Origin of the sequence: Bifidobacterium jacchi (assembly GCF_009078285.1) — a bacterium.
Lineage (GTDB): Bacteria > Actinomycetota > Actinomycetes > Actinomycetales > Bifidobacteriaceae > Bifidobacterium > Bifidobacterium jacchi.
In genome coordinates this window covers 1-115,343 of sequence record NZ_RQSP01000003.1, presented here as the reverse complement: position 1 = coordinate 115,343, position 115,343 = coordinate 1, and the positions used below count along the sequence as shown (strand labels likewise).

101 protein-coding genes and 4 pseudogenes (1 of these 105 running past the window's edge) are annotated in these 115,343 nt (G+C 63.0%); 66 read left to right on the top strand and 39 right to left on the bottom strand.

Going from position 1 to position 115,343, the window contains the following annotated elements:
- Window positions 1–249, bottom strand: partial view of an FtsK/SpoIIIE domain-containing protein gene (locus tag EHS19_RS01685; RefSeq protein WP_241677015.1) — the start only. Its footprint begins 1,788 nt before the window's first position; 249 of the gene's 2,037 nt are visible here — the first part of the coding sequence; the start codon lies at window positions 247–249; its stop codon lies beyond the left edge, outside the window.
- A 350-nt stretch (window positions 250–599) separates the two neighbouring features.
- Window positions 600–2,108, bottom strand: a complete 1,509-nt coding sequence (locus EHS19_RS01680) for an LCP family protein (protein WP_241677014.1) — start codon at window positions 2,106–2,108, stop codon at window positions 600–602.
- A gap of 271 nt (window positions 2,109–2,379) precedes the next feature.
- Here EHS19_RS01680 and EHS19_RS01675 point away from each other — a divergent pair, with 271 nt between their 5' ends.
- From EHS19_RS01675 to EHS19_RS01665, 3 genes are all read left to right on the top strand, one after another.
- Window positions 2,380–2,697: a WhiB family transcriptional regulator gene (locus EHS19_RS01675; protein ID WP_151916048.1), complete on the top strand. Its 318-nt coding sequence runs from the start codon at window positions 2,380–2,382 to the stop codon at window positions 2,695–2,697.
- Window positions 2,698–2,819: 122 nt separating this feature from the next.
- Window positions 2,820–6,005: a glycosyltransferase family 2 protein gene (locus tag EHS19_RS01670; protein ID WP_151916047.1), complete on the top strand. Its 3,186-nt coding sequence runs from the start codon at window positions 2,820–2,822 to the stop codon at window positions 6,003–6,005.
- Window positions 6,002–7,564, top strand: a complete 1,563-nt coding sequence (locus tag EHS19_RS01665; RefSeq protein ID WP_151916046.1) for a DUF5719 family protein — start codon at window positions 6,002–6,004, stop codon at window positions 7,562–7,564. The genes EHS19_RS01670 and EHS19_RS01665 overlap by 4 nt, the downstream gene beginning before the upstream one ends.
- A gap of 81 nt (window positions 7,565–7,645) precedes the next feature.
- Here the strand turns inward: EHS19_RS01665 and EHS19_RS01660 are convergent, their stop codons facing one another.
- Both EHS19_RS01660 and EHS19_RS01655 read right to left on the bottom strand, forming a co-directional pair.
- Complete coding sequence (locus EHS19_RS01660) at window positions 7,646–9,511, bottom strand: bifunctional ADP-dependent NAD(P)H-hydrate dehydratase/NAD(P)H-hydrate epimerase (protein WP_151916045.1); 1,866 nt, start codon at window positions 9,509–9,511, stop codon at window positions 7,646–7,648.
- A gap of 260 nt (window positions 9,512–9,771) precedes the next feature.
- A complete protein-coding gene (locus tag EHS19_RS01655) occupies window positions 9,772–11,373 on the bottom strand; it encodes an ABC-F family ATP-binding cassette domain-containing protein (RefSeq protein WP_151916044.1) in 1,602 nt (533 codons plus the stop codon).
- Window positions 11,374–11,730: 357 nt separating this feature from the next.
- Here EHS19_RS01655 and pcp point away from each other — a divergent pair, with 357 nt between their 5' ends.
- The 7 genes and pseudogenes from pcp (at window position 11,731) to EHS19_RS01620 (ending at window position 21,930) form a co-directional block, all read left to right on the top strand.
- The gene (gene pcp / locus EHS19_RS01650) at window positions 11,731–12,393 is read left to right on the top strand and encodes a pyroglutamyl-peptidase I (RefSeq protein WP_151916043.1); all 663 of its coding nucleotides are present in this window, start codon (window positions 11,731–11,733) and stop codon (window positions 12,391–12,393) included.
- Window positions 12,394–12,602: 209 nt separating this feature from the next.
- The gene (locus EHS19_RS01645) at window positions 12,603–13,469 is read left to right on the top strand and encodes a M15 family metallopeptidase (protein ID WP_241677013.1); all 867 of its coding nucleotides are present in this window, start codon (window positions 12,603–12,605) and stop codon (window positions 13,467–13,469) included.
- A 196-nt stretch (window positions 13,470–13,665) separates the two neighbouring features.
- A complete protein-coding gene (locus tag EHS19_RS01640) occupies window positions 13,666–14,517 on the top strand; it encodes a hypothetical protein (RefSeq protein WP_151916042.1) in 852 nt (283 codons plus the stop codon).
- 115 nt (window positions 14,518–14,632) lie between these two features.
- Entirely contained in the window at window positions 14,633–16,195 is a 1,563-nt protein-coding gene (locus EHS19_RS01635) for a DUF3375 family protein (protein ID WP_151916041.1), read from the top strand.
- Between the two features lie 200 nt (window positions 16,196–16,395).
- Window positions 16,396–17,184 (top strand): annotated as a pseudogene (locus EHS19_RS01630) (DUF4194 domain-containing protein); the annotation flags it as partial.
- A gap of 260 nt (window positions 17,185–17,444) precedes the next feature.
- Window positions 17,445–21,074 carry an ATP-binding protein gene (locus EHS19_RS01625; RefSeq protein ID WP_151916040.1) on the top strand — a complete coding sequence of 1,210 codons (3,630 nt, stop codon included), beginning with the start codon at window positions 17,445–17,447 and terminating at the stop codon, window positions 21,072–21,074.
- Window positions 21,075–21,261: 187 nt separating this feature from the next.
- Window positions 21,262–21,930 (top strand): hypothetical protein, encoded by a 669-nt coding sequence (locus EHS19_RS01620; RefSeq protein ID WP_151916039.1) that lies wholly within the window; start codon window positions 21,262–21,264, stop codon window positions 21,928–21,930.
- A 128-nt stretch (window positions 21,931–22,058) separates the two neighbouring features.
- On the opposite strand, the gene EHS19_RS01615 is transcribed toward EHS19_RS01620, so the two are convergent.
- Window positions 22,059–22,424, bottom strand: coding sequence for a phage holin family protein (locus tag EHS19_RS01615; protein ID WP_151916038.1), 366 nt, complete (start codon window positions 22,422–22,424; stop codon window positions 22,059–22,061).
- 121 nt (window positions 22,425–22,545) lie between these two features.
- Entirely contained in the window at window positions 22,546–23,505 is a 960-nt protein-coding gene (locus EHS19_RS01610; protein WP_151916037.1) for an aldo/keto reductase, read from the bottom strand.
- Window positions 23,506–23,872: 367 nt separating this feature from the next.
- Between EHS19_RS01610 and uvrA the strand changes: the two genes are divergently transcribed.
- The 9 genes from uvrA (at window position 23,873) to phoA (ending at window position 38,034) form a co-directional block, all read left to right on the top strand.
- Window positions 23,873–26,875, top strand: a complete 3,003-nt coding sequence (uvrA, locus tag EHS19_RS01605; protein ID WP_151916036.1) for an excinuclease ABC subunit UvrA — start codon at window positions 23,873–23,875, stop codon at window positions 26,873–26,875.
- A 63-nt stretch (window positions 26,876–26,938) separates the two neighbouring features.
- Window positions 26,939–29,362, top strand: a complete 2,424-nt coding sequence (gene uvrC, locus EHS19_RS01600) for an excinuclease ABC subunit UvrC (protein ID WP_479680308.1) — start codon at window positions 26,939–26,941, stop codon at window positions 29,360–29,362.
- A gap of 28 nt (window positions 29,363–29,390) precedes the next feature.
- On the top strand, window positions 29,391–30,386 hold the full coding sequence (locus EHS19_RS01595; RefSeq protein WP_151916034.1) for a shikimate dehydrogenase family protein: 996 nt from the start codon (window positions 29,391–29,393) through the stop codon (window positions 30,384–30,386).
- Window positions 30,386–31,306, top strand: coding sequence for an RNase adapter RapZ (gene rapZ, locus EHS19_RS01590; RefSeq protein ID WP_151916033.1), 921 nt, complete (start codon window positions 30,386–30,388; stop codon window positions 31,304–31,306). Before EHS19_RS01595 ends, rapZ begins: the two co-directional genes overlap by 1 nt.
- Before the next feature lie 214 nt (window positions 31,307–31,520).
- On the top strand, window positions 31,521–32,468 hold the full coding sequence (whiA, locus tag EHS19_RS01585; RefSeq protein WP_151916032.1) for a DNA-binding protein WhiA: 948 nt from the start codon (window positions 31,521–31,523) through the stop codon (window positions 32,466–32,468).
- Window positions 32,469–32,793: 325 nt separating this feature from the next.
- On the top strand, window positions 32,794–33,999 hold the full coding sequence (locus EHS19_RS01580) for a phosphoglycerate kinase (protein ID WP_151916031.1): 1,206 nt from the start codon (window positions 32,794–32,796) through the stop codon (window positions 33,997–33,999).
- A 247-nt stretch (window positions 34,000–34,246) separates the two neighbouring features.
- Window positions 34,247–35,050: a triose-phosphate isomerase gene (tpiA, locus tag EHS19_RS01575; protein WP_151916030.1), complete on the top strand. Its 804-nt coding sequence runs from the start codon at window positions 34,247–34,249 to the stop codon at window positions 35,048–35,050.
- A 145-nt stretch (window positions 35,051–35,195) separates the two neighbouring features.
- The gene (gene secG / locus EHS19_RS01570) at window positions 35,196–35,444 is read left to right on the top strand and encodes a preprotein translocase subunit SecG (protein ID WP_151916029.1); all 249 of its coding nucleotides are present in this window, start codon (window positions 35,196–35,198) and stop codon (window positions 35,442–35,444) included.
- A gap of 427 nt (window positions 35,445–35,871) precedes the next feature.
- Window positions 35,872–38,034 (top strand): alkaline phosphatase, encoded by a 2,163-nt coding sequence (phoA, locus tag EHS19_RS01565; protein ID WP_151916028.1) that lies wholly within the window; start codon window positions 35,872–35,874, stop codon window positions 38,032–38,034.
- Between the two features lie 295 nt (window positions 38,035–38,329).
- Here the strand turns inward: phoA and EHS19_RS01560 are convergent, their stop codons facing one another.
- On the bottom strand, window positions 38,330–38,758 hold the full coding sequence (locus EHS19_RS01560; RefSeq protein WP_151916027.1) for a metallopeptidase family protein: 429 nt from the start codon (window positions 38,756–38,758) through the stop codon (window positions 38,330–38,332).
- A 296-nt stretch (window positions 38,759–39,054) separates the two neighbouring features.
- Here EHS19_RS01560 and EHS19_RS01555 point away from each other — a divergent pair, with 296 nt between their 5' ends.
- Window positions 39,055–39,912 carry an HAD-IIB family hydrolase gene (locus EHS19_RS01555; RefSeq protein ID WP_151916138.1) on the top strand — a complete coding sequence of 286 codons (858 nt, stop codon included), beginning with the start codon at window positions 39,055–39,057 and terminating at the stop codon, window positions 39,910–39,912.
- 14 nt (window positions 39,913–39,926) lie between these two features.
- Window positions 39,927–40,751 carry a ComF family protein gene (locus EHS19_RS01550; RefSeq protein WP_151916026.1) on the top strand — a complete coding sequence of 275 codons (825 nt, stop codon included), beginning with the start codon at window positions 39,927–39,929 and terminating at the stop codon, window positions 40,749–40,751.
- Between the two features lie 5 nt (window positions 40,752–40,756).
- On the opposite strand, the gene EHS19_RS01545 is transcribed toward EHS19_RS01550, so the two are convergent.
- From EHS19_RS01545 to glgB, 3 genes are all read right to left on the bottom strand, one after another.
- Window positions 40,757–41,827 carry a sensor histidine kinase gene (locus tag EHS19_RS01545; protein ID WP_151916025.1) on the bottom strand — a complete coding sequence of 357 codons (1,071 nt, stop codon included), beginning with the start codon at window positions 41,825–41,827 and terminating at the stop codon, window positions 40,757–40,759.
- 179 nt (window positions 41,828–42,006) lie between these two features.
- Window positions 42,007–42,726 carry a response regulator transcription factor gene (locus EHS19_RS01535; RefSeq protein ID WP_151916024.1) on the bottom strand — a complete coding sequence of 240 codons (720 nt, stop codon included), beginning with the start codon at window positions 42,724–42,726 and terminating at the stop codon, window positions 42,007–42,009.
- A gap of 13 nt (window positions 42,727–42,739) precedes the next feature.
- The gene (glgB, locus tag EHS19_RS01530; protein WP_421745051.1) at window positions 42,740–44,986 is read right to left on the bottom strand and encodes a 1,4-alpha-glucan branching protein GlgB; all 2,247 of its coding nucleotides are present in this window, start codon (window positions 44,984–44,986) and stop codon (window positions 42,740–42,742) included.
- A gap of 225 nt (window positions 44,987–45,211) precedes the next feature.
- Between glgB and EHS19_RS01525 the strand changes: the two genes are divergently transcribed.
- Window positions 45,212–45,805 carry a CarD family transcriptional regulator gene (locus EHS19_RS01525; protein WP_151916023.1) on the top strand — a complete coding sequence of 198 codons (594 nt, stop codon included), beginning with the start codon at window positions 45,212–45,214 and terminating at the stop codon, window positions 45,803–45,805.
- Between the two features lie 88 nt (window positions 45,806–45,893).
- Window positions 45,894–46,421, top strand: coding sequence for a 2-C-methyl-D-erythritol 2,4-cyclodiphosphate synthase (locus tag EHS19_RS01520; RefSeq protein ID WP_175578244.1), 528 nt, complete (start codon window positions 45,894–45,896; stop codon window positions 46,419–46,421).
- 24 nt (window positions 46,422–46,445) lie between these two features.
- Here EHS19_RS01520 and EHS19_RS01515 read toward each other — a convergent pair whose 3' ends face one another.
- From EHS19_RS01515 to EHS19_RS01505, 3 genes are all read right to left on the bottom strand, one after another.
- Entirely contained in the window at window positions 46,446–47,285 is an 840-nt protein-coding gene (locus EHS19_RS01515; protein WP_151916022.1) for a metal ABC transporter permease, read from the bottom strand.
- Complete coding sequence (locus EHS19_RS01510; protein ID WP_151916021.1) at window positions 47,282–48,211, bottom strand: ABC transporter ATP-binding protein; 930 nt, start codon at window positions 48,209–48,211, stop codon at window positions 47,282–47,284. Before EHS19_RS01510 ends, EHS19_RS01515 begins: the two co-directional genes overlap by 4 nt.
- Before the next feature lie 166 nt (window positions 48,212–48,377).
- Window positions 48,378–49,424 (bottom strand): metal ABC transporter solute-binding protein, Zn/Mn family, encoded by a 1,047-nt coding sequence (locus EHS19_RS01505; protein ID WP_421745080.1) that lies wholly within the window; start codon window positions 49,422–49,424, stop codon window positions 48,378–48,380.
- Window positions 49,425–49,646: 222 nt separating this feature from the next.
- Between EHS19_RS01505 and EHS19_RS01500 the strand changes: the two genes are divergently transcribed.
- The 3 genes from EHS19_RS01500 to coaE all read left to right on the top strand — a co-directional run bounded on the left by EHS19_RS01500 (window position 49,647) and on the right by coaE (window position 53,217).
- A complete protein-coding gene (locus tag EHS19_RS01500; RefSeq protein ID WP_151916019.1) occupies window positions 49,647–50,531 on the top strand; it encodes a bifunctional methylenetetrahydrofolate dehydrogenase/methenyltetrahydrofolate cyclohydrolase in 885 nt (294 codons plus the stop codon).
- A 128-nt stretch (window positions 50,532–50,659) separates the two neighbouring features.
- Entirely contained in the window at window positions 50,660–52,141 is a 1,482-nt protein-coding gene (gene rpsA / locus EHS19_RS01495) for a 30S ribosomal protein S1 (RefSeq protein WP_151916018.1), read from the top strand.
- Window positions 52,142–52,500: 359 nt separating this feature from the next.
- A complete protein-coding gene (gene coaE / locus EHS19_RS01490) occupies window positions 52,501–53,217 on the top strand; it encodes a dephospho-CoA kinase (protein WP_151916132.1) in 717 nt (238 codons plus the stop codon).
- Between the two features lie 108 nt (window positions 53,218–53,325).
- Here coaE and EHS19_RS01485 read toward each other — a convergent pair whose 3' ends face one another.
- The gene (locus EHS19_RS01485) at window positions 53,326–54,081 is read right to left on the bottom strand and encodes a type 1 glutamine amidotransferase (RefSeq protein ID WP_175578238.1); all 756 of its coding nucleotides are present in this window, start codon (window positions 54,079–54,081) and stop codon (window positions 53,326–53,328) included.
- Between the two features lie 2 nt (window positions 54,082–54,083).
- Window positions 54,084–55,349 (bottom strand): Mur ligase family protein, encoded by a 1,266-nt coding sequence (locus EHS19_RS01480; protein ID WP_175578237.1) that lies wholly within the window; start codon window positions 55,347–55,349, stop codon window positions 54,084–54,086.
- A gap of 333 nt (window positions 55,350–55,682) precedes the next feature.
- Here EHS19_RS01480 and uvrB point away from each other — a divergent pair, with 333 nt between their 5' ends.
- Together uvrB and EHS19_RS01470 are read left to right on the top strand one after the other, a co-directional pair.
- Window positions 55,683–57,794, top strand: coding sequence for an excinuclease ABC subunit UvrB (gene uvrB, locus EHS19_RS01475; protein ID WP_151916015.1), 2,112 nt, complete (start codon window positions 55,683–55,685; stop codon window positions 57,792–57,794).
- 44 nt (window positions 57,795–57,838) lie between these two features.
- Window positions 57,839–58,834: a TerC family protein gene (locus tag EHS19_RS01470; protein WP_151916014.1), complete on the top strand. Its 996-nt coding sequence runs from the start codon at window positions 57,839–57,841 to the stop codon at window positions 58,832–58,834.
- A gap of 23 nt (window positions 58,835–58,857) precedes the next feature.
- Here the strand turns inward: EHS19_RS01470 and EHS19_RS01465 are convergent, their stop codons facing one another.
- A complete protein-coding gene (locus EHS19_RS01465; RefSeq protein WP_151916013.1) occupies window positions 58,858–59,181 on the bottom strand; it encodes a hypothetical protein in 324 nt (107 codons plus the stop codon).
- A 245-nt stretch (window positions 59,182–59,426) separates the two neighbouring features.
- Between EHS19_RS01465 and EHS19_RS01460 the strand changes: the two genes are divergently transcribed.
- From EHS19_RS01460 to EHS19_RS01445, 4 genes are all read left to right on the top strand, one after another.
- Window positions 59,427–60,383 carry a sulfite exporter TauE/SafE family protein gene (locus EHS19_RS01460; RefSeq protein WP_151916012.1) on the top strand — a complete coding sequence of 319 codons (957 nt, stop codon included), beginning with the start codon at window positions 59,427–59,429 and terminating at the stop codon, window positions 60,381–60,383.
- Window positions 60,384–60,546: 163 nt separating this feature from the next.
- The gene (locus EHS19_RS01455; RefSeq protein ID WP_206666301.1) at window positions 60,547–61,392 is read left to right on the top strand and encodes a class I SAM-dependent methyltransferase; all 846 of its coding nucleotides are present in this window, start codon (window positions 60,547–60,549) and stop codon (window positions 61,390–61,392) included.
- Window positions 61,393–61,665: 273 nt separating this feature from the next.
- Window positions 61,666–61,980: a cupin domain-containing protein gene (locus EHS19_RS01450; RefSeq protein WP_140463199.1), complete on the top strand. Its 315-nt coding sequence runs from the start codon at window positions 61,666–61,668 to the stop codon at window positions 61,978–61,980.
- 347 nt (window positions 61,981–62,327) lie between these two features.
- Window positions 62,328–62,561 (top strand): hypothetical protein, encoded by a 234-nt coding sequence (locus tag EHS19_RS01445; RefSeq protein ID WP_151916011.1) that lies wholly within the window; start codon window positions 62,328–62,330, stop codon window positions 62,559–62,561.
- Window positions 62,562–62,618: 57 nt separating this feature from the next.
- Here EHS19_RS01445 and EHS19_RS01440 read toward each other — a convergent pair whose 3' ends face one another.
- Window positions 62,619–62,972, bottom strand: coding sequence for an ATP-binding protein (locus EHS19_RS01440; protein WP_151916010.1), 354 nt, complete (start codon window positions 62,970–62,972; stop codon window positions 62,619–62,621).
- 50 nt (window positions 62,973–63,022) lie between these two features.
- Between EHS19_RS01440 and EHS19_RS01435 the strand changes: the two genes are divergently transcribed.
- Window positions 63,023–63,562, top strand: coding sequence for a hypothetical protein (locus EHS19_RS01435; RefSeq protein ID WP_175578236.1), 540 nt, complete (start codon window positions 63,023–63,025; stop codon window positions 63,560–63,562).
- Window positions 63,563–63,747: 185 nt separating this feature from the next.
- Here EHS19_RS01435 and EHS19_RS01430 read toward each other — a convergent pair whose 3' ends face one another.
- The 3 genes from EHS19_RS01430 to EHS19_RS01420 form a co-directional block, all read right to left on the bottom strand.
- Window positions 63,748–65,178, bottom strand: coding sequence for an ATP-binding protein (locus EHS19_RS01430; RefSeq protein ID WP_151916008.1), 1,431 nt, complete (start codon window positions 65,176–65,178; stop codon window positions 63,748–63,750).
- Window positions 65,179–65,630: 452 nt separating this feature from the next.
- The gene (locus EHS19_RS01425) at window positions 65,631–65,828 is read right to left on the bottom strand and encodes an LbetaH domain-containing protein (protein ID WP_151916007.1); all 198 of its coding nucleotides are present in this window, start codon (window positions 65,826–65,828) and stop codon (window positions 65,631–65,633) included.
- A gap of 293 nt (window positions 65,829–66,121) precedes the next feature.
- A complete protein-coding gene (locus EHS19_RS01420; protein WP_151916006.1) occupies window positions 66,122–67,048 on the bottom strand; it encodes a LysR family transcriptional regulator in 927 nt (308 codons plus the stop codon).
- 72 nt (window positions 67,049–67,120) lie between these two features.
- Between EHS19_RS01420 and EHS19_RS01415 the strand changes: the two genes are divergently transcribed.
- Window positions 67,121–69,757 carry an excinuclease ABC subunit UvrA gene (locus EHS19_RS01415; protein WP_175578235.1) on the top strand — a complete coding sequence of 879 codons (2,637 nt, stop codon included), beginning with the start codon at window positions 67,121–67,123 and terminating at the stop codon, window positions 69,755–69,757.
- Between the two features lie 4 nt (window positions 69,758–69,761).
- Here EHS19_RS01415 and EHS19_RS01410 read toward each other — a convergent pair whose 3' ends face one another.
- Window positions 69,762–71,078, bottom strand: a complete 1,317-nt coding sequence (locus EHS19_RS01410; protein ID WP_151916005.1) for a hypothetical protein — start codon at window positions 71,076–71,078, stop codon at window positions 69,762–69,764.
- 193 nt (window positions 71,079–71,271) lie between these two features.
- On the opposite strand from EHS19_RS01410, the gene EHS19_RS01405 reads away from it, so the two are divergent.
- Together EHS19_RS01405 and EHS19_RS01400 are read left to right on the top strand one after the other, a co-directional pair.
- Entirely contained in the window at window positions 71,272–71,598 is a 327-nt protein-coding gene (locus EHS19_RS01405) for a type II toxin-antitoxin system HicB family antitoxin (RefSeq protein WP_151916004.1), read from the top strand.
- Window positions 71,599–71,663: 65 nt separating this feature from the next.
- Window positions 71,664–71,963 (top strand): DUF2316 family protein, encoded by a 300-nt coding sequence (locus EHS19_RS01400; protein WP_151916003.1) that lies wholly within the window; start codon window positions 71,664–71,666, stop codon window positions 71,961–71,963.
- A gap of 55 nt (window positions 71,964–72,018) precedes the next feature.
- On the opposite strand, the gene EHS19_RS01395 is transcribed toward EHS19_RS01400, so the two are convergent.
- Window positions 72,019–73,230: an ATP-binding protein gene (locus EHS19_RS01395; protein ID WP_151916002.1), complete on the bottom strand. Its 1,212-nt coding sequence runs from the start codon at window positions 73,228–73,230 to the stop codon at window positions 72,019–72,021.
- A gap of 224 nt (window positions 73,231–73,454) precedes the next feature.
- Here EHS19_RS01395 and EHS19_RS01390 point away from each other — a divergent pair, with 224 nt between their 5' ends.
- The gene (locus EHS19_RS01390; RefSeq protein WP_241677009.1) at window positions 73,455–74,207 is read left to right on the top strand and encodes an SOS response-associated peptidase; all 753 of its coding nucleotides are present in this window, start codon (window positions 73,455–73,457) and stop codon (window positions 74,205–74,207) included.
- Window positions 74,208–74,273: 66 nt separating this feature from the next.
- On the opposite strand, the gene EHS19_RS01385 is transcribed toward EHS19_RS01390, so the two are convergent.
- Together EHS19_RS01385 and EHS19_RS10635 are read right to left on the bottom strand one after the other, a co-directional pair.
- Entirely contained in the window at window positions 74,274–74,894 is a 621-nt protein-coding gene (locus EHS19_RS01385) for a GNAT family N-acetyltransferase (RefSeq protein WP_151916000.1), read from the bottom strand.
- 210 nt (window positions 74,895–75,104) lie between these two features.
- Complete coding sequence (locus tag EHS19_RS10635) at window positions 75,105–75,353, bottom strand: hypothetical protein (protein ID WP_175578234.1); 249 nt, start codon at window positions 75,351–75,353, stop codon at window positions 75,105–75,107.
- Between EHS19_RS10635 and EHS19_RS01380 the strand changes: the two genes are divergently transcribed.
- From EHS19_RS01380 to EHS19_RS01370, 3 genes are all read left to right on the top strand, one after another.
- Window positions 75,252–78,509: a TOTE conflict system archaeo-eukaryotic primase domain-containing protein gene (locus EHS19_RS01380; RefSeq protein WP_151915999.1), complete on the top strand. Its 3,258-nt coding sequence runs from the start codon at window positions 75,252–75,254 to the stop codon at window positions 78,507–78,509. The genes EHS19_RS10635 and EHS19_RS01380 overlap by 102 nt on opposite strands.
- A 115-nt stretch (window positions 78,510–78,624) precedes the next feature.
- Entirely contained in the window at window positions 78,625–79,071 is a 447-nt protein-coding gene (locus tag EHS19_RS01375) for a VOC family protein (protein WP_151916126.1), read from the top strand.
- A 109-nt stretch (window positions 79,072–79,180) separates the two neighbouring features.
- Entirely contained in the window at window positions 79,181–79,609 is a 429-nt protein-coding gene (locus EHS19_RS01370) for a hypothetical protein (RefSeq protein ID WP_151915998.1), read from the top strand.
- 250 nt (window positions 79,610–79,859) lie between these two features.
- On the opposite strand, the gene EHS19_RS01365 is transcribed toward EHS19_RS01370, so the two are convergent.
- Window positions 79,860–80,477 (bottom strand): isochorismatase family protein, encoded by a 618-nt coding sequence (locus EHS19_RS01365; RefSeq protein ID WP_151915997.1) that lies wholly within the window; start codon window positions 80,475–80,477, stop codon window positions 79,860–79,862.
- A gap of 332 nt (window positions 80,478–80,809) precedes the next feature.
- Between EHS19_RS01365 and EHS19_RS01360 the strand changes: the two genes are divergently transcribed.
- From EHS19_RS01360 to EHS19_RS01295, 14 genes are all read left to right on the top strand, one after another.
- A complete protein-coding gene (locus EHS19_RS01360; RefSeq protein ID WP_241677017.1) occupies window positions 80,810–81,679 on the top strand; it encodes a deoxyribonuclease IV in 870 nt (289 codons plus the stop codon).
- A 107-nt stretch (window positions 81,680–81,786) separates the two neighbouring features.
- On the top strand, window positions 81,787–83,874 hold the full coding sequence (locus EHS19_RS01355) for a bifunctional indole-3-glycerol phosphate synthase/tryptophan synthase subunit beta (protein ID WP_151915996.1): 2,088 nt from the start codon (window positions 81,787–81,789) through the stop codon (window positions 83,872–83,874).
- A 111-nt stretch (window positions 83,875–83,985) separates the two neighbouring features.
- Window positions 83,986–84,855: a tryptophan synthase subunit alpha gene (gene trpA / locus EHS19_RS01350; protein ID WP_151915995.1), complete on the top strand. Its 870-nt coding sequence runs from the start codon at window positions 83,986–83,988 to the stop codon at window positions 84,853–84,855.
- Window positions 84,856–84,865: 10 nt separating this feature from the next.
- Window positions 84,866–85,885, top strand: coding sequence for a prolipoprotein diacylglyceryl transferase (lgt, locus tag EHS19_RS01345; RefSeq protein ID WP_151915994.1), 1,020 nt, complete (start codon window positions 84,866–84,868; stop codon window positions 85,883–85,885).
- A 176-nt stretch (window positions 85,886–86,061) separates the two neighbouring features.
- Window positions 86,062–86,727, top strand: coding sequence for a ribulose-phosphate 3-epimerase (gene rpe, locus EHS19_RS01340; protein ID WP_151915993.1), 666 nt, complete (start codon window positions 86,062–86,064; stop codon window positions 86,725–86,727).
- 97 nt (window positions 86,728–86,824) lie between these two features.
- Window positions 86,825–87,088 carry a phosphoribosyl-ATP diphosphatase gene (locus EHS19_RS01335; protein WP_151915992.1) on the top strand — a complete coding sequence of 88 codons (264 nt, stop codon included), beginning with the start codon at window positions 86,825–86,827 and terminating at the stop codon, window positions 87,086–87,088.
- Window positions 87,089–87,210: 122 nt separating this feature from the next.
- Window positions 87,211–88,062 (top strand): ATP phosphoribosyltransferase, encoded by an 852-nt coding sequence (gene hisG, locus EHS19_RS01330; protein ID WP_151915991.1) that lies wholly within the window; start codon window positions 87,211–87,213, stop codon window positions 88,060–88,062.
- Between the two features lie 79 nt (window positions 88,063–88,141).
- Window positions 88,142–88,750, top strand: coding sequence for a CDP-alcohol phosphatidyltransferase family protein (locus EHS19_RS01325; RefSeq protein WP_151916122.1), 609 nt, complete (start codon window positions 88,142–88,144; stop codon window positions 88,748–88,750).
- Between the two features lie 97 nt (window positions 88,751–88,847).
- The gene (locus tag EHS19_RS01320; protein ID WP_151916120.1) at window positions 88,848–89,810 is read left to right on the top strand and encodes a DUF881 domain-containing protein; all 963 of its coding nucleotides are present in this window, start codon (window positions 88,848–88,850) and stop codon (window positions 89,808–89,810) included.
- Window positions 89,811–90,143: a small basic family protein gene (locus EHS19_RS01315; RefSeq protein ID WP_151915990.1), complete on the top strand. Its 333-nt coding sequence runs from the start codon at window positions 89,811–89,813 to the stop codon at window positions 90,141–90,143.
- Window positions 90,144–90,271: 128 nt separating this feature from the next.
- Window positions 90,272–91,054, top strand: coding sequence for a DUF881 domain-containing protein (locus EHS19_RS01310; protein WP_241677016.1), 783 nt, complete (start codon window positions 90,272–90,274; stop codon window positions 91,052–91,054).
- A 17-nt stretch (window positions 91,055–91,071) separates the two neighbouring features.
- The gene (locus EHS19_RS01305) at window positions 91,072–91,509 is read left to right on the top strand and encodes an FHA domain-containing protein (protein WP_151915988.1); all 438 of its coding nucleotides are present in this window, start codon (window positions 91,072–91,074) and stop codon (window positions 91,507–91,509) included.
- 91 nt (window positions 91,510–91,600) lie between these two features.
- On the top strand, window positions 91,601–92,209 hold the full coding sequence (locus tag EHS19_RS01300; RefSeq protein ID WP_175578232.1) for a MerR family transcriptional regulator: 609 nt from the start codon (window positions 91,601–91,603) through the stop codon (window positions 92,207–92,209).
- A 128-nt stretch (window positions 92,210–92,337) separates the two neighbouring features.
- Entirely contained in the window at window positions 92,338–92,724 is a 387-nt protein-coding gene (locus EHS19_RS01295) for a C4-dicarboxylate ABC transporter (RefSeq protein ID WP_151915986.1), read from the top strand.
- 180 nt (window positions 92,725–92,904) lie between these two features.
- Here EHS19_RS01295 and EHS19_RS01290 read toward each other — a convergent pair whose 3' ends face one another.
- From EHS19_RS01290 to EHS19_RS01265, 7 genes and pseudogenes are all read right to left on the bottom strand, one after another.
- Window positions 92,905–93,618: an HAD hydrolase-like protein gene (locus tag EHS19_RS01290; protein WP_151915985.1), complete on the bottom strand. Its 714-nt coding sequence runs from the start codon at window positions 93,616–93,618 to the stop codon at window positions 92,905–92,907.
- Between the two features lie 208 nt (window positions 93,619–93,826).
- Window positions 93,827–94,174, bottom strand: a complete 348-nt coding sequence (locus tag EHS19_RS01285) for an RNA polymerase-binding protein RbpA (RefSeq protein WP_151915984.1) — start codon at window positions 94,172–94,174, stop codon at window positions 93,827–93,829.
- 120 nt (window positions 94,175–94,294) lie between these two features.
- Window positions 94,295–96,919, bottom strand: coding sequence for a DEAD/DEAH box helicase (locus tag EHS19_RS01280; protein WP_151915983.1), 2,625 nt, complete (start codon window positions 96,917–96,919; stop codon window positions 94,295–94,297).
- Between the two features lie 80 nt (window positions 96,920–96,999).
- Complete coding sequence (locus EHS19_RS01275; protein ID WP_151915982.1) at window positions 97,000–97,320, bottom strand: hypothetical protein; 321 nt, start codon at window positions 97,318–97,320, stop codon at window positions 97,000–97,002.
- 120 nt (window positions 97,321–97,440) lie between these two features.
- Window positions 97,441–98,544: pseudogene (locus tag EHS19_RS11690) on the bottom strand (helix-turn-helix transcriptional regulator); the annotation flags it as partial.
- Window positions 98,545–98,643: 99 nt separating this feature from the next.
- Window positions 98,644–99,381 (bottom strand): annotated as a pseudogene (locus tag EHS19_RS11685) (helix-turn-helix transcriptional regulator); the annotation flags it as partial.
- Between the two features lie 324 nt (window positions 99,382–99,705).
- Window positions 99,706–101,133 (bottom strand): UTP--glucose-1-phosphate uridylyltransferase, encoded by a 1,428-nt coding sequence (locus tag EHS19_RS01265; RefSeq protein ID WP_151915980.1) that lies wholly within the window; start codon window positions 101,131–101,133, stop codon window positions 99,706–99,708.
- A gap of 113 nt (window positions 101,134–101,246) precedes the next feature.
- On the opposite strand from EHS19_RS01265, the gene EHS19_RS10980 reads away from it, so the two are divergent.
- Both EHS19_RS10980 and msrA read left to right on the top strand, forming a co-directional pair.
- Window positions 101,247–101,432, top strand: coding sequence for a hypothetical protein (locus tag EHS19_RS10980; protein WP_151915979.1), 186 nt, complete (start codon window positions 101,247–101,249; stop codon window positions 101,430–101,432).
- Window positions 101,429–102,355, top strand: a complete 927-nt coding sequence (gene msrA / locus EHS19_RS01255) for a peptide-methionine (S)-S-oxide reductase MsrA (protein ID WP_151915978.1) — start codon at window positions 101,429–101,431, stop codon at window positions 102,353–102,355. Before EHS19_RS10980 ends, msrA begins: the two co-directional genes overlap by 4 nt.
- A 16-nt stretch (window positions 102,356–102,371) precedes the next feature.
- On the opposite strand, the gene EHS19_RS01250 is transcribed toward msrA, so the two are convergent.
- From EHS19_RS01250 to EHS19_RS01240, 3 genes are all read right to left on the bottom strand, one after another.
- Entirely contained in the window at window positions 102,372–104,282 is a 1,911-nt protein-coding gene (locus EHS19_RS01250) for an ABC transporter ATP-binding protein (RefSeq protein ID WP_241677008.1), read from the bottom strand.
- Between the two features lies 1 nt (window position 104,283).
- Complete coding sequence (locus EHS19_RS01245; protein ID WP_151915977.1) at window positions 104,284–106,113, bottom strand: ABC transporter ATP-binding protein; 1,830 nt, start codon at window positions 106,111–106,113, stop codon at window positions 104,284–104,286.
- 262 nt (window positions 106,114–106,375) lie between these two features.
- Complete coding sequence (locus tag EHS19_RS01240) at window positions 106,376–106,894, bottom strand: MarR family winged helix-turn-helix transcriptional regulator (protein ID WP_151915976.1); 519 nt, start codon at window positions 106,892–106,894, stop codon at window positions 106,376–106,378.
- 197 nt (window positions 106,895–107,091) lie between these two features.
- Between EHS19_RS01240 and EHS19_RS01235 the strand changes: the two genes are divergently transcribed.
- The 3 genes from EHS19_RS01235 to EHS19_RS01225 all read left to right on the top strand — a co-directional run bounded on the left by EHS19_RS01235 (window position 107,092) and on the right by EHS19_RS01225 (window position 108,821).
- Entirely contained in the window at window positions 107,092–107,700 is a 609-nt protein-coding gene (locus EHS19_RS01235; protein WP_151915975.1) for a sugar O-acetyltransferase, read from the top strand.
- 260 nt (window positions 107,701–107,960) lie between these two features.
- Complete coding sequence (locus EHS19_RS01230) at window positions 107,961–108,608, top strand: DUF2975 domain-containing protein (protein WP_241677007.1); 648 nt, start codon at window positions 107,961–107,963, stop codon at window positions 108,606–108,608.
- On the top strand, window positions 108,609–108,821 hold the full coding sequence (locus EHS19_RS01225; RefSeq protein WP_044090058.1) for a helix-turn-helix domain-containing protein: 213 nt from the start codon (window positions 108,609–108,611) through the stop codon (window positions 108,819–108,821).
- A 48-nt stretch (window positions 108,822–108,869) separates the two neighbouring features.
- Here EHS19_RS01225 and EHS19_RS11540 read toward each other — a convergent pair whose 3' ends face one another.
- The 4 genes from EHS19_RS11540 to EHS19_RS01215 all read right to left on the bottom strand — a co-directional run bounded on the left by EHS19_RS11540 (window position 108,870) and on the right by EHS19_RS01215 (window position 109,936).
- The gene (locus EHS19_RS11540) at window positions 108,870–108,995 is read right to left on the bottom strand and encodes a hypothetical protein (protein ID WP_277752777.1); all 126 of its coding nucleotides are present in this window, start codon (window positions 108,993–108,995) and stop codon (window positions 108,870–108,872) included.
- A gap of 52 nt (window positions 108,996–109,047) precedes the next feature.
- Window positions 109,048–109,191, bottom strand: a complete 144-nt coding sequence (locus EHS19_RS10630) for a hypothetical protein (RefSeq protein ID WP_175578231.1) — start codon at window positions 109,189–109,191, stop codon at window positions 109,048–109,050.
- 77 nt (window positions 109,192–109,268) lie between these two features.
- Window positions 109,269–109,577: a helix-turn-helix domain-containing protein gene (locus EHS19_RS01220; RefSeq protein WP_151915974.1), complete on the bottom strand. Its 309-nt coding sequence runs from the start codon at window positions 109,575–109,577 to the stop codon at window positions 109,269–109,271.
- Window positions 109,574–109,936 carry a type II toxin-antitoxin system RelE/ParE family toxin gene (locus tag EHS19_RS01215; RefSeq protein WP_151915973.1) on the bottom strand — a complete coding sequence of 121 codons (363 nt, stop codon included), beginning with the start codon at window positions 109,934–109,936 and terminating at the stop codon, window positions 109,574–109,576. The genes EHS19_RS01220 and EHS19_RS01215 overlap by 4 nt, the downstream gene beginning before the upstream one ends.
- A 298-nt stretch (window positions 109,937–110,234) precedes the next feature.
- Here EHS19_RS01215 and EHS19_RS11680 point away from each other — a divergent pair.
- The 7 genes and pseudogenes from EHS19_RS11680 to EHS19_RS01185 form a co-directional block, all read left to right on the top strand.
- Window positions 110,235–110,642 (top strand): annotated as a pseudogene (locus EHS19_RS11680) (hypothetical protein); the annotation flags it as partial.
- Window positions 110,542–111,042 carry a DUF4417 domain-containing protein gene (locus EHS19_RS01210; RefSeq protein WP_277752776.1) on the top strand — a complete coding sequence of 167 codons (501 nt, stop codon included), beginning with the start codon at window positions 110,542–110,544 and terminating at the stop codon, window positions 111,040–111,042. The pseudogene EHS19_RS11680 and the gene EHS19_RS01210, both read left to right, overlap by 101 nt.
- A gap of 194 nt (window positions 111,043–111,236) precedes the next feature.
- Window positions 111,237–111,599, top strand: a complete 363-nt coding sequence (locus EHS19_RS01205) for a hypothetical protein (protein ID WP_151915971.1) — start codon at window positions 111,237–111,239, stop codon at window positions 111,597–111,599.
- A gap of 35 nt (window positions 111,600–111,634) precedes the next feature.
- Window positions 111,635–112,645, top strand: a complete 1,011-nt coding sequence (locus tag EHS19_RS01200; RefSeq protein ID WP_241677006.1) for an ATP-binding protein — start codon at window positions 111,635–111,637, stop codon at window positions 112,643–112,645.
- A gap of 6 nt (window positions 112,646–112,651) precedes the next feature.
- Window positions 112,652–113,506: a hypothetical protein gene (locus EHS19_RS01195; RefSeq protein WP_151915969.1), complete on the top strand. Its 855-nt coding sequence runs from the start codon at window positions 112,652–112,654 to the stop codon at window positions 113,504–113,506.
- A 51-nt stretch (window positions 113,507–113,557) separates the two neighbouring features.
- Entirely contained in the window at window positions 113,558–114,151 is a 594-nt protein-coding gene (locus EHS19_RS01190) for an IS607 family transposase (RefSeq protein WP_151915968.1), read from the top strand.
- Between the two features lie 211 nt (window positions 114,152–114,362).
- On the top strand, window positions 114,363–115,340 hold the full coding sequence (locus EHS19_RS01185; RefSeq protein WP_175578229.1) for a transposase: 978 nt from the start codon (window positions 114,363–114,365) through the stop codon (window positions 115,338–115,340).
- Window positions 115,341–115,343 lie beyond the last annotated feature (3 nt).

The window sequence follows — 115,343 nt, the reverse complement described above, 5'->3', positions numbered from 1 at the left end:
GCCGATTCCGGCGTCGCTTCCAGAGCCGATTCCGGAGCCGATGCCGGAGCGTCGCCGCTTGCGCGTAATCGCCGACGCGACGAGCATGGCGGCGCATCCGATCGCTCCGGGCACCACCATAAGCGCGAACATCCATCGTCCGTCCGCGAGCATGACGGTCATCATCATGAGCTGTGCGCCCAGCGGCGCGATCATGGCGATCATCTGGAGGCGAGCCGCGGCGGCTTCCGGATCGCGCCTTCGGTGCACGTTCTGCTGTGGTTCGTACTGTGGCGGCGCATCCTGCCGGGGCTTGTTCCGCTGTCGCTTGTTCCGTGATCGCTGGTTATGCGGCTGGCGCTGCGCCGATCGGAGTGGGCGATGCGCCGCGCATTGTGATTTGCGGCGCGTCCTGTATGGCGTTCTGCCTTGCTGTGTAAAGGGTCTCATGCGACGAATCATGACCGGCAACCGGCTTCATGGCAACCGGATACGGCCATTGTGGACGCACAGCCCGGCCTTCGGCGTGTTGTGGAAAACTCATTTTCGCAAGTGAACGCGGCTGTCGCATGGCCGCTTGGCTCTCGCCTGGTCTCGTCTAGCCGACCACTTGCCTTCGCCTAGCTTTCGGCGAGGGTGCCCACCGCTCCGGCCTTGTGCGTGCCCTCCGCCAGCTGGCTGAACAGCGCCAGATTCTTGGTGTCGTCGAGCAGCACGCTGGACCCGACCCCCTCCACGTAGTAGCCAGGATCGGTCCAGTAGAGACTGCCGCTGATGCCGTTGTCCCCGGTGGCGTCGCGGAACGCCAGACCCATCGACAGCAGCGTGGACGCGTTCGTGTCGTTGTCGACGGTGATCGCCTTGAGCGTGGCGTCCGCGGTCGCGGCGACGACGGCCGGATTGGCGAGCGTGCCGGCGCTGAGCGCCTTCTTCATGATCGCGCCGATGACCTGACGCTGCCGTGCGGCGCGTCCGAAGTCACCCTGCGCATCGGAGTAGCGCATGCGGGAGAACGCCAGCGCGGTCGCCCCGTCCGCCTCATGGCATCCCGCCTTCCAATCGAGACCGGACTGCGGATCGTTGACGGTCTGGTCATAGCACAGGGTGATGCCGCCGAGCGCATCCACCACGCTTTCAAGTCCTCCGAACTTGATCTGCGCCACATGGTCGATCTTCTGTCCGGTGATCTGCTCGACCTGCCCGACCAGCTGCTTGCCGCCGTAGAGCTGCGCCACGGCGTTGATCTTCATGTACTGCCCGTCGAGCTGCACGAGCGAGTCGCGGGGGATGGATATCAGCGAGCTCGGACCGCTTTTCGGCTTGGTGAGCACGAGAATCGTGTCGGTGCGGTATCCGGTCACCGTGTCGTCGCCGGCGCCGGGGGCCGAGGACCCGTCGCGCTCATCCGAGCCGAGAATCAGCCAGGACGTCGCTCCGGAGGTGTCCGACTTGCCGGTCAGCCAATCCGACTTGTTGAGCCGCCCATTCACCCAGCCCAGCGCGCCGAAGACCGCGGCGACGAGCAGTGCGACGAGCAGCGCCAGCGTGCACAGCACGATCGGCAGCGCTCGCCGACGCCGCTTGACGGCGACGGGCGCTGCCCCCGGACCTTGGAGCGGCGCGCCTGGTTGCGCAGTTCCCGGCAGCGCTCCGCCCTGCCATGGTCCGGCGGGTGCGGCTGGCGCGGCAGAACCGGTGGGACCGGTGCCGGAGAGCATCCGCGATGCCGCCGACGCGGGCGAGGCCGATGCGTTGCGCGAGGAACCCGCCGAGCGTCGCGGAGCACGCCGCGGGGGAATCGACTGCGGAATCGACTGCGGAGCCGACTGCGACTGCGGCTGGAACGATTGCGGCTGAAACGATTGCGATGGCGCAATCGAGGGTGCCATCGACGGTGTTCCCGATGGCGCGCTCGACGGCGGATACGTCGGGGCCGACGCGGCATGGCGGCCGGTCGTCGACGGGAACGACGGAGGCGCTCCCGCTCCTGCGCTCGCAGGCTGGGCCGATGGGTCGGCGGACGGCTGATCGAGGCGGGACGACTGGGGTGCCGGACGATGGCGGCCGGATGATGGGATGAAGCTCGGAGGATTGCCCTGTGTTCCGTTCCCGTCGAAGCCGGTCATCATTCCTCCGTTTCCCCGCGTGTCCCATGCATGTCTGCTGTTCGTCGTCCTAGAACGTCCTAGACACTTTGGCACACCATCGGGCGGATTCGGCGTGCATGACGCCAATCCTGCGCAGGAACGGCACAATACGGCACAATACAACGCGCCGCACGAGCGGCGGCGGGCATGCCGGGCCTGCGGGCGGACGCGGAACGGGACTTGACAAACCCAATGCTCCATGTGTGTAATTTACGGGATATAACAGCGGTTCGATTGCGGTAAGGAGGGACATATGTGGAGTGTCGCCGACGATTCCGCGAACGAGGGGCCGATGAGCGAGAAGGCGCTTCGAGTGCTGTGGGGAGTGGTCGAAGCCGACGAGGACATGTCCTGGCAGCACAAGGCGCTGTGCTCGCAGACCGATCCGGAGGCGTTCTTCCCCGAGAAGGGCGGGTCCACAAGGGATGCGAAACGGGTGTGCGCACGATGCGAGGTCCGCCAGGAATGCCTGCAATGGGCGATCGAACACGATGAGCGATTCGGCATCTGGGGCGGCATGAGCGAACGCGAGCGCCGACGCTACAAGAAGGAGCATCGGGCCCGCGCATGACGTAAAGCGCCGATGGCACCGCCACCGCTCCCACGCCGGTCCGACGCCGGTCCGACGCCGGCCCGACGGCGGCGGGCGGACGCATGCAAGACGTATGTAAGGACGTATGTACACTGGTAACCATGACTTCCACAGGCAATGACATTCAACAGGTCGTAGCCGGCCTTCTGTCCAGCCGGCCCTACTCGCACCGGCAGGACGTGGCCGCGGACGTGGCCGCGGTGATCGCCGTGGAAGACGACATGACCTTTTTCCCCGACACCCTGCGCGCGGTGCTGTCCCAGCGCATGCTGCCGGGCATGATCGTCGTGGCGGACTGCACTGGTGCCACCACGCAGCCGGTGCAGTCGAGCTTCTCCGTGATTCCCTCCCCATCCGGGCCGCTGCGCGGCATGCCGAAGACGAAGACCGTCAGCGTGCGCATCGTGCGGACCAAAGGGGCGGTCTCGTTCTTCGACGCGGTCTCGAAATCGCTGTCGTACGCCGGCATCGACGACTCGACGCGCGCCCTGTGGCTGCTGCATGACGATTCGCGTCCGAACGACGACGAATGCCTCGCGCGACTGCTCGACGCATGGCGCAACACGCCGACCGCCTCGCTGCTGGGCGTCAAGCAGCTCGACTGGTCCGGACGCACGCTGCACGACGTGGGCGCCTACGCCGGCCGTCACCGCATCGAAACGCTGGTAGTGGACGGCGAGACCGATCAGGAGCAATACGATTCACGACGGGACGTGTTCGCCGTCAGCCTCGCCGGCGCGCTCGTCCCCACGGAGACGTTGCGCTCCTACGGCGGCGTCAATCCATGGTTCGGCTCCTTCGGGGAATCCGAGGACTTCTGCCGTCGCGTCTGCCTCGGCGGCGGGCGCGTCGTGGTGGTGCCGCAGGCCGCGGTCGCCCATCGACGCGCGCGCTTCGAGGGAGTGCGCACCCACGGCGGCCATCCCGTCGAATCCGGTCGCCATCTCAACAGCGCCATGCGATCCATGGAGGCCGCACAGCGATACCGGTACACGGATGTCGCGCCCCTGCTGTGGCCGTTCATCTGGGTGTGGAGCATCATCGCATCGCTGCCCCGCGCATTGTCCAGCCTGTTCGCCAAACGGCCGTATGAGGCATGCTGCGAGATCGCGCTGCCATGGCATGCGCTGGTCGGTCTGCCCCGCGGCCTCGCCGCACGCCGACTGGTGGGCCGATTCAGCCGGGTCCCGCTCAAACGGCTCCCCGGCCTGGTCGCGAGCCGCGCACAGAGCGCGCAATGGCGCGAACGCACGCGCGCATTCATGGAACAGGGCAGTGTGACGCTGCTCGGGCCGCTTGCCAGAGCCCATCTTCGGCGGCGTCTGGTCCGGCGCTGGGCACTGGCGATCGGATGCGCGATTGCGGCCGGCCTGTACGTGATCATCCTGTATCGCGGCGTCTTCCTCGCGGCGCTCGCGGGCGGTTCCCTGTATTCCGACGCGCTGCTGCCCACCGCCGCCGACTATGGGCAGCTCGCCCGCGCGGCCACCACGCCCTGGTCGTTCGCCGGATCGGGGGCGCCGGCGCCTCCCACGCCCTGGCTGATGGTGTGGCTGGCCGTCGCCACGGTGTGCTTCGGTCACGTTGAGGCCGCTTTGACGCTGATGTTCTTCGCCGCGGCGCCGCTCGCGTTTCTCGCGTTCTGGGCGTTGGCCGGCGTGTTCACGCGATCCGATGCGATCCGCGTCGTCGGCTCGCTGCTGTGGGTCGCGTCGCTGGCGGCCTTCGGCCTGTTCGCCCGGGCCGATCTGCCGATGCTCACCGTCGCGGTGTTTCTTCCGGCCGCGTTCGCGTTCGTGTTTCGTGCGGTGGGCATGTACCGCACCGAGGACGGGGTGCTGGCCCGGTCGTCGGTGCAGGCGGCGGCATGGTCGGCGCTGTGCTTCGTTCCCGTCGTCGCCGCCGAGCCGCAGCTGCTGCTGGCGCTGATCGCGGTGTTCGTGGTGTTCCTCGCATTCGTGCGGGCGCACCGCGCCATGCTGCTGCTCATTCCACTGCCGGCCGCATGGTGCGTCGCGCCGACGCTCGTCAACGTGGCGCGATACTTCCCGCAGGGGGCATGGCGACAGCTGTTCGCCGGCGCGACGCTGCCGTCGGTCGGCATGGATGGTTCCCCCCGATCGGATGGATTCGTGGCGGTTGCCGCGCACGCGCTCGGGTTGCCGCAGAACGGTCCGTACGGATGGCTGGCCGATGCGGCGCTTGTCGTCGTGGCGCTGGCGTTGGTCGCGTTCGCCGCGGTCGCGCTGCTGCTGCCGTTCGCGCTTCGCGCCACGCGTCTGATGTGGGTCGTCGCGCTGTGCGGCGCGGTCGTGTCGATGATCTCCGTCAGGGTGGCGGTCGGCCTGGATGCTACCGGCGTGGCGGCCGGCTCACCCTTGCCCGGCATGCTGTTCATGCTGATGGGGCTGCTGTCATGCACCTGCATGGTGGCCGGGGGAGCGGTGAAGCGATTCGAGCCGCTGCGCAGATCGGCATCCGAGATCCAGCCTGATGCGGGCGGCAAGACTGTCGGCGGAGAGCCGCATATCGCTGATTCGGACGGTGACTCCGCAGACCGGCCGTCCAAACGGAACGCCGACCGTGCGCTGGCGATCCGCCCCATTGCGATTCGCGTCGGCCGCGTGCTGCTTGCCGTGGTTCTGGCCGCCGGCGTCGCCGCCACGGCCGGCGTCGGCGCGCTGCGCGCGAACAGCGGTCATATCGCGGTCTCCGACGGTGGTCTGCCGATCGTGGCGGGCGATTATCTGCATCAGGATGATGCGCGGCGCATCCTCGCCGTGACCGCGGTCTCCGGCGATGAGGTCCGGTATTCCGTGATGCGCACGGGCCGAGGCGATCTGGTCGACGTATCCGCCGCGGTCAATGCGCGGCTCGTATCCGAAACCGACGAGAATCATGAACGGGCCGTGCTGTCGGATGCGACTGCACGGCTGCTTGCGGGAGTCGACGCCGACGCGATAGGCGACATCGCGGCCCTGGGATTCGGCGGCATCTTCGTCACCTCGTCCGGAGGCGACGATTTGGCCGCCGGACGCGCCGAGGAGCAGCTCGCCACCAACATCACCGCCAGCAACGGCACCGAAGCGGTCGTCTCGGGCGCAGACGGCACATACTATCGACTGACCATAGGCAGCACGCAATCCAAGACGATCGACACCGCGGCCCAGCGACGCGCCGAGACCAGCGGCTGGAGATACGCGTGGCTGTGGAGCCTGGCGCTGCTCGCCATACTGTACGTTCTGGTGGCGCTGCCCCACGGGCGCAGGACGAGGGAGGAACTATGAGCAACGACATGCCTCGGCATCGCAGAACGAATCACGCCCTGCGAACGACCATGGGAGCGGTCACGATGCTGGTGATCGTCGCGCTTGCCGCGGCGATCGCGATCGTGCGGCCGATGCCGTCGCTGGCCGACGCCGCGCGAGGGCGCTCCCTGACGGCGTCACGCACCGTCTCGCGGCTGCAGCTGCAGTCGTACTGCCCGGCGTCGATGAGCCTTCCCGATGCGCAGTCGTATGGCGACGACGAATTCCGCGCCTCGACCGGCGACCTGTCCTCGACGACGAGAACGGCCTCGTTCGGCGCGTTCTACCAGACCACGCTCACCGGACTCGACGGCAAACAGCGCACGTCGCTGTCCGCGGCGACCGGCGAGGGCACGATCGCGACGACAACCGACGACAATGCGGGCTCGTCGCTGGCGCAGACGCGGCTGCTGCGTTCGGATGACGGCAGCGGAACGGTCACGACGCGAGCCGTCAAAGCGACCAGCGGCGACCTCGCCGGCGTGTCCGCGACGACGTGCACCGCCACCGCATTGACGCACACGTTCCTGCTGCCGCAGACCACCACAGGCGTGTCGCAGCGGCTGGTCGTCGCCAATCCCTCGTCGAAACCGACATCGGTCGATGTCGTCATTCGCGGAACCAAGCAGTCCGGGCCGTTGTCGCTGGCCACCAGCGGCACGCTGACCGTGGATGCGCAAGGCGAGACGCAGATGGATCTGTCCGCCGCGGCCGGAGGGCAGGATGGACTCTACGTGACGGTCACCAGCCGCACGTCGGCCGTGGGAGCCGCCGTGCTCGTGGTTGCGATGGATGGTCTGACCGTGAAGGGTTCCGATTACGCCGAACCGGTGCCGGCGGCCGAGAAATCCGGCACCATGGCCGGCGTGGCGGCCGGCGATGAGGTGCGGGCGATCGTATACGCGCCCCAATCGGGCACGGTCTCGTTCTCATGGCTCACCACCGCCGGGCTGGTCAAGGCGCGCGCGGAGGCGACGGATCAGCGGGTCGGGTCGGATCGCGTCACGCGAATCGATCTGGGCAAGGCACCGAAAAACACGGTGGGCGTCGTCTACACCGCCGACGTGGGGATGTCGGTCGCCTTGCAGACCGTGCGCTCGGGGCGCGACGGACAATCCGACTTCGCGCTGATCGGTGCCGCGGCATCAAGCGCGTCCTCGGCGATCACGCTTCCCGACGGATTCTCCGGCCAGATGATGATCGTCAACGCTTCCGACAAGGACGCCAAGGGCGTGATCACCGGCTACGACGCGAAGGGCGGCGCGGCGGGCAGGCGCGACATCACGATCAAGGCTGGTTCCGCGGCATCGTTGCCGACTAGGGACATAGCCGCCGACGCGGTGGCGTTCACCGTGGACGCTCAGGATAACGTTCAGGGCGATGCTCAGGATGATTCGGCGCTCGCTTGGGGCATGATCGTCACCTCCGGCGACGTCGACAAGGCCGGTCTGGCGGGATTCTCCCACCTCAGTCCGCAGGCGCTGACCGCACAGACCATGCAGGTGCGCTCAAGCCCGGATCCCTCGATCGTGCGCTGACGGCCGTACGGATGCTGCGGCTCCTGCATCGTGTACGTAGCGCGTGCGCGACACAAGAGCCGCCACGAGACTACTACGAGACTACGAGAGCAGACGGTCGAAAGCGGCGGGAATGGCGTTGACCACATCCGAGGCCACAATCGGGTGTCCGAGACGAGTCGGCGCCTTGCGTTCGGTGATGCCGTAGATGGCGGGCGGCTCGAATCCCCGCTGGTCGGAATCCGAGGCGAGCGCCGCGGCATAGCCGTGCAGGTAGGCCGCGGCGGCCACGGTCCGTGCGATCGGCGTATCGTCATCCTGCTGGGCGAGCAGCGCGCCGATCATGCCGGCCAGCACGTCGCCTGCTCCGGCGGTGCCCAACCATGCGGGCGCGCGCCCGACCACGAGCACATACGGCGTGTCCGCATGCTGGTCGTCATGCCTGTCATCGTCGCCGGCGTAGTCCTCGCCGTTGATGGAAATCGTGCCGGCATCGCCATGAGCGGCGTCCCCGGATTCGCCGGTCTCGTCGCCTGCCGCTTCGCCGACCACCAGCGTGATCGCACCCTTGAGCAGCACCGTGGCGCCGGTCAGCTCGTGCGCGCGAATCGCCCAATGTAACGGTTCGAGCAGCACGTCCGCATCGTCGACGTCCACGCCGCGCGCGATCAGCAGTCGGGCCAGTTCGCCGGCATGCGGCGTGATGACCACCTGCGGCGGCACCTCGTCGGGCAGCAGGTCAAGTGCGCCCGCATCGACCACGATCGGCGGCATCTCATAGGCGAGATCCGGATCGTCGGCATCCTCGTCGATCGCATAGTGCGACAGCAGCTTGGCGATGGTTCTGCGCTGCACGTCGGAGTCGGCCTCGTCGCCTTGCCCGTCCGGCACGCCAGAACCCACGACCCACGACTGCACGCGGCCCTTGCCGAGCACCGCCTCGGGCACGGCGTCCAGCACGCGTTCGCGGGTCGGTTCGGGACCCATGTAGCGGATCATGCCCACATTGGTGGATGCCGTGGCGCGGGCGGACAGCACGGCCGCCCCCGGGTAGCGCAGCGAACCGGTGATCAGCCCGGTCACGCCGCGCGAATACTTCGTGTCGGCGAGATGGGGGAGTCGGATCGCCTGCGATGCGATGTCGCCGGACGCCGCCTGAACCGACGCTCCGGCCTCGTCGAGGTCGAAGCCGAAGTCGACGAGCGTCACCCGTCCGCATGCGTATGCGGCGGGCGGCAGCATGGCGCACGGCTTGAGCGCGCCGAACATCACGGTCGCGTCGGCGGGAATGTACGGACCGGTGATCGCCCCGTCGTCCACACCGACACCGGACGGCACGTCGATGGCGACGACCATCGGGAATCCGCCCGTGGTGTCGCCTCCCGGCAGCGCGGTCCGGTCGGGCACCGTGCCGTCCACGCCCAGCGAGGCCGCCACGGTGCCGGCCACGCCGCGCAGCTCGCCGTCAAGACCGATGCCGGTCATCGCGTCGATGATCACATGCGAATCGCGTGCCAGTTCGACCGCCGCGCGCATCCGCTCGCCGGCCTCGCCCGCGCTGAACCCGTTCGTGCAGCCGGGAATCCGGGAGGCGGGATCGAGCACCAGCACCTTGCCGCCGGCCTGCACGAACGCGGCGAACGCCTCCTCGTGCACGTCACGACCCACCATCACCGCCGTCACGTCGGCGCCGTTGTCGGAGAGCGCGGCCGCCGCATACAGTCCGTCGCCGCCATTGTCGCCCGCTCCGGCCAGCAGCGTGACGCGGGCGTCGTCAAGCGCCACGCCCTCGCCTTCGATCAGATCGGCGACCACGTGGGCCGCGGCGGATGCGGCCATGCGCATCAGCGGCACGCCGTCGGCCAGCAGAGGACGTTCCATCGCGCGTACGTCGGCGGCGCGATACGCGGCATGTCGCAGCATGTGCAGTCTGTGCTCGTCGTTGCGTTCGGCTGTGTTCCCGGCCATGATGCCAACCTCCCTGCGTTGTTCGGCATGTGCCACGCGCGCCGGAACGGCCATTCGCCGCAATCGCAGCGCGGGCACTCACTGTGACAATACAGTCTACTCGGATGCGTGCGATTACGCCGACCGCGCGACGCCCGTGGCGGCGGATCGGCTGGGTACGGCGAGCGGGCGATCGGCTGGGTGCGGCTGGGTGCGGTAGGCTGCGGCTGGCCGCGACGGGGTGCGACGGGGTGCCGTCGACGCAACGCGGCCGATGGCCGCTACTCCTCGGCGACGAGATCGAGGTAGCTGTCGTTCCACAGATCCTCGTCGCCGTCGGGCATGAGCAGCACGCGTTCGGGATTGAGCGCCTTGACCGCGCCCTCGTCGTGGGTGACGAGCACGATCGCGCCCTCGTACTTGGCGATGGCCTTGAGGATCTCGTCGCGTGAGGCCGGGTCGAGGTTGTTGGTCGGCTCGTCGAGCAGCAGCACGTTCGCGCGTGAGGTCACCAGCGTGGCGAGCGCCAGTCGGGTCTTCTCGCCGCCCGAAAGCACGTTCGCCGGTTTGAGCGCGTCGTCGCCCGAGAACAGGAACGAGCCGAGGATCGAACGCGCCTGCGTGTCGTTGAGCTCGGGGGCCACATGCGTGAGGTTCTCAAGCACGGTCGCGTTGAGATCGAGCGTGTCGTGCTCCTGCGCGAAGTAGCCGATCTTGCAGCCGTGACCGTATTCGACCACGCCGGTGTCGGGCTGTTCGATGTGGGCGAGCAGCCGCAGCGTGGTCGTCTTGCCGGCGCCGTTGTAGCCGAGGATGACCACGCGCGAGCCCTTGTCCACCGCGAGGTTCACGCCTGCGAACACGATGTTCGAGCCGTACGCCTTGGAGATGTCCTTCGCCATGATCGGCGTGCGGCCGCAGGGGGCGGGCTCGGGGAAGCGGATGTCGGCCACCTTCTCCTTCCGCTCCGCCTCGCTGGTCTCGGACAGCAGTCGCTCGGCGCGGCGCATCATGTTCTGCGCGGCGACGGCCTTCGTGGCCTTCGCATGCAGGCGGATGCCCTGCTTCATCAGTCGATCCGCCTTCTTCTCGGCGACCTCGCGCTCGCGGCGGCGGCGTTCCTCGTCGACGACGCGCTGATGCAGATACGCCTTCCATCCGAGCGAATACATGTCGATCTGTCCGGTCTGCGCGTCGAGATGCCACACCTTGTTGACGACCTCGTCGAGCAGTTCGGTCGAGTGGGAGATCACGAGGAACCCGCCCTCGAAGCGTTTGAGGAATCCGCGCAGCCATTCGATCGAATCGGCGTCCAGATGGTTGGTCGGCTCGTCGAGGATCAGCGTGTCGGCGTCGGAGAACAGGATGCGAGCCAGTTCGATGCGTCGGCGCTGGCCGCCCGACAGCGTGCCGAGCTCGCGGTTCATCACATCCTGGGGCAGGCCGAGGCTGTCGGCCATGGCGATCGCCTCCGACTGTGCCGCATAGCCGCCGGCCTTGTCGAACTCCTGCATGATCTTGTCGTAGCGGTTCATCGCGCGCGTCATCACGTCCGGGTCCGGATCGGTCATCTCCTTCTCGCATTTGCGCATGCGCGCGATGATCGTCGCGATGTCGCGCGCGCTCATCATGCGGTCGATCGCGGTCTGCGTCTGATCGGCGGCATGCGTGTCCTGCGGCAGGTAGCCGAGCTTGCCGGACACGCGCACCTTGCCGGCGGACGGCAGCATGTCGCCGGTGATGACGCGCGTCAGCGTCGTCTTGCCGGCGCCGTTGCGGCCCACCAGACCGATCTTGTCGCCTTTGGCCACATGGAAGTCGGTCGGGTGCAGCAGCGTGCGCGCGCCGATCTGAATCTCAAGTTCCTTCGCCTCAATGGCCATGCCTGTTCGCCGTCCCTCTCGTTCGTGTCGCCAGCTTCGTTCCGGCCGCCCTGTTCGCCTGGCTCCCTGCCCGGCTTCGCTCCATCCGGCTCGTGATCGTCTCGGATGGAGGCCCATGCGACCCATGCCGATTCATGCGATGCGTATCCGCCCGCGTTGAAGTCCAAAATTCCACTATAGCGAATGGGGGACGATCATGCATGGCGGCTGCGACTGCGGCGCGGGGCCGGTGCGGCGGCGCGACGCAGGCCGGTGCAGTGGTGGCGCGGTGGCGGTGGCGCAGTGGCGGGCGGCCGAGGCATCGTTGGCATCGTTCGGTATCGTGGATGAGTCATGAAGGAGAGCGAGGAGAGCGATATGTCAGCGAAACCATCCGGAGGGATTCTCGTCACCGGCTTCGACCCGTTCGGCGGCGAGAGCGTCAACCCCGCGTACGAGGCGGTTCGTCTGCTGCCCGATCGGATCGCGGGCCGACGAGTGACCAGGCTGGAGGTGCCGACCGCGTTCACGCGCGGTGCGACGGCGGTCGAGGATGCGATGGAGCGCGAACGGCCCGACATCGTGGTGTGCGTCGGTCAGGCGGGCGGCCGATCGGCGATCACCGTGGAACGGGTCGCGATCAACCTCGCCGAGGCGTCCATCCCCGACAACGACGGCGAACGCCCGAACGGCACGCCGCTGCGCGCCGACGGCGACACGGCGTACTTCGCATCGCTGCCGGTCAAGGCGATGGTCCGGGCCATCAACGACCACGGCATCCCCGCAGCCCTGTCGTACACGGCCGGCACCTACGTGTGCAATGCGCTCATGTACACCGTGCTCTATCTGATCGACCGCCGATTCCCCGGCGTCAAAGGCGGGTTCATCCATGTGCCGTTCGCGGTCGGGCAGGGCGTGGGCAAGCCGAACGGCACGCCCACGATGGAGATCACGACGATGGCCAGAGCCCTCGAATTCGCGATCGAGGCGGCGGTCGGCGCCGACGACGATGCGGATGAGATCATGGGCACGACCCACTGAATCAGGCCTGGACCCGCAGCATCCGGCATCGCCGTGATCCTGCGCATCGCGGCCTTCTGCTCGCCGCCGGTGCGCCGCTCATTCCCAAGGATGAGAGCCGAGATGAGAGCCGGCGGCGCCGCGTGACGATCTCGTTCCGCCGGCCGATGGCGGCAACCCCTGCGCTTCCTACGATGGAGGGTAATCCACGGAAAGGAAGGGAGGAGCGCATGCCGCGCACCATGATCGAATCCGACGCGCGGACCGCAGCCATGCCCACGTCCGCGCCGATGCCCACGTTCGCATCCGCATCTGCATCGATGTCCGCTTCCATCAGTCGGCCGCTGCAAGCGGATGGCCGCGCCGCAGGCCACGTGCGCAGCTTCGCCGAGTTTCGCCGCGCACGCATGATCAGATCGCTCAGGCGGCTGGCCGTCGCGTTCGTCGCCGTCGCGGCGCTCGCGGTCGGCGTGCTGTTCGGCCTTGGCCGCATCGCCCATATCGGACCGTTCGCGCCCGGCGTGCCGCAGGCCGCCTACGACGCGCGATCATGGAATCTGATCGTCGTCAACCGGTGGCATCGCATACCCGACGACTACCCTGCGCCCCAACTGACGAAGCTCGCCAACGGGCAGCAGGTCGATTCGCGCATCTACCCGGAGCTGCAGCGCATGTTCGACGCGATGCGCGCCGACGGGATCAGCCCCGAGGTGACGGCCGGATATCGCACGCATGACGAGCAGCAGCAGATCATGGACAGCACGGTATTCCAATATGTGAACCATCAGGGGATGAGCGAGAAGGAGGCCGCCGCCGCAGCCGAGACGAAGGTCGCGGTGCCCGGCACCAGCGAGCACGAGCTCGGATTGGCGATCGACGTCAACGCGGTCGGAGCCTCGGAGGCGGACGCCAATCAGCGCGTCTACGACTGGCTTGCGGCGAACGCGTGGCGATACGGGTTCATCCTGCGCTACCCGGACGGCAAAAACGACGTCACCGGCGTGTTGTTCGAGCCGTGGCACTACCGTTACGTCGGCGCCGAGGCGGCCCGGACCATTCACGACGAAGGCGTCACGCTTGAGGAGTATCAACGCTGACGGAAGCGCAGAATGTGCTTGTTGACAGGCGTGACGTTGCGAGCTTCGTGCCCATCGCATTGCAGACTGCCTCGACGATGGATGGCTGCCGTCCACGGACCCGCCGTCGGGGGCGGACGGCACGTCGCAGCGGTCCGGACGATAAACTGAAGACAGATTTCGCGATGACGCGCAACGCGGAACAACGGAGTTGAAGATGAACCACCTGAATCACATGAACTATGACGGTTGCGCGGGCCGCAGTCCTCGTCGCAAGGCCCGCGTCGTTCAGACGGCGCTGTGCGCGGCACTGATCGCATGCGCGCTCGTCCAGACGGCATGTTCATCTCCTCTGGACCGCACCGGCGGCGATGAGCAGGCCGTACCGCAATACAAGTCCCAGCTGCCGTCTGAGGACCGCATCGCAAGTCTGGAGACCATTGCCAAGCGCTTCGTCGTCTGCCTGACCGACGAGGGCATCGACGCGAGGCTCGGCGATACGCTGTCGCTGTCGATGGACGGCACTTCGGACCCGCTTCCGCAGACTACGGTGCTCCTGCGCATGCTTGGCGCGGATGGCAATCCCGTGGGCGTGGACGCGGACGGATTGGAGACCGACACTTCCGCATCAGCGCTGTATCCGGGCGTGTCCTATAGCAAGACGGATACGTCGGGAAGCTGGATCGCGGTCGCCGACTCCAGTGGGCTCGCCGGTACGCCATATGCAGGCAAACAGGGTGACTACGCCACCTGCGAGCAGACGAATCCCGACTTCGCGCAGCCTCCGCTCTCCGGCGACGCCTCACGCCCCAAGCCCAATCCCGACACGCAGCGCAATATGCTCGAATTCGCAAGGAAGGCGCGTGCGAAGGGATTCGATTGGATGAAGGACCCCGAACCTGATGATATGGCCAACGCCATCACTGTTCCCGACGATCTGTCGGCTGAGGAGTTCCGCCGGTTCCTCACCGAATTCCCTCCCAGCGTATGGCCAGACAGCATCAGCGGAATCATGATTCCATCATCGAGAGGTGATTTGTCGGCAATTCGCAATGAGGCATCACAATGACGAACGACGCAGCATGACAGATGCCGCGGCGGGTGCATAGGGCTGCGGCCGGGCCGGCGTAGCGGGAAGCGGCATGATACCCTAGTAAGCTGCGAAACGAAAGCGAGGCGGGCTTATGGGTGATGTCAGGCGCCAGATGGAACGGCTGCGGTTGGTGTACGAGACCGGCGTGCTCCGTCTGCTGCTGCGGCAGAACTCCCGACTCTACGTGGCGCTGCTGCGTTCCGCATTCGACCCGCTGACCGGCGAACTGCCGAGAGAGACCCTTGAGGAGCGCTTTGCACAAAGCCTGAATCTGCTCGCCGACGCCGGCGAATGGAGCGCGAAACCCGAGCAGACTACCGCCCAGGCGGCGCATCAGATCCTCGTCGATCTGAGCCGCGAGGGCGACGGCGACTACGCATGGCTCGCCAACGCGCACGACGCCGCATCCCATCGCTTCCTCTACCGGCTCACCGCGCGAGCCCATCGCGCCATCGAGGCGCTGGGTCGTCTTGAGGACGATACGCGCGCACTGTCCGGCGCGCAGGCCAACAGCATCATCATGGAGATCGAGCACGCGCGCATGCAGCTGACCGTCGACCCCGCCGAACGCGTGCGACTGCTGCGACAGGAGATCAGGGAGCGCCGCGAGGAGATCGAGCAGATCCAGCAAGGTCATGGACGTGCGGCGTTGAGCGAATCCCAGGTGAAGGACGTCATCGCCGTCATCCACAACACGCTGCGCGGCGTGCCCATCGACCTGCGCGAACTCGTGCTCGCCGAACGCGACAACGGCGACGCGCTGCGCCGACGCATGCAGAGCGGCGACATGAGCGTCGACGAGATCCTCACCGCCTACCATGACGAATACCGACGCTCGTTCCACGAATCCGATTCCGGAAGACGATTCGACGACGCGTTTCAGGTCATCATCACCGACGAGGGACGCCAGCAGATCGACGCCGCCCTGCGCGACATCGCGAAAACCCCGTATCTGGCCGGCGAATCGGGCGCGCTGCTCGACCAGATCCGCGACGAACTCGACCGCATCTACGTGGGTCTCGAGGCGGTGCGCCGGCAGATGCGCGTCTCCGACGAGGCGGTCAGCCGACTCGTCCGCCAGCAGTCCGACACGCGATACCGCACCATGCTCGGCAGACTCAACCGGCTCGTCGTGCGCCTCAACGCCGACGCAAGGGAGCATCCGGGCGACGCCGCCCGCCCATATCCGACCGGCAGCGCCGGCGGACAGCTCGCCGTGCTGCCGACCCGACCCGCCAGATCGATGGCCCGCTCCACCATGCCGCAATTGGCTGATTCACCGACGACTGCGGACGACGCGCCGGCGATCGACCTCGACTCCATGATCGCGGACGGCGGGCCGCGACTCAGACGCATGGCCGCGCTCATCCTCGCCCACCCGGTGACGGCGGCGGACGGACGCATCGACATGGCCGCCAGCTTCAACCGACTGCCCGAGCGTGAACGCCGGGAAGGCGAGATCGTCGGATTCCTCGGCGCGATTCGGGCCGAGGACGGCGAACCGCAACCGTCTGACGGCCTTGGCGACACCGGGGGACGGTTCGGCGCGACGACATGGCATTGCATCTCGCTCGACGGCCGACCGCGCGACTGGATGACGCGGAGGATAATGGTCGGCAGGGATGAGCTGGACGCCATCACGCGGGCGCACTGATCGGGCGCACTGATCGGGCGCACTGACCGGGCGCGCTGACCGAACGCATTGACCTCGCGCGGGAATGCGCGCGGCATGCGCAGACGCGCGGGGTCGCTCGGTCGCGAGGCAATGGCGATGAGGATACCGGCGGCGCAGCGGCAGGACGCAGTGGCGGCGGAATCGCACAGCAAGCACAGCACAAGGGAGAACGGACGGGAATGACGATGAACAACATCGATGGTATGACGCGCGCGCATGACGGCGGCATCACGGCGGAAGGCTCGGTAGGCGCCGAGTCGGTCGGCACCCAGTCGGTTGACGTAGAGCCAACCGGTACGCAATCCGCCGACCCGGAGTCGGCCGGCACCGGCTCGGTCAACCCATACGCCCTGTTCGAGGGCGACACCGGCGACATGACCGCCGACGCCAGACGGGCCGCGATCGCCCTCAAACGCGAACGCTACATATCCGGCGACCTCTACGACACCGTGCTCGACAACCGGGACGCCGTGATCCGCTCGCTCAACAACGACCTGCTCGAACTGGTCGTCAACGAGCGATACCGCATCATGATCGCCATGCCGGTCACCGGCCCCGACGTGACGCTGCGCGCGCTCAAGACCCGCGCCAGCCTCAAACGCGAGGAGGCGGCGCTGCTCGCCGTGCTGCGCGTCCGCGTGCTCGAATACGAGAACTCGCACGAGACCAGCGAACGCTGGCTGATCAGCTTCGAGGAGATTCGCGCGGCGCTCGCCACCGGAACCGGCTACCTGGCGGCGCGCAACGACGAGGAGGGCGTGCTGCGGCAGGTCGGCGCGCTCACCTCGGCCATGTGCACGTACGGCTATCTGGAGCGGCTTGCCGACGACGACACGATGTTCCGCATCACGCCGCTCGTGCCGGTGGTGCTCGACCGCGAGCTCGCCGATTCGTGGCTGTCGATCGCCGGCGACGAAACCGTCGGCGACACCGGCGAGGACGCTGATGGGGGCGCGCGCGGCGGTGAGGATGCGCGCAGCGGCGAGGCGGCCGACGATGCCGTTGCGGCCGGTGCTGGCACCGGTTCCGACACCGATTCTGACGCCGGTGTTGACGCCGATCCCGCGTATGAGATTCCCGACGAGACGCGATATGCGGAGCCGCTGTTCGCGGATGATCAGGATGCGTCGTCGGCGGGCATTGCGACGGGCCGCGCATCAACGGATCGAGCATCAACGCAACATGAATCGACGGACCGCGCACGGGTGAACGACGGACAGGGGGAGTGATGGCCGGACAGATGCAGATGATCGCCGACCGCTGGATGATGGAAAGCCGCCAGCTGGTCAACTGGGGATCCTATGAGGGCTACCACGTGTTCCGCCCGTCGATGGACAAGTCGCTGCCGGTGACGCTGCTCGCCGGCGCCAGCGAATCCGGCAAGTCAACGCTCGTGGACGCGCAGATCTCGCTGCTGTATCCGACCGGCACGCCGTTCAACAAGGCATCGAACTCGGGGCGTTCCGAACGCAGCGACTACACGTATCTGCTCGGCATGGTCGGCGTGGGCGACGACGGCGACGGCGAGCGTCCGATCTATCTGCGCGGTCGCGATGCGAACGGCGCGCCGCAGGCGGTCTGGGGCGCGATCGTCGACACGTATCGCAACCTCACCGACGGCGCCACGCTGTCGTGCGGCAAGTTCCTGTATCTCATGCCCGGCGACGAGCGCGGCGGTGTGCGCCGACAGTACGTGACATGGGATCGGACCATCGACCCGCGGACGATGGACGCCTACCGGGATGCGCCGTTCACGCCCACGCAGCTCAAGGCCGCCTACCCGCAGTGCCTCACCTTCGCGAGCGCCGAGGCGTTCCATGAGCACATCTGGTCGATCATGGGGCTGAGTGCCGAGGCGTGCCGTCTGCTGGCGAAGATCCAGTCGGCGGATGCGCCGTCGCGCCTGGACGACATCTTCAAACAGGGCGTGCTCGGCGTGCCGGAGGCGTTGGAGCTGGCCCGCGCCACGGTCGACGACTACGACCGCTATGCGCAGAATTTCCGTGCGATGCAGGACAAGGCGAATCGCATGGAGCGTCTGGAGAAGATCCGTGACGACTACGCCGCATACGAGCGTGCCGAGGGCCAGGTGAGGCGATTCGCGCCGGTCGATCCGTCCCTCGCCGATGGCGCGGCGACGATTCGGCGCTGGACGGTAGATCGCATGCGCGAGGAGGTCGCCGCACGCATGCCGGTGGATGCGAGCGAGCGCGACGCCCGTCTTGCCGACGAGCGGGCCGCGGATCGCAGAGCCCAGGAGCTGCGGTCGCGCATTGACGCCGTTCGTGAGCAGATGCACCATCTCGACGGCGGCAACCTGTCCCGTCTGGAATATGAGCTCGACGCCGCGCGCCGCGATGCGACGGAGGCCGAGCAGACCCGTGACCGCATCGCGCGCGGATACGAGGCGGTCGGCAGAACCATTCCCGTCGACGAGAAGGGTTGGGAGCAGGCGCGCATCGACGCGGTCGTGTTCACCGGTTCCTATGACAAGCGCCGCGACGAACTGGAGGATGCGCGCAATCAGGCGTTCGGCGAGCGGGCCGACGCGACCGAGACGCTGCGCGCGTTGGAACGCGACTATGAGCGTCAGCATGCGCGGCGCACGCGCATCTCGCAGCAGATGGACGAGACCAGGGCGATGCTGTGCCGTGCGACCGGTCTGAGCGCCGACGAGCTGCCGTATGCGGCCGAGATCATGGATGTGCGCGACAGCGAGGAGCCGTGGCGGCTTGCCATGAACGTCGTCTATGCGCCGATCGCGCAGACCATTCTCGTCGACAAGCGTCATGAGCGGGGCTTCGCCGCCAAGGTGAGCGCCATCGATCCGCATGCGATGGCGCGGCGCACATGGCAGTTCGTCGACACGACCCTCGACTACGGTGTCGCAGCCGCAGCTGATGCCGACTACGGCACCGATGCCGCTTCATCCGCTGGGTTCGCCGCGTCCGGTGGCAGCGATGACGAGGGTGCGCGCGAAGATGCGCGCGAGGGTGCATGGATGTCCGGAAAACTGCGTTTCCGCGACGATTCGCCGTTCGCCGGCTGGCTGCGCGCGCAGACCCGTTCCGAGCGGCTCGACGCGCGTTGCGTCGCAGCGATCGACGATGCGGACCGGACCGATCGGCAGGTGCAGCTCGACGGACAGATCAAATCGGGCAAACGCGGCCAGCATGGCGTCAAAGGGCGCCAGCAGATCATCGGATTCGTCAACGCGCGCTATCTCGACCTGCTGCGTCGGCAGATCGACGAGGCCAGAGCGAAGGCGGACGCGGCCGACAAGGCGTATGAGAACGTCCGGGCGGCCGGCGAACGGCTGCAGCGCGAGCGCGAACTCGCCGGTCAGATCGCCTACACGGCGTGGGAGCGCATCGATGCGACGGGGGCGCAGCGGCATGTGCGGCAGCTCGAATCGACGATCGCCTCGATCAGGGACAATCCGGAGCTCGCCGGTCTCGCCGACATGCAGACCGCGCTCGACGGCGAACTCGACAGGGCCCAGCGTCAGCGCGTCGAGGCGGGGCAGGCAGCGGCGGCCGCATCGGCCGCAGTCGAGGCCGCCCGGGCATGGCTGGACGCGCATCGCGAGACCGAGCCGCAGCCGGATCGCCGGCCGACGCCGCTTGACGACGATCTCGCCGAGGCGCTGTCGCAAAGCTACGAGCGCCGGTTCGCGGGATTCACCGACGCCGCGATGCGCGCCCACATGATTCTCGGCGCCGGTCAAGGCGCGGCGGATGGCGTGTCGGTCGACGACGCGTTCTGCGAGCGGGTCGTCAACGGCATCGGCGGCGACATGGCCGAACGCATCCATACGCTCGCCGACCGTGCGGATACGGCTCGAAGCGCGGTCGAGATCGCCATGGCCGACTACATCGACCGGTATGCGTCCGACGACGATGCGCTCACCGCCAGCGTGGACGACTACCGCTACTATCTCGACGAGCTCGACGGACTGTCGCGGCTTGTCGCCGTCACTGCCACCGATGAGGAATACCGGCGTTGCCTCGGCCAGCTGCTCATGAGCCTGCTGACCATCAAACGCGCCATCGACACGGATGCCGGCGACATCCGCGACCAGCTCGACCGCATCAACGCGATGCTCGACGGCCAGCAGTTCGGTCCGCGGCACGGCAGTCTGTCGCTGCATGCGGACGTGCGCAGACCCGACCGCGCGTTCTCGACCCAGCTGCAGCGCGTCATTGGCGCGCTCAACGGCTGGAAGGACGCGCAGAGCGCCGCTGCGGCGTTCGACCGCGCCGCCGCGCGGAAGACGTTCGCCGCATGCGCGCCGATGATCGAACTGCTGCGCCGCGAGCTCGCGCAGGTGAAGGACGTCAACGGCATCCGCAGCTATGGGGCGCGCGACCTCGACCCGCGCTGCCGCTCGTCGTTCTACGCGATCGTGCGCCACGCGGACGGCCCGGATGAACGCATCACCTCGACCGGCGGCCGTTCCGGCGGCGCGCTGCAGGAGCTGACGTCGTTCGTGTACGGCGCGGCGCTCATCTACCTGCTCGGCGGCGGCATGGAGCATCGGCTCAGGCCGAGCTATACGACGCTGTTCCTCGACGAGGCGCTCATCAAGGCCGACGGCCGCTACACGAAGCGTGCGCTCGGCGTGCTGCCGCGGCTGGGCTTCCAGGTGATCGTGTCCGCGCCCGAAAGCAAGACGGGGGAGATCCTCGAGGTGTCGACCAAGGCGTATGTGACGCGCAAGGATCCCCACACGGGGCTGACCTCGCTGCACGAGGCCACCTGGTCGGGGTATGATGCCGCGGTCGATGATGCCGATGATGCCGCCGATGATCCCGTCGGAGATGCCGCAGCTCAAACAGATGCCGGCGAGACGCGCTGACGAGGCGTGCCGGTGAGGCGTGTGCTGGATGCGTGTGCTGACGAGGCGAATGGACGATATGCGTCGAGAGGCGGATATGAACGGATAGTGGATGATGGCGGACCGGTGTTCCCATCTCAGGATTGCGGCGGTATAGTGGCCTTATCGTAACCGATGGCCGTATGACCCGTCAGAAAAGAGGAACGCCATGACGATGCCGCAGCAGCCGATGCCTCAGCAGCAGCCAAACCAGTATCCGCAGGGTGGAGCGCCGCAGCCGGCGTTCGCGCCGCAGGGGCAGCCGCAGCCCCAGCAGCCGCAGGCCGCCCCCGGCTACGGACAGCCCGGATACGGACAGCCGTACGGCGCGTATCCGAGCCAGCCGGGCTACCCGATGCAGCCCGGTTACGGCTACCCGGCCCAGCCGGTGCCGAATTTCCTTGACAAGCTCGACGTGCGCAAGTTCACCGACCTGTCGTTCATCCTCATGGTCGTGTTCATGGGCATTGATCTGCTCCAGGAGTTCCTTTCGCTGGTCGGCGTCGGCAATGCGAGCGGCAGCTACGATTGGCGCACCGGCGAATACCATGCCAACTTCGGCTACCTGCTGCTCGGATTCCGTCCCTGGTGGTATCTGACGATCGCGCTGGCAGTGTTCCTGATCGGTCTGACGCTGGTCAAGAACGCCCCGTCATGGTTCAGGATGACGCTGTTCGCACTGCTCGTCGCCGGTGCCGGCGTAAAGGTGCTGTGCAGCCTGCTCACGCTGTTTTCGGTCTACGGCACGTTCCTCAACGTGCTCGTCTTTCTTGCCGATGCCGCTCTGGTCGGTGGCGCGGTCATCCTGCTCGTCGTGTGGAAGCAGCCGCGTCGGTGATCGGATGATCGCTGCCGGCCACACATGCTGAATATGGAAAAGCCCCGGTTCGACGGGGCTTTTCCATATCCGACGACCATCCGATGCCATCCGATTTCAGGCGGGATTGCTCGTTGTATTCGTGTTGGCTATTCGTTGATGACCGAGCTGACGATGCCCGAGACGATCGTCATGATCAGCGAACCAAGCACCGACCACCAGAACCCGTGGATGATCACGCCCACCGAGAACAGTCCCATCGCCAGCCACGACGACAACCGCATGAACAGCCAGTTGATGATCAGAGCGAACAGGCCGAAGCTGAGGATCGAGATCGGCAGGGCAAGCAGATGCACGACCGGTTTGATCGACGCATTGATAAGCGCCATGAACAGCGAAAACGCGGCGATGCCGAGGATCGGCGGCTCGCCGACCGCCTCCATGCCGGGCAGAATCGCGACCATGACACCCGCCGCGATCGTCAGTACCAGCCAACGTGAAATGAAATGACTCATGATTCCGATTATCGCAGCGGGAATGTCAACGAACGGTGATTATGCCCGGGGTGATTGTCAAGGCGGTTTCCGGGGTGATCACCCCGCAACGGGACAGCCGCTCCTACCGCTCCTACCGCTCCTACCTGGTGAACGGCTCGGATGCCTTGTCAAGCGCGGCGATCTCGTCGGCGGACAGATCGAGCGACACCGAATCAAGCAGTGCGGGCAGCTGCTCGGGCGTGCGGGCGGAGGCGATCGGGCCGGCGACCTGCGGACGGTGACGCAGCCAGGCCAGCGCCACGGTGGCGATCGCCGTGCCGTGCGCCTTGGCCACCGCGTCAAGCGCGTCGACGAGCGCGAAGCCGTCGGCGGTCAGATAGTCGGCGACCATGCCCTGACGCGCCTTGCCCTCGGCATCGGCCGCGGAACGATACTTGCCGGTCAGGAAGCCGGCGGCCAGTGAGAAGTAGGGGAACACTGCGAGGTTCTCGCGTGCGGCCACCGGGGCGAGCGTGCGCTCGTAGTTGCCGCGGGTCACGAGGTTGTAGTGCGGCTCCAGCGCCACCGGCAGCGCGTAGCCGTGCTCGCGGGCGATGGAGAGCCACTCCTCGATGCGGTCGGCCGTGTAGTTCGACAGACCGATCGCGCGGATCTTGCCGGCCTTGACCAGTTCGTCGAATGCGGCGGCGGTCTCCTCGAGCGGCGTCCTCTTGTCGTCGAAGTGGGCGTAGTACAGATCGATCGTATCGATGCCCAGACGCAGCAGCGACTCGTTCGCGGCGGCGATCACGTTGTCGTGCGACAGGCCCTTGTACTGCGGATGCTCGCTCACCTTGGTGGCGATGACCACATCGTCGCGGTTGGACCGCACGGCCAGCCAGCGGCCGAGGATGATCTCGGACTCGCCTCCCGCGTTCCCCGGCGCCCACGCCGAATACACGTCGGCGGTGTCGATGAAGTTGCCGCCCGCCTCGACGTACTCGTCCAGCACCCTGCGGCTGGTCGCCTCGTCGCTGGTCCAGCCGAACGTGTTGCCGCCCAGTACCAGCGGGAACACCTCCAGATCGCTGTCGCCGACCTTCACGCGCTGATCGCTCATTGTCGAATCCTTTCCTGAGTCTATGCGTTTCCTGCGATGGCAGTCAGGGGGATGCTTCCGGCCGACGGGCGCGGAGCCGCTCTCGATGCCATGGCCGAGCCGCCGACGGAGTCTCCTCGGCATCATTGTCACGCGGCGATGTCCGCCCGCGCGATGCGATTCCGCTGACGGCTGAGAATACGGGCGGAAGTTGAACCGATGTGCGCGCGACTGGCGGGTGCATGGACGCACGAAACACGCCGATCGAACACTTGTTCGCAATCTGTCGTATGATCGGGTATCCTAGGGCACGGATTTCCAGGGCATGGATTCGGCGAAAGCGCGGAAGCGCGGAGATACGGCAGCAAGCGGTGGAAGGCGGTTGACTATGGCGACGAGACGTTCGGCGACGGTCGGTAAAGGCGGCAAAAGCGGCGACGTGACGGTGGAGCGCGTGATGACCAGCGACGCGTTCCTGTCGCGCGAGATCGCCAAGGCGCCGATGCTGCGCACCGACGGTTCGCTGGTGGCCGACATATCACGCATTCCCAACGACCTCAAGATCACCATTCAGGGAGCCAGGGAGCACAACCTGAAGAACGTGAACCTCGCCATCCCGCGAAACCGCATGGTCGTATTCACGGGCCTTTCGGGTTCCGGCAAGTCGTCTCTGGCGTTCGACACCCTGTTCGCCGAAGGGCAGCGGCGGTACGTGGAGTCGCTGTCGGCGTATGCGCGGCAGTTCCTCGGGCAGATGGACAAGCCCGATGTGGACTTCATCGAAGGTCTCAGCCCGGCGGTGTCCATCGATCAGAAGACCACCAACCGCAACCCCCGCTCGACGGTCGGCACGATCACCGAGATCTACGATTATCTGCGACTGCTGTTCGCCCGCACCGGCGAGCCGCACTGTCCGGTGTGCGGGGCGCCCGTCAGCGCGCAGACCCCGCAGCAGATGGTCGACGCGCTGCTGCGCAACCCCGAGCGGACGCGGTTCCAGATCCTCGCCCCGGTGGTGCGCGGGCGCAAGGGCGAATTCGAGGATCTGATCGAGCTGCTGCGCGGCGACGGCTACGCCCGCGCGCTCATCGACGGCCAGATGGTGCAGCTGAGCGACGACATCAAGCTGGCCAAGCAGAAGAAGCATACGATCGAGGTGGTCGTGGACCGTCTCGTCGTCAAGGACGGCATTCGCCAGAGGCTCACCGACTCGATCGAGACGGCGCTGAAGCTCGCCAAGGGCATCATCGTCATCGACTACGTGGACCGTGACGAAAAGGACCCGGATCGGCGTCAGCCGTTCTCCGAGAAGCGCGCCTGCCCGAACGGCCACCAGCTCGAACTCGACGAGATCGAGCCGCGCACGTTCTCCTTCAACGCCCCGTACGGCGCGTGCCCGGACTGCACGGGCATCGGCTACTCGCTGGAGATCGATCCGGAGCTGGTCATTCCAGATCCGTCCAAGACGCTCAACGAGGGCGCCATCGAACCGTGGGGGCTGACCAAGGGCACGGGGGAGTACTATCGCCATGTGCTCGAAGGCCTCGGCGAGGAGATGGGCTTCGATCTTGACACGCCTTGGGAGCAGCTGCCCGAGGACGTGCGCCATGCCATCATGTACGGACGCGATTTCAAGGTGAGGGTCTCCTATCGCAACCGCTGGGGTCGTATGAGGGAGTACTCCACGGGTTTCGAGGGCGTGGTGCGCACGCTGATGCGCCGCCATGACGAGACCGACTCCGAGCAGATGAAGCAGTATTACGAGTCCTACATGCGAGAGGTGCCCTGCCAGACGTGCAAGGGGCGGCGCCTGCGCCCCGAGGTGCTGGCGGTCACCGTGGACGGGCGGTCGATCGCCGACGTGTGCGACATGCCGGCCGAGCAGAGCCTGGCATGGGTGAACGCTCTGGAGCTCACCGGTTCGGCCGCGCGTATCGCCGGCGAGGTGCTCAAGGAGATTCGCGCCCGTCTCGGATTCCTCAACGACGTCGGACTCAACTATCTGACGCTCTCACGGGCGGCGAAGACGCTCTCCGGCGGCGAGGCCCAGCGCATCAGGCTCGCCACGCAGATCGGCTCCGGTCTCGTCGGCGTCATGTACGTGCTCGACGAGCCGTCCATCGGACTGCACCAGCGCGACAACGAACGGCTCATCGAAACGCTGCATCATCTGCGCGACCTCGGCAACACGCTGATCGTGGTCGAACACGATCAGGAGACCATCGAGAAGGCCGACTGGCTGGTCGACATCGGACCGGGAGCCGGCGAACACGGCGGCGAGGTCGTGTACTCGGGCCCCGCGTCGCACCTGGTCGAGGCACCCCGTTCGATCACCGGCGACTACATCGCCGGCCGTCGCCGGATCGCCGTGCCGGAGCATCGCCGCAAGACCGACAGGACCAGACAGCTCAAGGTGGTCGGCGCGCGCGAGAACAACCTGAGGAATCTCACGGTGAACTTCCCTCTCGGCGTGATGACCGTCGTCACCGGCGTCTCCGGGTCGGGCAAATCCACGCTCGTCAACCAGATCCTCTATCCGGTCCTCGCCGACAGACTCAACGGGGCGCGCATCGTGCCCGGCAAGCATACCAGGGTCGAGGGCGTCGACCAGTGCGACAAGGTCATCCACGTCGATCAGAATCCCATCGGACGCACGCCACGCTCCAACCCCGCCACCTACACGGGCGTATGGGACAAGATCCGCACACTGTTCGCCAAGACCCCCGAGGCGCAGGTGCGCGGCTATGGTCCGGGGCGGTTCTCGTTCAACGTCAAGGGCGGCCGTTGCGAGGCGTGCCACGGCGACGGCACGCTCAAGATCGAAATGAACTTCCTTCCAGACGTGTACGTCGAATGCGAGCAGTGCCATGGGCGTCGCTACAACCGGGAGACACTGGAGGTCAAGTACAACGGCAAGTCGGTCTCCGACGTGCTGGACATGCCCATCGAGGAGGCGGCGCGGTTCTTCAAGGCGTATCCCTCGATCGCACGCTATCTGGACACGCTCGTCGAGGTGGGACTCGGCTACATTCGCCTTGGACAGCCGGCCCCGACCCTCTCGGGCGGCGAATCGCAGCGCGTCAAGCTCGCCACCGAACTGCAGCGTCGCTCCACCGGCAGAACCGTGTACATCCTCGACGAGCCCACGACCGGACTGCATTTCGAGGACGTGCGCAAGCTGCTGCTTGTGCTGCAGGGACTTGTAGACAAAGGCAACACCGTCATCGTCATCGAACACAACCTCGATGTGGTCAAGTCGGCGGACTGGATCATCGATCTGGGTCCCGAAGGCGGAGACGGCGGCGGCACGATCGTCACCGAAGGCACACCGGAACAGGTGGCGCGATGCCAGCAATCCTGGACCGGACGCTTCCTCAAGCCCATGCTGTGAGCCGCCATGACCAACGACATCGAACGACACGCGCCGGACGTATGGCGAGCCACGGCGAATGCTATGCAGCGGGACGCCCTCGCCGAACCCGCATCGCACGGCATCGACATCGCCGCGGGCGTGAACCGCAACGGCGCTCCCCTCCTGGGGGACACGCGAGACCTGTTCCGGCCGAAAAGCGGCGACATTCCAGCCCAGCCAGGCGTCTACAAGTGGCGCGACGGCGAGCGGCGCGTGATCTATGTCGGCAAGGCGAAGAACCTGCGCAACCGCCTGTCCAACTACTTCCAGCCGCTCTACCTGCTGCATCCGCGCACCCAGACGATGGTGCTCACCGCCCGGAGCCTCGAATGGACGGTGGTGGGCACCGAGCTTGAGGCCCTGACGCTCGAATACACATGGATCAAGGAGTTCGATCCGCGATTCAACGTGCAGTTCCGCGACGACAAGACCTACCCGTATCTTGCGGTGTCGGCGGGGGAGACCTATCCGCGCGTCTGGGTGACCAGAAGCCGCAAACGCCGCGACGCCCGATACTTCGGCCCCTACGCCAAGGTATGGGAGCTGCGCAAATCGCTCGACCGGCTGCTTCGCGCCTTCCCGGTGCGCAGCTGCGCCGATTCGGCGTTCCGCAAGGCTCAGCTCACCGGGCGCCCCTGTCTGCTCGCATCCATCGGAAAATGCTCGGCGCCATGCGTCGGCCGCATCGACCCCAAGGAGCACCGCCGGATGTGCGAACGACTCGTCGGCGTGATGACCGGCCGGCTCGGCAGATCCTACGTCGCCCAGCTCACCCGGGAGATGAAGCAGGCCAGCGCCGAACTGGAATTCGAGAAGGCCGCCCGTCTGCGTGACGAGATACAGATGCTCGGCACGGTCATGGAGCAGAACGCCGTCGTGTTCGACCAGGACGTCGACGCCGACGTGTTCGGCATGGCCAGCGACGAGCTGGAGGCCTCCATCCACGCGTTCATCGTACGAGACGGCTCCATTCGCGGAGAACGCAACTGGAGCGTCGACAGGGTCGACGACATCGACGATGCCGAGCTCATCGCCGAGCTCATCGTGCAGGTGTACGCGGACGCGGTCGACGACATGCGGTCGACGACCCCGGCATCCGGCAGACCCGAAGCGCTGAGCGGACTGGAGGAGAAGCGCGACGCGATCGGCAGCACTCAGTCGCTCACCGCGACGGACAGCACCTCACGCGCCCAGGCCACGAGAGAACGACACGAACGGCAGGAACAGACCGGACGAGTGGACCTGCTCGTCCCGGTCGCGCCCGTGCCGCGCGAGGTCATCGTTCCGGTCGCCCCGGCGAGAACCGACGAGCTTGAGACCTGGCTATCCGGACTGCGCGGTGCCGCGGTCACCATACGCGTAGCCAGCCGCGGCGAAAAGAAGGCCCTCATGGACCGAGCCGAACAGAACGCCGGACAGGCGCTGCAGCGCAGCAAGATGAGCAGAATCAGCGACATGGGCGCCCGCTCCGACGCCATGAACGACGTCGCACATGCGCTCGGCCTGCGACAGGCGCCGCTGCGCATCGAATGCTACGACATCTCCAACACGATCGGAGGCGCATTCCAGGTCGCATCCATGGTCGTGTTCGAGGACGCCATCGCCAAGAAATCCGAATACCGCCGCTTCGCCATCCGCGGCAAGGACGGCAACGGCGCATTGGACGATCTGGGCGCACTGTACGAGACCCTGACGAGACGATTCCGACACGGCAACATCGCAGGCGACACCGGCGACAGCATGGACAACGAACGCCGCGCCAACGCAATGAACACCAACGCAATGAACACCAGCGCCATGGAATCCAGCGCCATGGAAGACGGAACCGGAAGCTCCGGAGGCTCCGGCGGCGAAACGGAACCCGCCGCCGCGACCGACGCCGTGGTCCAGCAGAACACCGACCGGCACCGCTTCGCCTACAAGCCCAATCTCATCGTCGTGGACGGCGGCCGCCCGCAGGTGCTCGCCGCGGCACGGGCGCTTGCCGACTGCGGCGTCGACGATGTGGCGCTGTGCGGTCTCGCCAAGCGGCTTGAAGAGGTATGGATACCGGACGACGACTATCCGATCATCCTCAAGCGCCAATCCGCCGGCATGTATCTGCTGCAGCGCGTGCGTGACGAATCCCACCGATTCGCGATCACCTACCATCGCCAGACACGTCGCAAAGGCGCGCTGCGATCGGCTTTGGACGCCATTCCGGGCATCGGCGAGACCTATCAGAAACGCCTGCTTGCGCATTTCGGCTCCGTGCGCGCCATGCGCGAGGCCGGCGTCGAGGAACTCGAACAGGTCAAAGGCATCGGGCACGCCAAGGCCGAAGCCGTCTACGCGGCGCTGCATCCGGCGCAGACGCAGTCCGACACCGATGCGGATGCCCGGAATGGTGCCGCGAGTGGTTTCAGGAATGGCTCCAAGAATGATGCCGGTAATGGCGACGCGAGGCCCAGCGTGGGCGTACGCTAGGATGGAAGAGCAAACGTAAGGAGGGGACATGGGTCGGATCGCTCATCGCTGCGCCGTCCTCGGCAAGCCGATCGCGCACTCGCTGTCGCCGGTGCTGCACATGGCCGCATATCGCGCTCTTGGATTGGACGACTGGCACTACGACCGCCATGAGGTCGGCGAGGCCGATCTGGGCGGGTTCCTCGCAGGCCTTGACCCCACGTGGCGTGGGCTGAGCCTGACCATGCCGCTCAAAAGAACCATCCAGCCCTATGGAACGCCGTCCAACCTGTGGGCCCGAGAGCTGAGGGTCGCCAACACGGCGGTGCTTGACTGGCCGCAATCCCAGGCGACTCTCGCGAATGCCTCACCGATGCCGGACGTCAAGCCGACGATACGTCTCTACAATACGGACGTCATCGGCATCCAGCTCGCCTTCGACCACGCCGAGCGCGTCAACGGTCTGCACGTCGAAGGGGATCGCAGCGGATGCGCGTTGGTGATCGGCAACGGCAACACCGCCGCATCGGCCGTGGCGGCATGCACGATGATGCCGCATGTCGGCCACATCATCGTGGCGGCGCGCCATCCGCAGGGCAATCCTGAGCTCAAACCGCTCGCCGAACGATTCCTGAAACGCCCCGATGCGCTTGACGTGATCGATCTCAACGATTCTCATGCGCTGCTGCGCGCGTTCGGCGAGGCCTGTGCCGTCATCAGCACCATTCCCGGCCATGCGGCCGATCCGGTGGCGCAACTGCTGGAGGAAAGCTCCGTGCGTCCATCCGACGGGCAGTCCACCCTTCTCGACGTGGTCTACGATCCGCGGCCAAGCGCGCTGATGCGGGCGTGGCGCTCCAAGGGCGGCATCGCGATCGGCGGCGAGGAGATGCTGCTGTATCAGGCGCTGATCCAGGTGCTGCTCATGACCGGCATCTGGGACGGCGATCCGCCCAGCGACGCCGACAGTCGTCTTCAGAACACGACCGTGGACGACGATCATGTGGAGATTGCGATGAGACGCGCTCTCGAGGAGGCGCTGTAATGCCCATGCCAGTGAGAAACGTGCTCCGCCCGCATCCCGACGACGGCTTCGAGGTGCTGCTGATCACCGGCATGTCCGGTGCCGGCAGATCGCATGCCGCCGACAGCGTCGAGGACATGGGCTGGTATGTCGTCGACAATCTGCCGCCCAAGCTGCTCATCCCGCTTGTCGACATGATGACCAACGCGGGAGGCGACGGCAAGGGCGTGCATCGGCTCGCCGCCGTCATCGACGTGCGGTCGCGCGAGTACTTCGACGATCTGTCGGCAGTGCTCAGCCATCTCGACGATCTTGGGGTGCGCACGCGGATCCTCTTCCTCGATGCGTCAGACGGCGTGCTCGTCAAACGATACGAGTCCGTGCGCCGTCCGCATCCCCTCCAGCGCGGGGGTCGCCTCATCGACGGCATCCACGAGGAGCGCGAGCTGCTGGCCAATCTCAAGGAGCGGGCGGACGTGGTCATCGACACCTCGTCGCTGAGCATCCATCAGCTGTCGACCAAGCTCTACGAGGCGATGCTCGGCTCCGGCCCGAAGACCGTCTCCGTGCACATCTTCAGCTTCGGATTCAAATACGGCATGCCGCTGGATGCCGACTTCGTGGCGGATGTCAGGTTCCTTCCCAACCCGTACTGGGTGCCCGAGCTTCGTGAGCTGACGGGCGAGGACAAGCCGGTCGCCGATTACGTGCTGTCCAGCGAGGGTGCGACGGAGTTCCTGGATTCCTATACGCGGGCGGTGGTCACTGCGATTCGCGGGTATGCCAAGGAGGACAAGCATTTCGTGACGATCGCCATCGGATGCACCGGCGGGCAGCATCGATCGGTGGCGATGAGCCATGCGCTGGCGGATCGTCTGCGGGCGCGGGGATTGGACGTGACCGTATCCGCTCGGGAACTCAATCGACGTCGTCAGCAGTAGTCTGAGGCTGGTGCCGGCCGGTGCCGTTGCAGGCCCCGATGCGCCCCTGCCCACCATGGTGACCACATGGCGAGATGTGGCATGGGCTCCGTCCACTCGATGCGATTGAGTTGTCCAAGTGGTTCGGTAACACAGTAAGCCGATGCACGCGGAGCGTGAGCTCGGCGGCTACTGGTGAAGCCATTGAGAAGAACGGGACATAGGAGGTTGGCTCTTGGCTCTTCTGGATGATGTCAAAAGCGAACTTGCCACTATCGATAGCGAACTGCCTGCCGCCCAGAAGGCTCAGGCCACCGCGATGATCCGCTTCGGCGGAGGACTTCGTCTGGTGCAGCGTCAGATCATCGTACAGGCCCAGTTCGATTCGTTGGATGCCGCGAAATGGCTCCAGACCAGCATCAAGACGCTGTACGGGCATGATGCCACTCTCACGCAGGTGGCTCGCCAGACCCCCACCGGCATGGTGCAGCGCTATCTGGTGCACGTCGAACGCGGAGGTGCCGCGCTCGCCCTGCAGACAGGCCTGCTGGATCGACGCAAGATGCTGGTCAAGGGACTTCCCTCCGAGATCATCAACGGCAACATCGCCCAGGTCAAGGCCGCGTGCCGTGGCGCGTTTCTGGCGCACGGCAGTCTTTCCGATCCCGGCAAGGCCAGTTATCTGGAGATCGTGTGCCCCTGCAACGAGGCGGCTCTTGCACTGGTGTGCATGGCGAGGCGTCTCGGTGTGACGGCCAAGCATCGGCAGGTGCGCAGCTCGGAGCGCATCACCCTCAAGGACCCCGATGCGATCGAACGCATGCTGCTGATCATAGGCGCGACGCGCACCGCCCACGAGTGGACGGGCAAGCGCTCCGACGGCGAGGCGCGCGGCAAGGCGAACCGACTGGCGAACTTCGACGATGCGAACATGCGCCGCAGCGCCAAGGCCGCTGCGGAGGCCGGGGACAAGGTGCGCAAGGCGTTCGAGATCCTCGGCGACGACATTCCCGAGAATCTGCGCGCCGCCGGACAGCTCCGACTCGATCACGCCGATGCCAGCCTCGAGGAGCTTGGCCGTCTCGCTGATCCGCCGATCACCAAGGATGCCATCGCAGGCCGCATCCGACGGCTGCTGCAGCTGGCCGACAAGACGGTCAAGGCGCGCGGCCAGCAGGCGTGAACGCGCGCTCCGACAGCTGGGCCGCGCGCTCTGACAGCTGGATCGTGCGCTCCGTTTGTGAACGGGCCGCACGCAGACGATGGCAACGACTTCCCGCAAGGAGGGCGCCTTGCATGAGAGGCTATCCGCAATGGTCACGAGGGCGCATGATGCCAGTGCATGATGCTATTGCATGACGGCAGTGCATGCATGCAACGGCGAAATGTGATCGTGGAACCGTGGTTTGTTCGTCAGCAACGGTATCATTGCCAATGGCGTATCATCGTCACCGCTTTTCCCCGGCTGCCGGCCTTCCGTCTGCGGTCGGGCTCAGGAAAGGATATTCATGAAGACACTCAAGGATCTCGGCGATCTCAAGGGCAAGCGCGTACTCATGCGCGCCGATTTCAACGTTCCGCTGGACGGCACCACGATCACCGATGACGGCCGTATCAAGGCCGCTCTGCCCACCATCAATGCTCTGCGCGAACAGGGCGCGAAGGTCATTCTCATGGCCCACCTCGGCCGTCCGAAGGGCAAGGTCGTTCCTGAGCTGTCGCTGGCTCCGGTCGCAGTGCGTCTCGGCGAGCTGCTCGGCGCTGATGTGAAGCTGGCCAAGGACACCTATGGCGAGGATGCGCAGGCCAAGGTCGCCGCGATGAACGACGGCGATGTCGTCCTGCTCGAGAATGTGCGCTTCAACCCGGAGGAGACCAGCAAGGATCCCGCCGTGCGTGCTCCGTATGCCAAGAAGCTCGCCGCTCTCGGCGAGGTGTTCGTCTCCGACGGCTTCGGCGTGGTCCACCGCGCCCAGGGCTCCGACTACGACGTGGCCGCCGATCTGCCGGCCGCCGCTGGCCTGCTCGTCGAGAAGGAGGTCAAGGCGCTGTCGCGCGCCACCGAGAACCCGGAGCGTCCGTTCACCGTCGTGCTCGGCGGCTCCAAGGTCTCCGACAAGCTCGGCGTCATCGAGAATCTGCTCGACAAGGCCAACCGTCTGGTCATCGGCGGCGGCATGGTGTTCACCTTCCTCAAGGCCAAGGGCTACGAGGTCGGCACCTCCCTGCTCGAGGAGGATCAGCTCGACAAGGTCAAGGGCTACATCGAAACCGCCGAGAAGAACGGCGTCGAGCTGGTGCTTCCGACCGATATCGTCGTGAACGCCGGATTCCCGGCGGGCGACACCCCGGTCGCGCCGGAGGTCGTCGCGGCCGACGCCATCCCGGCCGACAAGATGGGCCTCGACATCGGCCCGGAGTCCCAGAAGCTGTTCCACGACAAGATCGTCGACTCCAAGACCGTCGTGTGGAACGGCCCGATGGGCGTGTTCGAGGTCGCCGCGTTCGCTGACGGCACGCGCGCCGTCGCACAGGGCCTGGTCGACGCGACCAAGGCCGGTGCGTTCACCATCGTCGGCGGTGGCGACTCCGCCTCCGCGGTGCGCAACCTCGGCTTCCCCGAGGACGGCTTCTCGCACATCTCCACCGGTGGCGGCGCCTCCCTCGAGTTCCTTGAGGGCAAGGAGCTTCCGGGTCTGAAGGTGCTCGAGTAGTCCTAGAGATCGTCCGTTATTCGTGGCATGACGAAGGCTCCTTTCGCGGGGCCTTCGTCATGCCACGAATGGTTATGCGGGTTTGCATCCGGCTCGACGGTGCCGGTGCGAGCATTTGCGAACAACGGTGAGATTCGCGCTGCGGTTCGCCGAGCGGAGACCGCGCGAAGACGTGTCATGACCGTGACGCGCGTCTGATACGTTGCTACTATACGTTGCTGATACATGCGGACGAGGGGAGGTTTCCATGGCATCCACACGAATCCCGCTGGTGGCGGGCAATTGGAAGATGAACTTCGACCATCTTGAGGCCACGTACTTCGTGCAGAAGCTGGTGTGGCTGCTTCGTGACGCACGGTTCGACTATCGGCGCTGCGAGATCGCGCTGCTGCCGTCCTTCACCTCTATTCGCAGCGTGCAGGTGCTGGTGGAGGCGGACCGGCTGAAGATCCGCTACGGCGCGCAGGCGGTGTCCACCACGACGCAGGGCGCCTTCACCGGCGATGTCTCCGCCGATATGCTGGCGGCGCTCGGCTGCTCCTATGTCATCGTCGGGCATTCCGAACGGCGGCGCTATCATCCCGAGGATGATGCGAACATCGTCGATCAGGTTCGCGCGGTGCTCTCCGCCGGCATGCAGCCCATTCTGTGCGTCGGCGAAAGCTTCGAGGAACGCCGGCAGGGCATCGAGCTCGATTTCGCGGTCGGCCAGGTCCATGACGTCACGCGCGACCTGTCCCGCGAACAGGCTGCGCGACTCGTCATCGCCTATGAGCCGGTGTGGGCCATAGGCTCGGGCATGGTCGCCACGCCGGATTCCGCGCAGGACGCCGCCAAGGCTATCCGCGATGATCTCGCGTCCTCGTTCGACCGTCAGGTGGCCGACGAGGTGCGCATCCTCTACGGTGGTTCCGTGTCGTCGAAGAACGCCGTCGAGCTGATCGGCGAGACGGACGTCGACGGGTTCCTGATCGGAGGCGCGGCTCTCGACGCCGACGAGCTTGCGCGCATCGCCCGCCTGACGCTCAAGGCCACATCGGGACGCGGCTGAACGAGTTTCGTGAGCGGCCGGTGAGTGCTTTAGGCATGTTTGGGCATGTTTTGACATGCTGCGGCGTGTTGCGGCGCGGCATGCGCCTGTTTTTCAATGCCCTGCGCTATTGTTGTGGCAGTATACGCATATTGGAGGTTCACCCGTGACCATTGTCAAGATCGTTCTTGAAGTCATCGTCGTCATCGCCAGCATCCTGCTGACGCTGCTTATTCTCATGCATAAGGGCAAGGGCGGCGGCCTTTCCGACATGTTCGGCGGTGGCCTTACGCAGAACGCCGGCACCTCCGGCGTCGCCGAAAAGAACCTGAACCGTTGGACCGTCATCATCGCCCTGATCTGGGTCGCGATCATCATCGCGCTTGGTCTGATGACCAAGTTCAACATCGGCTGATAGATTTCGCATTCATCCGCGATTCGATTCTTTCGCGGTTCGTAGGCGTTGCCGAGAGAACGACTGAGGTTCTCTCGGCAACGCCTTTTTGTATTGCAATCATGTGCCGATTGTCGTATCGATTACGACGTTTGCCATGATTCTGGCGTGATTCCGGCGGTTGCCCATGATTTCGCCGGCTGTCATGGATACCGGTCATGGATACCAAAAGAACGCCGCAAGTTCACCTGAGGTTAGTTTCGCAGTCGCCATTGCGTTGTCTGACGGCGCTAGCGTGATCAAGGAACATCCGAAATGGGGGTTCTCTGACGGGATTCGGCGTATGGGAATGCCGGGTTTCGCTTGGAATATTCAGCGATGCAGGACGTCCTTCGATCATTGGGAAGTGATCGGGGTCGCTGTGTGTCATGAATGGAAGAAGAAGCTCATGGAAATGAAGAAAGTCGCGAAGTGCGCGATCGCAGCGCTGACTTCCGTTGCGGCGCTCACCGCGTTCGCCGCTCCGGCCCTCGCTGCCGACAACAACGGCTACGATCTCAACGGCAAGGGCGTTGACGCGCTGTCGCAGCACGGTGGCGCCCAGCGCATCGCCGGCGTGTACGGCAACGCCAAGGCCAGGAACGTCATTCTGTTCATCGGCGACGGCATGGGTGATTCCGAGATCACCGTCGCCCGCAACTACCTGCACGGCGTGAACGGCCACTTCGACGGCCTCGACAAGATCGGCCAGCCGGGTGCCGCCAAGGAGACCGGCACCGGCCAATACACCACCTTCTCGCTGGGCAACAACTCCAACGACTCGCTGATGGCCAAGGACAAGAAGGGCAACCTGGCCGGCAGCAAGACCGCAGGCGTCATCACCCCCGTCACCGACTCCTCCGCCTCCGGCTCCGGCTGGTCCACCGGCACCAAGACCTACAACAATGCGGTCGACGTGGACGTCAAGGGCAACCCGCAGCTCAACCTCATCGAGCTCGCGAAGGCCGCCGGCTACGCCACCGGCAACGTGACCACCTCCGAGATCCAGGACGCCACCCCGGCCGTCCTCGAATCCCACTCCACCGAGCGCGCCTGCTACGGCCCGCAGGGCAAGTGGGACGGCAAGACCGACACCAACGGCGACGGCAAGATCGATCCGGCCACCGATGGCAACCAGGGCAAGAACTGCCTCGCCGACCAGCTCAAGGTCAACGGCGGCATCGGTTCCATCTCCGAGCAGCTGCTCGACACCCGCGCCGACGTGACCATCGGCGGCGGCTCCAAGTACTTCAACCAGTTCGGCCTCGACGGCAAGACCCTGTGGGATCAGGCCAAGGAGCGCGGCTTCCAGACCGTCCAGTCCGGTGATGTCGATGGTTTCAAGGCCCTCAAGGAAGCCAACCAGGACAAGCCGGTGCTCGCCCTGCTCGGCGACGGCAACCTGCCGACCAAGTTCAACCCGTCCGTCGCCACCAAGTACAGTGCCGACAAGGACGCCAACCCGACCGTGTGCACGCCGAACAAGGAGTGGCTCGGCAACAAGGGCGCCTCGCTGGCCGACTTCACCGACAAGGCGATCACCCTGCTCGAGAACGAGCAGAAGGGCAAGGACAAGGGCTACTTCCTGCAGGTCGAGGGCGCCTCGATCGACAAGCAGGACCACAACGCCAACGCCTGCGGCCAGATCGGCGAGACCGATGACCTCGACCGCGCCATCTCCGCCGCCCTCGCCAAGGTCGATCTGAACAACACGCTGATCATCGTGACCGCCGACCACGCGCACACCTCCCAGATCGTGGAAGCCCAGCCGTACTACGCACTGAGCACCGTGCTGCGCAACGCCGACGGCTCCAAGACCACCATCTCCTACGGCACCTCCGACTCCCCGGTCTATCAGGACGAGAACGGCGACGCGATTGACAACGACGAGTACACGCAGGGTGAGAACGGCGACGCCAACACCGCCGAGAAGTTCGATGGGGCCATGGGCAACATGAGCCACACCGGCACCCAGCTGCGCATCGCCGCCTCCGGCCCCGGCGCCTCCCGCGTGGACGGCCTGACCGATCAGACCGACAACTTCTACACCATCGCCAACGCGCTTGGCCTCGCGGCTGACACGGACACTCAGAAGACGCTGTCTGAGAACGCGAAGGTCGCCGTCAAGAAGAGCAAGGATGGCAAGTACTTCGCCGAGGCCACCGGCTTCAACGGCGATGCGGTCCTGTCCTACAAGCTGATCGATACCGCCTCCAAGAAGGTTGTGGCCCAGTCCGTCGACAAGACCCCGGTCTCCGGCGTGCGCGTCGCCACCACCGGCACCACCACGATCGCCTTCCCGGCGGACTTCACTCCGGCCGAGGGTGCGAACTACACGATCGAGGTCACTGGCCGTCAGTCCGGCAAGACCGTGAAGTACGACTTCATTCGCCAGTCGGGCACCTCTGAGAAGCCCGGCAAGACCGATGAGAGGGGTAACGAGACCATCGCGCAGGGCGGTGTCAACAAGCCGCTCGGCAACACCGGCTCCGTCGTGCTCGGCATGGCTCTTGTCGCGATCGTGCTGCTCGCCGGTGGCATGCTCGTCAAGACCGCCAAGAAGCGCTTCTGATTGCGTTTCTGATTGATCACTGATTGCCGGCAGATTGTCGAGACGGCTATCAGCGACAAGATTCGGCCCAGCCGTTGAATCCATCACGGATTCGACAGCTGGGCCGAATTGCGTGTATACACTTGCTGTGAGTCTCGCATGCGTTGATGATCCGCCCGTGTCGTTGCTGTGACACAGCGGCGTGTGTGCTGTGGCGTGAGAGTGCGGTGGTGCTGTCGATGGTCGTTCAACTGCCGGTGACGCCCGTTTTATGCAACCGCCGGCTCTTTGCAGCCCGGTCGATCGCAGCCGCCGATCACAGCCCCCACTCCGGGTCGATGTCCTCGGGATTCCGCCCATAAAGCTCCGCAAGCCGCCCCACGATCTCGTCCCTGATCACCAGTTGAAGCTCGGTGCGGCTTTGCGACAGCATCTGAATCGGCATACGATACAGCACGATGCGCGCAGGAACACCGTGGCTTGCCGGGAAGCATCGGGAACTGGGATTGGGATGGCTCTCCCACGGTGCCGGATCGGAGGGAGGGACATCCTCCACGGCGAATTGCACCGGCCGGATCAGTTCGGGCCAAGCCCCGTTGAGCCGGCGCAGCTGGGCGGCGACCATGTCGTCGAACATGCCGCTGCGCGTGCGGTACCGGGGCAGCCGCGTGCCGAACATCGGCGTACGGATGCCACGACCGTGACGATTGCGGTACACGGGTTCGTTCCAAGGCGGTTCGATCATGATTCTCCAGTGCTCGGTGGTCTTCGACTTCAGCCGAATCTTGCGATTCCATCACCGCTCGCTATGATAGGGACCGGCGTGCCCAATCGGCAAAGCCGAATAGTGCGGCGTCTACGGTAGGATTGCTGGTATCGATGTCGGCCGTAGGACGGTTATGGTGATGATTTGCACCGGTTCGCACCGGTGGTTTGCGCCGCATCGAGTCGTAGATTCGAGTCCTAGGACCGAGTCGTAGGAGTGAATCAGGTTGGCTGTGATCCGCCGGCCGACGGGAACGAACGGAGGTGGTGACCATGATGATCGGGCATGGATGCGAAGTCCCGCTCTGGTCCGATGTCGACGTGGAATCCGTCGCCGATCGCGTTCGTCTTGTCGCGTTCGATCTTGACAATACGCTGGCGCGATCCAGACTGCCGATGAGCGGCGACATGAGTCGTGCGATCGCCGCGTTGACCCGTATGCTGCCGGTCGGCGTCATCACCGGCGGCAGGTTCGCGCTCGTGACCAGTCAGGTACTGTCCATGCTGGATGACACCGCCGATCTCTCCTCGCTTCATCTGATGCCCACGAGCGGTGCCAGCTACTATCGCTGGGACGGCAGCGGCTCGTGGCGGCAGATCTATGCGATCGACATTGATGAGCATCGCAGACATGCCGTCATCGCATCGTTTGAGCGACGCGCCCGTGAGCTCGGTCTGTGGGAGGAGCATGTCTGGGGGGAGCGCATCGAGGATCGCGGCAGCCAGATCACGTTTTCGGCGCTGGGGCAGCAGGCTCCTCTCGAGGCGAAGCTGACCTGGGACCCGGACGGTTCCAAACGGCAGCGGCTCACGCAGGCCGTTGCCGCCGACGTTCCCGATCTGCTGGTGCGCTCCGGCGGCCACACCAGCGTTGATGTGACCGATAAGGGCATCGACAAGGCATTCGCGGTCACCAGACTGTCGCAGGAACTCGGCATCGACGTCGGGCAGATGGTGTTCGTCGGCGATCGCATGAGCGAGGGCGGCAACGACTATCCGGCGGCCAAGGCCGGTACGATGGCTATTCGAGTCGCCGGTCCGCACGATACGCTCCAATGGTGCGATAGGCTGCTGAAGGCGCTGCGTCCGGTTCGAGGCAGGACCGATCAGACACCTCTCCCGACGCCCCACTGATCGGATGGTGCACCATGGCGACCCGGACCGGCTTCTGGCATGATGCGCTCAGGCGTGCGATCGATGTGATCGGCTCGCTGCTGCTGCCACGCGGGTGCGCCGGATGCGATACGCCGGACGAAGTATTGTGCCCCCGATGCCGGTCGCTGTTTGCCGTCGGGGAGGAGACGGCAGCGTCCCTCATCGGCAACGAATCCGCCGCCGGGGCGGTCGGCGATCGGCGGTGCATGATCGAGCGCCGCATGCCGTCGATTGCGTCGGGATCTGTAGCGGCCTGCGCATCGTATCGCGGCGCTGCGCGACATGCGATACTCAGTTGGAAGGATCACGGCGATGCCGAATGCGATGCGGCGTTCGCCGAACTGCTGACGGATCTTGCGGCTCGACGCGGACTGCTTGATGGCGCGGCACCCGCCGACCGTCCGCTTATCGTGGTTCCGGTGCCCTCGTCGCGTTCGTCGATCCGCAAGCGAGGACGCTGGCATATGCGTGACCTCGCAAGGCGGATGGCTCGGGAGTCATGCCTCCGCGGATACGACGTTCACACACGCTGCCTGCTCACGATGAGCGGTGTGCGCGGCAAATCCGTCGAGACGCGCAGCGCGGGGGAGCGCGCGGGGCGTCTCGACGCACATCGATCAGGCGGCGGCGGTCTGCGCGTGCATATTGATGCGGTGTCGCGTCGACTGCTTGATGCCGGCGCGATGGTGGTGGTGATCGATGACATCATGACCACCGGTTCGACGATGAGACGCGTCGTCGCCGCGTTGACCGACGTGGGAATCGCTGTGACGGATGCGCTGTGTCTGGCTTCGGTCGCGTCGCCGCGTCGTAGGTAGGCCGATCAGTCGCCTTGCGCATGCACATGCGCGTGCGAGCGCGACGTGTCGCTGATATCGGATGCGATATGGTATTTCGGCAATGCGATCTCGAAATCGGCGCCGCGATCATCATCCACCACTTTGACGGTTCCGCCGTGCAGCAGAGCGGCCCACCTCGCGATGGATAGGCCGAGTCCGGTGCCGCCGGATTCCGTGCCCGGACCGGATTTGCCCTTGACGAACCGACGGAAGATGTTCGACCGGTCGGCCAGCGGGATCTGCGAGCCGAAATTCACGACGTTGGTGACGATGAGACCGCGATCGGCCTGTTCGCGGCATTCGATGAGCACGCGGGTGCCATCCGCTGAATGCTTGAGCGCATTGGCGATGATGTTCGTGAACAGCTGCCGGAGCCGGTCCTGATCGCCCTCCATCTCGATGTCGTCGGCGACGTGAAGCTCGATGTCATGCGCATGCCCGGCATCGGCGATCTCCAGTGGCTCGATCGTCTCGTCGAGGAAATCATGCACATTGAATCGTTCGATGTTCAGACTCGCGGCACCGGCCTCCATACGCGACAGATCAAGCAGGAACGCGATGAGATCGCTCAGCCGGTGCGTCTGATTGAGAATGCTCTCCAGATTCGCCGGAGTGGGTTCGACGACTCCATCCGCCATGTTCTCCACCATCGCCTGCAGCGCTGAGACCGGAGTGCGCAGCTCGTGGCTGACGTTGGCGACCATGTCGAGACGCATCTGATTGGCATGCTCCAGTTCGCCGGCCATCTCATTGAAGGTGCGGGCGAGCTGGCCGATCTCATCATTGCTGTCGGTGGCCATGTTCACGCGTACCGTGTAGTCGCCTTCGGCCATCGCCTCGGCGGCCTTGCGCATCTGCCGCAGCGGCGCGATCAGGCCACGCGAGAACAGATAGGTGATTCCCAGAGCGACGACCAGCGTCAGCGGCATCGCGACCCAGCCGCTCCAGCCGAACTTGAGCAGGATCCACGCCATGATGAACGCGATCGCGGTGGAGATCGCGATCAATACGCTCAATTCGACCTTGAGCGATGAGAACATGCCGATCGGACGCATCGCGGATCGGCCACCGCCGCGTCGGTCGCCGTCATGCGGACGGCCTGGGGCGGCCCCTGAACTGGAGCCTGAGCCTAAACCTAAACCAGAACCAGAACCAGAACCAGAACCTGCGGATGCGGCCGCGGATGAGGCTGAGGGAATGCGTCCCATCGACGGCCGCCTCTTCTTCACGCGAGTCATGCGACCGGCGGCTCGAACGCATAGCCGACGCCGTGCACGGTGCGGATGGTTTCGGAGCCGAGCTTGTGCCGCAGCGCCTTGACATGCGAGTCGACGGTGCGGGTGCCCGATGCGTCCACCCAGTCCCACACCTCCTCGAGCAGCTTCTCGCGGGTCAGCACGGAACGCGGACGGCGGGCGAGGGTCGCCAGCAGATCGAACTCGGTCGGGGTCAGATGGACCTGTTCGCCGTTGAGCGTGACCACGCGCTGCGCCGGATCGATGACCAGCGAACCGAAATCGAGCAGCTTCTCGTTCTCGTAGTTCTTGGCGATCACCTTGGCGCGCTCCACGCGACGCAGCAGCGCCTTGCATCGCGCGATCAGCTCGCGCATGGAGAACGGCTTGGTCATATAGTCGTCGGCGCCGGCGCCCAGTCCGATCACCTTGTCCGACTCGTCATCGCGGGCGGTGAGGATCAGCACGGGAACGGGGCGCTCCGAGACGATCCGCTTGGTCGCCTCCAGACCATCCATCACCGGCAGCATGATGTCCATGATGACTAGGTCCGGCTTGAGCTGCTTCGCGGCCTGAACCGCGCTCGCTCCGTCGGATGCGACGCGCGCCGTCCACCCTTCGGCGGTGATGCGCTGGGCGATGGCGGTGGCGAGGGTGGGTTCGTCCTCGACGACGAGCACGGTGCGCGGCGTCGAGGAACGATTCGTGAAATTCAGCATATTGGGCCTTTCGTCACTGTACCGGCTCCAAGAATACAGCGCCCAATGCCGGAATGGTGAGTTTCGCCGACCATTCGCGTGAATGATACTCGCCCGGCTCCGCCTCGAACGTGCCGTTGTGGATGCCGGAGCCGCCGTACTTCTCGTCGTCGGTGGTCAGCAGCTCGTGCCATTTGCCGCCCTTCGGCAGCGGCACCTGATAGTCCTGCCATGCCTCGCCCGAGAAGTTGACGACGACGACAAGCTCCTCGCCCTTCGAGCCGACACGCATGAAGCTGAGCGTGTTGTGGTCGGCATCGTCGCTGGTGAGCCACTGGAATCCGTCAGGGGTGAAATCCTGGCTCCACAGCGCAGGGGAGGCCTTGTAGAGGGCGTTGAGATCGGCGACGAGCTTCTGCACGCCACGGTGCGCCGGCCAGTCGAGGCAGGCCCAGTCCACCGAGGAGTCGTAGTCCCATTCGCCCCACTGGGCCACCTCGTTGCCCATGAAGGTCAGGTTCTTGCCCGGGTGCACCCACTGATAGGCGAACAGCGAGCGCACGCCCGCGTACTTCTGCCATTCGTCGCCCGGCATCTTGCCGTAGAGCGAGCCCTTGCCGTAGACGACCTCATCGTGGCTGATGGGCAGCACGTAGTGCTCGGAGTAGGCGTACACCATGGAGAAGGTGATCTCGTTGTGGTGCCATTTGCGATTGATGGGCGTCTCGTGCAGGTATTCGAGCGTGTCGTGCATCCAGCCCATGTTCCATTTGAGGCCGAATCCGAGGCCGCCTTCGCTCGTCGGCGCGGTGATGCCCGGATAGGCGGTGGATTCCTCGGCGATCATCATGATGCCGGGGTTGTTCTTGTAGGCGGTGGCGTTCGCCTCCTTGAGGAACGCGATCGCCTCGAGGTTCTCGCGCCCGCCGTAGATGTTCGGACGCCACTGGCCGGGCTGGCGACTGTAGTCGAGATAGAGCATCGACGAGACGGCATCCACGCGCAGCGCGTCGATGTGGTATTCGGACAGCCAGAAGCATGCGTCGGCGACGAGGAAGTTGCGCACCTCGTTGCGGCCGAAGTTGAACACGTACGTGCCCCAGTCCGGGTGCTCGCCGCGCAGCGGATCGGGGTCCTCGTACAGCGGCGTGCCATCGAAGCGGCCGAGCGCGAACCCGTCCTTGGGGAAGTGGGCGGGGACCCAGTCCATGATGACGCCGATGCCGGCCTGATGCACCTTGTCGACCAGATACTTGAAGTCGTCCGGTCCGCCGAGGCGCGAGTCGACGGCGTAGTATCCGGTGACCTGGTATCCCCAGGAGCCGGAGAACGGGTACTGGGTCAGCGGCATGAACTCGACGTGGGTGAATCCCTCCTGCACCAGGTAGGGGACGAGCTTGTCGGCGAGCTCGCGGTAGTTCGACACGTCGACGCGCCAGCTGTTGGCGTGCACCTCGTAGATGCTGACCGGGCCGTCGTGCGGGTTCGTCGCGGCGCGGCGGGCCATCCAGTCGGCATCCTTCCATTCGTGGCGCGAATCGACCACGATGGAGCCGGTCGCCGGGGGAACCTCATGGGAGCGCTCCAGCGGATCGGCCTTCAGCACCCATTCGTGATTGGCGTTGAGAATCTCGTACTTGTAGACCTCGCCGGCCTCGACGCCGGGAATGAACAGCTCCCAGATGCCCGACGAGCCGAGCTCCCTCATCGCGTGGCGGCGTCCGTTCCAGCCGTTGAAGTTGCCGACCACGCGGACCGCGTGGGCGTTGGGCGCCCAGACGGCGAACGCGGTGCCGACCAGCTGCTTGCCCTTGGTGCCGTCCGCGGCGCCCATCGGATCGTCGAATCGACGCACATGCGCGCCGAGAGCCTCCCACAGGCGCTCGTGGCGTCCCTCGCCGAACAGGTACATGTCCATGTCGCCGATGGTGGGCAGATAGCGGTACGGGTCATCCTCGACGATGCTGTTGCCCAATCCGTAGACGGTGCGCACGCGGTAGTCCGGCACGGAGTAGCCGTCGTCCGTCTTCTCCGCGGGCATGACGGTCACGAACACGCCGTTGTGCTCATGCAGCGCCTCGTACTCCCCGTTCTGCGTGAGGACGGTCACGGCCTTGGCGAGCGGGCGCAGCACGCGCACCGTCACCTCGTGGGCGTGCTCACCCTGACCGAGATGCCCGCCGAGCACCTCGTGGGGATTGTAGAAGGTGGCGTTGCTGACGGCGTCCAGATCGGACTGGTCCACCGCGACGGCAACGGTGTCGTCATTGCTGTTGTTCATGTGAGTAGCCATGGTCATAAGTCTAAGCTCTTGCGGCGAACAGCGTGGCATGTGGCGCGTCGTGTCGCGGATTGGCTCGGTCCGGTCGGCTTACGGCGCGGCTCGCAGTCGGCTCGCGGTCGGCAATTGCGGGGTTCCTGCAGGATTCAGGCGTTGCCGTCCAGCCAGCATGGAATAATGTTCTCTTGGTTTTTGCGCATTGCTCGTTGCTCTTTCGGAGGATTCATGGGATACAAGGTCGGCGATATGGTTGTCTATCCGCGTCACGGTGCCGCGAAGGTGGAGGCCATCACCGAACGGACCGTCAAGGGCGTCTCTCGTCAGTATCTGCAGTTGTCGGTGCTCTCCAGCGACGGGCTGGTGATCAACGTGCCCGTAGAAAACGCCGAGAAGGTCGGTGTGCGAGACATCGTCGACGCCGACGCGGTGGCGAAGGTGTTCGAGATCCTGCGCACGCCGATCGTCGAGAAGGAGATGAACTGGTCGAGGCGCTACAAGCTCAACGTCGAGAAACTGGCGTCGGGAGACGTCAACAAGATCGCCGAAGTGGTTCGTGACCTCGCCCAGCGCGACGTCGACGAGCATGGTCTGTCCGCCGGCGAGAAGCGACTGCTGTCGAAGGCGCGCAGCATCCTCACCTCGGAGATCGCATTGTCGGAGAATCTCGACGAGACCGAGGCCCAGCGTCTGCTTGACGTCAATCTCGGATATGAGGAGCCGCGGGACGGCGACGAGAAGCACCATACCAAGGCGCCCGAGGAGGCCGCCGCGGATACGCTTGCGCGCATCGCCTCCCAGAAGAAGTCCAAGAAGAAGTGAGCGAAGAGGTCCACGCGAAGTGAGCGAAGCAGCGAGGGCGGCGGGCAGCGCATGCGGATCGTCGTCTGAATCATGCGATTTGCCGACGTTGCTGATCGGCCAGGGATTCGACGCGCACCGCTTCGCTGCGCCCGGCTCCTGCCGGCCGCTCTGGCTCGCAGGATTGCTTTGGTCGGCGCCGGCGGGGGCCGATGCCGCCGCATTGGCGCAATATGAGGGGATCGAGGGGGATTCCGATGGCGACGTGGCGGCGCACGCTTTGATCGATGCGTTGCTGTCGGCTGCGGGACTTGGCGATATCGGTGCGCTGTTCGGTGTGGGCGCGGGTGCGCGCGGTGCCGGCATGCACGGATGCGCGATGTTACGCGAAACCGTTTCGTTCATGCGGGAGCATGGGTATGAGCCGTCGTCGGCATCCGTCGTTGTGATCGGCAATCGTCCCAGACTCGGTTCGCGCCGCGCCGAAGCGGAACAGGCGTTGTCGCAGGCGGTCGGCTGCCGCGTCAGCCTGACCGCCACCACCACCGATCACATGGGATTCACCGGTCGCGGCGAGGGCGTGGCCGCCATCGCCAATGCGCTGGTTCGCCCGCTGCAGGCTCGTCACGCCGCCTGATTCGCACGTAATGCGCGTTGTGTCTCAGCGTCCTCTCAGCGCCGATGCGCCCTTGGCCACCGCCCAGAACAGCGTGGACAGCGTGACGATGATGAAGCTCGGGGGAGCGGGGAACATCGCCGAGAGCACGAGTCCAAGCCAGATCGACACCAGACACAGCGCACTGGCGATGACCATCGCCTTGAACGGCGATCCGGCGAGGATGTTCGCGGTGGCGGCCGGTGTGATCACCAGCGCGAAGATGAGCAGCGTGCCGACCGCAGGCACGGCGATGGTGATCACACCGGCCATGATCGCCATGAACGCCACGTTCATCACGCCGATCGGCACGCCCTTGGCCTGCGCCACCTGCTCATCCAGCGAACTGAACAGCAGCGGACGGTAGATCACGGCGAGCAGGACCAGCAGCACGATATCGAACACGGCGAAGCCGATGATCTGCTCGTCGGTGATGGTCAGAATCGAACCGAACAGGATCGACTGCATCTGCTGCGAGGCGGAGCTTGACAGTCTGGCGAAGAACAGACCCAGACCGGTGGCGAATGCGAGCACAGTGCCGGTCGCCACCTCGCGTTCGGAGATGCGTTTGCCGAGCGCTCCGATGATCAGCGCGCCGCCCAATGCGAACACGCCCATGCCCAGCGACACCGGCAATCCGAGCAGCACCGCCCCCGTGGCTCCGGGCAGTCCGATGTGCGCGAGGGCGTGTGCGGCGAAGGTCGAATGGCGGGCGATGGTGAAGTAGCCCATCACGCCCGCCGCGAGCGCGATGAACAGGCCCGCCATGAACGCGTTGGCCATGAACGGTGCGGTCAGCGTGTACATCCAGTCGGGATCGAAGGAGAAATCGATGGAGGTTGTCATTCGGCGTCCTTTCCGTTCAAGCCGTGCGCGGTGTCGGCTGCATCGGCTGCGTTCGCGGACGTGCCGGCGTTCGCATGCGCGTGATGGTGCATCTGCGCCACCTCGTCCGCGGTGTGCATGTCGTGTTCCTGATCATCCGGCTCGTCGGGCGATGGCGTGACGAACATGTCGCCCTGAGGGGTGGTGATGACCTGCACCTGAGTGCCGTACAGATGCGTGAGCAACGTGGAGTCGAGCACCTGGTTCATGCGGGCGTAATGCGGATGGCCGTCGAGCAGATAGACGGCTCCGGTGAGGATCGGCAGCAGCATGTTGAGATCGTGCGCCACCACCTGAATGGTCATGCCGAGTTCGCGGTTGAGCTTGGCGAGGACGTGGACCGTGGCCCGCTGACTGGCGAGATCAAGATTGGCGAGCGGCTCGTCCAGCATGAGCAGCTTGGGATCGCACACCAGCGCCTGGGCGATGGCCACGCGTTGGCGCAACCCTCCGGAAAGCTCGGAAAGCCGGTATTTCGCACGGTCGTCGATGCCGGTGAACCGCATCGCCTCGCGCGCCTTCGCCCGTTGCGCACGGGTGATCGGATGAATGCCGAATCGTGTGCCGGTCAGCCCAAGCAGCACCGACTGCTCGACGGTCAGATTCGAATCGATGTCGGAGGCGTAGCTTTGCGGCACGTAGCCGATGAGATGGTTCATCTCGCCCGCCGGACGGCCGAGCACCGTCAGCGATCCCGCCGAAAGGGGAATGAGGCCGAGTTCGGCCTTCATCATCGTGGTCTTTCCGGTGCCGTTCGTACCGACGATCGCCGTCACCGAACCGGATGGGATCGCCAGACTGCCGTGGCTCCAGATGGTGCGATCGCCGCGACGCACCGCCGCGTCGTCGAATACGATCTCGTCCGCGTGTTCCGTGTCCGATGCCATATGCGCCCTCCCGTGGCATAGTTCCTGATCGTGGCCTGATCGTGGCTAGATCGTGATGCCTAAGGGATTATGGCAAATGACGTTGACAATCATTCTCATTTACGGGTGCGCGCGTTGCCAGACGGCGAATCCGCTGACATGGCTGCCGACTCAGCTGCCGATATGCCTACTGTGCGTCGGAAGAGGTATCGGATTCCGTGCCGGAAGTCTCTTCCGACGCCCCATCGGAGGCCGCGTCGGCGGACTCTCCGGCGGATTCGCCGGTTTCGCCGGCTGCCTCTCCAGCGTCCGCGTCACCCGTTTCCGCCGTGTCGAGCAGATCCGACAGATCGCCCACCAGCGCCGCGATCCAGTCGGTGAGCGTCGTGTAGTCGTCGGGCATCTGCTCGGTGACGTCAAAGACGGGAACGTCCGATTTGCCGGCGCTTCCGGTGATCATGTTCGTCGCGTCGGACGCCTCCTGCGTGTTGTTCACCACCACATCGACCTCATGCGATTCGATGAGCGACTGGAACTCCTGAAGATCGGCCGGCGCCGCCTCGCCCTCGGATGCGGCGGACTGCGCGTAGCCCTTCGGAGTCTTGTCCTTGAAGCCCATATCGGCCATCAGATAGTAGGCGACCGCCTCCGTGGCGGCATACGACGGATCCGCGTGCGCGTCGGCGAAATCCGACATGAGCTTCTCGACCTGCTCCTCCTGGGTCTTCCATTGCTCGTAGCGCTTCTCGAAGTCCTTGCGCAGCGCCGGCCGCACGCGGCAGAACGTGTCGGTCAGCTCCTTGGCCATGCCCGCGCGGGCGTCCTTGGAGAACCACAGATGCGGATTGTCCCCGTCCATCGCTCCCGTCACGGATGCGGCGGACACGTTGATCGTCGTGCGGGACAGGCTCTTGGTCGACCACGAGTCGTATCCGGCTCCGTTGGACACCACCACCTCCGCCTTGGCGATCTTCGCCGCATCCGAGGTCTTCGGCTCGAAGTCGTGCGCGTCGACGCCGGTGGAGGAGAGGATCGACGTGACGGCAACGTCGTCGCCCCCGATCTGCCGGGCAAGGGAGCCCCACTGATTGACCGAGGCGACGACGTTGATCGGCGATGTGTCGGACGGGTCCGACGGCTCGGTGGCATTCGATCCCTGCCCGCAGCCGGCCGTGGCCAGGACCAGTGCGCCCGCCGCGACCGCGGCGATGATCGACTTGAGATTGCGGTGCATGCCCATGCTCGGACCTTTCTGACTGCGTGAGTCTGTCTGTGCGCGCCTGTTCGTGTACTTGCGCCTGACGCGCCCGTGCGTGTCTGCGTTTGCGTCCGCAAACGCTGCGCGCGGTGGAGGCGCCCGTCCAATTGACTTGCATCCACGATAGCCTAACGCTAAGGCAACGAATCAACGGCAACGAATCGATGGAAACGAATCGATGGGAACGAGGAGCGCTTCATGGTCATCAGACTCGATGGGAAAACTACGGCGGCCGCAATCAAGGCGAATCTTGCGCGGCGCGTGGAGCGTCTGGCGCAGCGGGGCATCCAGCCGGGGCTGGGCACGCTGCTCGTCGGCGACGATCCCGGATCGGTGCGCTACGTGGCCGGCAAGCATGCCGACTGCGCCGAGATCGGCATTCGCTCGATTCGCCGTGATCTTCCCGCCGACGCCGGCTTCGATCGGATCGCCGACGCCGTTCGGCAGATGAACGAGGATCTCGCCTGCACGGGGTACATCGTCCAGTTGCCGCTGCCCGAGGGCATCGACGAGAACGCGATCATCGACATGATCGATCCCGCCAAGGATGCGGATGGCATGCACCCCTACAATCTCGGCGAACTGGTGCTGCACGTCGACGGTCGTATCGACACGCCGCTGCCCTGCACGCCGCGAGGCGTCATCGAGCTGCTGGACGCCTATGACATCGATCTCAACGGACGCGAGGTGTGCGTGCTTGGCCGCGGCATCACGATCGGGCGGACCATCGGGCTTCTGCTGACCCGCCGTGCCGTCAACGCGACCGTCACGCTGTGCCACACCGGCACGCGCGATGTGGCGGAGCACATGCGTCGGGCCGATGTGATCGTCGCGGCGATGGGCAGCGCCGGCTTCGTCAGACCGGATATGATCAAGGACGGCGCGATCCTGCTCGACGTGGGCGTGTCGCGGGTCTACGACGAGCAGGCCGGCCGTTGGCGCGTGCGCGGGGACGTGGACCCCTCATGCTACGAGAAGGCCCATGCATACTCGCCGAATCCCGGAGGCGTCGGTCCCATGACCCGTGCCATGCTGCTCGCCAACGTCGTGGAGATGGCCGAACGACACGCCGAACTGTCATGAGCCGGTGCGTGGGCTGCATATGACCATGCCTGACGATACAGTAGCGGTTTGTGTATGCGCCAAGCATGCGCGGATAACTGAAGAACGAGTAATTATCCATCCATCTATTGAGAAACCATACTATTTACATGGCAGAGAACAACACTGAAGCCACCAAGGTCGCCATCAACGACATCGGCACCGAAGAGGACTTCATCAAGGCAGTCGATTCCACCATCAAGAACTTCGATGATGGTGATCTGGTCGAGGGTACCGTCGTCAAGGTCGATCACGACGAGGTCCTGGTCGACATCGGCTACAAGACCGAGGGTGTCATCCCCTCCCGCGAGCTTTCCATCAAGAAGGACGTCGATCCGGACGAGGTCGTCGAGGTCGGCGATCCGATCGAGGCCCTTGTCGTCACCAAGGAGGACAAGGAAGGCCGTCTGATCCTGTCCAAGAAGCGCGCCCAGTACGAGCGTGCCTGGGGTGACATCGAGAAGATCAAGGAAGCCGACGGCGTCGTCGAAGGCACCGTCATCGAAGCCGTCAAGGGCGGCCTCATCGTCGATATCGGCCTGCGCGGCTTCCTGCCGGCGTCGCTGGTCGAAATGCGCCGCGTCCGCGATCTGTCCCCGTACATCGGTCAGAAGATCAAGGCCAAGATCCTCGAGCTCGACAAGAACCGCAACAACGTGGTCCTGTCCCGTCGCCAGTACCTCGAGGAGACCCAGTCCGAGGTTCGCGAGACCTTCCTCTCGCAGCTCAAGAAGGGCCAGATCCGCGAAGGTGTTGTCTCCTCCATCGTCAACTTCGGCGCGTTCGTCGATCTCGGTGGCGTTGACGGCCTGATCCACGTCTCCGAGCTGTCTTGGAAGCACATCGACCACCCGTCCGAGGTCGTCAAGGTCGGCGACAAGGTCACCGTCGAGGTGCTCGACGTCGATCTCGATCGCGAGCGCATCTCCCTGTCGCTCAAGGCCACTCAGGAAGATCCGTGGCAGCGCTTCGCCCGCACCCACGTCCCCGGCCAGATCGTCAAGGGCAAGGTCACCAAGATCGTCCAGTTCGGTGTCTTCATCTCCGTCGAGGACGGCATCGAGGGCCTGGTGCACATCTCCGAGCTCGCCAACCGTCACGTCGAGAACCCGGAGACCGTCGTCAAGCCGGGCGAAGAGGTGTTCGTCAAGGTGATCGACGTCGATCTCGATCGTCGCCGCATCTCCCTGTCGCTCAAGCAGGCCAACGACTCCGTCGACCCGAACTCCGAGGACTTCGATCCGGCGCTGTACGGCATGCCGGCCGAGTACGACGAGGAAGGCAACTACAAGTACCCGGAGGGCTTCGACCCGAACACCAACGAGTGGATCGCCGGATACGAGAAGCAGCGCGAGGAGTGGGAGGCCCAGTACGCGGCCGCCCACGATCTGTGGGAGCAGCACAAGGCGTTCGTCGCCAAGGAGCTGGAGAACGCCGCCGCCTCCGCCGCCGAGGATGGCCAGGCTCCCAAGGAGCGCAAGGCCGCTCCGGTCGAGGAGACCTCGAACTACTCCTCCGAGAACACCTCCACCGGCACCCTCGCCGACTCCGATCAGCTTGCCGCTCTGCGCGACCAGCTGCTCGGCAAGTGAGTTCGCTGCACGGCTGTCAGCCGCTGGCACTAGTTGCCAGTGCATAGCGTGAGGCTAGCACTAGCATTTGGCGCTTAGCGCATATGGAAACCCGACCCATCGCGGTCGGGTTTCTTCGTATGCGCGCCTGTTTTGCATATCCCTTTCGAGGCGCGGCGCTCTTCCACGGTGCAGGGATCTTCCCATGATGTAGTGTTCTCCACATGGTGTAGGGATCTTCCCATGGTGTAGTGATGGAGAATGGCGGTTTTCCGCCATTCTTGGATTTGGCATCCCTACATCATGCGGAAATCCCTGCATCATGGGAGGTTCCCTGCATCATGGGGCGGAACTGGGTGTCACGTATTAGCATGGCGTGTATGAGGAAGTTCATGAGGATAGGGCTGACCGGGGGCATCGCCGCGGGCAAGACCACGGTGTCGCATCGCTTCGCCGAGCTTGGCGCGACGCTGATCGACTATGACCAGTTGGCGCGGCAGGTCGTGGCACCCGGCAGTGTCGGGCTGCGTCGCATCGTTGAGACATTTGGACCGAATGCCTTGGCCCCGGACGGCACGATGAACCGTGGATGGATGGCCGAGCATGTATTCGGCCCCGACGCACCGGCCGACGCTCTCGAACGGTTGAACACCATCGAACATCCGCTGATCTATGCCGAGGCCGAGCGGCTGGAGCGCGCAGCGCTATCGGTCAGACACGACGGTGCCGATGCCAGTGCCGCTGATGGCGATGATGCCGTCGGCGCTGTGCAAATCGTGGTCCATGACATACCGCTGCTGGCTGAAGTGATCGACTCGATCCCGTTCCGATTCGACCATATCGTAACGGTCGAGGCACCGGCCGGAATGCGCATCGCTCGCATGATGGCGACGCGTGGTATGAGCCGCGCACAGGCCGAGGACCGCATTCGTCACCAATCCAGTGTATCCGAACGTCGCGCGATCGCCGACATCATTATCGACGCGACCCAGCCTTTGCCCGACATGCTGGCGCAGGTGGACCGACTGTATGCGGGGTGGGTGAAGGACGCGCGCAGGCGGTCATCGTCGACTAGTCGGCCTCGGCTGCAGATATGAATCGGGGCGGTTTGCGACCTTGGAATCGCAAACCGCCCCGATTCATTGGAAACGCTGTCGGCGGCGTTCTGACGGATGCCTACGGCGTTGCCAATGTGTGGTGATGTATCAGATGCGCGCGGCCTGCATGATCGGTCGGCTGGCGGCGACCTTGCGGGCGTTGTCGATGAACGCGGCGACCGGGAAGTTCTCCGGCTTGGCGGTCGGCTCGAAGGAGCCATAGCGGTGCTTGGCGGCCGCTTCGATCAGATAGTCGGCGACGGCGGGATTCTTCGGCAGAATCGGTCCGTTCATGTACGTTCCGATCAGCGTTCCCGCGATCACGCCCTCGTTATGGTCGTCGGCGTTGTTGCCGGTGCCCTTGGTCACCGTCTCGCACAGCGGTGTGGCGGTCGGGCCGAGCTTGGTGACGGTCTCGTGGATCTCGTAGCCGACGACCTCGCCGAAGCGGCTCGACTGAGCGACGATGTTGCCGTCGTACTTCTCCGGAGCCTTGCCCGACGTCACGTCCAGCAGGGCGAGCCCCTCCAGCTTGTTGCCGTCGAGCATGAACGAGCGGCCGAACATCTGGTACATGCCGCCGACCAGCAGCATGGCCACGCCATCGGCTGCCATCGCCTTGAAATCGGCCCTGTGCTCGGTGAAATGCGGATACACGGCCTTGAGCCCCGAGTCCATGCCGCCGCCGGTGAGCATGATGTCGATGTTCGTCGGCAGCTGGCCGCCCTGCCAGACCGCGATCTTCGGCGTATAGCCATACCAGGTCAGGCGGCGCTGAATCGTCTGGATGTTGCCGAAGTCGCCGTTGACGTCCAGCTCCTTCGGGAAGGGGATGAGGATGGTGATGATGCGTTCGCTGGTCATGTTCAGTACTTCCATTCGACTATGCCAATGCCTGCGGGATCAAGCCCTGCGGCGGCCTCAAGATATTGCGTGCGCAGCGCGAGGATGGCCGTGTAGGAGCCGTAGACGCGCTTGGGCTGATCGGGATGTTCGTCGCAGAACCGCTCGAACGCCTTGAAGATGTCCTCCTCGACGGCGCGGACCGGCACCTCGTCGTAGGCGAGGCGGAGCGCCATCTCGTAGGCGCGCACTCCCGCGACCATATCGACGCCGCCTTCGCGCAGCGACGACATGTCCACGTCCCAGATCCAGCTCATGTCGCGGCTGTCGGCATACGTGTCGTTGTTCATCGTCATCGTGGCCCAGCCCTTGGCGTCGAAGGAGCTGAGCGCGGCGCGGAATCCGGCCACGTTCTTGACCATGGTGATCTCAAGTGGCTGGTCATTGTAGATCATCGATTCGGCGCGGCCGAACGCCGGCTTGACCTGAGTGAGCGCCTTCGTGATCGCCTCGTGGCTGAGATTGTCGCCGATCATACGCTTGACGACGGCGATCGCCGCGGCGGTGTTCTGCTGGTTGTAGGCGCCTTCGAGCGTGACCGGGGTCGTGAACGTCTCGCCGTCGTACTTGAACGACGCAGTGCCGCGCCCGACCGAAACGAGTTCCACGTCGTCGTCGGAGCGATGCGTGTCCTTGACCTTCTCGGTTTCGATGCCCAGCATCGAGTCGAGCAGCTCGTTGTCGGAGGGGAACATCGGTTTGAGGTCGTCGGCGACGCGGAAGTAGGAGACCGGCGTCTCGATGTCGTCGGCGATGGTGACGATGCGGTCGTCGTCGTGGTTCAGCACCACGCCACGATCGCAGGACTTCGCGACGTTGCGCAGCAGCTGGGTGATCATGTCGATCTCCTCGAAGCGGTCCATCTGGTCGCGCTGCGCGTTGAGCACCACGCACCAGTTCGGCCTGACGCGGGAGATGAAGCGATTGGAATGGCCCTCGTCAAGTTCGATCACGGCATAGTCGATGTCGAGCTTGCCGGTGGGGGACAGGTAGTCGAGCAGCGCCGAGTTGACGCCGCGGATCCAGTTCGAGCCGGTGGGGTTGTTGAACACCTTGTATCCGTGCGCGCGCAGCAGCTCGGCGATCAGACGGGATGTGGTCGTCTTGCCGTTGGTGCCGACGATCACGACGATGCCCTTGCGCACCTGGCGCAGGGCCTTGGAGATGAACGCGGGGTCCATGCGCTCCAGCACATGGCCGGGGAACGCGGAGCCGCCGGTTCCCTTCACCTTCGCAAGTTGTTTCAGGAATCTTCCTAACGCGATTTCAAAGAACATGCTCGACAGTGTACCGCAGTGCATGCCGTTTTATCGCGCATGTATGGGGTCGTTGCTATGCGGGAGGGGGTGAAAATGATGGTATTGAGCCGTTGGCATGGGGTTGTGCGGATTATGTGTTGGATTGCGTGACAGGTTGCGTGACGGGCGGGTGCTCGGGGGTGCCTCGGCAGGGTCGTTGACGCGACACGGCAAATCGAACAGATGTACGACGTTGTTGGTACGGTGGTTGCAAGTTGGTCGACCATATGCGTGTGTGGTCGGCGGAGAGGTCAGGAGGCGAGGATGGGATTCAATATCGAGCGGACGAACAAGCCGTTTGTCGTCAAATCGCCGTACAAGCCGTCCGGCGATCAGCCGCAGGCCATCGAGGAGCTGGCGCGTCGCATCGAGGACGGAGAGAAGGACGTCGTGCTGATGGGCGCGACCGGTACAGGCAAGACGGCGACCACGGCGTGGCTCATCGAGCGGCTGCAGCGGCCCACGCTCATCATCGAGCCGAACAAGACGCTGGCGGCGCAGCTGTGCGCCGAGTTCCGCGAGCTCATGCCCGACAACGCGATCAGCTATTTCGTGAGCTACTACGACTACTACCAGCCCGAGGCATACATTCCCCAGACCGATACATACATCGAAAAGGACTCCAACATCAATGACGACGTGGAGCGGCTGCGGCACGCTGCCACGGCGAATCTGCTCACGCGCCGCGACTGCGTGGTCGTCGCCACGGTGTCCTGCATCTATGGTCTGGGTACGCCCGAGGAGTATGCCGGGCGCATGCTGTTTCTCAGGGAGGGCCAGCAGATCGACCGCGACCAGCTGCTGCGTCGGTTCGTCGAAATGCAGTACAAGCGCAACGACATCGCCTTCACGCGCGGCACGTTCCGCGTGCGCGGCGACACCGTGGAGATCATTCCGGTCTATGAGGAGCTTGCCATCCGCATCGAGTTCTTCGGCGACGAGATCGATCGCATCTCCACGCTTCACCCGCTGACCGGCGATGTGATCGACCATGAGAGCGAAGTGCACATCTTTCCCGCATCGCATTATGTGGCGGGCCCGGAACGCATGGAGCGCGCGTTGAAGACCATTCGCGCCGAACTGGACGATCGGCTGGCCGAACTGCGCAAGCAGGGCAAGGAGCTTGAGGCGCAGCGTCTGGAGATGCGCACCACCTACGATCTGGAGATGCTCACCCAGGTCGGCGTGTGTTCGGGGGTCGAGAACTATTCACGGCATTTCGACGGGCGTGCGCCGGGCACGCCGCCGCATACGCTGCTCGACTTCTTCCCTGACGACTTTCTGCTCGTCATCGACGAATCCCACGTCACCGTGCCGCAGATCGGCGCCATGTACGAGGGGGATGCGTCGCGCAAGCGCACGCTCGTGGACTTCGGGTTCCGTCTGCCCTCCGCTATGGACAACAGGCCGCTCAAATGGCCGGAATTCCTCGATCGCATCGGCCAGACGGTGTATCTGTCCGCAACGCCCGGCGACTATGAGCTGGGACTGGCCGACGGCGTGGTCGAGCAGATCATCCGCCCGACCGGACTGCTCGATCCCAAGGTCGAGGTGCGGCCGACCAAAGGGCAGATCGACGATCTGCTCGCCGAGATCAAGGATCGGGTCGCACGCAACGAGCGTGCGCTGGTGACCACGCTCACCAAGAAGATGGCCGAGGATCTTACCGACTATCTGGTCGAACGCGGCATCAAGGTCGAGTATCTGCACTCCGACGTGGACACGCTGCGGCGCGTCGAACTACTGCGCCAGCTGCGCGAGGGCAAGATCGACGTGATCGTCGGCATCAACCTGCTGCGCGAGGGACTCGACCTTCCCGAGGTCTCGCTGGTGGCGATCCTCGACGCCGACAAGGAGGGGTTCCTGCGCTCGTACCGCTCGCTGATCCAGACGATCGGACGCGCGGCTCGAAACGTGTCGGGAACGGTCATCATGTACGCCGACGAGACGACCGACGCGATGCGCAAGGCCATCGACGAGACCGAACGCCGTCGCGACAAGCAGATCGCATACAACAAGGCGCATCACATCGATCCCAAGCCGCTCATCAAGAAGATCAGCGACGTCAACGACATGCTCGCCAAGGAGGACGTCGATACGGCCACGCTGCTGGCGGGAGGCTATCGCAATGCGGGCAAGGCCGGCAATACGCATCTTGGCGTGCCAGCATTCGACAGACGCGAGGCGGACAAGCGTCACGAGGAGATCCTCAAGGCTGGACTGCCTGCGCAGGATCTCGCCGACCTCATCCGTCAGCTGTCCGAACAGATGCACACCGCGGCCGAACAGCTCCAGTTCGAATTGGCGGCGCGTCTGCGAGACGAGATCCGCGATCTCAAGAAGGAGCTGCGGCAGATCACGGAGGCGAGCAAATGACCGATTCGCCCGGTGGGTCAGCGCCTGTGCCTATGCTGGGGGCCATGTCTGAAACTCCTCTTGCTTTCATGATCGCCACGTTCGTGGTGCTCGGCGCGTTCTTCGTCGTGGACCTTTTCGTCATCGGCCGTAAGCCGCATGTGCCGTCCACGAAGGAATGCGTGCAGCATATCGCGTTCTTCGTCGTGGCTGCGCTGATCTTCGGCGGTCTCATGTGGGCGTTCGCAGGAGCGAAGCCCGCCGTCGAATTCTATTCCGGCTGGCTCACCGAATACTCGCTGAGCGTCGACAATCTGTTCGTGTTCGTCATCATCATGTCGAACTTCGCCGTGCCGAAAGTGCTGCAGAAGTACGTGCTGTCAGTCGGCATCACCGTCGCGCTTATTCTGCGCGGCATCTTCATCCTCATCGGCGCGGCGCTGATCCAGCGGTTCACATGGATCTTCTTCATCTTCGGCGCATTCCTGATCGTCACGGCGCTCAAACTCGCGACCGGTCATGATGACGACGAGGAGTATCACGAGAACGGCATCATCCGGGTGCTGCGCAAGGTGATGCGCATTTCCAGCGAATACGACGGCGAGAGACTGCGCACCGAGAAGGACGGTGTGAAGTACTTCACTCCGATGCTGGTCGTCTTCCTCGCCATCGGCACGACCGACGTCATGTTCGCGTTCGACTCGATTCCGGCCATCTTCGGCCTGACCAAGGACCCGTTCATCGTGTTCACCACGAACGTGTTCGCCCTGCTTGGCCTCCAGCAGCTGTACTTCCTGCTCGGCGCGCTCCTTGACAAGCTCGTCTACCTGCCGGTCGGCCTGTCGGTCGTGCTCGGATTCATCGGCGTCAAGCTCGTCATGGAGGCGCTGCACGGCAATACGCTTCCCTTCCTCAACGGTGGCCATCCGATCGAGGTCGTGCCGGAGGTGCCCACCTGGCTGTCGTTGGTGGTCATCATCGTGTCGCTGGGCACCGCGGCGGTTGCGAGCATCCTCAAGATGCGCAGTCTGGAATCGGCCGACGGGAAGACGCGGCGCTAGTGGTCTCCGTCAGATAGCCGCCGTCAGAAGCCCGTCGATGGTGTCCACTCCTTCTGTGCGTCTGTACTGGTGTCGTCTGTACTGGTGTCGTCTGCACTGGCATCGTCTGCGTCACCGGTTCGGATCGAGTTGATGAGCCGGGCTACGACGTCAGGCATCGCTGAGCGAGCGGGCCATTCCATCCCCCCGGGTGTGAACAGGGTCTGCGCCTTGCCGATCATGCCCAGTATGTCACTCGATGCGAATTCGAGGACGAGCCGCTGGCCGGTGTTGAGTGTGGTCGGCTCTGGGGCGTGCCATGCGGTCTCCTTTCCACGGTGACGATATTTCCATGCGGATATTGCCATGGTGACGGGGCGGTCGATTTGCGACCGGTACGGATTGCTTCCTACCGGTCATCTGTCGATCGCCGTGGTCCGATAATGCAACAGCATATCGTGGTATTCCGCGCGGTGCTGCCGTGGGGCGCGCAATAACTCCACACGACGTGGCATTATGACGATTTTGTTCGCCGTTGTGATGCGATCGGCATGCGACCACGATACGTTGGACGCTGAAGACACTGGTATGAGAAGCAAAGAGGTCGGCGCGAATGGCGGTTGATGTGATGGCGATGGTGGCGATCGCCGCGGTACTGTACGGATTGGATAAATCATTGGCACCCGGTGCGGGCATTCTCGCCGTGGCCATGCTCACCGCCGTCATGCCCGCCAAGGAGGCCACCGGCATCACGCTCATCATGGCGATCGTGGCCGACTGGAGCGCCATCTGGGCGTACCGGGGCAACGTGTCGCGCCGCACGCTGTTGCGCCTGTTCCCGTTCGTCGCCATCGGCATCGTGGCGGGCGCCGGATTCCTGTTCGTCGCGGACGACACCGTGACGCGCTTGACCATCGGCGTGATTCTGGCGGTGTTCGTGGGCATGTACTTCCTGTCTCTGGTGCGGCGACGATTCGTCTGCGGCTCACGGGCGGGCGCGTCGAAGGCGCATGACAGTGACCATGCCGTCGATGCCGCTCGCGACATTCACGCCATGGGAAATGCTGCCGGTGAAGTTGCTGGAGATGCTGCCGGTGCATTTGCGGGCAAGGGCGGACGGTGCGCAGACGAGTCTGACTCGGATGCGGCAAGTGCGGCCGCGAACGGTTCGGTGAATGACGGGCCGACCGTGCCGCCGAGGTCTGCGGCACGCGCATTCGCGTTCGTCAAGCGCGTGGTGTGCGGCGCTCTCGCCGGCTTCACCACGATGGTGGCCAACGCGGGCGGGCCGATCACCTCCATCTACTTCCTGTCCGAAAACCTGTCGGTCATGCGCTTCCTCGGCACCACCGCATGGTTCTACCTCATCATCAACATGGTCAAGCTGCCGTTCGCCATCGGCCTCAACATGATTACATGGGCGAACTTCACGGCGATGGCATGGACGATTCCATTGGTGATTATCGCCGTGCTCTGTGGGCGCTGGGTGGCCCGTCGCGTCAGCCAGTCCGCGTTCAGCGTGCTCGTCTACGCGCTATCCGTAGTGGCGGTGATTCGGCTATTTGTGTGACTCACCGGGTTTTGAAGCATCGCGCGGAGATGCTGAGGCGCATTCGTGTGACTGCGTCGCAGGCAAACGCGTCCCACATACCACAATCCGCGCGGAAAAACCAGACTGTTGTGGATGGTAATGATTCCGTATGCTGGATGCCGTGAATGAACGCATTGAACATATGAATGAACGCAATGGCACCATGACAGCAGCGAATCGAGGGGATGACCTCACGGAATCGCAGCTTCCGCAGGCCGGCCGCGATGCGGAGCATATGCAGGGGCATTGGGTGTTGGCCCGTCTCGGCAAGCGCGTGCTGCGACCGGGTGGGGAAAAGCTCACCAAGCGGATGCTGGCGCATACGCCGATTGCGGGCAAGCGGGTGGTGGAGTTCGCGCCGGGTCTTGGTCGCACCACGCGGCTGATTCTCGAAGCCGCGCCGGCCGGCTACACCGGCGTCGACCGGGATGAGCAGGTGGTCGGAATCATCGGCCCGCTTGCCGCGTCGGTGGGCGGCACCTGCATCGAGGCGGATGCCTCGCGGACCGGTCTACCGGATGAGACCGCTGACGTCGTGATCGGCGAGGCGATGCTCACCATGCAGTCCGAGCGCGGCAAACGCGCGATTATCGGCGAGGCGCACCGCATCCTCAAGCCGGGTGGACTGTATGCGATTCATGAGATGGGACTCGCGCCCGAGGATCTTCACGAGTCCGTCAAGGAGTCGATTCGCAATGACCTTGCGCGGGCCATCAAGGTGAACGCGAGGCCGCTCACCGCCGACGAATGGCGGGCGCTGCTCGAGTCGGAAGGATTCGAGGTGCTCTGGCACGGCGTCGAACCGATGGCACTGCTCAAGATGCGCCGCAATATCGCGGACGAAGGGCTGGCCGGCGTGCTACGCATCATGCGCAACGTGTTGACGCACCCGGATCTGCGTGCGCGTGTGATTGAGATGCGTCGCGTGTTCAACACCTACGGCGACGCGCTGACCGGCATCGCCTTCGTGGTGCGCCGCAAGGACTGACGGCATATGCGCGTCTGACGTATTCTGGATGCGATTAAGCTGAAAACCGGTGAATCGTCGGTGCCGGGCATCGTGCGCAATCATGGCGTGCGGTCATGGCGTGCAGTCATGGTGCCCGGCTTTGTCTACCGGCCATGTGCGGTCGGTGGGCGCGAAACAGCGAAGACGTACGGATCGTACGGATAGGAATAAAGGAGTCCCGATATGACCAACGCCACAACACCCAACAGCACGGCATCCGAAGCAACGGCCGAAACCAAGGCCGGCCAGCCGATGGTGATGGAGTTCATCGACGCACTCGCCCCGATGGTCGAGGTGCAGCCCGAGGCCACGGTCTCACGCACCGTGATGCAGGTGGAGGGCGCGAACGTCGTGCTGTTCTCCTTCGACAAGGGCCAGGAGCTGAGCGAGCATACCGCCGCGATGCCGGTGCTCGTCCAGTGCCTCGAGGGTCATCTCAAGGTGACCGGCGGCGGCCGGACCGTGGACCTCGTGCCCGGCGGCATCCTGCACTTCCCGACCCGGTTGCCCCACGCGGTCTACGCCGAGGAGGCGTCGAAAATGATGCTCATCATGATGCGGCGCTGACGTTGGATTCGTTTACTGGCGGGCGGAAGTACTGCGCAGATTGTTGAAGGCGTCATTGGAAACGGGCAATCCCATCCAATGGTGCTAGTGGATGCTAACCCGCATATGTGGCGATGAACAGATCGGAAGGTATGTCGATGTTCAGCATGGATGCGTACGAAGAGCTTCGATTCGACAACTATGTGTATGACATGCTGTTTGAGGGGGCGTGAGGCGTAGGCTTCGTAAACCCGGTTCAGTCCCAAGGAGTCGCTGGCTTCCATGCGTGCTGTACTTCTGTGAGAACCCCTCGTATCGCAGATGCATTCAAGTTAGTATCGTTGCAGATGGAACGACAGGAATGCGCAATGAACGCGGAAAATACATTCACCATGATGGGTATCACCACGCAATGGGATGACGACATCATAGTCATCAGCGAAGACGGCTATCCTCGCAAAGCAGTGCTGAACAATGATGGGCAGATTCTTTCCTCCACGTTCGGAGCGGAAAGGGAATCGTTCCTCCATCACTGGTTCATGCGGGTGAAGCCTACCGTGGATGGGCTACGTTCCATTGATCGCGAATACGCCAATGCCTGAGATTTTCAGCTTCGCTGGTTATTTGCGCAAGCGCTAAATGATGTTGTTGGATGGAACTCACCGCAGGAACCAACGCCATGCGGGAATCACTTCGATGGTTCCTGTCGGCACGGTGATTTCACCTTCCTCGTCCAATGATATGAGTGTGCCGTGATTAAGCCCCGTGTTGCCCATCGCCGCCGAAAGATTGCCGATTTCACTGCGGAACTTGTCGCTGAGGGACCGGTCGCCGAAATCGGTGACCACGGTGCGATCGATGCCGGTCTGCGCGGCGACCTGAATCAGCTGATACGGCTCTCCGGTCGCTTCATCCCCGACGATGAAATCTACTTCCGGACAATTAGCAGCTGAATACGAGGCGATGGTATTGGTTCGATTGCCGCCGTACCGTCGTTTGAGTTCGACGAACACGGCCGTCTCCAGTCGCTGTATCCATCTTCTCTTGCCAGAGATGAAGATTGATGCGAATCTTCTCTTGTGGGAAGAGAAGATTAGGTCTGGTCTTTTCGCTGCGGTTATGCGCGGGTGCTTTCGGCGCACTCGTTGGGCTTGGATGTTTGGTTGTCGCCAGCGCCTGCGCTTGCACCTGCGTCTCGCGGCACGATGCGGGGGAGGAGCTCCTCGGACATGAACCGGCCGATTTCGGTGGGGTTGATGAGGTCGGGGTTATTGAGCGCCGCGCAGATCCTCCAGCTGCTGCAGGACGCCAGCCGCGACCGCGGCATCACCGCAAGAAGGAGGTGCACGGCTACGTCAACAAGGAGATGCTGCTGCTGGCTGTCATCGGCATCGCCATCGGCCTGCCATGTGGTCGCGGTCTGCTCGGGTTTCTGCTGGGCCAGCTCAACCTGCCCGGCATGAACATCGTGCCGCATGTGGCCTGGTGCTGCTACGCGCTCGCCGCGCTGCTGGCGCTGCTGTTCACCGTGATCGTGGAGAAGGCGACGAACAAGTCGCTCGACAGCATCGACATGGTCGGCGCCCTGAAGAGCCCCGGGTGATGTTGTTGCGCTGTTGGGCAAAACGGGATGTTGCCTGCGGACTGATGTCGCCGCCTACAAGACGGTGATGGTGAGCTTGCTGTCGACGACCTCGGTGATGTCGAGGACGTCGACGGTGGTGCTCCGCGAAGTACACATGGTTGTATCTCCCGCGCTGCGTAAGTAGCCGGAGGGTTCACCGTTGTTCAGCCGTTATCCAGCATCATTTCTTCGGCGTCAACGATCGTCAGCGTGGGGTCTGCTTCGGCTTTTGCGCGGGTCGCGGCGGTGACCGGGTGTTTGGTGAACAGGTAGTAGAGGCGGTCGCCATTCTCTTTGATAAGCGGTGCGCGTGCCTTGAGACGGTCGATGGCCTCCGTTTCATTGAGGTGTTTGCGCCATTTGCATTCGCCAAGTAGTACCTTGTGATTAATCGAATCGGTCATGACCACGTCGATGTCCGTCTGCTCGCGCGCCACCGGATCGTTGCCCCACCATTTGCCGAATGCGGTGGGCAGGAAGCCTATATGCTGCTCCTTGCATTGGCGCAGCAGCCATTGCATGCACATGGTTTCGAACTGCTGGCCCACATATGTTTCGAATGCCTCGCCTGCGGTGGCTGCAATGGCGGCCGCCTGACCGTATCCGGTGTCGACGAGCGCGGTTACGGGGCTGACGAACCGGTACCAGTAGGCGAAGAACGGGTCCTTGATCTTCCACAGGCCCTTGCGCGATCGATTCGGATCCTCGCCGAACGGCACCAGCCGTTCGATGATGCCGAGCTGCTCCAGCGTGCGAAGGTACGATCCGACGGTATTCGGATCGACGCCAGCCAGTTCGGCGATCTCCTTCGGTTTGGTGCGGCCCGCGCCAACGGCATCGAGGATTGAGCTGTACAATGCGGGCTCGCGCAGCTCCTGGCGCAGCAGCATCATGGGTTCCTCATACAGGATGCCGTTCTGGCTGAAGCATCGTGCCTGCATGTTCTGCGCGAAGGTCAAGTCCGGGTCGATCTGCTCAAGATAATAGGGCGTGCCTCCCAATGTTGCGTAGTAGTGGATGCGGGTCTGCCAGTGCGCGTTCGGCGGCATGAGCTGGCACGCCTCGAACAGGTCGAAGGGCTTGAGACGGATCTGCGCGTTCCTGCGACCATACAGAGGACTCTTGTAACCGAGCACCTTGCTTTCCATGAATCCCTCGTTGGAGCCGCACAGCACCATGAGGATGTTGGTGTCCTTGAACCGGTGATCGATGGCGATCTGCAATGTGGACGGAAGCGAAGGCTCCGCCGCAGCGGCGTATGGCAGCTCGTCTAGGACCAGCACGAACGGTTCGGGTTCAGCACTCTGAGACTTGTCCGCTATGTAGTTCAGTGCGTTGCCCCAGCTGGAGAATCCGGCGGGGAAGTTCGGTTCATGGAAGAACGAAAGGATTGCCTGCGAGAACTCGCGTAGGTTCGCGGTTGCGCTCTGCTCTTTGGCGGTGAACCAGAGTGCGCGACGATTTTCGCAGAAATGCGCGATCAATGCCGTTTTACCCACACGCCGGCGGCCATACACCACGACCATCTGGAACTTGCCCAGTGAGGCATGATATTCCAGTGTCTTCAACTCCTCGGTCCTGCCCACGAATCCCATGATCACGCCTTCCGCGCATTGAACATCGTAAATACCGTGTTTGTATGCAACTTGAGCACGAACAACTTGCGTACGAACACAATAGCAATGCTAAGGGACGTTCATGACTTGATGTTGATGTTGCGGATTTGGTCGTGGTGTGCGTCGGTCTGGTGGTGTTCATCGTCGCAGGACTGCTTCCGCTCGGCAAGCGCAGCAGCCGCTAATGCTGGTTGAATGAGCAACTCCTGATCGTGTCTTCTTTGCAGACCTTGATCAGGGGTTACTCATGTTATGGGTGTTATGGGCACGTTCATACCGCTCCGTTGTTTGGTGTGTGGCAGATATCTCTCGCTGATTGCTGTCCAAATGAGTGAGAGATATCTGCCGCACACCAAACAACGGCCAGATTAATGGGGCCGGTCTTTCTGTGAACTGGGAGTCTGTGCGCTCTGCTTGGCTGCTTTCAGGTGTCACTCCCAGACGTCAAGCTTGCGGCGCTTGAAGTAGTATTCACGATCCCGCTCGCCGACGGGGCGTGCCACCTGACAAGGCGCGCCGTAGGCGACCGAGTCCGCGGGGATGTCGTGGGGGACCACCGAGCCGGCGCCGATCACGGTGTTGTCGCCGATGGTGACGCCCGGCAGGATGGTCACATTCGGGCCGAACATGCACCAGTCCGCCGATGGTGATGTCGGCGTCGTCCACGCAGGTGAAGTTCACGTTGCAGTAAACGCCTTTGCCCATGCGCACATGATGGAATCCCCAGTTGGCGTGCGCCGGAGTCTCCACATGGCAGCTCTCGCCGATTTCGGCGAACAACTCGTTGATCAGTCGCTGCTGGCCTGATCGGTGGGGTGGGTCCGGTTGAATTCCCAGAGCTTCTCCTGATACTCGAGCTGGCCTCCCATGATGCTGGGGTCGTCTGGCGGCGGCAGCCCGGAGGAATGCGCCGATCGGTTATTCAGCGCGCGATCAGCTTGTATCCGTGGGAGGCGACGACCGACTTGAGTTTGTCGAGATAGGTTTCCGCCGCCTTGGAAAGCTTGGCGCGCTCGTTGGTGATCCAGCCGACGAGCATGGTCTCGTCGGTGTCGAGCGGCACGGTGACGATCTTTTCGTTGTTCAGATCACCGTTGTCGATGCCGGTGCACACCGTGTAGCCGTTGAGTCCGATGATGAAGTTGAGGATCGTGGCCCGATCGGTCACGTTGATCTGCTTGGGGGAGTATTCGGGCCACACGGCCTCCTCCGCGAAGAAGAAGCTGCCCTCCTCGCCCTGCTCGTACTGGATGAACGGGAACGGCTTGAGATCATCCATTGTGACCTTCTTCTTGCCTGCCAGCGGATTGGTCCGCGCGATGAACACATGCAGTGGCGCCCGGAACAGCGGGTGGAACTCAAGGTGCTTCTCGCGCAGCATCTTGCCGATCACGTCCTTGTTGAAATCGGACAAATAGATGATGCCGATTTCGGAAAGCATGTTGGCGACCTGATTGATGATGTCCTTGGTGCGCGTCTCGCGGATCGTGAACTCGTATTCGTCGGATTTGATCGAATTGATCATCTCGACGAACGCTTCGACGGCGAACATGTAGTGCTGCGTGGAAACGGAGCACAGCTGCTTGCGGGGCTTGGCGTTCTTGTAACGCTCCTCGAGCAGCGAGGCCTGATCGAGCACCTGACGCGCATAGGTGAGGAATTCGGCGCCGTCGACCGTCAGGGCGATGCCCTGGGAGGAGCGGGTGAAGATCTCGATGCCCAGCTCGTTCTCCAGTTCCTTGACCGAGGAGCTCAATGCGGGCTGGGAGACGTAGAGCTCATGGGAGGCCTCGTTCATCGAACCGCATTCGACGATCTTGACGATGTATTTCAATTGCAGCAGTGTCATAAATTCTCTTTATACACGCTGGTCGAAACATAGGAGCGGTTTATAGCCCGGCGCGGCTCTACAATGGGGCGCATGAACAATGCCAGTGGTGATATCGTCTCGGGGCGGTCCGGTGCTCGCGATGGGCGCGCGGGAGCGAATGCCGTTACACAGAGGTCGTTGCGATTCGATGTTTCGCACGATGCCGGTGATTCCAAGGGTTTGGGTGTTCCAAGCGCGATTGAGGTGCGCGGGGCCCGCGTCCACACGTTGAAGAACATCGATGTGGATGTGCCGTTGCATCGCATCGTCGGTATCGCGGGCGTTTCCGGTTCGGGCAAGAGCTCGTTGGCGTTGGGCGTATTGTATGCCGAAGGATCGCGCCGATATCTGGAGGCGCTGTCCACCTACACCAGACGGCGGCTCACTCAGGCCGGCCGCGCCCAGGTGGATGAGGTGCGCTATGTGCCAGCCGCTCTGGCGCTGCATCAGCGGCCTGCGGTGCCTTCGATCCGCTCCACGTTCGGTACGATGAGCGAGCTGCTCAACAGTCTTCGCCTGCTGTTTTCGCGATGCGGATCGCATGTCTGCCCGCACTGCGGGGCGCGCAACGAGCCGACGCTCAACGTGGCGGCCGGACTGCCGATCACGTGTTCGTCGTGCGGGGAGGATTTCCACGGTCCGGGGGCTGAGGATCTCGCCTTCAATTCCGCGGGGGCGTGCCCGACCTGCTCCGGTACCGGTATCGTACGCGAGGTGAATCGAGCGGCCTTGGTCCCCGACGAATCGAAAAGCATCGACGACGGCGCGGTGCTGCCTTGGGGATCGCTCATGTGGGATCTGATGAAGCAGGTGTGCGCCGCCATGGGCGTGCGTACGAACATCCCGTTTCGCGAATTGAACGCGCATGAGCGCGACATCGTGTTCAATGGGCCTGCGATCAAGAAGCACATCCTGTATCGCCCGAAAAAAGGCGATGACTTCGCCGAGCTTGACTTCACGTACTACAACGCCGTGTACACGGTGGAGAACGCGCTGGCCAAGGCCAAGGACGAGAAGGGGCTCAAACGCGTCTCCCGATTCCTTGTGGAGCGGGAATGCCGCGACTGCAAGGGCACCAGGCTGAGCGATGCCGCCCGGCGGCCGAAAGTGCGCGATGTCGATCTTGCACAGGCGACGGCCATGTCGCTGGATGATGCCATGGCTTGGGTTCGCGGCGTTCCCGAGGCCATGCCGTCGTCGATGAGGAGGATGGCCGCGAATATCTGCGAGGCTTTTCTGGATACGGCACGGCGGTTGTCGGAGCTTGGACTCGGCTATCTGACGCTTGACCGCGCCGGTTCCACGCTGTCCACGGGGGAGCGTCAGCGTGTTCAACTGGCCCGTTCGGTGCGCAACCGGACCACCGGCGTGCTGTATGTGCTCGATGAGCCGTCGATCGGACTGCATCCGGCGAATGTGGACGGCATGCTTGGCGTGATGCGTGATCTGGTCGCCGATGGCAATTCCGTGGTCGTGGTCGATCATGACGTGCGGGTGCTTCGAGCTGCGGACCATCTCATCGAAATGGGTCCGGCGGCTGGAGCCGATGGCGGTCGTGTGATCGCTCAGGGATCGCTGCACGAGGTCGAGTCGGATCCTCATAGTCGCGTCGCTCCTTTCCTGCTGGAGAACGGCAGTCGCAGAGTTCGCGGTGCCGTCGCCGGCGCCCGCGTGTTTGATCAGGGTCGCATTCATATCGAGACCGATGCGGTCCATACGGTCCATCCGCTGTCGGTGGACGTGCCGCGCGGCCGTCTCACCGTGGTCACCGGCGTATCCGGGTCCGGCAAGACCACGCTGGTGCTGGAGACGCTGGTGCCGGCGCTGCGTGCGAACGCGATGGGCGAGCCGCTGCCCGCCCATGTGCGCGCCTTGTCCGCCGAAGGCATCGCCCGCGTGAATCTCATCGACGCGACGCCCATCGGGGTGAACGTGCGTTCCACGGTCGCCACATATGCCGACGTGCATGACGATCTTCGCCGCGCCTTCGCCAGATGCGACGACGCGCGGACCCGCGGATGCAAGGCGGGGGACTTCTCGTACAACACCGGGCGCCTGCGCTGCCCGACATGCGATGGCACCGGCTCGATCTCGTTGGATGTGCAGTTTCTTCCGGATGTGACCATCACCTGTCCCGACTGCCGGGGAAGTCGATACAATGCCGATGCCGCACGCATATGCCGCCGATTCGCGAACGGCCGGCTCGTCAGTCTGCCCGAGCTGATGGCGATGAGCGTGGACGAGGCGTTGGCATGCACGACGGATATGAGCAAGGTCCATGCGCGGCTTTCGACGCTGCACGGCCTTGGCCTCGGCTATCTGACCTTGGGGGAGCCCACTCCGGCGCTTTCCGGCGGCGAGGCGCAGCGACTCAAGCTTGCCAGCGACATGGGTCGGAGCCAGGCTGACGCCGTGTTCGTGTTCGACGAGCCCACCATCGGCCTGCACCCGCTTGACGTCCGTCTGCTGTTGAGCGTGTTCGATCGCCTGCTGGAGAGCGGGGCGACCGTGATCGTCATCGAGCATGACCTTGATGTGATCGTCAATGCGGACTACATCATCGACATGGGGCCTGGCGGAGGCACGCTCGGCGGACGTGTGATCGCCTCGGGCACGCCGGACCGGATCGCAGCCGAGCCTGCAAGCGTCACCGGGCGCTTTCTGCACGTCATTCGCTCGGACGAGTGAGCCCTCACCGATTCAGCCTCACCTCCTTGATGGGAAGCCAGCGAGCGGCCTCCACGATCTCGCTGCGACGCTCCATGGGCAGTGCGATGCATTCGCCCACGCCATGCATGCGACGAAATGCGGCGAGCGCACCGGCATCGATCAGCTGATGATACGGCATGATCCCAATGAGATCGTCTCCGGTGAGCATCGCCGCGAGCGCAGCGGCGTCATCCACTGCGATCGGCATGCCAGCGTCATGGAGGGCAAGCGCGGCTCTGACCGCTTCGATCGCCGAAGGCAGACTTGACCAGGCGAGTCTGAGGTACCAGCCATGCTCATCCGCGGCTGGGATGAGCCGAAGCCATGCAAAACCGGGTCCGAGACGTATTCCCCAAGCGGTCAATGACATGGAGCATGCAGCGACATATGCGGCGAAGTCCTGATTCGAGCTCTGGTCCAAAGAGAGCAGTTCCAGACAGCGAGGGTCGGCATACTGGGCGAACCAACCGCCGCCGTCGGCTCCGCTCTGCGGCGGGGCAAGCCCCATCGCCTGATAGGCGATCATGCAGGCATCGAGATACGCCGTCGCGTTCATGTCACGCAGGCGGCGGGATGGAACGGCGTTCGACCGACCCGTTCCGTCGGTGTGGAACAGGATCGCGAAGCGATACGCCTCCTCGGCACACATGTGGTCGAACAGCAGCGTTTTGGTCTGAGGATACAGCTGCCAGTACCGTTCCCGGGAGACCAGCCCGTACCGCATGCTGTATGGCAGACGCTCCCGTATCGTCGCGTTATACGTGCCTTGAGTGCATTGGCGCACGCAATCCTCCAGCCCGTCGATCAGCCATGCCATGAGCTCCTGTTCATGCAACGCGGCGATGCCCGTTCGCCCGTTGGGATGGGGGCCGACGGCGCTATGGCTCGGTGGTGATGCGGAGACCTCTTGCGAGAACCGTATGGTGAAGCCGTTGTTGACCGTCAGATCGACAGTGGGCGCAATGGGGTGCCCCAGAGGGCCGACGGCGATCTCGTACCACTGCTCCTCCTCGGGATACAGCTCCCGCCAGCATCGCTCTCGCCAGTCGCTTGCAGCCGGCGGGGCCGCTCCATCGCCATGGCATGCGGTCGCCCGCCAAGGGTCGAAGGCGTCGATCGGACCTCGCTTCGCCGCCATCCACAATCGTCTGGCGCCTTCGGCGTCGGGTTCGATGTTGCGCAGCAGCGCGATGATCGCCTGGGCTCGGATGTCCATCGGCAAGGTGAGATCGGGTGTCGTCACGTCGTGCAGGCCGATCAGATCATCGGCTTCCGACGCGTACAGCGTGCAGATGGTCATGGCTGATCCTTTCTTGGTGAGTGGCGTACGGCCTTGCGTTCGTACGATCCATGACGATTGTGATATCACTATTGATATCACATAGGTCGTACAGATGTTCGATTACGTGTGTCGGCGCGTCACAATGCGCCACAACGACTCTGACATGCGATAAGGTGGGCTCTGACAAGCCGCCGACATCAAGGGGGAACGCATGACGAACGAGGCCAACCGGTACGTGTATCGCATCCACTGGTCCGATCAGGACGGCGGATTCGTAGCCACCGTGGCCGAGCTTCCAGAGCTTCGCTTCGTCGCCGGCTCGTCGGTCGATGCGCTGCTGGGACTGCGAACGCTCGTGGACGGGCGCACGGAGCAGATGCGCGCAGAGGGGCAGGCGGTTCCGATCCCATTCTCCGATAGGCGGTATTCAGGGCATTTCATGGTGCGTGTCCCTCCGGAGATGCATCGCAGGCTGGCGATCGAAGCGGCCGAACAGGGCGTATCGCTGAACCGCCTCGTTCAATCGAGGCTGTCCTGATCGATATTCCGGCATAGAATCCCTATGGCATGCATCGTTGCGATCAGCGTATACGAGGAGTGAATATGTCATTGACCAGTGAACAGCGCGCGAACACCATCCGCGAATTCCGTGAGAACATGCGGCTGCTGGGCCTGACCGCCGACCAGATCGGCGCGGACTTCGGCGTCAGTGGCAGCACCATCGAACGCATCATCGACCTGCGCACCGCGGTGCTGGAGTATCCGTGGATCGTGCGCGGATACCTGCTGGACAAGGCCGCCGCAGCCGGCGTGACGCTGGTGCCGTTCACCGCCCTGCGCGGCGACCCGCACGACTACTGGTTCCTCGACGACCGGGTTATCGACGCGAACCGGCTGGATTAGCTGTTATGCGCTTGTTGTAGGCATGGCCTGCAGTATGAGATTCTCCGAGTCACGGTCACCGATTATTGGAAAGTAGCCAGTCAATGATGTTCATTCCTTGGATGCCGTCTCGTGTCTGAGGGAATTCATCCATACTCAGCACATATTTGGGCCAGTTATCACGAATGCCATCGAATGCGCCGAATTCTCGGTCAGCGGTCTGCTGTGATCCGAGGAGATACGAGACCTGATAGTAGGAAAGTTCGTCTCCTCGGCGCGCGATGAAATCGATTTCCTTGTCGGCGATTTTGCCGACTCGAACGGCATAGCCGCGACGTCTGAGCTCCATGTAGACGATGCCCTCCAGAACCTGATCGATTGCGTTTGCGTTGTTAAGTCCAATGGCATGACGCAGTCCCTGATCGACCACGTAGTACTTCTCATTGATTTTCAGCGTACGCTTGGCTATCGTGTCCTCGCGTGGAACACGGTAGATGAGGAATGCCTTGCTCGCGGCGTTAAGATAATTGGCGATGGTCTCGGCCGATACTTTGCGTTGCTCGCTTTTCATGTATGAGGCGATATTCGCGGCGGTAACCAGATGTCCTTCCTCACTGATGACATAACGAATGACCCTTTCCAAGGAGTCGGCATCTCGTATCCCCGCGTGCCGGATGACGTCCTTGAACAGTATGGTCGAGAACAGGTCCTCAAGGTAATGCAGGGAAGCCGTCTCGTCAAAGGCCAGATCGGTCTGGAAGGGGAATCCGCCTTGGGCTACATATCTGCGGAACGCAGATCGTTCATCGACCGGGCCGGCTGCTTGACGAAACGCATCAAGGAATTCGGCGAATGAGAACGGGTATACGTCGATGGTGACGTAACGACCGGTGATATAGGTGGCGAGATCGCTGGACAGCATGCGTGCATTCGAACCGGTCAGATAGATATCGGCATCGTAATCCACTATGAAGGAACGCACCGCCTTCTCCCAGTGGTCTACCTCTTGAATTTCGTCGAAGAACAGGCGAATGATACCTTGTGTTCCTGTCATGTGCTTCGCGACATACTGAGTGAGATCATCGGCGTTCGCGATGCCGGCATACTCGCTTGATTCGAAATTGATATGGAGCATGGATTGTTCGGCAACGCCTTCGCTGATGAGCCGTTGCCGGATGAGCTCCAGTAACGTCGATTTGCCGGAGCGTCTGGCTCCCACCAGCACTTTGATGACGTTCTTTCCCATGAAGGGACGTATTTGCTGCATATATGCAGGTCTGTCAATCATGGTGAATCCCTTCCTCATATGAAATCAAGTATGATCGATTTATCTGACTAATTGTTTAACAAAATCGATTATAATCGATTCTTTAGTGGATTACAGCATGTGCTTAAACGTATCTGATTGTGATTGTGCTTCTACGATGCCGATTTCGACATGATTGACTGATGGAATGATACCAAGTAACGCGTCGGGATTGGCGGCGGCCAGCTCCTGCCACGCCGAATGATATGCTTCTCGCTGTGTGCAGGTGCTTTGCGGCTGATGTGGATTGGAGCGCGGTTGCGAAACAATTCGGCGTGGAGTCGAATGAGAACGTTGACAGTAGCGGCAACAGCGGGACGGATGCCGCTTCTCTGCCACGGCCGTCATACAACGTCAGGCCCGGGCAAACCATCACGGTTGTGGCGCAGAGCAGGGACGGCCGACGCCATCTGAGCGGTGCGCGCTGGTCTCTGGTACCGTCGTGGAGCGCCGGCCCGGCCCTGACATATCCGACATACAACGCACGCATCGAATCGGCCGCGGTGAAGCCGACATTCGCCGAATCAACCAGATCGATGCGGGCGATCATCCCCGCTTCCGGATATTACGAATATCATGGCCGCCGGCCGTTCTACTTCCACGCGCCCGACGATGGGCCACTGGCGATGGCCGGACTGTTCTCCTGGTGGCGCTCGCCGCAAAGCACCAAGCAACAGCCGATGTCGTGGATGCTGACCGCGACGATACTCACCTGCCCGGCGGTGGACGGGCCGGCGACGGTCCACGACCGCATGCCGGTGCTCGTCCCCTCAGACATGACCGGCGTATGGCTCGACCGATCGACCGATGGCTCGTCGTTGCTCGCGGGCCTCACATCGAACGGAACCGAGCTTTCGCGCCGGCTCGCCTTCCACGAGGTCGCCCCGTTCGCCCCAATGGATGACGGTCGCCGCATCATACGGCCGCTGGCCCAAGCCGAGGCCCCGACCCTGTTCTGACAATCGAATGTCGGATATACGATTCTCGCATTCATCGCAACAACGAACCGTTCAGCGAAGGTCACATCATGAGCAAAGCCACCCATCGGCGGTGATGATGCGGAACACGTCGTCGTGGTAACGGTCGATGAGCGGATAGTAGTCGTGCTGCGATTCGGTCACGACGGTCAGCCCGCACTTGGCCATCACGCGGCCGGATTGCGTGTTTTCGCGGTAGTGGCCGCCCCATACCGCCTCCGCGTGCAGATCGTCGAACGCGTACCCGAGCACGGCATGCAACGCCTCGGGCATGTATCCCTTGCCCCAGAACGGACGGCCGATCCAATAGCCGAGTTCCAGCGCATTGCCGCCGAGATACGTGTCGTAGCTCCCGCCGAGCTCCGGGCCGGCGGTCACCGCGTCGATGGTGTAATGACTGACGGGTTTGAGCGCGATGCTGCCCACCGGCTCGTTATCCGCGGCGGGTCCGGACGCGTCGCCGCCCTTGATCGTGATGGCCCAGTTGTTCTCCACGGCGAGGATGCCACGGATGTCGTTCATGCTGCCCTCGACGCTGGTGTGCGGCGGCCATCCGCAGCTGAGCCCGATTTCGGGGTCTGAGGCGTACCGGAACAGCGAGGCCGCCTCGGCCGCGTCATCCGCCTTCCAAGGGCGCAGCAGCAGTCGTTCGGTCTGGATGCTCTTCATGTCGGCTCCTTTCGACGGAGTGAATTGGCCCTATGTTTGTCCGAGTCGCGTCCGGAACGCGTCTCAGCGTAGGACAGGTTGCGATCACATAAATGGTACCAGCGTCTTCGATGCAGGCGGGACTCTACTTCGTCATCACATCAAGGACGCGTCCGATGCCGGCTGTGCATATTTTGCACTGGGCGTCATAGGGAAACAACAGATAGATGTTCACATCCATTGGCGATGGTCATGAATTGCGGATTCATCACGAATGATGAAATGGCCGTTCCGTCCTGATAATGTCGGCGGTTGTTTGGGCGCGACGGTAGCGTGTTGGATAACAGATGAATCATCGGTCAAAGGAGCGCGATTGATATGGCTGAACCGGAATACGCCGTACTGTTTGGTCAGCTTTTCGCCCTTGACGATGTCATTGAACATGCCGACGGAAATGCGCCTGCGATAATACTGTGCCATCGTGACGGCACAGGCACCGGCACGAACGAATCACGCACGAAAAACGGTTCCGCCACAGGCATCAGCATGGGTGGAATCCGGTACGTGTCACAGGCCGACTGGCAAGTCGGCAAACGCGAATATGAACGACGAACCCACGCGCAGGAGCTGCAACGGATGGAATCCACGCGCGGTGGGAGCGATCCGACTAGCGTTGAAGACAACCAAGCCGACGCATCGGAACCGTCATTCATCAATGCCCACAGTGCGCCCGAACGGAAGATCCAATTATTCCGCTCCCTGTTTCGCGGCCGTGACGACGTATACGCGCACGGATTCGTGAGCCAGAAAACCGGCAAGGTCGGATATGCGCCGGCGGCATGGAATGAATGGACCACATTGCCGAATGGCAAAAGGGTGCCCACTCCGCCGGATCGGCGTCGTTGCAAACCTCTGACCGATCAGATATTGCTTGAGCATTTCACCAAGCGAGACATGAGGATGACGAATGTCGTCGGACTGTACCCGATGTCCAAGGAGTCAAAGGTCTGGTTTCTGGCCATCGATTTCGACGACGCCGGCTGGCGCGATGAGATCACTGCGACCCGACGTATCTGCGAGCAGCATGGTCTGACGCCGGCCATGGAACGTTCACGCTCCGGTGACGGTGGACACCTATGGCTGTTCTTCACCGAACAGGTCGAAGCCGCTCAAGCCCGGCGTATGGGAGACGTATTGCTCACCGAAGCGTCCGATCTGGTGCACATCACATTCCGCTCATACGATCGTATGTTTCCCAATCAGAACACGTTACCCGCCGGTGGTTTCGGCAATCTGATCGCACTGCCTCTGCAACGTTTGGCAAGGGACAAAGGCAACAGCGTGTTCGTGGATGAACGATTCGAGCCATACCCGGACCAGTGGGCATATCTGGCCTCAATCAGGCGAATCACGCCCGAGCAAGTGCATGTCATCGCTTCCCTGTCCTCAACGTTGGAAGGACCGCTGGGCAGTCTCAACCGGGAAGGACCACCTGCGGAATCTTGGGCCAAGAAATCCCCTGCACATTCGGACGCAACGCACACGCGACCGGATGACAACGCCTATCAGCAGCCGATATTCGACCGATTCCATGGAGACCATTCCGCCAAACAACGCAGAACGCTCACCTCATCGGATGTCCCCGAAACCGTCAATATCGTCGAGCGTAATATGCTTGTCATACCGAAAAACGGCATGACGGCACCCGCGCTCAACGTGATACGACGACTCGCGGCATTCGCCAATCCGGATTTCTACCGAGCGCAGGCCATGCGCCAACCCGTGTACAACAAGCCGCGCATTATCTATCGCGGCGAAGAAACAGATGCTGCAATCCTACTGCCTCGTGGGTGCAAAGATCCACTGGCCACCTTACTGAGCGAGGCCGGAGCCACAGTGACCTGCACGGACGAACGCAATGCGGGCAAACGCATACGCGCACAATTCACCGGCACACTCAACAAACAGCAAATCTCCGCCGCAAAAGCCCTGCTCGCACATGACAACGGCATCCTCATCGCGCCAACCGGCTTCGGTAAAACCGTGATAGCAGCCGATCTCATCGCCAAACGCAAAACCAGCACGTTGATCGTACTACGGTCGTCCGCACTGCTCGGTCAGTGGAAGGAACGGCTCGAACAATTCCTCAACGTCACAGCGACACTGCCGCCATTGCGAACCAGAACCGGACGAATCAGCCGACGGCAACGCAGCGTCATCGGCCAGATCGGCGGTGGACGAAACGAACCCAACGGCATCATCGACATCGCATTGGCACAGTCGCTCTTCGAACAGGGCGACGTGCCCGGAGACAAGCACGTCAAAACCCTCGTCAGGAACTACGGCATGGTGATTTTCGACGAATGCCACCACGTCGCCTCCATCGACACCGAAGCCATCGCACAAGCGGCCACCGCCAAATACGTCTATGGACTTACCGGCACCTTGAAACGTGACGACGGCATGCATCCCATAGCCGTCATGCAATGCGGGCCGGTACGGTACACCGTCGATGTCAAAGACCAGATGGCCTCACAACACTTCACACGCCGGTTCATTCCGCGATTCACGCCCGTCAACCTCGACCTCATCGAACCATACACGTATCACGACTATCTTGAAGCGGCATGCGCCAATGAGGAACGCAACGCCATGATTCTCAACGATACCATGAACATCATCGACGAAGGCCGCACGCCACTTCTGCTCACCAAACGCATCGAACACGCCAAAGCGCTCGCCGATGGGCTACAAACACGCGGATGTGCGCATGTGATCCTTCTCTATGGCGCCGATCCGAAGAAAACCAGACAAGCCAACCTGGACCGGCTCGCCCATGTTCCCCTGGGGGAGAGTCTTGCCGTCGTGGCGACTGGCAGCTATATCGGCGAAGGATTCGACCAGAAACGGCTCGATACGCTTCTGCTCGCCGCTCCGGTGTCCGTGGAAGCGGCCGTCACCCAATACGTGGGGCGTCTGCACCGCGACAATGATGGCAAACGTGAAGTACGCGTCTATGACTATATCGATGTGACGGTGCCTATGGCCACTGGCATGTATCGCAAACGATTGAAGGCATATTTGGCGCAAGGATATGAACCACTGCTGTCCGAAGAGGACCGGACCAGCGCGCTGCGGCATGCCAAGACGAAGGCGCTGCTGCAGCGCAAGGAGAATCTGACGCAGACGGATGCCGACAAGGATACGCCCGTCATCACCGCGGCGGGATTCCTCAAGACATTCCGTGATGACATCAATCATTGCAGACACACGATGACCATCCATGCCGGATACCTATCGGAACGTGCCATCAAACAAGTTGATGACGTAATTCTCAAGGCGGTCGGCAGGGGAGTAAAGGTCGACGTCACCGTACGTCTCTCATCCACGGCGACACCGGCCTCGCGTGCCCGCACCCAACGCAACATGGACAGGCTCCGCGCGTTGGGATGCACGGTGCACGCCGTCGAATCCTGCAGCGAATTTGTCATCTTCGACGAAGACCTCGTCTGGTTCGGCACCATCGAACCGTTGGGCAGCCCCAAGTCGGACGACTGTTCGCTACGGTTCATCGACGCCACGGTCGCCGTCAACCTCCACCAGGAAACGGGACATACGTTCGCCGTCACCCACTGATTCACTCTCCGCCCACGTCCGTATCAACCCTTTAGCCGATGCGCAAACGCCGGCACATGTCCACGGCGCGACCGGAAGCATGCGGAAGACAGCCGAAACGCGTACCGTTGCGCACATGTTGGACCACATCACCCTACATGTGACGGACATCGAACGCAGCGTCAACTTCTACACGCGGGCGCTCTCCCCACTCGGCTACATCGTCAAGGCGCATCACGAGCCGACGCTCGGATTCGGCGTGGACGACGGTACCCTCCACTCCGACTTCTATCTCTCGCCGACGGACGCCGACGCAACCAACCCCCGCCATGACGGAACCGAAACGGTCTCACCCGTCACCCATATCGCCTTCCTCGCGCCAAGCATCGATGCCGTCCGCGCATTCCACGCCGCCGCGCTTGCCGCCGGAGGACGGGACAACGGCGCCCCGGGGCCGCGACCCTATCATCCCGGCTACTACTCGGCTTTCGTACTGGACCCGGACGGCAACAACGTCGAAGCGGTCGTCGACTGGTCCGGTTGGTTCGGCGACGGTTCCCATTGTCCAACGACTCAATCATGACGAACAAGCCGCAATTCGATATGTAGCCCGATGCAACCCAATGGAAACGTAGCAAGGCAACGAGGCAGCGACACAATAAAACGATAACGAAGCATACGAGGAGACCCGCATGACACCGATCGAGCTGTCCACCCGCCGCAGGGTGACCGGACTGACCTCGGACGAGTTCGCCCGACTGTTCGTGGCGATCGAACGCAAGGTGGACGGCGAGAACATCCATTGGGATGCCGCCGACGTCGAATCATGGGAGATCGTCGGGCCTCCGCCCACCGCCGACCAGCATCTCATCGATACGTTGGGCGCCGCACAGGATTTCGTCGCGACATTGGCCGATCAGCTGTATCGCGCCGCGATGCCGGTCTCCGAGGGCGACACACTCATCGCGTACGGCGACAACCTGACCTTCTGGGCCGAGCATCCCAACTTCGGCGGCATGCCTTACGCGCTGTGGAATTTTGCCGCGTTGCAGGCGGCCGAATGGATTCGCAAGGAGACCGGCATCATCTGCGAGCTGGACGCCCGCCGGCCGCTGGTGTGACCGACGGGGCCGGCGTAGTGCCGCGTGGCATGCCCACGGAGTAGGGATTTGCCCATGGTGTAGGGATTTGCCCATGGTGTAGGGATTTGCCCATGGTGTAGGGATTTGCCCACCGTGTAGGGAGGCGTTTTCAAGAAATGGCGGAAACAAGCCATTTTCCGTCCCTACACCATGGGGAGATCCCTACACCATGGGATATTCCCTACACCGTGGGCGAATCCCTACACGGTGGGCGAACGACAGCATCTTGTCACTCGGAGCGACGCAGCGCGACGCCGGCCGCCGCCATGTCCTTGCGCGCAGCCACGCCCAATTCCTCGCTGACCGGCACGGTGAGATCCTCGAACACCGTGGTCGCAAACCCAAGCTTCACCGCATCGATCGCGGTCTCCTTGACGCAATGCGATTCGGCGATGCCGACCACATCCACCTGCGTCACGCCCGCATCGCGCAATGCGTTCGCCAACGTCGCGCCGGCCTGCTGCGCGGCCGTCACCTCGTCGCGCGACTGGATGCGATCCGTGTCATCCTCGATGCCCTCGAATCCTGAATATGCGGCCGCATACTGCCCCTTCTTGAAATGATGCGCCACATCAAGCGCGCGAATCGCGGGATGCAATTCGGCGTTCGGCGTGCCCGCCTTGCCGTGGACCGGCCAGGTATCGACATAATCGGGGGAGTCCGACCAGTGCGAACCCGGTTCGATGTGCCAGTCCTGCGTCGTGGCGATGTAGGCATAGTCGCTGCGATGCGCACGCACATATGAGCCGATTCGCTTGGCGACCGCATTGCCGCCGACTACTCCCAGCTCGCCGCCTTCACAGAACGTCGGCTGCACGTCAACGATGATCAGCGCCTTCTTCTCCATGCCAGTTCCTCCATGATTGATCTGTTCTTGATCGTTTCCGGTTCCGGACCATACCCTCGGCAAGAGCGCGGCCGGTGTCATGGAAAACGATGTACCGGCAGAATCCTTGCGCGTTCGATGGCAACGATGCGAATCGTCATACCGCCTATCATAGGGGCATGCGGGTGCAACGGCAGGATCGGCTTTCGGATTCCGGCGGGGATTCCTGTGGGGATTCCGGCATCAAAGCCGAGCCGGGAATCCGATACGGCATCCATCAGGAACGAGGCATGGGAGCGACGCAGGCAATGGAAACGACAACGACAGAACCGACAGCAACGACCGCGGCTACGATCACGGATACGACGACAACGCCGGAACTGCTCATCGGCTCGCATCTGTCCACGGCCGGCGGATGGGACGCGCTGATCAAGCGCTCGCACGAGGAGGGCGGGTCCGCGTTCGCGTTCTTCCCGCGCTCCCCGTACGGCAAGCGGTCGAAGGCATTGGACCCGGCGCAGGCGGGGGAGTTCGGCGCGCGGCTGAAGGCCGAGCACTACGGGCCGCTGGTCGTCCACGCACCCTACGTCTACAACCTCGCCGGCAAGGACGAGGCCAAGCGCGCGTTCGCCATCGAGGCGCTGGCCGAAGACATCGAACTGCTGACGCCGATTCGCGAGGCCGGGCAGGAGACAACCATCAACATCCATCCCGGCGCGCACGTGGGCCAAGGCACTGACACCGGCTGCCGTCTGATCAGCGAGGGATTGAACCGCGTGCTCGAGCGGGCGAGCGGCGTCATGGTGCTGTTGGAGACGATGGCCGGCAAGGGCACCGAATGCGGACGAAGCTTCGAGGAACTCGCCGCGATCATCGACGGCGTCGACGACAAGGAGCATATCGGCGTCACGCTCGACACCTGCCATGTGCTGGATGCCGGCTACGATCTGGTCAGCGACTACGACGGCGTCAAGCGCCGGCTGGACAACATCATCGGACTCGACAGGGTCAAGGCCATCCATGTGAACGACTCCCAGTTCGGACTCGGCTCGCACAAGGACCGCCACGCCAACATCGGCGAGGGACAGCTCGGCATCCCGTTCTTCACCCGGCTTGTGAACGACCCCGACATGGCACGCCTGCCGATGATCCTCGAAACCAAAGAGGTCACGCCCGCCACGCATCGCGAGGAGATCGCGCTGCTGCGCTCGCTGGTGGCATAGCCGGTGATCACCGCGACAGCAACGCCCAAAATATAGGACGCACATGGCTCTTCGGCCAGAGGGTGGCCTAAAGTGTCGCATGATCGACCACCAACAAAGGGAGCATCATGTCGGTTTTGGACGAACTGGTGGCGGGCGCGCTGGAGGATCAGCAAACCCGCGAGCGTACCGTATCGCTGGAGGAAGTGAAGCAGGCCGCGCTGGCGGCCCCGGCCCCGATCGACGCGATGCGATGGCTCAAGCGCGCTGACGGCATCCCGGTGATTGCCGAAATCAAGCGCGCATCCCCGTCCAAGGGCCACCTGAGCGACATCCCCGACCCGGCCGCGCTGGCCCGCGAATACGAAAAAGGCGGTGCAAGCGCGATCTCCGTACTCACCGAGGGCCGCAGGTTCCTTGGCAGCCTCGACGATTTCGACAAGGTCCGCGCCGCCGTGCACATCCCGGTGCTGCGCAAGGACTTCATCGTCACCGACTACCAGATCTACGAGGCTCGCGCCCACGGCGCCGATCTGGTGCTGCTCATCGTCGCCGCACTGGATGACGAGAAACTCAAGCATCTGCTCGATCTCGCACACGAACTGAAGATGACCGTGCTTGTGGAGGCGCACACCCGTGAGGAGATCGAACGCGCCCGCAAGGCCGGCGCCAAGGTGATCGGCATCAATGCGCGCAACCTCAAGAACCTGCGCGTGGACGTGAACAAATACAACGAGCTGGCCGCCGATCTGCCCGACGAAGTCATCAAGGTGGCGGAGTCCGGCGTGTTCGGCGCGGTCGAGGTCGAGGACTACGGCCGTGCCGGCGCGGACGCCGTGCTGGTGGGCGAGGGCGTAGCCACGGCCGACGATCATGAACTTGCAGTGGAACGACTAGTAAAGGCAGGAGCACAAGTGAAAGCATCCGAAACCACCCCGTTGAGCGAGCATCAGGGACCGTACTGGGGACAGTTCGGCGGCCGCTACGTGCCCGAGGCCCTCATCACCGCGCTGGACGAGCTCGAGCGCGTCTACAACGAGGCCAAGGCCGACCCCGAATTCCACAAGGAGTTCATGACCCTGCAGCAGCGCTACGTGGGCCGCCCCTCACCACTCACCGAAGCGCCGCGTTTCGCCCAGCTCATCAAGGACAAGACCGGGCTCGATGCCCGTATCTTCCTCAAGCGCGAGGATCTCAACCACACCGGCGCGCACAAGATCAACAACGCGCTCGGCCAGGCCCTGCTCGTCAAGCGCATGGGCAAGACCCGCGTGATCGCCGAGACCGGCGCCGGCCAGCACGGCGTGGCCACCGCCACCGTGTGCGCGATGATGGGCCTCAAGTGCCGCATCTACATGGGCCAGATCGACGCCCGCCGCCAGGCTCTCAATGTGGCACGTATGCGCATGCTCGGTGCCGAGGTGGTCGAGGTCACGCTCGGCGACCGCATTTTGAAGGACGCGATCAACGAGGCCCTGCGCGACTGGGTCACCAACGTCAAGGACACCCACTATCTGCTTGGCACGGTCGCGGGCCCGCACCCGTTCCCGGCCATGGTGCGCGACTTCCAGAAGATCATCGGCGAGGAGGCCAAGCAGCAGCTTCAGGACTGGTACGGCATCGACCATCCGGACGCGGTGTGCGCCTGCGTGGGCGGCGGTTCCAACGCCATCGGCGTGATGAACGCCTTCCTCGACGACGAGCGCGTGAACCTCTACGGCTACGAGGCCGGCGGCAACGGCCCCGAGTCCGGCAGGCACGCCATCCGCTTCGCGCCCGGCACCGGCCAGCTCGGCATGTTCCAGGGTGCCAAGAGCTACCTGCTGGAGACCGACGAGGGCCAGACGCTCGACACGTACTCCATCTCCGCCGGCCTCGACTACGCCTCCGTGGGCCCCGAGCACGCCTGGCTCAAGGACATCGGCCGCGTGAACTACAGCTGGGCCACCGACGAGGAGGCCATGAACGCTTTCCGCGACCTGAGCCAGACCGAGGGCATCATTCCCGCCATCGAGAGCTCGCACGCCGTGGCCGGCGCGTACAAGGCCGCCGCCGATCTCAAGGCCAAGGGTTACGACAAAGCAGTAATGATCATTAACATTTCTGGCCGCGGCGACAAGGACATGGCCACCGCCGGCAAGTGGTTCGGCTACCTGACCGACGACCAGGCCAAGGCCCTTGAGGTGACCGGCGCGCACGGCAACGCCGTCGCGTGAGACGCGGAAATACGGAATAACTGCATACCGTCGATTGCTCCCCCCAGTCACTTCGTGACAGGCCCCCGCAGGGGCGGGGAGCCAGAGGGTTGAATAAGGAGATTTACGAATATGACCAACACTGCAACCACGCCCTCCGGCCAGCCGCTGGGCATCAGCCACAAGCCCAGCCAGACCGAGGCGATGTTCGCCAAGTTCAAGGCCGCCAATAAGCCCGCATTCATCGGCTACCTGCCCTATGGCTTCCCGAACCCCGAAGTCTCGCTCGAAGCGCTCAGGACGATGGTCGAGCACGGCGTCGACGCCGTCGAGATCGGCCTGCCCTACTCCGACCCGGTCATGGACGGCCCGGTCATCCAGGCCGCGTCCTCCATCGCCCTGAAGAACGGCGAGACCATCAAGCGCGTGTTCGAGGCCGTCGAGACGGTGGCCAACGCCGGCGGCGTGCCGCTCGTCATGAGCTACTGGAACCTCATCTACCACTACGGCGTGGAGCGTTTCGCCACCGACTTCGAGAACGCCGGCGGCGCGGGCCTCATCACCCCGGACCTCATCCCGGACGAGGCCGGTGAATGGATCGAGGCCTCCGACCGTCACGGCCTTGACCGCATCTTCTTGGTCTCCCCGGATTCAGCCGACGAACGTCTCGAGACCGTGGCGAAGAACGCCCGCGGCTTCGTGTACGCGGCCGCCCGTATGGGCGTCACCGGCGAACGCGCGCATCTCGACGCATCGCCCGAGGTGCTCGTGGACCGCACCCGCAAGGCCGGCGCTGAGAACGTGTGCGTGGGCATCGGCGTGTCCACCGCCGAGCAGGGTGCCAAGGTGGGCTCCTACGCGGACGGCGTCATCGTCGGCTCCGCGCTGGTGCACACGCTGCTCGCGGACGACAACAGGACCGCGCGCGATCCGAAGGACGGGCTGGCCGAACTCGCCGCCAAGACCGAATCGCTCGCAGCCGGCATCCACAACGCGCGCTAGGCTGGATCACATGAATCTCGCCTACATTCCATCGCCGTCATTCTCACGGTTCTCGATCGGACCGGTGACGATCCACATGTACGCGATCTGCATACTGACCGGCGTGTGCGTCGCCGTATGGATTCTCACCACTCGATGGAAGCGTGCCGGAGGCACCTTCGATCAGATCCTCGACACCACTCTCGTCACCGTGCCGTGCGCACTCGTCGGCGCGCGCCTCTACCACTGCATCACCACGCCGGAGGCCTATTTCCCGCCGCCGTTCGGCCATGGCGATCTGGTCAACATCCTCAAGGTGTGGGAGGGTGGCATGGCCATCTTCGGCGGCATCATCGTGGGCGCGCTCGTCGTGTTCCTGTGGTGCCGCAAGCACCGTTATCCGTTCGCCCTGTTCGCCGACTGCATCGCGCCCGCGCTGATGGTCGCGCAGGCCATCGGTCGGCTGGGCAACTGGTTCAATCAGGAGCTGTACGGCAAGCCGACCACGCTGCCGTGGGGTCTCAAGCTCAATGAGTCGGTCGATGCGATCGGCCACACCGAAGTCTGCTACGACGGCAAGCCTTGCCCGACCGGAACCCTGTTCCATCCGACGTTCCTGTACGAGATGATCTGGAATCTGATCGGAGCGGCGATCATCGTCTGGCTTGGTCACAAGCTGGTGAACGTGCTTCGCAACGGCCAGCAGTTCGCCATGTACCTCATGTGGTATGGCCTGGGCCGCACGTGGATCGAAAGCATCCGCATCAACTATTCGTCGATCGTGTTCGGTCTGCGCGTCAATGTGTGGACCGCGATCCTGTGCTTCCTGCTCGGATGCGTGCTGTTCGTCGTACTGCAACGCACTGGCGGCACCTATGAGTCGGCATGCGCTGATCTGCGCAAGGTGACCGCCGACCAGCTTGAATCGCAGACCATGCGCGAGGAGCTTCACGACCATCGCGGCGACACGACGATCGGCATGAGGAACGCCGCAGGTGCCACGGGCGATGATCAGACCGGCACGACGTCTGACCAGTCGGACGAGCGATAGCCGGTACGCGCCCAACCATCCAGGCAGACGATCCAGCGATCCAAGCAAGCGTTCCAAGCAGACGATCAGCCGTCAGCCGGTCAAACGAACGACAAAACGAACAATAGAACAACAGAACGTGACGAGAGGGGCGACATGGTTCCCTCTCGTCGTTCGCCGTCCATAGAATGAAAGCCATGACTATTCAAATCGCTCCTAGCATCCTGTCAGCAGACTTCTGCAACCTTGAGCGCGATCTCAAGGCCATCGCCAACGCCGATCTGGTCCACGTCGATGTGATGGACCACCATTTCGTGCCGAACCTCACGCTCGGAGAGCCGATCGTCAAGCGCATCTGCGAGGTCACTGACCTGCCGGTCGACGTGCATCTGATGATCGAGGATCCCGATCGTTGGGCCCCTGAGTACGCCAAGCTCGGTGCCGCGTCCGTCTCCTTCCACATGGGTGCCACGCACGCTCCGGTGCGCCTGGCGCGCCAGCTGCGCGACATGGGCTGCAAGGCCTGCTTCGCGGTGCGCCCGGCCGAGCCGGTCGAGCCGATCTTCGACATTCTCGACGAGTTCGACATGATTCTCATCATGACCGTGGAGCCCGGCTTCGGTGGCCAGAAGTTCCTTGACAACCAGATGGCCAAGGTGCGCCGCCTGCGTGACGAGATCACCCGTCGTGGTCTGTCGACGCATATCCAGGTGGATGGCGGCGTGAGCCCGAAGACCGCCCACATCGTGGCCGAGGCCGGTGCCGACGTGCTTGTCGCCGGTTCCGCCGTCTATGGCGCGCAAAGCCCCGCTCAGGCCATCGACGAGATTCGCGACAAGGCGCAGGCCGCGTTCCGCGCCTGAAGAATGCCCCGTCCTACCGGATTCACGCCGGTAGGGGCCAAGGGCCGTTCGGGCAATCGATGAGATCATAATCGATGAGATCAAGGGAAACGACAATATGAAGACATTCGATTCGCTATTCGCCGAACTCAGCGAGAAGGCGGTCACCAAGCCCGCCGGATCGCTGACCGTGGACGAGCTTGCCAAGGGCACGCACTTCATCGGCAAGAAGATCGTCGAGGAGGCCGGCGAGACCTGGATCGCCGCCGAATACGAGGGCGCTGATCGTACCGCGGAGGAGATGAGCCAGCTGCTGTATCACCTGCAGGTGATGATGATCGATCGCGGCATCACGCTTGAGGATGTGTACAAGCATCTGTGAGCCGCACGTGTGTGGGATCGCACGTTGGTGATCGTGCGATCCCACACAAGTGCACGTATATGCACATGCACATGCGCATATAGGCAACAGGCATAACAATAAGGGCAACAAGGGGAGAGACAATGCTTCGTATCGCCGTACCGAATAAGGGAATGCTCTCGGAGCCGGCATGGAACATGCTCGCGGAGGCGGGCTACCGGCTGCGTACCAATCCGCGCCAGCTGGTCGTACAGGACCCTGACAACGATATCGAACTGTTCTACCTGCGTCCGCTCGATATCGCGGTCTACGTCGGATCGGGCACGATCGACGTCGGCATCACCGGCGAGGACCTGCTCAGGAACTCCGGAACGAAGGCGCTGGAGCACATGCCGCTGGGCTTCGGAGCGTCCACCTTCCGTTTCGCCGCGCCGAACGACTCGCCGATCAGCCGCCTTGAGGACATCGAAGGCAAGCGCGTGGCGACCACGTTCGACCGGCTCGTGCAGGACTACCTTGCCGAGCACAGCATTCACGCGCAGACCATTCACCTTGATGGCGCGGTCGAATCATCCGTGCAGCTGGGCGTCGCCGATCTCATCGCCGACGTGGTCTCCACCGGCACCACGCTGCGTAATGCCGGGTTGAGGGTCTTCGGCGAGCCGCTCATGCATTCCGAGGCCTGCCTGATTCGCTCCCCGCGACTGGCTGATGACGATCCGCGGCTCGTCGTGCTGTCGCGCCGTCTGCAGGGCGTGCTGACCGCACACCAGTATGTGCTGATGGACTACGACATTCCGGTTGACAAGGTTTCCGCCGCGGTGGCGGTGACGCCCGGCTTTGAAAGCCCGACCATCTCGCCGCTGCACGACAAGCAGTGGAACGCCGTTCGCGTCATGGTGCCCAAGAGCAAGGTCAATCAGCTCATGGACGACCTGTACGAGGTGGGTGCTCGCGGCATCATCGTCACGGCGCTGCAGGCCTCGCGAATGTAGGCGCTGAAGCCTCATACGAACACATGTCAGGCAATGTCGGGTCGCACACACACAGGTAGTCGGGAAACGCGCAATGCATATTGATAGGTCGAAACTCAGCAGAAAATACAGTCCGGAACCGCGGGACATCTATTTCACGGTACCGAACCTGATCAGCCTGCTGCGCATCATCTCGATACCCGTGTTCGCGGTGTTCGCATCACAGCACAAGATGGTCGAGGCGCTTATTGTACTCGCCTTCTCCGCATTGTCGGATGGTCTCGACGGCATCGTGGCGCGCATGTTCGATCAGGTGAGCAAAATCGGTCAGATCCTTGATCCGATCGCCGATCGGCTGCTCATCTTCTGCAGCATTCTCGCGCTCGGCGTTGCCGGCATCATACCGTGGTGGATGCTCATCATCGTTGGCGTTCGTGACCTGCTCATGGGCATCGAGGTGCTGGTTCTCGCCCAATACGACTACGGGCCGCTCCCGGTGCATTTCGTGGGCAAGGCCGGCACCGCCATGCTGCTGATATCCATCATCGCGCTGATCTTCTGCGATCTATGGAACAATCCGTTCATCAATATGCTGCATCTGGCCGCGCTTGCCGCGGGCATCTGGGGCATCGGTTTGTATTGGCTGGCCGGCTACATCTATCTCAAACAGGGCATTGCACTCGTACGCGGCATCAGGAGCGGCCGCTGATATGACGTTTGACGACAAGGCCGGGATCGTGCCAGAAACAGCTGGTGCAGCGTCTGCGGAGGCATCGACAGCTGAAGGCAATACCGCCGGTGAACCGATGATCATGCCGGTCTCGTTCTCCGTCGACGACGAGCATCGTCCGATCAAAAGCAGAGCCGTGTTCTCCTCCTCGATCGCCGGCATCGATTCGCATCACGCCCGACAGACATCTGTGGTCGTCGGCCGCACCCGCAGGCGCAAGGTCACGGATGATTCGCTGCGGCTGATCGACGATCTGACCAACCGTCCGATGGATCCGATGTTCTCCGACGCGCGTCTGGGCGCGCATCGGCAGTCCTCGCTGACCGTATGGATCACGCGTGTCATCGTCTTTGTGATCTGCATCGGCGTCGGTTTCTACAGTTGCCTGTTCATCCAGAAGCTCAACACCGACCCGCGTAAGATCGTGCGTCAGTCGCTCGCCGCCGACCTGACCGCTCAGAACACTCGTCTCGACGCTCTCGTCAAAGAGGTAGGAGGGCTTCGTTCCGAAGTGGAGCAGCGTTCCAAGACACTCGCCGATGCCACCGAGGATTCGCAGCTCGTGCAGGATGAGATGTCCGCCGGCCTGCTGCCGGTCAGCGGTCCGGGCATCACGCTCACGCTCGCCGATCCGATCGCGGCCGGCGACGGCTCGGCTGATGGCTCGTATCATCGCGACAATGGCGTGGAACGCATTCGTGTGATCACCGATCTTGATCTGCAGCTATGGGTCTCGCTGCTGTGGCAGTCCGGAGCCGAGGCCATCGCGATCAACGGCAATCGCATCGGCGTGCAGACCTCGGTGCGCACCGCCGGATCGACGATCATGGTGGACGTCAATCCCGTGCAAAGCCCCTATCGCATCGAGGCGATAGGCGATTCCGGCGCGCTTGCCGGCGCGGTGGGCGCGGACCGGCAGAAAACCTTGTATGATTCGTTCAAGGAGGCAGGCATCTATCCGCAGATCAGTGTCAACTCGAACATCACGATGGGTGCGGCGACCTCGGGAGACCTGACGTTTGCAAGGAAAGGCGAATAGATGGCGGCTGTACTCGGCCTGATTATCGGCGTGGTCGCCGGCCTGTTCATCAGACCGGACATTCCCATCGAGCTCCAGCCCTACCTGCCGATCATGGTGGTCGCCGCATTGGATGCGCTGCTCGGCGCGGCACGGGCGTATTTCGAGCGAAGCTTCTCGGATAAGGTGTTCGTCATCTCATTCATCTCCAACGTGCTGACGGCCACGCTGCTCGTGTTCCTCGGCAATCAGCTTGGCGTCGGCTCCCAGCTGCAGACCGCCGTCATCGTCGTGCTTGGCATACGCATCTTCTCGAACGTGTCCGCCATCCGTCGATTCATCTTCAGAGGCTAGCCATGACGGATCACAAACGCGACAACAACACGGCATCACGTGGGGACGCACAGCCATCAGACGGCGGTGCGCGACGTGCCCGTAGAAGTCGACGCGGCGCACGTCGCAACGATGATCTGCTGTCCAAGATGCACACCCAGCATGCCCAGGATCGCGAAAACGATCGCATGGAAACGGGTTCGTTCCCGATCGTGCGCAAAACGCCGAAGCGTTCGCTCAGCGCGAATCCGCTGCGCATGCGGCTGATGACCAGCGTCTTTCTCGTCGTCATGTGCGCACTGCTCGGATTCGGCTACATGATTCAGGTCAACAACACCAAATCCGCATACGAGACGATGAGCGAGGACGAACTGACCAGGCTCATCAGCGAGACGACCACGCAGGTGCAGAATCTCGAACAGCGCAAGAACGAGCTCACCGATCAGCTCGACACGCTCAAGGCCACCGCAAACAAGCAGCAGGAGGCCGAGAAGATCGCCAAGCAGAACGAGGAGACCAGCGGCATTCTCACCGGCAGGCTGCCGGCGACCGGCAAGGGTGTCGTCATACGCATCAGCGAGGGATCGAAGACCCCGATCGACGCGTCCACCATGTTCAACCTGCTTGAGGAGCTGCGCAACGCCGGTGCCGAGGTCATCTCCGTCGGTTCGGTGCGTGTCGTGACCAGCACGTACATCAGCGATTCCAACGACGGACTCATCTGCGACGGCACGCTGCTGGAATCGCCCTATGTGGTCAAGGCGATCGGCGACCCGCAGAACCTGCAGAACGCGGTCAACATGGCCGGGGGAGTGGGCTCGCGGCTCAAGGTGAAATTCGGTGCGACCGTGTCGGTAACGGCCCCCGATACGGTCAAAATCGATGAAGTTCGTGAAGCACAGCGTTATCAATACGCGAAACGCGCCGAATGACGCTAGAATGATGAACTATGACTGAACCTATTCCAAGCGCAGGCGAAACGACCGTCATCGGTCTGCCCGCCATTACCATTCCGATCACGTCCACGGGAGACCGTCCGCTCACGCAGGAGGATCTTGAGACGATCGCGAGGCTGTCGCCCGGAACGGCTCTGCTGATCTCCACGCGCGGTGCCGTCTCCGGTTCGCGATATCTGCTCGACGAGGACGAGATCACGGTCGGACGCGACCCTCGAGCCGATATTCTGCTCGACGACTTCACGGTGTCCCGTTCGCATGCTGTCTTCCGCAGGCACAACGGCGTGTTCACCGTCTATGACGCCGGGAGCCTCAACGGCACGTATGTCAATCGTCAGCGTGTCGATCACATGCAGTTGAAGAACGGCGACGAAATCATGATCGGCAAGTTCCGGCTGGTGTTCTTCACGAAGTCGGCGATCGTTTCCTGATGATGCACGCTGCTCGGCGGCGCGGATCATGGTTGACTGCCGCCGAGCAGCGAAGATTTGCATATGGATTGGCAGATGGGGGAGAGCGGCCATGGTCACTGACGCGGCATCGGCCGTACAGGGCGAATTATTCGACTCGTCGGATGGTGGCACGGAGCGTCGCGGATACCGTGGCACGGTCGCGTCGAAAGTCGCGGGCATCACGTATCGGCAGCTGGACTATTGGGCCCGCAAGCAGATCGTGGAGCCGTCGATCACGCCGTCGCACGGGTCCGGCTCACGTCGACTGTATTCGTTCAAGGACGTCGTGATACTGGCCGTTTCCAAACGCCTGTTGGATGCAGGCGTCAATCTGCAGAACGTCACCGCCGCCATAGGGTTTCTTGCTCGACGTGGTCCCGAGCAATTGGAGCACGTCACCATCATGTGTGACGGGCAGGAGGTGCACGAGTGCACGACCAGCGAACAGATGCTCGATCTGCTTGGCACGGGCAGGGCGTTGTTCGCCGTTTCCGTGGGATCGTTGTGGCATCAGGTCCGCGAGGCGCTCGACCATGAGGAGCACGTGGATGTCACCGATGAAGACGTTCGCGCGTCCGGCCATGCCGGTCGGCCGATCGACGACATCACCGCCATGCGACTGCGTCGGGCGCTGCGGCAGCGTCATGCGCAGCGTTCCGGCACGGATGATGCCGCGTAGGGTGCTGTGCTGATTATATTGTGCGTTTATTGTGTGCTGTTCCGTGCTGGTTATGATGAGTTCGCTGCGCGCGCCGTATGCACGAATGCTACACGCGCAGCGAATGCGGCAACAAGGAGAACCTGCCTGTGAATGATCTGATTCCTCTGGCGTTGTGGCTGTTCAGTGTGCTCTGGAGCCTTTCCGTATGCGGCATCTGCGTGCATCGCGGTCGTTTTCTGAGCTCCGAACGGCATCCGAAGGTCAGTCCGGTCAGTTGGAACGTCGTCGTGGCGCAGGTCGTGTCCGTGCTGTTCGCGGGTTTCCCGTTCATCGTATACATCATGGTCGAGCATGACATCAGCGATGCGATGCACGACTTCTATGAGCGGCATATGATCGTTGCCGTGGCCGTCGTGATCGTGCTCGTCTTCGCCGAGCTTGCGGTCATGTATGCGCAGGCGCGGCGTGCGATGTTCACGCAGCGCGACGAAGTGCTGGAGAAGGCGGGGCGCCGCGCTGCGGAACGGCGTTGATTGGATGACGGTCATTGCCGTTGCGCAAGAGTCGGGTCCGAAAGAGTCGTGTGGATAATTCGCCCAGTGAAACTCGCCGACCTCACACTAATCTGACATAACGTACATTATCTTTGATCTAATAGTGCTTGCACTGAAACGAGTTGCAAGCACTATGACAATACGAAGCCGGCACACCAATCAGGCGAAATATTCTTCGACGGCGACTGCAAGCTCATCGACATGGTCGATGATGCGATAGGCGCCGTGCTGTTCCAGCTCGCCGGCCTCGGCGTAGCCCCAGCGGCATCCCAGACAGTCCAGCCCGCAGGCGATCGCGCCGTCCACGTCGGTCCAGCGGTCGCCGACCATCAGCGCACGGTCACCGGCCTTCTCATCGAATCCGATGCGATCGAACGCGTAGCGAATCACCTGATCCTTGTCGAGACGGCTGTTGTCGCGACTCGCACCGTAGATGCCGTCGACCAGTTCGGACACGTGGAAATGATCGCAGATCGGCACCGCCTGATATTCGGGCTTGCAGGTGGCCACGGCCAGATAGTATCCGTCGGCGCGCAGCTTGCGCAGCTGTTCGGGAATGCCGTCGAACAGACGGTTGAACAGACGACCGGGAACGAGGTGACCGGGGTCGTTCGGATCGTCGAACACGGCCTCATCCGAATAGTACTTGCGGTAGATCGCCACGCCGCGATCCAGCATGTCGTCGGGCATATGGTTGCGCTTGAACGATTCGATGATCGCCGGCCCGATGAACCGGTGCATCTCGGCATCGTCGGGAACGTGCAGCCCAAGTTCCTCGAACGCCTTGGTCGCACAGGCGATGATGCCGAAATGCGACTGGGTGAGCGTGCCGTCGAGGTCAAGCAGCACTACTTTTCTTGGTTGCGTGGTCATGTCGTTCCCTCCCCTATATCCGTGGTAGCCATTGCGTGGCGATCTGATTCATGGTTGCCATCGTGCCGAATCCTGCATCGGTTCTATCGCGATGCAGAATTACGGTGCATAGCAATTGCCATTATGCCCGGTCTGTCTGACCGATATGCCGAACCGGCGCAACCAACCCGGCGCAACCGAACCAGCCGGTGCGGTCACACCGGCGGCATCACTCGTAGTCGGGAATCCATCCTTCGCGATGCATCTTCAGACGCTTCTCCAACAACGCCTTGAGCTCGTCCTCGGAGCGGCGTTCGAGGAGCATATCCCAGTGCGTGCGCGCCGGCTTGGCGATCTCATCGGCCGCCGAATCCTCGTCTCCCTCGCGATGTGCGGTGGAGCCGCAACGGCATTCCCATTCGTCCGGGATCTCAGCGCCCTCAGCGAACGGAAGAATGGTGCGATGCCCATTGGGGCACACATACGCGACTTCGGTGCGCGCCGCAAAATCGACGTTGTCGTCGGATTCCAGCGACTTTGCGCCGATGCTCATACCACGAAGGCTGCGTTCCGCCATATTCCGTTTCCTCCTTGCAAGTCAACCTTCACTAAGCTACAAAACAGTTCGGACGACACGATTATTCCACGATATATCCACGATCGCGTACATCGGCAGTGAGCCGGCACCGGCGCGTGATCAGCCGTCCACACCCGAATACGCGACGATGCCGCGATTGACGAGATCGTGGGCCCCACCGGCGCTCTGCGCAAGCGCCGCGCCATCCTCACCCAGCATGGGCGCAGCAACGGCGATCTGCTGGAGCACGTCGGCAAGCCGCTTCGCGTTGCGCACGAAGTCGCCGCCGGTCAGCTCGGTGTTGCGCAGCACGTCGGCAAGATCGCCGCCGTCCGCCCACTCGTACATCACATCGACGATGCCGAAATCCAGCTGCGGTAGATCATCCATGCCGTAATCCGCGCACAGCGACGACACCTCGTCATGGATGCGCGCAAGCTCCTCCGCCGCGTGGGCGACGGGCCCGAGCCGCCCGCCCGGATAGTAGCGAGGCTCTCCCCTGGCTCCCCTCCTGGCCTCATAGACCAGCGACGAGAGCACCGAGGCGAGACACGCCGGCGGCAGCAGCGTCAGCGCACCGGAGCAGATGGCCTGGGCAAGCACCAGATCCTGCTCGCTGTACAGGCGACGCAGCAGCTGCCCGCGTTCGGTCAGCCGATAGGAATCGCGGCCGTCGTCATGCGTCAGATAGCCGAGTTCGGCGAGAATCGCGCAGATATGGTCGAACTGGCGTGCCACCGAACCGGTACGCGAATCGTAGCGTTCACGCGTGCGCTCCAGTTCGCGCATCTCACGCACCCAGCGATGCCCCCATTTGAGGTGACGCTGCAGGTCCGGGCACGAACGGCACGGATGGTTCTGCTCGGCAAGGCGCATGTCGCCGATACGGCGGTCGAGATCGCGAAACGCGGCGGATCTGGCGGCATCGGAGCGGAACACCGTGTGCTTGAGCCGGTTGCGTTCGGCCTTCTCCAGATCGGTCAGCTGCATGCGCAGCGTCATGAATTCCTTGAAATCGCCGTGATCGCATACGAAGGCGCGCTCGTACCCTTCGACCGCCTGCTCCAACGTGTGCATCTGCGCTTCAAGACGGCCTGACGACTCGTTCGCCTCCCACTGCGCGAACGAATGGTCAAGCGTGGTTCGCGCAGTCGTATAATCGCTGGAATTGAGCAGATTGACCGCCATGTTGAACGTTGGGCGGAAGCTGGAATGCAGCGGATAGACACGGCGACTCGACAGCGCCGCGGCTGTCGCGGGAATGAACCCCGCGTGATCGACCACGATCGCATGCCCGATCACGTCGATGCCACGTCGCCCGGCACGTCCGGTCAGCTGGGTGAACTCCCCCGGCGTCAGCTGCACATGACCGGTGCCGTCGAACTTCTCCAGCTTCTCCACCACCACACAGCGCGCCGGCATGTTGATGCCAAGGGCGAGCGTCTCGGTGGCGAACACCATCTTGACGAGGCCCTCCTCAAAGAGTCGTTCGACGATCTGCCTAAAGAGGGCGATCATGCCGGCGTGATGCGGCGCGAATCCCTCCTCAAGCGCAAAACGGAACCGTGCGAATCGCAGCGCCTTGAGATCGTCGTCCGACAGCTGCCCGTCGACCATCTCATCGACGATGCTGCGGATGCGCCGCGCCTCATCGTCATCGGTGAGCTCCAGGCCGGCGTTGAGACACTGTTCGACCGCCTGATCACAGCCGTTGCGCGAGAAGATGAAGTAGATGCCCGGCAGCATGTCGAGATAGTTGAGTTCGTCGACCACGGCCCACCGGCGAGGAAAGTATCGCTGCATCCGATCCTGGCCTCGACCGGAACGCCCGCCGAGACGCGCCCGATCGCGGGCACGGGCGCCACCTCGGTCGCGTCCTTGCCCACGACCTGCTCCCCCGCGTGCATCATGCGAATTCGCGCGGTTTCGCTCCGCCTTGCGGTCAAGCTCCTCAAGCCGGCTCACCAGTCGCATGTTGAGTTTGTCGGTCTGCCGGCCCTCGTCATCGTGGCGGTACAGGTCGATGAGCTCCGGTTCGGTGCGTTCGTCGGCCTGGACCATCACATGCTGTTCCAAAGGAACCGGCCGCGTCTCCGAGACCACAAGCGTGGTCTCGCCGCGCACCGACGCGATCCACTGGGAGAAGTCCTCGACGTTCGACACCGTGGCCGAAAGACCGACGATGTTGACGCTGTCGGGCAGATGGATGATGACCTCCTCCCACACCGGTCCGCGGAACCGGTCGGCGAGATAGTGCACCTCGTCGAGGATCACGTATCCGAGCGCGGTCAGCGTGGCCGAATGCTCGTAGAGCATGTTGCGCAGGACCTCGGTGGTCATGACGACCAGATCCGCCTCGGAGTTGATCGACGTGTCGCCGGTGAGCAGTCCGACCCGATCCGGTCCGTAGACCGCGACGAGATCGTGGTACTTCTGGTTGCTCAGCGCCTTGATCGGCGTCGTATAGAACGCCTTGACGTTGCGTTCACGAGCCAGGAACATCGCGAAATCGGCCACGACGGTCTTTCCCGCTCCGGTCGGGGCGGCCACCAGTACGTTGCGGCCCGCCTCAAGGCCGTCGATCGCCTCCCGTTGGAAGTCGTCCAAGTCGAACGGAAGCGTGGACGCGAAGCGTGCGGCCATGCTTTTCGCTTGCTGCTGGGATTTGCGGAAGGCCTGATAGCGGGCCGCCGGCGAATCCGATGCCGAACCGCGTCCCGTTGAACGGCCATGCTGATGTGCCATGGAAATCGTCCTTCCGTTGCTTTCGACCGTGCTGCTGATGACCTGACTGTCCGATGATCCGTTGATCGCGGATTGGAGGTTCAGCTGCGGTTGAATTTCGACCAATCCGCCCAGATGCGCACATGCCGGTCACGTTTGCGGTTGCGGCGACGGATGACATCGGCGTGAGCGTCGGCGTACCGTTCGGCGGCCATGTTCAGCGGCTCGGTGAAGATCGGGCGGAATTGCGCCGATTGCCGATCATCCGGTCTGCCCATGGCCTCGATCGCGTCGCCGGCACGCGACACCGTGCCCGAGATGGCGCGCATGCCGCGCAGCGCATGCACGATCACATACATCACGCCCGCGATGATCATGCCAAGCATGAACAGCACCAGCAGCAGCCAGATCCACCAAGGCATGTCGGCTCCTCTCGATTAACCGTCGTCGCGTCAATTCCTTAAGCGATACCTATGCGGCCCATGCGGTTGCATAGGTATCCGAGCTTGAGATTCGCGGCCCATGAGCGGGCCACTCGTCGTCTACTCGTTGCCGTCGCCCGTATCGTGCTGCCCCACGCTCAGCTCACGCTTCGCACGAGCCACGATCATGGTACGCAGCGTCTCGGGGGAAACCGCCTTGATATGACGGGCGTGCGCGATGCAGAAGGCGACGAACCATGAATCCGAGGACACGGTCAGATTCACGATCTCGCCGGCTCCCACCCGTTTCACGCTTGCACCGGGCAGCGTCTGGGGGAACTTGAGGTCGGGCTCGTCGGTCACGAACGAGGCCGCCGTGCCGTTGTCGAAGCTCCATTTGCGCAGTTCGCTGATCGGCGTATCGGGGATGTCCACCTTGTGCGTGGGCTCGACAAGCTCGGCATGCTCGATGCGTGCCAGTCGCAGCACCTGCCAGGTGCGCGGCTTGCCGTTCGCCTTGTTGACGCGCGTGTCGCGCATGGCGATCGACTTGAGCTCCTCGGGGGCGGCATCGGCCACGTCGGTCCAGACGGCGGCATAATACACGCCCTCGTCCACGAAGATCTTCGCCGGGGCGACCAGTTTGCGATGCGTGCGGCCGGCGCCGTCGGTGTATTCCATATCGAGCAGCCGTCCGGTGTTGATCGCGCGCCGCACCACGCCGTAGCTGCGAGGTTCGAGCTCATAGCCGGTCAGGCTCAGCCACGGGGTCTCCCCCGGCATGACGTGGGAGTGCAGACGCTCATACAGGTTCTGCGCCTGCTCGCGCTGATCCTCCGGCAGCAGCGGGGAACGCGCCAGATAGCTCACCGATGCGGTTAGCATGCTCAGATATTGCGGCGAGATGCCGGCCAGACGCTCCAAACCGAGCGAATTCGTGGCGGAGACGATGCCCTCGGCATCCAACAGGGACCAGTCGATGTCGAAGAACTGGCTGCCTGCCATCTCGCCGTCATCGGAAACGGTGGTGAGCGTGTTGATGTCCTTGTGGATGACGGCGACGAACTTGCGCAGCTCGTCATCGGTTCTTGCGTGGCCGATGAAACGCTCCGCCAGTTCCGCGAGCGAATACTCCTCGCCGAGATGCGCCGACAGGAACAGCATCAGCCGAAGACGGCGATCCACCTCGCTGCCGGTCTGGAACGCCGAGTTCTTCTTCTGATGCGATTTGGCATCCTCGTCGTCGTCCTCACGGGAAGCCGACGAAAGGGCGGAAACGTTCGCCGCGGCCTGCTCGGTGTTCTGCGCATTGTCGCCGGTCGCGGATTCATCGGCCAACGTCAGTGCGGTGGCCGCGACCAGACGGCGGTGGAAGGCGTCGACCGCCTCCTGCGGGCTGACGATGCTTGCGCCGGGATGCTCAAGCACATACATCGCAAGATCATCCGAATCGGTGTAGGCGACGTTGATGTGCTCCCCGTCCACGTCCACCGTGGCGGCGAAACGGCGCGAATCGATGACCTTGACCAACGTCTCGGGAATGGTCTGCGTGCCGAGCCCCGGCGCGATGGAGTCCAGACCGAGACCCGGCGTGGGCGTCTGCGGCACGCGGGGCGTCGTGCGAGACGAATGCTGCTGCACATGCTGGGACGATGCCGAGGAGACGGAGATCGAACGGGCAAGATAGTTCGCGGCCGCCAGCACCGGCAGGTCCTCCTGCTCGAAATGCAGACGGATGCGTGGTTCGTCACCGAGCTGAAGACGATAGGATGCGAAATCCTGGCCTTCGGATTTGGATGAATACTCCGGCTGCCGTGACTCGATCGCAATGCCCATGGCGGCCAGCTTGGCGCGATCACGCTGGAACTGCTTGGCGAACGCCGCCTTCGCGGCCTGATCGGCAAGCTCCCCGTACGAATCCGCGTACGCCTTGACCCGCTGGGCGATTTGACGCGAGGTCAGCCATTGCGGGAAGGCAGATGACAGGACCGCGAGCACGTCAAGCTCGTGCTTGCCCCACTTGTCGGAAAAACGCCGCCTTCCGTTGGTTCCCTCTGCCATTAGTCCTCACGTATCGTTAACGTTTCGTTGTAGGCACGGCCTGTTGCACCGTACTTCCATCCATATTAGATGCACTTCGCGCAAAAGTGCGTTCATTTCGCGAAAAAATGTGTTTTTTGTCGCGTTTCTCATGTTCCGCGCGTGTTTTTCCGACCCATCGCTCGCGATATCTGGCCGATATCTGGCCGAATCTCCCCGATATCTGGCCGCTTACGATTCGTGTGCCGGGCTTCGGCTTCATCCACGCCCGTCAGCCCATTAGACTGGCAGCCCGTCAGCCCGTCAGCCCGTCAGCCCGACACACGAGAACCTCAGACACGCACGTCAGACCCAGTCGTCCGCCTCGATGCCGAGCGGCCCGACGAACTTGCCGTTCGAGACGTAGCTCGGCTCGCCGTCGTCCTCAAGCCTGGCATCGGAGAACATGATCACGTTCTGCCCGAACGTCCAGTCGCCCTTGATCGTCACCGAGCTGGCGGCGGCCAGCGAAGGCACCGAGTAGGGGAAGCGCTCGTTGAAGTCGTCGATGTTCTTGTAGTAGCGCGGGTCGAGATCGACGTTCGGGAAGATGTAGTTGCCATCCTCCATCTCGTAGCTGTCCGTAAGATGGAAACGATCCGACCGCATGATAAACAGATCATTGGTGGTCTTGACGGGAAGGAACCGCATGCGGTCGACCTGCACGCAGATCGCGCCGTCGAACAGGCCGATCGCCGCGCCCATTGCCGTCTCCAGCTGGATCACAGGCGTCGAATCCGGATCGGTGGGATCGACGGTCTTGTGGTTGCGGATCACCGGCAGCGGCAGCACGCCGTCATGAGCGGCCAGCAGCGCCTTGAGCGCGTCGATGCGCACCCAGATGCTGTTCGTGTTGAAATACGGATGCTTGCCGATGTTCTGGGCGTCGGCCTTGTCGTCGGGATGCACCTGGCTCATCTCGCGCAGCAGCAGACGGCCCGTGTTCCGGTCGCGCACGATGTGCCCGCCCTTGCGGTCCGCCTCGGTGCGCGTGGCCACCTCGACCATGAACGGCGCGCCCGTGTTCTCGAAGTACTGTGCCAGCGTGCGCGAAGGGCGTGCGCCGAGGTTGTCCGAATTCGAGATGAACAGGTACGAGAAGCCATGCTCCTCGAGCACGTCGAGCAGTCCGGACTCCCAGATCGTCGAATACAGGTCACCGTGGCCCGGCGGGCACCATTCCAGATCGGGGTTCGCGGCAAACTCGACCGGCTCGCCGGTCTCGGCTACGATCTTGGGTTCCGAATGCTGGATGATCTCCATCGGGATGTCGTCCTGCCTGAACTTGCGGTTGTGCTTGAGCACGCGCATCGTGTCGTTCGACGTGCGGAACGAGTTCATGAACGTCAGCGGCAGCGGGACGTCAAGCCGGGTCCTCGCCGTGAGCACCTGGCCGACGATGATGTCGAGGAAGCGCATCTGCTTGGCCTTGTGGCGGCGAACCGGCAGCAGCGACTTGGCACAGGCGAGTCCCATCGAGGTGCCCAGGCCTCCGTTGAGCTTGAGGAACGCCGTCTTGGCGAAGGCGTTCACCGCCTTGTCGTGGTCGATCGTCTTGTATACGTCATGGAAGCTCGGCACGCCGATCAGCGGCTCCACGTCCCGCTCCCTGATCCAGCTGCTCGCCTCCTCGTTGCGCCAGACGTCATATAGCCGCCTGAACTGTGCGATCGAGACGTCACTCATGCCGTGCTCGCGCATCTTGCGTGCGCAGCTGTCGAACACGTCGGCCATGCAAATTCCTTTCGCCGTACTTCCTGATGAAGATGGACCACATCAGTCTAACCGAAAAACTGACTTGGTGCACTCCCAGCGGCATACCAGCCGCACTATGGCGGTGTTCCAGCATGATTCCAGCCGCGCTTTGGCAGTATTGCAGCGGTATCTCAGCGGTATCCCAGCCAGCGGTATCCCAGCGGCATCCCAGCGGCATCCAAACAGTGGCGGGCATCGTCGATGCGAACCGCGCGCATTTCGCCATGCGGGCGCGGATTTGCGCCGCGGCGGCATTGCGCATATTCTCGCTCGCATGATCGCTTACTATGCGGGAGGCTGCTTCTGGGGGTTGGAGCGCTATCTCAAATCAATCGACGGCGTGACGGCCACCACGGTCGGCTACGCGCAGTCCACCATCGAAAACCCCACCTATCAGCAGGTCTGCGACGATCTGACCGACGCCGCGGAGACGGTACGCGTCGAATTCGACCCCGACGCGGTGCTGCTGCTGACGCTGACCAGACTGTACATCGACGCCATCGACCCGTTCTCGATCAATCGACAGGGCACCGATGAGGGACGCCAGTACCGTTCCGGCATGTACTACACCGACGACACGCAGAAGGCCGTATACGACCGCGTGCTCGAACAGCTCGAGTTCCGTCAGGGACGCAGACCCGCCACCGAGGTCGAGCCGCTGCGCAACTTCTACCCCGCCGAGGACTACCATCAGGACTATCTCGACAAGAACCCCGGCGGACACTGCCATATCGCGATCGACAAGATCATGCACGTGCGCGAGCGTCAGAAGCTCATCGACCGCATCTGGAGCCTCAACGCGCAGCAGTATGCGGTGACTCAGCTCGATGCCACCGAACCGCCGTACGAGAACGAATACGACCAGACGTTCGAGCCGGGCATCTACGTGGATGTCGTCAGCGGCGAGCCGTTGTTCCTCTCGACCGACAAGTTCGAGGCGGGCTGCGGATGGCCGGCGTTCTCCAAGCCGATCGACGCATCCTCGCTCACCGAGCATCTCGACGAGCGCAATCCCAAGCGCATCCGCACCGAGATCCGCACCGCGAAGTCGCAGATCCACCTCGGGCACGTCTTCGAGGACGGTCCCAAGGAGCGTGGCGGACTGCGTTACTGCATGAACTCGGCCGCGCTGCGCTTCGTGCCCAAGGCCGATATGGCCGCGCAGGGATACGCGAAGTATCTGCCGTTGCTTGAGCAGTGAACGCGGCGAGGCGCGTTTACGCGAACTGGCTGTTGTAGAGGGCCGCATACCTGCCGCCGCGCGCCAGTAGCTCCTCATGACTGCCGGATTCGAGGATGTCGCCGTGCTCCATGTAGAGGATCAGGTCGGCATCGCGGATCGTCGAGAGGCGATGCGCGATCACGAACGAGGTGCGTCCGGCCATGAGCCGCGACATCGCCTTGCCGATCTCCGCCTCGGTGCGCGTGTCCACCGAGCTGGTCGCCTCGTCCAGAATCAGAATCGGCGGGTCCGCCAGAAACACGCGCGCGATGGTGAGCAGCTGTCGTTGCCCGACCGACAGGTTGCCGGCCTCGTTGTCGAGCACGGTGTCGTAGCCCTGCGGCAGCGTGCGGATGAAGTAGTCCGCCCGCGCCGCCTTGGCCGCGGCGACGATCTGCTCGCGAGTGGCGTCAGGCCGACCGTAGGCGAGGTTCTCCGCCACGGTGCCGCCGAACAGCCATGTGTCCTGGAGCACCATGCCGAATTCGCGTCGCAGATCGCCGCGCGTCATGGCGGCGGTGTTGACGCCGTCCAGAGTGATGCGGCCCGCATCGATCTCGTAGAAGCGCATGAGCAGATTGATGAGCGTGGTCTTGCCGGCACCGGTCGAGCCGACGATGGCGATCTTGCGACCAGGCTTGGCCACGAAGCTCACATCGCGCATCAGCGGCCGGGCAGGCTCGTAGCCGAACCGCACATGGCTGAATTCGATGCGGCCACGCACGGGTTCGGCGACATGCGCCGCCTTCGATTGCGGCGGATCGGGGCGTTCCTCGGTCTCGTCGAGCATCTCGAATGTGCGTTCGGCGGATGCGAGCGCGGATTGCAGCGAGTTGATCATGTAGCTCGCCTCGGTCATCGGTTCGGACACCTGCACCACGTACTGGAAGAACGCCTGCGCCACGCCGACGCTCATACGCCCGCCGATGACCATCGATCCGGCGATGAACATCACGATCATCTGCGAGAAGCGGGAGATCATGCGGATCAGCGGGTTGACGGACAGGGTGATGAAGTCGGCGGTCTGCGCGGCGCGGCGGGTGCGTTCGGCGGCGGCCTCCATTGCCTCGATGCTGTCCGCCTCGCGGTTGTACGCCTTGATGATGTTGCGGCCCTTGTAGTACTCCTCCGCGAGTCCGGTCAGCTCGCCTATCGTCTCCTGGCGCAGGGATGCCGTTTCGAGGTTCCTGCGCGCCACGAGCTTGGTGATCCACAGGCTGAACGCCATGAACGCGAGGAAGATGACCGTCAGCAGCCATGAGTAATACACCATGATCACCAGCGAGCCGGTCACCGTGGTGATCGCGGTGATCAGCCGCAGCAGTCCGGTCTGCATGACCTCGCTGATGCGATCGAGGTCGTTGGTCACCTTGCTCAGCACCTCGCCGGGTTTGTTGCGGTCGAAGTAGCTCAGCGGCAGTCGGTGGAGCTTGTCGCTGATCTGCTTGCGCAGCGTGAGATTCAGATTCTCCGCGACCGAGGCCATCAGATATGACTGGAGATAGTAGAACGATGCCTCGCCGAGGTAGAGGAGCGCGAGGATCAGTATCGGCCACCCCGTGCCTCCGCCGCCCCAGTCGATGGTGTATGGTTCGCCGGTTTCCCATGCGTTCTGCACGGCGTTCCAGATGGCGTCCACCACCACCGCGCTGTACATGGGTGCGGTGATATGGAAGAACGTGAACAGCAGAATCGACACGGCGACGACCGTGAGTCGCATGCGTTGCGATTTGAGTTGGGAAAACAGGCGTTTCGCTGTTGCTGCAGCGTCTTTGGGGGCCTCGAGCTCGAGGTCGTCGCCCAGGGACGCGTTCGTTGATGCGTTTGTAGCCGCGTTTGTCGCCGGCGTCGTCTCGTCGATGATGTCGGTCGGTTCCATGGTGTTGTTCCCATGCTCTGCGCTCATGTCAGGCCTCCTTTCCCTGTGTTCCCCGCGTTGCCTGTGTTCCCTGCTGGGCTGCGGAACGCGCCGGCGCGCTGCGAGCCGGTCCGTTGTGCGCCGGTTCCTTGGTCTGTGATTCGACGATCTGCCGGTAGACCTCGCAGTCGGCCATCAGTTCGTCATGCCGTCCGATGCCGGCGACCTCGCCGTCCGACAGGACGATGATCTGATCGGCATGCTGGATGGTGCTCACGCGCTGGGCGATGATGAGCACGGCGCGACGGCTGGTTTCGGCGGCGAGCGCGCGCCGCAGTGCCGCGTCGGTTTTGAAGTCGAGTGCCGAGAACGAGTCGTCGAAGATGATCAGCTGCGGTTCGCCGACCAGCGCGCGGGCGATGGATAGCCGCTGCTTCTGGCCGCCGGAGAAGTTGGTGCCGCCCTGTGCCACGCGCGAGTCGAGTCCGTCGGGCAGCGAATCGACGAATTCGTGCGCCTGTGCGATGTCGATCGCATGGTCGAGTTCGCTCTGGTCGGCGTTGCGGTCGCCATAGCGCAGGTTGTCGGCGATCGATCCGGAGAACAGCCATGCCTGCTGCTGTACGTAGGCGATGCGCGAACGCAGGTCGTGCTGGGTCATCTCGCGCACATCCACCCCGTCGAGCGTGATGCTTCCCCATGTCGCGTCGTGCAAGCGCAGGGCGAGCATCGCGATGGTGGATTTGCCTGAGCCGGTGCCGCCGATGATCGCGGTCGTCTGGCCGGCCTTGCAGGAGAAGCTGACGTGGGTGAGCGCGTCCTCCTGCGCGTCGGCGAAGCGGAAGGTCACGTCGTGGAAGGCGAGCACTTCGCCGTCGGCAAGCGGCTCGCGACCGCTCATGTCGATCGCCTTGGCTGGGTCTGGATCGCTGATCTGCGGACTGTGGTCGAGCACGGCACGCACACGTTCGCAGCATTCGAGGGCGCGCGGCAGGGTGAGAATCACCATCTGCCCCATCATCAGATAGAACAGCACCATGATCGAATACTCGACGATGGCGGTGATGTCGCCGATGCGGAATCCTCCGGCGTCGATGCGCTGCCCTGCGAGGAAATACACGATGACGATGAACACGTTCATTCCGAAGTAGGACAGTCCGTCGAGGTTGGCGAACAGACGGTTGGCTCTGATGGATGTGGCGGCGTAGTCGGTGAAGGTGGAATCCATGCGCGCCTGTTCGTGCCGTTCCTTGCCGAAGGCGCGGATGACGCGCACGCCGGTGAGGTTTTCGAGCAGCACGGCGCCGATCCGGTCCAGGAGCTTCTGCAGACGGCGGAACAGGGGTGCGGCCGATCGCATGATGAGGAACGCGATCACGCATACGATGGCGACGACGGCGAGAAGCCACAGACTCATGCCCACGTCAAGCCGGAAGGAGAGGATCAGCGCTACGGCGAAGATGAACGGCACCGGCAGCAGCATGCCCATCAGGTTGGTCATGGCCAGTTGGATGTTGACGATGTCGTTGATGGTGCGTGTGGTGATCGACGCGGTGCCGAAGTTGCGAAAGTCGTAGATGGACAGGTCGAGCGACTTGCGGTAGAGGGCCATGCGCATGTCCTTGCCGATGCGGCTGGTCAGCTGCGAGCAGCACCAGCCGCCGGCGATGGCCGAGCCGCCGGAGACGAGCGCGGCGACGCCCATTTTCACGCAGGTGACGACCATCGCGTCGAGGGACGCGTGCGATGCGCTTTCGTTGAGCAGTTCGGCCACGAAGGTGGGGATGACCAGCGCACCGATCACGTCGAAGAACAGCAGGACGACCGTCACCGCGAACAGCCCCCAATACGGTTTCATGAAACGGACGACCAGCCGCATGGCGTATTCACTCCTTATATCTGCGTTATATCTGCGTCTTTCGTTCGGTTGCTCGCTGCCTGCGGCCTTCGGCCCCGCAGCGCATGTACGGTGCGTGAAAACCTCTGCGCTTCCACACGCAGTCTCCATATTGTCCCACTTAGGGACAAATGTCAAATCTGGATACCACTGCAGGCGGCCGACCGGGGAACGAGTGCGTTGTCGGTGCCCGGCGTATGTCAATCGCCGGTGGTGTCGCGGCTTGACAGTTGCGACTTGGCAGTCATAGCTTGACGGCACGCAGCTGCCGACGGAATTCCCGGCCGAAGATCTCCATGCCTCGAATCATCGTGTCTCGCAGGTCGGGGTCGAGCTCGCTCATCGCGCGGTATTCGGCGCCGCGCTCCGGCGCGATCAGCGCATTGCAGTACCGGCGGCCCGACTCGGTGAACCATACCGTTTTGACGCGCCGATCCCCCGCCGACTCGCCGAAACGAACATATCCCTGCTCCACGAACGAGGAGATGACGTTGTTGACGGTCTGGCGAGGCAGCATCGTGTAATCGCAGATCTGGCGCTGCGAGGCGCCGTCGTGGTCGTTGAGATAGTCGAGCACGCTCATCGTGCTGTCCGCTAGACCAAGGCGTCGGCAGTAATCGGCGAACGCCACGTCGATCCGATGCAGCTCGTCGAAGAACCGATCCAGCCGATCGACGATCGATGTCTTCGTCTGCTCCTGCACGGCACTGCCGTCGGCGTGCTTCCCTCTGTCGAATGAAGCCGATCCTGCATCCTCCGCCATACGCACTCCTTGCGATAGTCTCAATTCAAGACAATGATATGAGGTTCATGGCAGATGCGTCAACCTCTGCCGTAATCACATCAACCCGATGCCGCTACGTCAGTACGATTCGGCAGTGCGACAGATCCCGCCCCCTCATCCGCGATTACAATAGGCGGCACATCACAAACCGCAAACCTCGCCTGAAAAGAAGAATCATGGACAATGCAGCACGCCGCAGCGAACAGCTCCCCTACCACTATGACGACCCCAGCATCATGGGCGGTCAGCTCGAGTATCAGGAGAAGCTCTGGGAGTTCAACCAGACCCATCCCACCGACCAGGCCGGCAAGCAACGGCTGCTCAAGGCGATGTTCGCCGAAATCGGCGAGGGCTGCCACGTGGAGACCCCGGCACACGCCAACTGGGGATTCCATCATGTGCACATGGGCAAGGGCGTCTACTGCAACGTGAATTTCACCTGCGTGGACGACGCCGACATCACCATCGGCGACTGGTGCATGTTCGGCCCGAACGTGGTCATCGCCACCGCCGGCCACCCGGTGCTGCCCATCCTGCGCGAACACCATTATGTATATGCGATTCCCGTCGTCATCGGGCGCAACGTATGGGTCGGCGCAAATGTGACCATCCTGCCGGGCGCCACCATCGGCGACAACACCGTGATCGGCGCCGGCTCGGTCGTCACCCACGACATCCCCGCGGACTCGGTCGCCTACGGCGCGCCCTGCCAGGTGGTACGCCCCATCGGCGAACAGGACCGTGAATACTACTTCAAGCGCCGCAAGCTTGACGTCTGGGAGTGATCCGGCGAGACAGGCCACGGCAAAAGCCCGCCACGCCACGCCCGCGCATCAGGTCCGCGCCATCATCGAGGACCTTTCATGATTCCGGCCGAACTGCTCAAACCCTGCTTGACATATCGAATTTCGATATAATAGTATTGAAATACAATCGAATCCACGGAGGTCGGTTCGGCAGGAAAAGCACGGCAACACACGCACGGCGGCACGGGCACAGCCAAGAAACACGGCAACACAAACGCCATCAGGAAAGGGCGGTCATCATGGGCGCGCTGAGTCATCCCAACCATCCCAACAATTCAGACCATCCAACCGGGTCACGGACAGGGGGTCCTGCAGTCCCGGGCGGCGACGTCGAGAACACCGCCGAAGACACCGCGATGTGGCAGGAGTACCACCCCACGGCAATCGCGGTGCTCAAGGGGTTCATCGTGCTCTTCGAGCTGATATGTCTGTGGGGGCAGTACGTCATCTATGTGATGGCCGGCGAAGTGGTCGCGCTGTATCCCGAGACCGCGCCGGCCCGCTGGCCGTACACCATCGCCGGAATTCTGGGGGTCGCGTGCTTCGAAGTGGCGTTGATCCCCCTATGGAGGCTTCTGGATCTGGTCAAGCGCCGCGACGTGTTCTCCGGCAAGGCGGTGCGGTGGACGAATGCGATCATCATCTGCGCGGCGGCCGAAGGGGCGCTCGTGCTGTTCGTGCTGCTGTTCGGCCTGTTCGCCGACTTCCAGTACTGCGACCCGACCAGCGGCGACTGCTTCAACGCCTCGATCACCATGCCGGCGGTCGGTCTGGCATGTCTTGTGGCGCTACTGCTCATCGCCGCGTTCATCCTGCTCATGCTGGTGATGCGGTCGCTGCTCAGCGCCGCCATCGCACAGCGCAGCGAGCTTGAGGCGGTGATCTGAATGGCGATCCGCATCAATCTCGACGTGATGCTGGCCAAGCGCAAGATGGGCGTGGGCGAGCTGGCCGACCGCATCAATATCACGCCGGCAAACGTATCGATTCTGAAGAACGGCCGCGCCAAGGCGATTCGGTTCTCCACGCTCGACCAGATCTGCAAGGTGCTGGACTGCCAGCCGGGCGACATCCTCGAGTTCGTGGATGAAGGACGATAGTCAACGAGTAACCGGCACCCGGTACGCCACGAACAGGGAGCGCTCGCATCAGTCGCGGCGGCGCTTGCCGAGCGGCAGCAGTCCGGCGACGATGAACGCCACCAATCCGACGCACGCCACGACCATCAGCGGTTCGGATGCGGCGTTCCACCAGCCGTCGCCACTGTAGAGCACCGCGCGCACTCCGTCGCCGATGTAGCGCTGCGGTGTCCAGCCATAGACCCAGTCACGTCAGAATCCGGGGTAGCAGTTCGTACGGAAGGAACAGGCCGGCGCTCATGCCGAGGCCGAGACCAAGGACGCCGCAGAGCACGCCGAGTTGCATCATGGTGAGCACGGCGACGATCATCGACATCATATACGTGGGCATGAATGTACGTGGCGAGGAGATTGCATATGGGGCGGCCGAAAGCGGACGAGCGAGGCGCGCCCGAGAAAATGCTGCAGTTATACGAGTTGGAGCGTCCTGCCGTCAGGCATCAGCGCGTTGACTTGGAGACTGCCGCCGATCGCCTGGAGATAGCGGCGCAGCGTGCGAATCTCAGTCCTGTCCACGTCCCCGGATTCGAGGACGCTGACGCGCTTCTGACTGACGCCCATGCGTTCGGCAAGCTCTTTCTGAGTGACATCCTGCGCCTTGCGGGCCTCCTTGAGTTCGTAGAGACGCATCTCCTCGAGCAGCCGCTCCTTCGCCCTGTCGATCTCCTCGCGGCTGATGCCGCTGTCGGCGGCGAACTGTTCAGGCGTGTAGCTCATGACGACTCCTTTCCATAATGATCCTCCAGCCAATGCACATATCTCGCTTCGGCCTCCGGTATGGCCTTGTCGTACCACTTGTTCCATTTGCGCTGTCTGTCTCCGCCGACAAGCATGATTGCCTTCCGCTTGGGGTCGAACACGAACAGGATGCGTATTTCGCTCGTACCCGTAGACCCTGGGCGAAGCTCCTTCGTCGATCGGATGATACGGGAGCCCTCAATTTTCCCAACCAGCGGCCGTTTCAGGTTGGGGCCGAATTCCTCGAGTACACTCCCAGCCGCAAGAACCTGCACCTTTGACTCTCGGTCCAAAGTGTTCAGCCGGTCCTTGATTGGTTCGAGCTCAACGGTCCACATACCTTGGATTATACCCTAAAAGGTATAGTGCCGAAAAGACGTCAATCTGGCGTCCTTCTTTCCCAATGGGTATTCCCATAAGGGAATCAAGGAGTATAAGGGAGACTATCCTGCTGGTAAAGTCCTGCGCCCATAACCGCGACACGCCGACGCATACCTGCGATTCCGCATTATTCGAACGTTTGTTCAATGATTCTTTTTCTTTTCTTGTGACCAAAAATGTACTCTTGTTCCCACAATGTATAATTGGGGATATACCCGAGGGGAGGAGCTTCCTATCGGGGATAAGTGAAGAGAGATGGTGTGCGGGAATCTTGCACATTCCCGCACACCCGCTGGAGGAGCCACGATGGTGCTCGACCGCAACACACCATCATGGCACCCTCCGCTCGGAAAGCAACCGAATTGCTCGAAAACCACACCGAACCATCAAGGGGGCCGAGTGCCGATAATCGCCAACATCGCGGACGACGGCTTCGCGCCATGGCTGCTCGAGGGGGCGACACTCGACCGCGGGTACCCGTGCATCGAACCGTTGCCGGACACGGTTCCCATGCCCAAGGATCTCGTCCCGTTCAGCAAGCGCAACAGAGTCGCGGACAAACGTGCTTTCATCCATTTCTACGAGGACGACACCCGTTTCCGCGCCTTGGCCGCAAATCCCGACCGGTACATTCCCAAGCTGCGAGAGTTCGACGGAGTCATCTCCCCCCGATTTCTCGTTGTACTGGGGAGCGCCGAAACCGGTGCTGCAAGGCAACGTGTATCGCAGTCGAATCATCGGCCATTACCTGCAACGCAGCGGATTGCCAGTCGTCACGAACATCCGTTGGGGAGACGAAGGCACGTTCGACTTCTGCTTCCTGGGTGTGGCTCGGCATTCCATGGTTGCCATCAGTACGGTTGGCTGCATTTCATCACGTAAGGAGAAGACTGTCTTCGCACTCGGACTTGAAGCAATGATGAGTGAACTCGAACCCGCGCGAGTGATCGTCAACGGGCCGATGCCGGCCGAAGTGTTCGGCCGATACTGGGATGCTGCGGAATTCCACACCTATACCTCTTGGACCCGACGCATGAAGGAGCGCAGCCATGGGAACCGGTGAATCGGGAATCTATTACACATCCGGCGGTAGCAAGCGAGTTCACCACCAGGCACTGATCCATAGCATTGAGGGAACTTTCACCCGCAATCCTCGTACCGGGCGAATCCAGAGAATGAAAAGCGGCGGACACGCAACGGTCAGATTCAGACCATTTTCCCGGCTGAGGACCAGCCACGACCGAAAGGGAAACGCTAATGAACATTCGGCAGGCCATCGAACAGCGTCGCAACATCTGTGACGAAGATTACATCATGGTCGAAAAGGCATGGCAAGATATGATCAATGCCTGCACCGATAACGTAGAAAACACCATAAGATTCGTCGACGAACAATGCACGGCCGATGAATTGTCATGGCTCAGTGAAATATACGATGAGCTTATCGAGCAAACGCAGAGCCCTCAACTCGTTGTCTCCCTTCTCAATGCCATTATTCGTAATCCCGAAGAGGACAAACGGTATTCACTGATGCCGATTCTTGACGAATCCGTCGCAACATACGGCAACCACGCAGTCAAGTCGGCATACCGCAGAGCAAAGGAGGATGATGCGCGGTGAAGAAGAACGATGTGGTGAATCTGATTCGCTACCATATGGACCGCAATGAGGCCGGATTCATCCAGCAGTCTCGGCAAATCGCCGAGGAATTCCTCGCTTGCGGCGACATTGAATTAGGACGGTATGTGACCGCATTGATTGCAAATGCCAATGCGGTCCATCCTCAATCGCAAAGGTTCGCAAATACGGTTCCGGATGCGGTACGCGTGGCCACGTTGGATGACGACCCGCTTCCTCTACCGGATGCGATACGCGATGACCTCCGCGGCATCATCAACGCGGTCGGCAACGCCCTCGGCGTCAACCGGTTCCTGTTCCAAGGCGCACCCGGCACCGGTAAGACCGAATCAGCCAAACAGATGGCACGCATCCTTTCCCGGGAACTCTATGTCGTGGAGACCAGCATGCTTGTCGACAGCCGTCTCGGACAGACGGCCAAGAACATCGACACCTTGTTCCAACAGATCAACGAACTCGCTCATCCAGACAAGGTCATTGTTCTGTTCGACGAAATCGACACCCTCGCCTTGGATCGGGTGAATTCCCATGACGTACGCGAAATGGGACGCGCCACATCGGCCATGCTCAGGGGATTAGACGAGCTACACCGCGACGTGACGATGATCGCCACCACGAACCTCTATGACGCCTTCGACCCCGCACTTCGCCGCCGCTTCGACGCCGCCGTCAACTTCAACCGGTACACGCAAGACGATCTCAAAGCCGTCGCGGAGACGCTCATGCAGCATTATGTAGGCAAACTCCCGCATGCGGTTCCGAACAAACGACTGTTCTCGAAAATCCTCTCCCTCATGCCGCAACTCCCCTACCCCGGAGATATGAAGAACCTTATCCGCACAAGCCTTGCCTTCAGCGCACCCGGCAGCGGCACGGACTACTTGCGACGGTTCTACACCTCCGCACTCGGCAAGGAGCCCAATGACCCCGCAATGCTTCGCGCGGAGGGATTCACGCTGAAGGAAATCGAAGCACTGAGCGGCGTAGCGAAAAGCACCACCGCTCGAAGACTCGCGGCAGAGGAGTGACGGACCGTGAACGCATTATTGGAACTGCGCAAACCATTCGAGGGACGCGCCGGAACAGCCTCCGGCGGTCCCGCGCGTATACCTACAGGAGCGCACATCGATGCCCGCAAGCTCATCACTCTTGCAGATGAACTATCAAAACTCATCGACTCATGGCCCCAGGATTCACCGACCGGCGACAAGATGCTTATCGAAGCCCATTACCGCGACATCGTCGCCAAGAGCAACCGTATGACCAGACTGCTACGCCAGGCGCCTGACATTCCAGTTAACCGCTCCATAGTCGGCGCACGATTCGACCATGGAGATGACGGCTCGCCACGTCACGTCATCACTTACTATGTCTCCAAAGACAGCGTGTACAAGACCATCTCGCTATTGCGTCATTATGCCATCTATATACACGAAAACGGATCGTTCAGCGGTTCCGTTGCATCCGCCGCGCTCGACACATTCAACCGTGGCAAACAGAAGATGCCCGACGGCCTGTATAAAACAGAGTTCGCACAAGTCGTCAAAGACTCTTACTATGTCCGCACCTTCACCCTTCCCGAAGGCCTGCGAGATGCGGTCAGTGGTTCATTCATCACCTTGTTCAACACCGGCGAACTGACCGTAAAAGAGCTGATGGACCATTTGGCAATCGATCCTTCCGATTATCAAATCGTTGACGATCTGACGTTTATCGCCAACAATGAGACAGTCATTGACAGCATTCGGCATGCTACGCCGTATCTGGTATCCATGTCGGCAACGCTCGACGACTTCACTCAAGAGCCGCTGTTCCAGCCAACCGCTGTTCAACAACAAGACCCCCTGCTTCCTCCCCCATCAAATGAGCCGATTGTCGGGGTCTCATAATTAGTTTCTGTTCTTCTAGTTTTTTCTAGTTGTCTATGGTATCATGGAGTTATGAAGTTATCTGAGTATGCGCGGTTGCATGGTATTCAGTATCGTGCCGCGTGGGAGCGTTTTCGGTTGGGGCGGATTCCCGGCGCGTACAAGGATGAGGTCGGGACGATCATCGTGCCCGACGAGTCGGAGGGTGCGCCGTTGCGTGATGCTGCCGTATATGCTCGCGTATCCGACCCGTCAAAACGGAAAACCCAGCTCGTAGCACAGCGGAAGCGGGTTGAGGATTGGGCGATTGCGAACGGGTATCGTATTGTCGTTTCCGTGGCCGAGGTTGGTTCCGGGGTGAACGACAAGCGCCGTCGTCTATCCGCATTGTTGAAGCGTGAGGATTGGGGGACGCTGATAGTCGAGCACAAGGATCGGCTGACCCGATTCGGATTCAACTGGTTCTCATTATTCATTGAAGCGCAGGGACGACGGATTATCGTCATAAACGAAGCATCGGATGATCGAACGGATCTCGTACAGGATCTGATCGCGATCATCTATTCGTTCAGCGCCCGCCTCTATGGTCAGCGTCGATCAAAAAAAGCTGTCAAGATGGTGAACATGCTCACCGAGGACGAGCCGGGTGACTCCCATGGCGCGTAAAGACGATAAGATTTACCGGGCGTACGAGGTCGGATTCCCGGCGAACGCGGGGAAGATCGATCAGCTGAAGCGTCTGATGCCGGTCTGGCGACGAGGGCTGCGACGAACGTTGAACGTGCTGGAGCATGCGCTTCTTTCCGGTGAGAAAATGCCTCGCTGGGTGGATGCTAAAACATGGGACGATGGTTTGTCCCAACGGCAATGGGATTCCGTGACACGGCAGGCGAAGGCGATGCTCGACTCGTGGATGAGTCTGCGCGAGGCCGATTTCCGCCGCATCGTATCCCACTCCAGTCTGACAGCCGACATGAAGCAAGCGTTGTATCGAATCAATCTTCGCCACGCTTGGTGGGAGACCGGCGACGACGAGGCGCACAGGATGGCGCGACGAATCATGAAGCACATCCGCAAACGCATCCCGTTCCCGAACCCGATGCACTGCCGGACCATGAGCATGGACGGGAAGATCGCATCCATCCAGCCGTCGAACGGCGGCGAATACTATCATTGGGCGCGCATCTCCACATTGACAAGGAACAAGCCGATACACGCGCCGCTGATCATTCACGCCGACCTCGAACCGCATCTGCATCCCGACGATCCCGAAACACTCGCCAACCACTTGCAGCTACGGGTCAATGAGGACGGTACGCTCACGGCGCGTCTCATGACCACGCAGGACAAACCGCCCGTGCGGCAGACCGGTGACACCATCGGCTTGGACTGGGGCATGCAAAGCCTGTTCGCCACCAGTACGGGACGACTCTACGGATTGCGCCTGTTCGCATGGCTGAAACAGCGCGATGACGAACTGCTCGCCCTGATCCGTGATCTAGCCCGATCCAACGTTCGCTACAAACAATCGAAACGGTATCGACGGTTCAACAAGCGCATCCGCGACTATGTGACCAATGAGGTCAACCGAGTATTGAACCTGATCGCCGACGATCAGGTCAGAGAACTCGTCGTTGAGGATCTTGACTTCAGACATGGCGGACTCTCGAAACACATGAACCGGCTCGTCACCCGCGCCGGTCGTGGTGCCGTCCGACGCAAGCTCAGACGACTCGAATCCGCCACGGGAATCACGGTAACACCGGTGAATCCCGCGTACACGAGTCAGGAATGCCCCTCCTGCGGTGGTAGTGCCCGGATTCTTGCGCACTTTGGTCTTCGCCCGGCTCTGTGACGA

What these genes read in the sequence shown, in the direction of transcription:
- EHS19_RS01680 (WP_241677014.1), bottom strand. Translation starts at nt 2,108, where the DNA reads ATGATGACCGGCTTCGACGGGAACGGAACACAGGGCAATCCTCCGAGC.
- EHS19_RS01675 (WP_151916048.1), top strand. Translation starts at nt 2,380, where the DNA reads ATGTGGAGTGTCGCCGACGATTCCGCGAACGAGGGGCCGATGAGCGAG.
- EHS19_RS01670 (WP_151916047.1), top strand. Translation starts at nt 2,820, where the DNA reads ATGACTTCCACAGGCAATGACATTCAACAGGTCGTAGCCGGCCTTCTG.
- EHS19_RS01665 (WP_151916046.1), top strand. Translation starts at nt 6,002, where the DNA reads ATGAGCAACGACATGCCTCGGCATCGCAGAACGAATCACGCCCTGCGA.
- EHS19_RS01660 (WP_151916045.1), bottom strand. Translation starts at nt 9,511, where the DNA reads ATGGCCGGGAACACAGCCGAACGCAACGACGAGCACAGACTGCACATG.
- EHS19_RS01655 (WP_151916044.1), bottom strand. Translation starts at nt 11,373, where the DNA reads ATGGCCATTGAGGCGAAGGAACTTGAGATTCAGATCGGCGCGCGCACG.
- pcp (WP_151916043.1), top strand. Translation starts at nt 11,731, where the DNA reads ATGTCAGCGAAACCATCCGGAGGGATTCTCGTCACCGGCTTCGACCCG.
- EHS19_RS01645 (WP_241677013.1), top strand. Translation starts at nt 12,603, where the DNA reads ATGCCGCGCACCATGATCGAATCCGACGCGCGGACCGCAGCCATGCCC.
- EHS19_RS01640 (WP_151916042.1), top strand. Translation starts at nt 13,666, where the DNA reads ATGAACCACCTGAATCACATGAACTATGACGGTTGCGCGGGCCGCAGT.
- EHS19_RS01635 (WP_151916041.1), top strand. Translation starts at nt 14,633, where the DNA reads ATGGGTGATGTCAGGCGCCAGATGGAACGGCTGCGGTTGGTGTACGAG.
- EHS19_RS01625 (WP_151916040.1), top strand. Translation starts at nt 17,445, where the DNA reads ATGGCCGGACAGATGCAGATGATCGCCGACCGCTGGATGATGGAAAGC.
- EHS19_RS01620 (WP_151916039.1), top strand. Translation starts at nt 21,262, where the DNA reads ATGACGATGCCGCAGCAGCCGATGCCTCAGCAGCAGCCAAACCAGTAT.
- EHS19_RS01615 (WP_151916038.1), bottom strand. Translation starts at nt 22,424, where the DNA reads ATGAGTCATTTCATTTCACGTTGGCTGGTACTGACGATCGCGGCGGGT.
- EHS19_RS01610 (WP_151916037.1), bottom strand. Translation starts at nt 23,505, where the DNA reads ATGAGCGATCAGCGCGTGAAGGTCGGCGACAGCGATCTGGAGGTGTTC.
- uvrA (WP_151916036.1), top strand. Translation starts at nt 23,873, where the DNA reads ATGGCGACGAGACGTTCGGCGACGGTCGGTAAAGGCGGCAAAAGCGGC.
- uvrC (WP_479680308.1), top strand. Translation starts at nt 26,939, where the DNA reads ATGCAGCGGGACGCCCTCGCCGAACCCGCATCGCACGGCATCGACATC.
- EHS19_RS01595 (WP_151916034.1), top strand. Translation starts at nt 29,391, where the DNA reads ATGGGTCGGATCGCTCATCGCTGCGCCGTCCTCGGCAAGCCGATCGCG.
- rapZ (WP_151916033.1), top strand. Translation starts at nt 30,386, where the DNA reads ATGCCCATGCCAGTGAGAAACGTGCTCCGCCCGCATCCCGACGACGGC.
- EHS19_RS01580 (WP_151916031.1), top strand. Translation starts at nt 32,794, where the DNA reads ATGAAGACACTCAAGGATCTCGGCGATCTCAAGGGCAAGCGCGTACTC.
- tpiA (WP_151916030.1), top strand. Translation starts at nt 34,247, where the DNA reads ATGGCATCCACACGAATCCCGCTGGTGGCGGGCAATTGGAAGATGAAC.
- phoA (WP_151916028.1), top strand. Translation starts at nt 35,872, where the DNA reads ATGGAAATGAAGAAAGTCGCGAAGTGCGCGATCGCAGCGCTGACTTCC.
- EHS19_RS01560 (WP_151916027.1), bottom strand. Translation starts at nt 38,758, where the DNA reads ATGATCGAACCGCCTTGGAACGAACCCGTGTACCGCAATCGTCACGGT.
- EHS19_RS01555 (WP_151916138.1), top strand. Translation starts at nt 39,055, where the DNA reads ATGATCGGGCATGGATGCGAAGTCCCGCTCTGGTCCGATGTCGACGTG.
- EHS19_RS01550 (WP_151916026.1), top strand. Translation starts at nt 39,927, where the DNA reads ATGGCGACCCGGACCGGCTTCTGGCATGATGCGCTCAGGCGTGCGATC.
- EHS19_RS01545 (WP_151916025.1), bottom strand. Translation starts at nt 41,827, where the DNA reads ATGCGTCCGATCGGCATGTTCTCATCGCTCAAGGTCGAATTGAGCGTA.
- EHS19_RS01535 (WP_151916024.1), bottom strand. Translation starts at nt 42,726, where the DNA reads ATGCTGAATTTCACGAATCGTTCCTCGACGCCGCGCACCGTGCTCGTC.
- glgB (WP_421745051.1), bottom strand. Translation starts at nt 44,986, where the DNA reads ATGAACAACAGCAATGACGACACCGTTGCCGTCGCGGTGGACCAGTCC.
- EHS19_RS01525 (WP_151916023.1), top strand. Translation starts at nt 45,212, where the DNA reads ATGGGATACAAGGTCGGCGATATGGTTGTCTATCCGCGTCACGGTGCC.
- EHS19_RS01515 (WP_151916022.1), bottom strand. Translation starts at nt 47,285, where the DNA reads ATGACAACCTCCATCGATTTCTCCTTCGATCCCGACTGGATGTACACG.
- EHS19_RS01510 (WP_151916021.1), bottom strand. Translation starts at nt 48,211, where the DNA reads ATGGCATCGGACACGGAACACGCGGACGAGATCGTATTCGACGACGCG.
- EHS19_RS01505 (WP_421745080.1), bottom strand. Translation starts at nt 49,424, where the DNA reads ATGCACCGCAATCTCAAGTCGATCATCGCCGCGGTCGCGGCGGGCGCA.
- EHS19_RS01500 (WP_151916019.1), top strand. Translation starts at nt 49,647, where the DNA reads ATGGTCATCAGACTCGATGGGAAAACTACGGCGGCCGCAATCAAGGCG.
- rpsA (WP_151916018.1), top strand. Translation starts at nt 50,660, where the DNA reads ATGGCAGAGAACAACACTGAAGCCACCAAGGTCGCCATCAACGACATC.
- coaE (WP_151916132.1), top strand. Translation starts at nt 52,501, where the DNA reads ATGAGGAAGTTCATGAGGATAGGGCTGACCGGGGGCATCGCCGCGGGC.
- EHS19_RS01485 (WP_175578238.1), bottom strand. Translation starts at nt 54,081, where the DNA reads ATGACCAGCGAACGCATCATCACCATCCTCATCCCCTTCCCGAAGGAG.
- uvrB (WP_151916015.1), top strand. Translation starts at nt 55,683, where the DNA reads ATGGGATTCAATATCGAGCGGACGAACAAGCCGTTTGTCGTCAAATCG.
- EHS19_RS01470 (WP_151916014.1), top strand. Translation starts at nt 57,839, where the DNA reads ATGTCTGAAACTCCTCTTGCTTTCATGATCGCCACGTTCGTGGTGCTC.
- EHS19_RS01465 (WP_151916013.1), bottom strand. Translation starts at nt 59,181, where the DNA reads ATGGCAATATCCGCATGGAAATATCGTCACCGTGGAAAGGAGACCGCA.
- EHS19_RS01460 (WP_151916012.1), top strand. Translation starts at nt 59,427, where the DNA reads ATGGCGGTTGATGTGATGGCGATGGTGGCGATCGCCGCGGTACTGTAC.
- EHS19_RS01455 (WP_206666301.1), top strand. Translation starts at nt 60,547, where the DNA reads ATGAATGAACGCAATGGCACCATGACAGCAGCGAATCGAGGGGATGAC.
- EHS19_RS01450 (WP_140463199.1), top strand. Translation starts at nt 61,666, where the DNA reads ATGGTGATGGAGTTCATCGACGCACTCGCCCCGATGGTCGAGGTGCAG.
- EHS19_RS01445 (WP_151916011.1), top strand. Translation starts at nt 62,328, where the DNA reads ATGAACGCGGAAAATACATTCACCATGATGGGTATCACCACGCAATGG.
- EHS19_RS01435 (WP_175578236.1), top strand. Translation starts at nt 63,023, where the DNA reads ATGCGAATCTTCTCTTGTGGGAAGAGAAGATTAGGTCTGGTCTTTTCG.
- EHS19_RS01430 (WP_151916008.1), bottom strand. Translation starts at nt 65,178, where the DNA reads ATGGGATTCGTGGGCAGGACCGAGGAGTTGAAGACACTGGAATATCAT.
- EHS19_RS01425 (WP_151916007.1), bottom strand. Translation starts at nt 65,828, where the DNA reads ATGTTCGGCCCGAATGTGACCATCCTGCCGGGCGTCACCATCGGCGAC.
- EHS19_RS01420 (WP_151916006.1), bottom strand. Translation starts at nt 67,048, where the DNA reads ATGACACTGCTGCAATTGAAATACATCGTCAAGATCGTCGAATGCGGT.
- EHS19_RS01415 (WP_175578235.1), top strand. Translation starts at nt 67,121, where the DNA reads ATGAACAATGCCAGTGGTGATATCGTCTCGGGGCGGTCCGGTGCTCGC.
- EHS19_RS01410 (WP_151916005.1), bottom strand. Translation starts at nt 71,078, where the DNA reads ATGACCATCTGCACGCTGTACGCGTCGGAAGCCGATGATCTGATCGGC.
- EHS19_RS01405 (WP_151916004.1), top strand. Translation starts at nt 71,272, where the DNA reads ATGACGAACGAGGCCAACCGGTACGTGTATCGCATCCACTGGTCCGAT.
- EHS19_RS01400 (WP_151916003.1), top strand. Translation starts at nt 71,664, where the DNA reads ATGTCATTGACCAGTGAACAGCGCGCGAACACCATCCGCGAATTCCGT.
- EHS19_RS01395 (WP_151916002.1), bottom strand. Translation starts at nt 73,230, where the DNA reads ATGATTGACAGACCTGCATATATGCAGCAAATACGTCCCTTCATGGGA.
- EHS19_RS01390 (WP_241677009.1), top strand. Translation starts at nt 73,455, where the DNA reads ATGCTTCTCGCTGTGTGCAGGTGCTTTGCGGCTGATGTGGATTGGAGC.
- EHS19_RS01385 (WP_151916000.1), bottom strand. Translation starts at nt 74,894, where the DNA reads ATGAAGAGCATCCAGACCGAACGACTGCTGCTGCGCCCTTGGAAGGCG.
- EHS19_RS01380 (WP_151915999.1), top strand. Translation starts at nt 75,252, where the DNA reads ATGGCTGAACCGGAATACGCCGTACTGTTTGGTCAGCTTTTCGCCCTT.
- EHS19_RS10635 (WP_175578234.1), bottom strand. Translation starts at nt 75,353, where the DNA reads ATGGCACAGTATTATCGCAGGCGCATTTCCGTCGGCATGTTCAATGAC.
- EHS19_RS01375 (WP_151916126.1), top strand. Translation starts at nt 78,625, where the DNA reads ATGTTGGACCACATCACCCTACATGTGACGGACATCGAACGCAGCGTC.
- EHS19_RS01370 (WP_151915998.1), top strand. Translation starts at nt 79,181, where the DNA reads ATGACACCGATCGAGCTGTCCACCCGCCGCAGGGTGACCGGACTGACC.
- EHS19_RS01365 (WP_151915997.1), bottom strand. Translation starts at nt 80,477, where the DNA reads ATGGAGAAGAAGGCGCTGATCATCGTTGACGTGCAGCCGACGTTCTGT.
- EHS19_RS01355 (WP_151915996.1), top strand. Translation starts at nt 81,787, where the DNA reads ATGTCGGTTTTGGACGAACTGGTGGCGGGCGCGCTGGAGGATCAGCAA.
- trpA (WP_151915995.1), top strand. Translation starts at nt 83,986, where the DNA reads ATGACCAACACTGCAACCACGCCCTCCGGCCAGCCGCTGGGCATCAGC.
- lgt (WP_151915994.1), top strand. Translation starts at nt 84,866, where the DNA reads ATGAATCTCGCCTACATTCCATCGCCGTCATTCTCACGGTTCTCGATC.
- rpe (WP_151915993.1), top strand. Translation starts at nt 86,062, where the DNA reads ATGACTATTCAAATCGCTCCTAGCATCCTGTCAGCAGACTTCTGCAAC.
- EHS19_RS01335 (WP_151915992.1), top strand. Translation starts at nt 86,825, where the DNA reads ATGAAGACATTCGATTCGCTATTCGCCGAACTCAGCGAGAAGGCGGTC.
- hisG (WP_151915991.1), top strand. Translation starts at nt 87,211, where the DNA reads ATGCTTCGTATCGCCGTACCGAATAAGGGAATGCTCTCGGAGCCGGCA.
- EHS19_RS01320 (WP_151916120.1), top strand. Translation starts at nt 88,848, where the DNA reads ATGATCATGCCGGTCTCGTTCTCCGTCGACGACGAGCATCGTCCGATC.
- EHS19_RS01315 (WP_151915990.1), top strand. Translation starts at nt 89,811, where the DNA reads ATGGCGGCTGTACTCGGCCTGATTATCGGCGTGGTCGCCGGCCTGTTC.
- EHS19_RS01310 (WP_241677016.1), top strand. Translation starts at nt 90,272, where the DNA reads ATGCACACCCAGCATGCCCAGGATCGCGAAAACGATCGCATGGAAACG.
- EHS19_RS01305 (WP_151915988.1), top strand. Translation starts at nt 91,072, where the DNA reads ATGACTGAACCTATTCCAAGCGCAGGCGAAACGACCGTCATCGGTCTG.
- EHS19_RS01300 (WP_175578232.1), top strand. Translation starts at nt 91,601, where the DNA reads ATGGTCACTGACGCGGCATCGGCCGTACAGGGCGAATTATTCGACTCG.
- EHS19_RS01290 (WP_151915985.1), bottom strand. Translation starts at nt 93,618, where the DNA reads ATGACCACGCAACCAAGAAAAGTAGTGCTGCTTGACCTCGACGGCACG.
- EHS19_RS01285 (WP_151915984.1), bottom strand. Translation starts at nt 94,174, where the DNA reads ATGGCGGAACGCAGCCTTCGTGGTATGAGCATCGGCGCAAAGTCGCTG.
- EHS19_RS01280 (WP_151915983.1), bottom strand. Translation starts at nt 96,919, where the DNA reads ATGGCACATCAGCATGGCCGTTCAACGGGACGCGGTTCGGCATCGGAT.
- EHS19_RS01275 (WP_151915982.1), bottom strand. Translation starts at nt 97,320, where the DNA reads ATGCCTTGGTGGATCTGGCTGCTGCTGGTGCTGTTCATGCTTGGCATG.
- EHS19_RS01265 (WP_151915980.1), bottom strand. Translation starts at nt 101,133, where the DNA reads ATGGCCGACGTGTTCGACAGCTGCGCACGCAAGATGCGCGAGCACGGC.
- EHS19_RS10980 (WP_151915979.1), top strand. Translation starts at nt 101,247, where the DNA reads ATGATTCCAGCCGCGCTTTGGCAGTATTGCAGCGGTATCTCAGCGGTA.
- msrA (WP_151915978.1), top strand. Translation starts at nt 101,429, where the DNA reads ATGATCGCTTACTATGCGGGAGGCTGCTTCTGGGGGTTGGAGCGCTAT.
- EHS19_RS01250 (WP_241677008.1), bottom strand. Translation starts at nt 104,282, where the DNA reads ATGAGCGCAGAGCATGGGAACAACACCATGGAACCGACCGACATCATC.
- EHS19_RS01245 (WP_151915977.1), bottom strand. Translation starts at nt 106,113, where the DNA reads ATGCGGCTGGTCGTCCGTTTCATGAAACCGTATTGGGGGCTGTTCGCG.
- EHS19_RS01240 (WP_151915976.1), bottom strand. Translation starts at nt 106,894, where the DNA reads ATGGCGGAGGATGCAGGATCGGCTTCATTCGACAGAGGGAAGCACGCC.
- EHS19_RS01235 (WP_151915975.1), top strand. Translation starts at nt 107,092, where the DNA reads ATGGACAATGCAGCACGCCGCAGCGAACAGCTCCCCTACCACTATGAC.
- EHS19_RS01230 (WP_241677007.1), top strand. Translation starts at nt 107,961, where the DNA reads ATGGGCGCGCTGAGTCATCCCAACCATCCCAACAATTCAGACCATCCA.
- EHS19_RS01225 (WP_044090058.1), top strand. Translation starts at nt 108,609, where the DNA reads ATGGCGATCCGCATCAATCTCGACGTGATGCTGGCCAAGCGCAAGATG.
- EHS19_RS10630 (WP_175578231.1), bottom strand. Translation starts at nt 109,191, where the DNA reads ATGCCCACGTATATGATGTCGATGATCGTCGCCGTGCTCACCATGATG.
- EHS19_RS01220 (WP_151915974.1), bottom strand. Translation starts at nt 109,577, where the DNA reads ATGAGCTACACGCCTGAACAGTTCGCCGCCGACAGCGGCATCAGCCGC.
- EHS19_RS01215 (WP_151915973.1), bottom strand. Translation starts at nt 109,936, where the DNA reads ATGTGGACCGTTGAGCTCGAACCAATCAAGGACCGGCTGAACACTTTG.
- EHS19_RS01205 (WP_151915971.1), top strand. Translation starts at nt 111,237, where the DNA reads ATGAACATTCGGCAGGCCATCGAACAGCGTCGCAACATCTGTGACGAA.
- EHS19_RS01200 (WP_241677006.1), top strand. Translation starts at nt 111,635, where the DNA reads ATGGACCGCAATGAGGCCGGATTCATCCAGCAGTCTCGGCAAATCGCC.
- EHS19_RS01190 (WP_151915968.1), top strand. Translation starts at nt 113,558, where the DNA reads ATGAAGTTATCTGAGTATGCGCGGTTGCATGGTATTCAGTATCGTGCC.